Source organism: Staphylococcus microti (assembly GCF_000934465.1).
In the GTDB taxonomy this organism is placed as follows: Bacteria; Bacillota; Bacilli; order Staphylococcales; family Staphylococcaceae; genus Staphylococcus; species Staphylococcus microti.
In genome coordinates this window covers 1-114221 of sequence record NZ_JXWY01000031.1, presented here as the reverse complement: position 1 = coordinate 114221, position 114221 = coordinate 1, and the positions used below count along the sequence as shown (strand labels likewise).

Sequence of the window (114221 nt, the reverse complement as noted above, 5' to 3'; positions counted from 1 at the left end):
GTAGGTACAGCCCCATTAAGTTCTATGGCATTAACGGCATTGCTTGGTTTAACAGGCGTCCCTATGGCTATTGGTGCGATGGCAGCATTTAGTTCGGCATTTATGAACGGTGCATTATTCCATCGCTTACGTCTAGGTGATCGTAAAGCGACCATTTCAGTGAGTATTGAACCATTATCACAAGCAGACATTGTGTCAGCAAACCCGATTCCAATCTATTTAACAAACTTTGTAGGCGGTGCAGCTGCAGGACTTGTTATCGCACTGTCAGGTTTAATCAATGACGCGACAGGTACGGCGACACCGATTGCTGGGTTCCTTGTTATGTTTGGCTTTAACGACTGGCTAACAGTTGTATTATATGGTGTTGCTATGGCGGTCATTGGCTTGATTTCTGGCTTATTAGGTGCCGTTGTCTTTAAAAATTATCCGATTGTGACGAAACAAGAAATGATTGCACGTGGTGCGGCAGACGCATAATACTGTAAAAACCGATTGAGTGGCTCAGTCGGTTTTTTGCACAATAAAGGCTTGCGCTTGTGAAGTATATTGCTATAGTTAATAAGTAAAAGGGGATGGTAACAATGAAACTAGGATTAATTGGTATCGGTAAAGTAGGGAGTCAAATTTTAACGGATGTTCAATATTTAAATTTGTTTTCTGACATTGTGGTTGTTGATACAAATGAAAAATTAGCACGTGGAGAAGTGTTAGATCATCAACATGCACAAGGCTTAACATCAACAAGCCATATTCGTATTGTGAGTGGAGATTATACTGATTTAGTCGATGCTGATGTCATTGTCGTAACAGCAAGTATCGCAACAGATCCGAACATGCCAGATCGCACAGCGCTAACGAAAGGGAATGTTGGTGTTGTGACAGATGTCATGAACCGTATTAATGCGGTGACACAGCAACCGTTGATTGTATTCGTGTCTAACCCAGTAGATACGATGACGTATATCGCAACGCAAGTGAATGATTATCCGAACGAAAAAATTATGGGGACGGGAACGTTGTTAGAAAGTGCACGTTTTAGAACGTTGATTGCGCACCATTATGATATTGATCCAAAAAGTGTAGAAGCTTTTGTGATTGGCGAGCATGGACAGCATGCAGTACCTGTCTGGAGTAAAATGACGATTGCAGGCATGCCGTTAGATGAATTTGAAACATTATCTCAAAAAGCAGCGATTGATCGAGAGGCAATCACGCAACAAGTGGATAAAGTTTCTTTTGATGTTTTCCACGATAAAGGCTGGACGAATGTAGCCATTGCGAAGACGACAGTGGAATTAGTGAAACGACTTGTATTCAATGAAAAAGCGATCTTACCGTTAACGTCTATTACAGCAGATGGTAGTTTAGCAGTAAGCTTACCAACGTTAGTCACGCGTCAAGGTGTCAACCACGTGTTTAACATTACATTGGATGCAGCAGAACGCGACCAATTTGAACAAGCAAAAGCATATATTCAACAAACGATTGATACACATTTTAAAAAATAAAAATTCAAAAACACCGTATGTTATAGGCGATCCGTCGCTTACGTCATACGGTGTTTCGTTTATTTATGAGGAATTCCAATGCGGTGCCCCAATTGCGATGGCCATTGTTGCGTGCCTTGAGATGTGTAATAGTGTGTAAGTTGTGCATAAACATCTTCCGGGTAAGGGGCAGAACGACGTGTATTACGGTCAATTCCCATCATCATCGTTTCAGCTGTGGCACATAACGTATTTGTTTCAGTATCAAATAACTGCATAAAAAAGTGTGTACGTTTCTCATCGTAGTCATAAATAGATACTTTCACATCAATTGTATGACCTTGTTCTAATTCTCGAATATACGTAATATGTGTTTCAAGTGTAAAAACGGTATAGTGACGTGCATCACGTTCTTCCGTCGTTAATCCAATTTGGTCGTGAAAGTGATCAATCGCAAGACTAAACACACGTGCATATTCAGCATCATTCATATGTCCGTTGCGATCAATCCACGCCGAATCAACGCATGTGCTGTCAATGAAAGGATAGTTAAGCATAGGCATCGCTCCTTATAAAACAAGTTACCTCAAATATAGCATAAAACATTAAAGGTTGCGTAAAGACAAGACAGTGTTATATACTTTAAAACGTAATGATTACGATTTAAAAAGGTGGGGCTATCATTGAGTAATAAAAAAGTACCAGTCACGGTGTTGAGTGGTTATTTAGGTTCGGGTAAAACAACGTTATTAAATCACATATTAAATCACATATTAAATCATCGTGAAGGCAAACGTATTGCCGTCATTGTGAATGATATGAGTGAAGTGAATATTGATAAAGACTTAATTGCAGACGGCGGCGGCTTATCACGTACGGATGAAAAATTAGTGGAATTATCGAATGGCTGTATTTGTTGTACGTTGCGTGAAGATTTATTGCGAGAAGTGAAAGCCATTGCGGAACGTGGCGGTATTGATCAAATTGTGATTGAATCTACGGGTATTTCAGAGCCAGTGCCGGTTGCACAGACGTTTTCATATATTGATGAAGAAATTGGTATTGACCTAACAGAACTATGTAAACTTGATACGATGGTCACAGTCGTTGATGCACATCGTTTTATGAGAGATTACCAATCTGAAGACTTATTGTTAGACAGAGATCAAGCAGTAGGCGAAGAAGATGAACGAACGATTGCTGATTTATTGATCGATCAAATTGAATTTTGTGATGTATTGGTGCTAAACAAAGCGGACTTAGTGACAGAAGAAGAAATGAATCAATTGCAAGCGATGTTAAGAAAGTTACAACCATCTGCGAAAATTATTAAAACTGTCAAAGGACAAGTAGACTTGGATGAAGTTTTAAATACAGGACTGTTTGATTTTGATAAAGCGAGTCAGTCTGCGGGATGGCTACAAGAGTTAGAAGCGGGCGGTCATGAAACGCATACGCCAGAAACGGAAGAATATGGCATTTCATCATTTGTGTATAAGCGACGCTTACCATTCCATGCGAAACGTTTCAATGATTGGTTAGAAAATATGCCTAAAAGTATTGTGCGTGCGAAAGGTATTGCATGGCTTGCACAATATAACGAAGTGGCCTGTCTTGTATCGCAAGCGGGAAGCGTTGTAGACATTCATCCTGTGACGTATTGGGTTGCGGCGATGCCTAAAGCAGAACGTGGCGCAATTCTTCAAGAACGTGAAGATGTACGTGAAGATTGGGATCCAGAATATGGCGACCGTCAAACACAGCTTGTGATTATTGGGATTGATTTAGATGCAGATCAAATGACACGTGAATTAGATGAATGTTTAGTCAAAGCGAATGAAATCGATGCAGATTGGTCACAGTTAGAAGACCCTTATGGGTGGCAAATTCGACGTCAAGTATAGGCAATATAAAAGTGGGATGACATGAGTTGTCCTGCTTTTTTTGCATGAAAAAACACGGTGCGCACTCTATACGCGACACCGTGTTTTGTTGATAGTTGCTATCTAAAAGTTTCAATGAATAGTGTAATGATTGGTACACCGAGTAAGTCGACAAGGAAGGCACCAACAATTGGTACAACCAAGTAGGCACGCGGTGAGTTACCAAACTTTTTCGTAATGGTATCTAAGTTTGCCATCGCGTTCGGTGTTGCCCCAAGTCCGTGACCGATGAAACCACCAATCATAACGGCTGCGTCATAGTCTTTACCGAGCAAGCGGAAGACGACGAAGATTGAGAATAATGATACGAAAATAATTTGGAAAAAGACGATTACAACAAGCGGTAATGCAAGGTTGTAAATTTCTGTCAATTGAATACTCATCAAAGCGATTGATAAGAACACACTCAATGAGATATCACCAATTTGGTTCGTTAATTTTAAGTCGATAATATCTAAGTTGAATATCTCTGATACGTTACGAATAATAACGGCAACAAACATTGATGCCACATAGAGTGGAATGTTGAAGCCAGTTGCTGCACTAAATTGTTCGCCAAGATACGTACCTAAAGCCATACAGAACAAGATAATACCCATTTGAATAAAGAAAACTTCATTTAATGTGAAGTGTTTATGTAGACGTTTGTTCATATCAATTTGAGAATAATCTTTTTGAACGACATCTGCTTCGTTAGGCGCCAAGTCATATCTTTTAATTAGGAAACGTACGATAGGCCCCCCTAATAGACCACCGGCTACAAGTCCTAATGTTGCGGCAGCAAGTGCGGCTGCAACTGCTGAATCGACACCGTAATCTTGAATTGTTTGACCATATGCCGCTGCGTTTCCGTGTCCACCTTCCATAGACATCGCACCAGCTGTTAAGCCAAGGAGTGGATCAATATTCAGTAACTTTGCTGCAGACACACCGATGACGTTCTGGAATGTCGCGAGGACACCACAAAGTACCCAGTAAACAATCAGAACTTTACCACCCATTTTTAATAACTTGAATGATGCCCCGAGCCCGATTGTTGTAAAGAATGCTAACATAAAAAAGTCTTGGAAAAATTTACCATCTAATTTAATTGTTACGACACCTGTTGAAGCTAAAATAGCTGAGATAATCGCAAAAATTAAACCACCAATAACAGGTGCTGGAATGCTCAAGCGATTGAAAATCTCAACTTTGTTAATGATTGCTTGTCCAATGATTAATACAAGACAAGCGAGAAACAATGTCGCAATACTGTTAATTTCGATCATACTATCGTTCCCCCTTAGTTGTTAAATGAGAAAAGGCTTACAACTTCACATTATATAATTATACTTTTTATCGCATAAAAAAGCTATATTAAAATGAATATTTGTTACATGTGTGTAATTTGTTTATTTGATTTAAAACGCTTATTTTAACTTAAACCAATGATGATAAAATACAAAAAATATTACGTGGGATAATGCCTAAATCTTATTTCTTACGTATTTTCTATCATAAGGTGCGCACTATCTTGATGTTTATGGCGGTAAGTCGTCGCATTGATGCCAAAAAACTTTTTAAATGCTTTGGAGAACATTAAAGGTTCTTTGTAACCAACACGCATGGCAATTTCTTGGCTTTGCAACGATGTTTCTTTGAGTAACTTTGCCGCTTGAAACATACGTAGTTGCATTAAGTAACTTTGCGGTGACTGGTCTAAATTGCGTTTGAACATCTTGTAGAGATAGCTTCTACTCATATTGACGTGTCGTGCAACTTGTTCAATCGTAATAGGCTCCATATAAGATCGATTCATAAAGCGTATCGCTTCACGTACATTGGAATACATTTCGTTTTCTTGTTGTTGAAACGGCTTGGGTGCGGTTTGGTATAACGTGTAAAGTAAGTCGAATAAATCACGCATATGTTGGATATCATCTGCACTTTCGACCGTATAGTCTCTCGCTGTGTGACACATCTGTTCAACGAGATGAGAGACAGCTGTCGTATCCCAATTTTGAATAACTGGTGTATCGATCAGTTGTGTTCGTGATAAATAATCAATCGCAAGCTGACCGCTGAAGCCGACCCAATAATAAATCCACGGATCCTCTAGTGAAGATTGATAATGGACGTGCATACCACGACGTAATAAAAACAAGTCGCCTGCTTGTAAATGATGTGTGATGCCATCATATGTAAAAGTACCACTACCAGACATCACAACGTGTAATACGGCAGACTTACTCACTTCATATTGATAGCCGGTGTTCGGTGTACCAATTTCTATGCCACATTCGTCAATATTGGCATCAATATGACGCTTTTTAAATTTTTTCCATAACAATTGCATGTGAAATACCATCCTGTTAAATGCATAATACGGCAACATTTTAGCATATTTTGTCATGATAATTGAATATATCTTTTAATAGTTTTGTGCTAAATTTCTAAAGTAAAAAAATTAATTAAATTTATTAATCAGGAGAGAAATAAATGATTGCAACAACTTTGACAGTAACAAAAGATAAAGTGAAAGGAGCGGAGATGAGAAAAGCATACGAGATACCTTATAGTAGTCATCATGAGTACTTTCATTGCACATCAATTGAACAGTTACATGCGATCACAACGTTATGTGATTATTGGATTGTCGATAATAAGCGTTTCAACAATACGTTTGTATATACAAAGTATTTTAAAATAAATGATTATGATGCAAGTAAAGATTATTTTTTAGACACACAGTCATTTAATACATCAGCCATATGCTTGATTAATGGAAGCATGCTTAATATGTCAGAACGATTATGTGATATGACGCGCTTTATACATCATGGAGAGAATACGCTCGTTGTCATGATTCCGTCTGATAACCATTCAGAAAATACGCTATTAGCGCTTGAAAGAATGTTGATTGTTGAACGGGCGAATGATCGTATTAGTCGCTTTGATGTAACAACAAACTATGATGAAGTGACGAACTATCTCCATATTAAATTGCGTATTACTGATATTGAAGGCGCCCCGATGCCAAGCTACACATTAGTAGACACGCATGGTAATCCACTTATTTCTGGCATGATTTCTTTAGATGATGTGAATCACATTGATTACCCTCTTTTTACGAATACTTCTCTTCAAGACAGTCATTATCGCTTATTTATTGATACAGATGATGAGACGCTTGTACACACGTTGAATATTGCCTTTTAATTTTCCATTTTGTAACGTCAAAAAAATATTGTATAGTACCTTGTAATGTTTAGTACTGGGTGCTATACTATATTTGAAATAGCTACTATGTATTGATTAGTACTAGTCAATACACACAGGGGTGAAGATATGAATGTACAGTTTAAAAAGGGTGCATTAGAGATGATTGTTTTGCTCATCATTAAACGCGAGCCACAATATGGTTATTCTCTTGTTCAAAATATTTCAAGACATATGTCTATTGCAGAAGGTACGGTATACCCTATTTTGAGACGATTGGTCAAGGAAGGTTTTTTATCGACGTATTACCAACCGTCGACGGAAGGACCTGCACGTAAATACTACCAAATGACAGATGAAGGGCATGCACGTTTAACAGAATTACGTATGCAGTGGGAGGATTTTGCTGGTATCGTATCAGTGTTTATTAAGGAGAGTGAGTTATCGTGACGAAACGAGAATATTTAAATACGTTATATTACCATCTAAAATATATTCCAGAACAAGAAAAACAAGACATCGTAGCAGAATACGACAATCATTTTATTGAAGGCATGCGAGATGGTAAAACGGAAGAAGAAATTATCGCGACACTTGGCGATCCGAAAGCCATTGCGAAAGAGCTTGTGGCAGATTCGACTGTTAGCCAAGTGGAAGAAACGAAAAGCGCACGCAATATGCTGGCAGCTGTCTTATCAGTAATCGGCTTAAGCTTTCTAAATTTGGTCATTGTTTTAGGGCCGCTATTAACAGTGTTAGGTATTTTATTAGGGATTGGGATTGCAAGTATTGTGATGATTGGTACGCCTTTAATTTTACTGTGGGTACACTTCTTCTATGACAGTATTCAACTTGTGACATCTGATTGGTATGCATCATTCGGCTACCTCGGTATTGGATTAATGCTGTATGTTTTATGTTTCTATTTAACAAAGTGGACGTTTATTTTGCTCGTGAAATATTTGAAATTCAACATTAAACTTGTGAAAAGGAGTGCAAATGTATGAGAAAATTCAATGTTATTGTATTAGTCATAGGATTGGTAGTGACGCTGATCGGTATGACGGGTGCTTTCTATTACTCAAAAATTGATAATAAATATGCAGAACAAACGGTTAAAATATCTCGTACATTTGACGCTGAACGTATTAAAAATGTTGAACTGGATTTACGTAATGCCAAGCTACACATTGTTGCAGGGGATACATTTAAATTAGAAGGTAAAACCGATGGTAAGCAACCTAAAGTGACGACACAAGATGGCACATTGAAATTGCAGTTAGAAGGTGAGGAGAATGCACAAATGACTGTGAATGTAAATCCATTTCATGATAAGACGTATACGCTATATACATTGACCGTGCCTCGCTCAGAAATGTCTCGCTTTCATTTGAAGAGTGATTGGAGCTATGTCGATATTGCTGGCGTTAGTATTAAAGAGATGGCAGTGCAATTGCAAAAAGGTGCATTTTCATTGGAAAACAGCCAAATAGGTACTTTGGACGGTCGTATGGAATATGGTGCATTTGATGTCAGTGATACACGCTTAGATAAAGTGGCAATGACGGTTCGTAAAGGGGGAGCAACCTTTGATAATGTACCAGCTGATATTCCAATGACACTCGATAATCAATACGGTACAATAGATGTTTCGTTTTTAAGCCCGCTTCAAAACATCAGCATTACGACAAGCAACCAAAATGGCCTTGTTGATTTAGAAGATTTAACGCACTATGACAGTATTAAGCAGCAGGAAACAGAACTAGACAAAGTGATCGATATTAAGAATAACAAAGGAACTGTTACGTTAGACGACTAAAACTAACCCATGAAGGAAGAAAGTATGCCTTCATGGGTTTTCTAACGCCATATTCACCGCCAAGTATCATCAGGATGTTGGCAATCACGGACACGCATATGAGAGACGAAAGGATTGCCTTTGACGCTAAAACGTAAAGGTGCCTTCGTCCATTTGCCTTTATTTGGAATGCCGATACGTGGGCTTGCGATAATTTCTCGTGGGTGTTTACGATGATGTGTATCTATTTTGACGTCCCTCATTCAGACGTGTGCCATCAATTGTACGCGGTATATTCATAGCTGTCGTCAGCTTTCCTGGGCCATTTGTCACGTCATAGCCCCCTTTACCACGATTGCGAATCATGGCGTCTAGCCCGTCTTCTGGTTCAATTGCCCGAATGAGTACCCCTTCAGGAATGCCTTCTCGTTGTGTGACAAAGTTGATTAGTAAGTACCGATGCATCATATGTCCGTAAATGGTACCCCCTTCACAATAAAGAGAATTGACACGCGGTGTATGTCTCCCTTGATAACTATGTGCGGCTTGATCAATGGTGCCAAGGTAGGCTTCTGTTTCAACGATATAGCCAGAATATGTACGTTCAGGTGCTTCATAAATCAATTTCACACCGAGCAACGATTGTGCAATATCTGTCGTAGGACGTGTTATAAAATCCATAAGTAACTCCTTTGTATAGTAGAATTAATTTTATTTTAGCAAAAAAGCGGGAAGAACATAGTGTTGCTACTTGTGTTATGTATTATGTGCGGAGACTTATCTGTATACGGCAGTAGATGTCTGAAGTGAAATGTTTTGGGAGCCCCACAGCAATATTAGGTATTTGTATTGATTTCGTCGTAGTCTCGCTTTCAAACATATGTGACACAGCACGGTTGTAAGAATAGCATGTGTAGGCATTCGCTGATGTGTTCACGCGGATTCTCTATACTGGATATTCATGATTTTTTATCGCACAAAGTATGGTAAAATTTGATGTGAAGAAAGTAATGAAGGAGGAAATACATGATGTATGAATTTCCACAAGTAGGTTTTGTAGAAGCGTTCAAACTGTTTTGGTTGAACTATGTTAACTTTAAAGGGCGTAGTCGTCGTAGTGAATATTGGTGGGTGATGTTGTGGCATGTGATTATTGCTTCCGCTACAGGCATTGTTTCTATTATTATGATTTTTATTCCGATTGTAGGTCCGTTTATCGCGATTATTCTGTGGCTGTTACTCATTGTTTATAGTTTGGCAGCATTTATTCCGAACTTAGCATTGTTAGTTCGTCGTTTTCATGATCGTAACATGACAATGTTTTTGCCGATTTTCAGCGTTGTACTTTCAGTGTTATATAATTTCGTGTATTTTATGGCACTGATCACGTCAGGTGACTTCATGTCCACGGGTCATTTGAATAGCGCAAATGCGTCTTATGAAGTAGAACCTTCAGGCTGGCTGTATGCTTCGCTTGTATTGTTATTTGTAATCATAATTATAGAAATTATTAACTTTATTATTACAGTGTTAGACAGTCATAAAACAGCTAATAAATATGGGCCGTCACCAAAATATACACAACAAGCAGGTCCGCCGCATCAATTTTATGCACAGCCACAACCAACGATGCACCAAGAAGGACCAACACAAAGTCATTCATCAGTTCCTAGAGATACACAGACGCAAGATAATCAACCAACACATGATGATACACAGTTAACGGATTTGGATGATCTTGAAAGAGGTAATAGAAAACCACAAGATGATCCGTATAAATATTAATAGCCATTAAGGCATAAGAGTAGGTTTATAAAACTGTAACGGTTTTGACCTACTCTTTTTTGTTGTATGTGTGTCGGGTATATTTGACATAAAGCTTAGGTGTCATGTATATTTGACATAAGGTAATGTAGTGATGTTTTTCATAGCAGTGAACATGGGAGGATAGCGATGACACAAGTGAATAAAGTAAAAGTATATCGTGTCGCAAAAGGCGTGTCGCAGTTGGAACTTGCTCGACGTGTTGGGGTGTCGCGTCAAACGATTAATATGATTGAAAATGATAAATATAACCCTACGTTAAATTTATGTATACGTATTGCACAAACGTTAGATGTCACATTAAACGACTTATTCTGGGGGGAGGGATAATATGCGTCATTCTGTATATAAGAGATTTACAGGTTTAGATCAAGCGCCTGATGAGTACCAAAAGGGGAAAATAGATGAAACATTAGCATTAATGTGCATTATCGGTATGATAGGGTTACTCGCATTAACACTTTTATCTTGGCGGATTGATTTTGAGTCCGAACAACTATCTGTATTTTCTGTCGGTGCACCTATTTTATTGTGTGTGATCGGTGCACGTTCTATCACGTTGTCTCGTGACTATTCATCACATAAGTTTTATGTTGAAACCGAAGAAGCGGCACGTCAATTACGCCGTAAGTTGACACGTAAATATGCTGCATGGATGTTATTGTTCTATGTGTATTTTATTCTTGTTATCAATGTTTTGGCACCACTATTAAGTGGCAAAGGTATTTATTGGTATTGGTCAGAAACACTCAATATGTTGATAATCTTCATTCCATGTATTTTCTTAGTGTCAGTGAGAAAACAAGTTCAAGTCAGAAAGGATGACAATGATGGGGACTAAACAAGAATTATTTAACACATTTAATGGGGAAAGTGTAAAAGATGAGTTTGAAATTCAACATTCAAGAGAAATTCTTGCTGGCAATTTTGTCTGGTTTTTCTGGGGATTGATCATCTTACTAAATCTTTCTATGTGGCCCAAAATATTCTTCCAACAAAATTTCACGATTGAAGCGTTAGGACTACTGCTCTTTTTAGGCTTAACTATTACGATAGAAGTACGTTTGAAAAAATATCGGGCTGCACAAATAGAAGTGGATGATCCACAAAGTTATAAAAATATGTGCAAAAAATTACGCCATACTAGTGTTTACTTCGGATTAGCTATGATGGCGACGATGACGGTTGTGAATATCTTGTTATATTTCGCATTTTCTGTTGATCAAGCATTCTATGAATACCTTATAAGAAATAGTGCCATTACATTTGTATTTGCGGTAATAAGTGGGTTTGTGATTTATTTCTATAGTAAAAAGAAATTAGATCGAACGTATCAAGATGAGGACTAGATTGAAAAATTAATTAGCCAATTTGACAAATAAGTTTGTCAAATTGGCTAGTATCATATATAATGAAGTCAAACAGATAAATGGGGGTAGCGATATGACTTTAAGGATTGAGCACGTGTCAAAAAAGTTCCAAGATTTTACAGCGGTAGATGACATCAATCTGACGTTGGAAAAAGGGAAAATGCTAGGTTTCCTTGGACGTAACGGTGCAGGGAAGACAACGAGCTTTCGTATGATCTTAGGTTTGACGGAACCGACAGCAGGACGTATTACATATAATGGCAAACCGATAACATCGGATATGTACGACATCATCGGTTATTTACCTGAAGAGCGTGGTTTACATGCCAAGCTCACAGTGAATGAAGAATTGACGTATCTTGCCACGCTAAAAGGCATGAAACCAAAAGCGACTAAGACAGCGATTGATGCATGGCTGAAGCGCTTTGAAATTACTGAGAACAAAGATAAGAAGATAGAGTCGCTTTCTAAAGGGAATCAGCAAAAAATTCAATTGTTAGCGAGTATTTTACATGAACCGGAACTGCTTATTTTAGATGAACCATTTAGTGGTTTGGATCCAGTCAATGTTGAATTGTTGAAATCGGCAGTTAAAGAGTTGAATGCCAATGGTTCAACTATTATTTTTAGTTCGCATCGTATGGAACATGTAGAAGAACTGTGTGATGATATTTGTATTTTGAATGCGGGCAAAATGGTTGAGCAAGGTTCAATCCAAGAGGTTAAAGAATCATTTGGTTATAAGCGTGTTGCGATTGAAGCGGATTATGACCTGTCTGAATTAACAGCATTGCCAGGTGTTGTAAAACATGAACAACAAGGTGCAACAATGATATTTACAATTGAAGATGAATCGGTAGTACCAACGTTATTTGAACAAATTCAGCAAAAAGGGTTTGTACGCCGTTTCCAAGTATTAGAACCGACAATTAATGAAATTTTTATTCAAAAGGTAGGTGAGCAACATGTCTAAATTTTGGGCGACATTTCGATTAACATATGGCAAGAAAATTAAAGCGAAGACCTTTATAATCACAACAATTATTATGATATTAGTTATTCTAGGTGCTGCGAATATGGATAAAATCGTGAAATTGTTCGATGGCGGTGATGACACAAAACAGGTTGCGATTGTGACAAATAATAACGCGTTGTATGACACGATTAAAGCGCAAGGCGAAGCGATCGATAAAGACACGAAGTTTGAGCATTTAACGAAAGCTAAAGCAGAAAAAGCACTGAAAAATGACAGTGTTGATTATATTGTGGAAGTCACACAAAATGAGCAAAAGCAGTTGCAAGGGACGTTAGTGGATACGAAGCAAGTATCTGAAGGCGATAAAGCGAAATGGCAAGCGACTTTATCACAAATACAGAAGTCTATGATTGCACAAGATTTAGATTTATCACCGACTGAATTACAACAACTACAAGCAGATAGTCAAGTGACAGATAAAGTCATGAATGGCACAAGTAAAGGTACAAGTCATGTATCAGCAATGGAAGACGTTGTAGCAAGTGTAATGGTATCCATCGGTAACGTCTTAATGTTTTTCATCGTTATCAACTATGCGAACCAAGTCGCTATGGAAGTGGCTACGGAAAAAACATCGCGTGTGTCTGAGATGATTATTACAAGTGTGAAGCCAACGGTGCATGTTTTATCAAAAGTGTTAAGTGTGATTGCCGTTGCTTTTACACAGTTAGTGATTTTTGCGATAGCGGGCATTGCAAGTTATTACGCTTTCGATTTACAAGAAACACTTGGGAAAATCGACTTTGAATGGACGCCACATTTAATGCGTTTATTACTATTCGGTATCGCATTTGTTGTGCTGAGTGTCATTGCGTATGTTATTTTAGCAACGATATTAGGTAATTTGACTGCACGTATAGAAGATATATCACAAACATTGATGCCTTTAACGGTATTGATGCTTGCAGGCTTTTATGCAGGTTTCTTTGGCACAATGAATCCAGAACATACCATTGTACGTGTTTTAAGTTATGTGCCGTTCTTCTCACCGTTTGTGACATTTACAAGATTGTCACTTGAAAGTACACCGACGATGGAAGGATTAATTGCTGTAGGTATCCATATTGTCTTGGTTGTTGTCTTAGTATGGGTTGCAGCAAAAACTTATAAAAATGCGGTATTAACATTTGAAAAAGGTCTTGTTGCCTCATTGAAACGCGCTTTTCAAAAAGAACATTAAACTGAATGATATAAAAGAGAGGCACCCCATAACGCTGGACAGTATGCGTTATGGGGTGTTTCGTGGTGTGAAAGAACGGGATGAGGTTGGGACAAAATTGTTTATCGGTTTCCCGAAGTACAATTATCTATCCCCAGTCTCATATGCCGCTGGATATTATATTGGATAAATGATTAAAAATTAGTCTACTTTTCTTTGACGACCGAATAGGTAAGCACCTAATGCTAAGCTTAAGCCACCTGCAACTGTTGTACCGAATAAGTCAGTGCTATCTTGTGCACCAGTTTCTGGTAAAGCTTGTACTTTATTTGAAGCAGCTGCATCTTTTGCTACTGCAAGTTTTTGACCAGGAACGATTGTGCTATCAGGAGTCATGTTGTTTTGAGCAGCAATCGCATCAACAGTTGTGCCACATTCAGCAGCGATTTTTGCTAAAGAGTCGCCTTCTTTAACAACATATGAACCGTCTTTACCAGTCATGTCTTTTTTAGGTTCATCTTTTTTAACTGTTTCATCTTTAGCCATGCCAGTGTCATCTTTTTTCACTTCATCTTTGCCAGTAGCTGGTTTTTCATCTTCTTTCTTAACTTCGTCTTCTACAGCTTTACCAGCGTCACTAGGATTGCCTTCAATGATTGAAACAAGGTGATCAATACGATCATTTGTTAAGTTAGGATACTTATTGATGATAGAAGCAGCCTCAGCAACGTTACCCGCTTGATCAGGATTGCCTTCAATGATTGCCACAAGACGATCAATACGTTCAGGTGTTAAGTTAGGGAACTTAGTAATAACAGATGTCGCCTCAGTTACGTCTTTTGCTTTATCAGGGTTACCCTCAATCACGTTAACAAGTGAGTCGATACGCTCAGGTGTTAAGTTAGGGAATTTAGTGATTTGAGAAGCAGCCTCAGTTACGTCCTTCGCTTTATCAGGGTTACCCTCAATCACGTTAACAAGTGAGTCGATACGCTCAGGTGTTAAGTTAGGGAATTGCGTAATTTCAGAAGCAGCATCAGCTACGTCCTTCGCTTTATCAGGATTACCTTCAATTGTATTTACAAGGCTGTCAATACGGTCATTTGATAAGTTAGGGAATTGCGTAATTTCAGATGCCGCATTTGCAACGTCCTCAGCTTTATCAGGATTGCCTTCAATTGTGTTTAAAAGACTATCAATACGGTCATTTGATAAGTTTGGTAAATTTGAGATTTGAGATTCAGCATCTTGTTGCGCAGCTTCATCTTCAATTGTTACTTCATGATTAGCTGTTGGTTCATATTGAGATTCTTCTGCTGAAGCCACATTACCTAAAAGAAGTGATGAAGCAATTAAGCATGATCCTACACCTACTGAAAGTTTTCTAATACCAAAGTGATTTTTCTTTTCCATTTCGTAAACCCTCCATAAATATCATTAATATGAAAATTGTTGATGCTGTGTAACTTGAAATTTATAAGATTACTATTGCCCAATCCCCTCCCTTTTCAATTGAAGCCGTGTTATGGCTATTTAATCAATCAAGTAAGTGTTCAACATAGTTAAGAGTTTCTCTTTGAGTTTATCAACCAAGCTTTTAGGTCCAATTAATTTAATTTCCGAAGAATATGTCATACATAAATTTAATGCCTCATTTTCAGACATACTGAAGTTGATGATATAGTTATCTGCATCTTGTTCAACGGAATTAACATCATAGTACTGCTTTAAGTGTTGGAACATATCTTTTCCCATTTTTAAAGTGACTTTGTTGCTATGTGGTGTTGTTTGTGTGTAAGCATCTACTATTTTGATATCTTTAATTTGATTAATTGGAATGGTATGTTCCGCCTTTTCATATAAATAAAAAAGCATTAATGTTTCATTCTGTAGCTTGATTTGCGTAGGCAATACAGAAAGAACGTTATACTTTATTGTTGTGAGTTGAACTTTATTGGCTTGATTGATTGCATTTTGTAATTCAAGGAGTTGTGAATGCGTAATCTCATATTTCTCGCTTTTAATTTGATTGATTAAACTAAATAGGTATGCTTTATCTTGTATGAAAAATTCTAGAACGATAGATTTTAAAAAGTGAATTGTGTTGAGCCAAACTGGGACATTTGAAACGATAAGCAACAAGAGCAGTGATTCAAATTCATGCTTTTTGTTACCCATGTTTGATTTTTTAGGAATGCGATATTCCTGTGTAATGTAATCAAACTTAATATCTTGCTTATCTAAAAACTCTTCGCTTTCATAGAAGTAATTTCGTATTTCACGAATATCCCTTTTAACGGTTCTTTCACTAACGTCGAATTCTTCAGACAATTGTGTTTTGTTAATACTTTGGTTGCGTATTAACCTTGTGTAGATACTTAACAAACGTGTTGAACGACTCAAGGCTTCACCCACTCTCCTATTAATATTGTATGAAAGAGGAGGGACAATTATGTAGCCAACGAAAAAATGGTTTCATATTTTTTAACGATGAAATTCAATTTAAATTATTTTTTATTTGAATGAAGGACAAAATATGACCTTGAAGTTGATGCAAGGGTAAAAGCTAACGATTAAATAAGGGAAATGAGATATAAATGAATTGGAAAAGAAAGCGCTGTATCGCCTCACATATGATAGGTGCTGTGTTAGGTTATCGATACGGTGGTAATAGCGATCTGAAGTGTTCGAGAAACGGCAATTTCGGTAGAACTCCCCCTATGAATAGGCTTTTCATATTGGGCAGCTATTTAACATGATAAATGGGGTTCTTGTTCTGCTCAAATGCGAAATGTTTTTGTCTGACGTCTCATTTTACTTTTTTATTCACGATTTTTTGCAGTGTTTCAGGATATTCCAAACAAAAAGAAACTGATATAATAGAGTTAAAGAATATGAGGTGATGGAATGTCTATTGTATATGCAACAGTGATATTCGTGCTAGCGGGTTTATGTGAAATCGGTGGTGGTTACCTCATATGGTTATGGCTGCGCGCAGATCAACCGATGTGGCTTGGTTTCTTGGGGGGCATTGCATTAATACTGTACGGTATCGTTGCAACGCTGCAAACTTTTCCAACTTTCGGTCGTGTCTATGCAGCATATGGTGGGGTGTTTATTGTTATGAGCTTACTATGGGCTTATTGGATAGACAAAGAACCACCAGATAAGTTTGACATCATTGGCGCTATTATTTGCGTAGTGGGTGTGCTAGTGATGGTTTTGCCATCGAGGGGTTGAGGAGCGAAAAGGAGTACGAGGCTGAATGCACGTTATTATTGAGCAACAAACCAATGGGATTGAATTGATTAAGATCAGTTCAAAGCAAGGCAAAATTGTTTTTACAAACTATGGGGCAAGTATTATTAGCTGGAAAGTGGATGACAACAATGTTGTACTTGGAAATGCAGTGGAGGCGGACGAGTTTTACCCGACACATCCATTCTTCTTTGGTGCGGCAGTTGGACGTTATGCAGGACGCATTGCCAATGGACAGTTTTCGTTAAATGGACAAACGTATCGAGTAGAACAAAATGATGCACCACACCATTTGCATGGGGGACGCAATGGTATGTGGCAACGTCTTTTTGACTATGAAGTTGTAGAGTGTGAAGAACAAGTACAAGTTATTTTCACTACACAACTAGACAGTTCGGAAGATGATTTCCCGGGTAATATTGCAGTGAAAATTGTTTATACGTATGATGTGACGAATACGTGGACGATTGAGTATTTTGCTGAATCTACAGAAGATACGCTTTTCAACCCGACGAATCATGTATATTTCAACTTAAACCGTGATAACAAAGTGGTGGATAATCATGAAATTGCCAGTGACAAGTTGTATATGTTTCCGTTAGATGAGACGGGAATGCCTGCGTCGGAAGTGATAGATTTAGGTCATATTTTTGGCGCGCAATCAGTGACTTTAGAGACATTATTTACATCAACAGAGCCAACGTTAGCACAACAAGTTGCCAAAGTCGGTGGACTGGATCATCCATTTGAAGTGCAAGAGGGTGCATTGACAGTATCCAATCATGATTACGCGTTACGTGTAAAAACGGATATGCCACAAATAGTGTTGTATACATTTAATACACCTAATGTTTGGGAACATCAAATGAATATTTATAAACCACATTCAGGTATTACGATTGAAACACAAAGCTTACCCAACGATATTAATGTGTTTGGCGATAAAGCGGCGTCTATTTTGCGAGCGAATACACCGTTTTACTCTAAAACATCGTATCAGCTTATCGTGAAGTAAGTTGTGGTTAGTTATATCGTTTGATAGAGTATGATATGAGAGTGAAAGAGGGGACGTTAATGCGCAATCGACTGAAAGAATTGAGGGCAAGAGATGGCTATAATCAGACACAACTTGCGAAAAAAGCGGGTGTTTCTCGACAAACTATCTCATTAATTGAGCGTAATGTATTTGTGCCGTCTGTTGTAACAGCTATGAAAATTGCGCGTATTTTTAATGAGCCCGTTGAAAGTATTTTTATTTTTGAAGCAGATGAGTGAGTGTGCGTCGTTTAGGATGTGCTGAGAAATGGATTCATAAAGGAGGACGACATGGATACGAAACAATTGAAGTTGATGACATTAGATGAAGCGGTGTCACGCATTGAAGATGGTATGGTGCTAGGTATTGGGACTGGGAGTACAATAGAATTACTTGTGCCAGAGATTGGTAAGCTTGTGAATGATAAAGGCTATAACATCACAGGCGTCTGCACATCGAAACGTACAGAAGCGCAGGCGACGGCATTAAATATTCCGGTAATACATGTGAATGATGCAACACATATCGACTTAGCGATTGATGGTGCGGACGAAATTGATCCGCAGTTGAACCTGATTAAAGGCGGCGGTGCGGCGTTATTCCGTGAAAAGGTCATTGACGAGATGGCAGCACAGTTTGTAGTTTTAGCAGATGAGACCAAGCTTGTGGATTATTTAGGTCAAACATTCAAACTGCCAGTAGAAGTAGATTGTTTCAATTGGCGTCTCGTGATGAGACATATTGATGCGCACATTGAAGGCGAAGTAACACGTCGTATGAATGGCGAAGCACCACTTATAACAGACAATGGTAACTACATTTTAGATGTGCATTTAACAACCAAGACAGATCCATACGAACTGCATGAATTTTTGATTCATTTGACAGGTGTTTTGGAAACAGGCTATTTCTTAGATATTGCAACGGAAGCCATTGTTGGGACACAACAAGGTGTCAAAGTATTAACGAAATAACAAAAAAGGTATGTTCAGCGCGAACATACCTTTTTTACAATTATCGACGAATCTTGTTATTGATTGGTTGATTATCGACTGAATCTACTTTAGTCGATACAGGTTCTGACGTCTCTGCAGATGTTTCAGTCGTAGATACTTCAGCTGTTTCGTCTGTTGTAGCAAGTGTATCGTTGGATGTGTCTGTTGTTTTAGCCTCTGTATCTTCAGATTCTGCAACGATTGTTGCCTTATTTTGACGTTTGTGACGGAAAAAGTTGATGATACTGAAAAGTACACCGAGTGTCACAACGACAACTGCAACAGCTGCTGTTGAGAAAGCGAGCACTTTCATAGAGAAGACGTCACCAAGTTCTTCACTAAAGAAAAATACTTTAGCGAACGTCATTGTTGCATGGAATAATGTCACGATGTAAATCGCACGACCACCTGTGCCCCGGATTAATTCCCCGATGATCATAGAAAAGGCGAATACGTAGATAGCACTATACATCGTGTAAGGCATACCAAATGCAGTATTGATATCCCAAATTAAATATAAAAAGCTTACAAGCACATTGGCAAAGAAGTGCGGCATTTTAGATTCCACAAGGTTTAATAAGTATAAACGGAATCCAAATTCGATAAAAAATGCCATGAGTAGATGTCCAATTAAAATTGTCCAAATTGTCTCAGATAAGTCATTCGCTTGTAATAAAATGAAGCTATCTGCATATGTATTGAACATGTACATGCCGCCGATGAAAATCACCATAGGGATGATTAGCGCGAGTAATAAGCGTTCAATGACTTTTAAATTTATTGTGAGCTTGAGACCTGATAGCTGTTCACGCTTATGTTTAAAAACAAGTAAGCATACCACTGCAGCGATAAACGGTCCTAAGCTATTGAGCATAAAGACAAAAGGTTTGAGACCGGAAGCTTTTTGGAAATCTTGTAAAATCAAAGGGCTTGCATAAGCGAGCACGAAAAATATAAAAATAGACATTGCCCACTGGAAGCCTGATATACGCGATTGTTTCATATTTCATCCTCCGTTGAAAGGTTCATTAGTATTGATAAAATGGGTCATGATGTTAAGTAATGTTAAGGTTCAAAGCGGAATCATCACAATCAATGGTCGAAAATTTGGAAGCTATTATGTAGTTGCTAACTGTTACTTCAATTCGTACCATATTTCAGCATGTCCCGATAATAATCTATGCACCATTATAACCATAACAATACAAGAAATAAATTGTTTCGGAATATTTATCATCTAATTGTAATGAAATGGTATTCCTGCTGATATACAAAATCGCACAGTAAATAAAAAAGCAGTGTGAAATCTATACAAAATTCTATAAATCTCATACCTCCTAGAATCATTGAAACAATACATGTGGTAAATCGTTATAACAACTATTTATGAAAGCGTTTGAAATAATGAGATAGAGACACGTATACTAGAAGTAAAGGTAGAGTTAAAGGGGAGGATTGACAATGTATCAACGACCAGATCAATCATTATGGACTGGACGCCTTGACAGTGAAACAGAACGTTCAGCGTTTCGCCATTTCCAAACTATTACTTTTGGCGATGTAACAAAGAAAATACAAGGACATAATGGTGTCGCATTACTCGGTTATGCAGTTGATGAAGGCGTATTGTTGAATAAAGGGCGTGTCGGTGCAAAAGAAGGCCCTGACGCGATTCGACGTGCATTTGCCGGTTTGCCAACCATGTCAGAAACGCCGATGACAGACTATGGAAATGTGCAACATGATGCGGCGGAGTTATACGAAACGCAACAGGCATTTGGGCAAAATGTGGCACAATTGCTTCAGCATCATCAACGCACGATACTCCTTGGAGGGGGGCATGATATTGCTTATGCGCAATATTTAGGCGTGCGTGCGGCAAATCCGGGTAAATCCATCGGTGTCATTAATATCGATGCCCATTTTGATAACCGCGAAGCACCTTATTCAACATCAGGGACAAGTTTTCGCCAAATGTTGGAACAAGATGCCCAATTAGATTACCTTGTATTGGGCATTCAACGTGCAGGCAATACACAAAGTTTGTTTGACTATGCAGATGCGACGCGTACCGAATATGTTCTTGCCGATGAGTTGAAAGGGCGTATCGACCCAAGTATTAAAAATAAAATTGAAAGCTTTATACATGATCACGATGTCATATTATTTACAATTTGTATGGACGTCATTGACAGTGCGTTTGCACCGGGTGTCAGTGCTCCCGCTGTTTTCGGCTTAACACCGTCTGTTGTGTTAGAATTGGCGAAACGAATTATGCAGTCAGAAAAAGTCACTTCATTAAGTATTGCTGAAATGAACCCAACGTATGATATTGATCAACGCACTGCGAAACTTATTGCCCATATGCTTACGTATTTAATTCACGATTAATGAAAAAGGCACAGAAATCTCGGAAAACATGAGGTTCTGTGTCTTTTTCGCAGTTTATAAAGTGCCCCAATATTTTTGGCAAGCGGTCACTAAGTTGCGGACGTGGTCACTATATTGACGATGGCGTGCATAGTTAATGTAAATCGTCCGTTTAATTTTAGGGCGAATGGATATAGCGCTCAAATGTCGTGTACGATGTGATTGATAGTACACTCTTGGAATGACGGCATAGCCCATACCTTGGTGGACAAAATTCGTCGCCGCTTCAAATCGCTCCACTTCCATAACGATATTCGGACGTTCTTCCAAGTGCGTAAAATAATCATCAATATGTTTGCGCACTTGATATGGCTTGTTCGGTAAAATCAATGGCAACCCTTTAATCGAAATCGACTTATGCTGTTGGAAGGTATCATTCGGTGTAAGCAAAACGTAATCTTCTTCATATAAAGGAATCGACACGACATCTTCATGGCGTACTTGGTCATTAGATATGCCAAGATGCAACTCAAAATTCGTCAGTTTTTGCGCCAATATTTCCGGATTTAATATTTCGGTAATTTGATAATGCTGATCAGGGTGCTGTTGCTGATGTTGTCGAATGACGAGCGATACCCAATACGCCGTCGATTCGATGGTGGACATTTTAATTTTTGGCGTTTGACTTAACTTTAAATCATACATCTGTTCCATCGTTTGATGATATTGTTGCACTAAGTTGACTGCGTAATTGTAAAATTGAATCCCCTTTTCGGTAATCGTCACTTCTTTCGTGCTTCTTTTTAACAAAGCGTAGCCTAAATCATTTTCCATCTTCTTAATCGTTGCAGTGAGTGACGGTTGACTAATGTGCAACGCTTGGGCTGCCTTCGTAAAACTATTATGGTTAACGACCTCTATAAAGTACTCCAGTTGTAAAATTTTCATGCGATTGCCCCTTTATTTATAGTTTGAAGTTATGAATAATTAGTTTATTTATATTAGTTAATTATAGAATACCATATTACAATGAGTATGAAGGGGCTAAATGTGTAATGTAACAACAAAAGATGCGTTAGGGAATTGTGATGTGATGTTGTTCAAAGTCGACAATAGGCACAATGTATATTTCCTACGTCACAAAGGGGTGATGTTATGAAGTCAGCGCAAGGCAGGCAGGACATAAAAGGCAAACGCATGTGGCAGTTTTGGTTGTATAGCACGATGGGTATTATTTGTTTCTTTATTCCACTGAATATTAGTGGGAGTCATACGATTCTCGTCGATCATGCGCATTTGAGCTTTAGAAGTTTGATGGGAGAAGCAATGCCATATTTAGCACTATTCATGATTTTAGTAGGAGCAGTGATACCGCTAAAAAGACAAGATTATCGTAAAACCATGACCGACGCGATATTAGTTGTTTTTAAACTATTAGGTGCCGTGATTGGCGTGATGTATGTTTTTAAAGTAGGACCTGCCATCTTGTTTCAAGAAAATTATGGGCCGTTTTTATTCGACAAATTAATGATGCCGTTAAGCGTGCTCATTCCGATTGGTGCAGTGGCACTTTCATTATTAGTTGGCTATGGTTTGTTAGAATTTATCGGCGTATTAATGCAGCCGATTATGCGACCGATTTTTAAAACACCGGGGAAGTCAGCGATTGATGCGGTTGCGTCATTTGTAGGTAGCTACTCGTTAGGGTTATTAATTACGAATCGTGTGTACAAAGATGGGATGTATAACAAAAAAGAAGCGATTATTATCGCAACAGGTTTTTCTACTGTATCAGCGACGTTTATGGTCATCGTGGCACGAACGTTAGACTTAATGGCCCATTGGAACTTGTATTTTTGGTTATGTTTAATTATAACATTCGTTGTCACGGCAATATCAGCGCATTTACCACCTATTTCAAGAGAATCTACGGAATATTACCAAGGTCAACAAGGGGAGAAAGAAGTGACAGTGGTAGGCAGTCGCATAGGTGCGGCATGGCAAGAGGCAAAAGTGCAATCACATCAAGCACTGCCGTTATTCCAAAATATATGGGTGAACCTTAAAGAAGGTTTGGAGATGACGATTGCGATATTGCCGGCGATTTTATCAATTGGCTTTTTCGGCTTATTATTAGCAGATTATACGCCTGTCATTGATTGGTTAAGCTACATTTTTTATCCGATTGTGTATCTATTCCCAATTGATGACCAAGCGTTGTTAGCGAAAGCATCGGCCATCTCGATTATTGAGATGTTTTTACCGTCACTGATAGCCGCAAAAGCAGCGATAGAAGTGCGCTTTGTCGTAGCCATTACAAGTGTCTCAGCCATTATTTTCTTCTCAGCATTAGTACCGTGTATTTTAGCAACCGAAATTAAAATACCTGTTTGGAAGCTTGTTGTAATATGGTTCATTCGTGTCGCACTGACGCTATTAATTGCGATTCCAATCAGTTTATTGATTTTTTAAAACAAAGGAGAGATGTAGTATGTCAAGAGTGATAAAAGCAAAAAAAGGTTTAGACATCGAATGTAAAGGATGGGAACAAGAAGCGGTATTGCGCATGTTGTATAACAACTTGGATCCCGAAGTAGCGGAACATCCAGAGAAACTCGTTGTCTATGGCGGAATTGGTAAAGCAGCAAGAAATTGGGAAGCGTTTGACGCTATTGTTGAAACGTTGCGCCGACTAGAAAGCGATGAGACGATGCTTGTACAATCGGGTAAGCCAGTCGCTGTGTTCAAAACGCACGAAGAAGCACCACGTGTGTTGCTGTCTAACTCGGTGCTTGTACCGAAATGGGCGAATTGGGAACATTTCCATGAGTTGGATCGTAAAGGCTTGATGATGTACGGTCAGATGACAGCTGGAAGTTGGATTTACATCGGCTCGCAAGGGATTGTGCAAGGCACGTATGAGACGTTTGCGGAGCTTGCGAATCAACATTTTGGTGGCTCGTTGAAAGGAACGATTACTTTAACTGCTGGACTTGGTGGAATGGGTGGTGCGCAACCACTCGCTGTTACGATGAATGAAGGGGTTGTCATCGGTGTTGACGTCGATCCATCACGTATTGAAAAGCGTATCGAGACACGTTACTGTGATATGATTACGTACTCTTTAGACGAAGCGCTTGAACGTGCACAACAAGCGAAGGAGAACGGAGAAGCGATTGCGATTGGTTTAGTAGGAAACGCTGCAGAAGTACATCATGAAATTTTAAACCGTGGCTTTAAAATTGATATTGTGACGGACCAAACGTCTGCACACGATCCGCTGAACGGTTATGTGCCTGAAGGCTATTCATTAGAAGAAGCGAATACATTACGTGAAACGGATCCGGAACGTTATGTAACGCTGTCAAAACAGTCAATGAAAAAGCATGTAGAAGCAATGTTGGCTTTTCAACAACAAGGTGCGGTTGCGTTTGATTACGGCAACAATATCCGTCAAGTCGCTTTTGATGAAGGATTAGACAATGCGTTTGATTTTCCGGGCTTTGTACCCGCCTATATTCGTCCGCTATTTTGTGAAGGAAAAGGACCATTCCGTTTTGCGGCGTTATCTGGTGACCCAAAAGATATTGAACGTGCCGATGAATTAATGCGTGAGTTATTCCCTGAAGATGAGAAACTGATGCGTTGGTTAGATATGGCGTCGGAAAAAATTGCATTCCAAGGCTTGCCATCACGTATCGCTTGGTTAGGGTATGGCGATCGTGCGAAGATGGGCTTGGCGCTTAACGAATTAGTGCGCAAAGGAGAAATTTCAGCACCAATTGTGATTGGACGTGACCATTTAGATGCAGGTTCCGTTGCATCACCGAACCGTGAAACAGAATCGATGCGAGACGGTTCAGATGCGGTGGGTGACTGGGCAATTTTAAATGCACTTGTCAATACGGCAGCAGGTGGTTCATGGATTTCTGTCCACCATGGTGGCGGTGTAGGTATGGGTTACTCACTACATGCTGGTATGGTTGTCGTAGCAGACGGAACAGAACGTGCTGAACGTAGATTGAAGCGTGTCTTAACGACAGATCCGGGTATGGGGGTTGTGAGACATGCCGATGCAGGATACGATATTGCGATTGACACGGCACAACAGAAAGGTGTCGATATCCCAATGATTACGGAAAAAGGTGAGGATAAATAATGAATGATTTAATCATCCAAAATATTAAACAACTCATATTACCTAAAACGACAGATCGTCCGTTAAAAGGGGCAGAACTTGATGAACTGAACATTATCGAAAACGGTACGGTCGTTGTGAAAGACGGCAAAATCGTGTATTCAGGACCGTATACTGACGATTATGAAGCAACAGAAGTAATAGATGCGTCAAATCGTGTCGTATCGCCAGCACTTGTAGACGCACATACACATTTAGTACACGGTGGTTCACGTGAACACGAAATGTCACTGAAACGCCAAGGTTTGTCATACCTTGAGATTCTTGAACGTGGTGGCGGTATTTTATCAACAGTGGAAGCGACACGCACAGCGACTGAAGACGCATTGTTCGAAAAAGCGGAACATGATTTGTTAACGATGATACATCATGGTGTACTCGCAGTGGAGAGCAAGAGCGGTTACGGCTTAGATAAAGACAACGAGTTAAAGCAACTGCGTGTCTCACGTCGCTTACAAGACAAATACGGGATAGATATGCGCCATACATTTTTAGGACCGCATGCTGTACCAAAAGAAGCCACATCTAATGAAGCATTCTTGCAAGAGATGATTGATTTGTTGCCTGAAGTGAAAGATTTGGCGGACTTTGCGGATATTTTCTGTGAAACAGGCGTATTCTCCATTGAAGAATCTAAACGTTATATGCAAGCTGCAAAAGAACAAGGATTCCGTGTGAAAATTCATGCGGATGAAATCGATCCACTTGGTGGGCTAGGTTTAGCAATTGATGAAGAAGCAATTTCGGCAGATCATCTCGTAGCAGCAAGTGAAGCGGATAAAGATAAACTCGCACATTCTGATACGGTAGCAGTATTATTACCCGGCACCACATTTTATTTAGGTAAAAATGACTATGCGGATGCGCGTGGCATGCTTGAGCGTAACGGTGCCATTGCAATCGCGACAGATTTTAATCCAGGCAGTTGTGTGACGAACAATTTGCAAATGGTTATGGCGATTGCAGCATTGAAACTCAAATTGTCGCCAAATGAAGTATGGAATGCAGTCACAGTCAATGCAGCAAAAGCGATTGATGTCGATGCTGGCACGATCAATAAAGGGGACAAAGCGAATATCGTCATTTGGCACGCACCAAACCATGAATATATTCCATATCATTACGGTATTAATCATGTCGACACAGTCATACATGACGGACGTGTTATCGTCAAAAGGGATTTAACGTTAAAATAACATAAGCTTCACTCAACACGTGTGTACCTTGAAAGGGCATGCGTGTTTTATTTTTCTTGAACAGTGATATTACACCATGCGTTGTTATCTGCTAAAATAGAATATAACCAACATAGATATAAAGGGGATGAATCTATGCAAGCATGGTGGGAAAGCTATCGTACATCGTGGCTAGGGGATTATTATCAAAACATCACTGCAGGGCTTCTCATATCACTTGCGATGTTACCAGGTGCGATTGCGTATAGTTTTATTGCCGGCGTTAGTCCGACAACGAGTATGATTAGTACGTCTATGATGATGGTGTACATGAGTTTTTTAGGGGCACGTATATCATTAGTATCCGCACCAAGTAGTGGTGTGTCATTAATTGTCGTGATGATAACGGCAGCTTATAGTTTAGAAATGCTCGCAGCCGCTATTATTGTGATGGGGATTATACAAATTATTTTAGGGTATTGTCATATATCTAAAGCAATTACATGGATTCCAGTGCCAGTTGTGATCGGCTTTATGAATGCACTTGGCTATCTCTTGTTTGTCGCGCAACTCAAACATATTTTTGGGCAAAACATGACTACATATGTGTATGCGTTACTGAGTTTTTTATTGATTTGGCTCGTTCCCAAATGGACGACGAAAATACCGAGCGCATTATTATCAATTGTCGTTTTAACAATAGTGGCATTTGTTACACAAGCAGACTTAAAATACGTGCATGATTTTGCCGATATTAAAGTTGCTATTCCAACTATGCATTTGCCACAGTTAGATTGGCAACTAGACATAATATTACAAGTGCTTCTATTCGGTTTAATGCTTGCGACTGTTGCAACGATTCAAACGAGTCTTATCGCGAATATGATGGATGACCTCACACAAACACCGAGTGATAAAGATAAAGAAGCGCGTGGACAAGGTATCGCAAACTTGTTAATTGGGTTATTTGGCGGCCTCGCAGGCAGTGGACTCGTCGGTCAGTCAAAATTCGCTTATTTAAGCGGGGCGACAACAAGGTTAGCGATGCTGACGGTAGGTATTGTGATGGGGTTGTTCGTCTTCGTATTAGGGCCTATTGTCGGTCAAATTCCAATGGTTGTTTTGGCGACTGTATTAATTCAAGTGGCCCTTAAAGCGTATGATCCTAAAACGAAAACACTCCTCGTTAAAAGGCGTTATGTGGACTTTTTTCTTATGTTATTAACGTTCGGACTTACCATTGTGACAAAGAACTTGGCATTCGGCGTGCTAGCAGGCACAGCGTGTTACTATTTATTCAAAGGAGTTGGTCAGTTATGGCAGCATTTACAGAACAATTGATTACATGGCGTCGTGAATTCCATCGTACACCAGAGTGCGGGAATGCAGAATTTGAAACGACACAGCGGTTACGTGATATTTTAGAAGCACATGACATTACAATATTAGACGTCCCACTGAAAACAGGGCTTATTGCAGAAATCGGACAAGGTGACACATTCGTTGCTGTGCGTTCAGATATTGATGCCTTACCGATTATCGAACAAACAGATTTACCGTATGCTTCAGAAAAACAAGGGGCAATGCATGCGTGTGGTCATGATATTCATATGGCAGCCGTACTGGGCACAGCACTTCGTTTGAAAGCACGTGAGGCGACACTTCCTGGACGGGTTCGTCTTATTTTTCAACCAGCTGAAGAAGTGAGCGAAGGCGCAGACCAAGTCGTACAAACAGGTGTTTTAGAAGGTGCGAAAGCAATTGTTGGTTTTCATAATGATCCAACGCTACCTGTTGGCACATGGCGTGCTAAAGCGGGGTATATGACCGCTAACGTTGACCGTTTTAAAATAGACATTACAGGTGTTGGTGCGCATGCAGCGATGCCACAAGACGGTGTGGATCCACATATTATATTGAGTCAATTAATCAGTGGTATTCAAACGATTGTCAGTCGTAATGTTGCACCGTATGAAGAAGCGGTCGTTACGATTGGGCAAGTACACAGTGGTGAAACGTGGAATGTTATTCCGAGTCAAGGCATGATTGAAGGGACAGTCAGAACGCTCACACCAGAAGTGCGTGCGCTCGTTGAAACAAGAATGCAGAAGTTATGTGACGGCTTAGCGGTTCAATTTGATGCTTCTGTATCGCTAGATTATCAACGTTTAACAGATGGTGTGAATAATGACGAAGTATTGCAAACATTGGCATGGCAAGTGGCTGAAGAGACAGGATATGACGTTCAACAGCAACCACGTGCACAAATGATTGGCGAAGATTTTGCAAGCTATCAACAAGTCGCACCTGTACATTTTGCGATGATTGGTTCTGACAGTGCGTATCCATTACACCATCCTAAATATGCGCCAAATGAAGCAATACTCGACAAAGTACCCTATTATTTTGTAAACTTTGTAGAGCGTTTATTTGAACGAGCGACACAAAATGTCTAAAGTGATGATGATGCCATCGTATGATTTTTGTATTATTACAAAGAATGATGTTGAATGGTAGACAGTCACGTATGGGTGGGAATACGAAATCGTCTATGAAATGAGATTTTGACACGCGCCCTAAGTGTATAGTGTTCAAAGGAAGTAAAGATAATGATATAGGTGTAGGTCGAATTCCGTGAGGGTTCGAGCCTGCACGTATTTTTGAAGGAGTATCAATAATGCAAAAAGTAGAGAAAGAAAATGCATGGGCACTCATACCGTTAGTTGTGTTTATCGGCTTGTTTTTAGGTGCGGGCATTATAACCAAAGATTTTACCTTTTTACCCCTCAATGTAGCAGCACTCATCGGTGTCATCGTCGCACTATTGATGAGTCCGAAAGAAAAGTTTACGCATAAAGTAGAAGTTTTTGCGCGAAAAGCAGGTCACCCCAATATTATTTTAATGATGCTTGTGTTCGTGTTAGCAGGTGCTTTTTCAAAAACAGCAGAAGCAATGGGTGGCGTATCGTCGATTGTTAATTTAGGTTTGTCCCTCATTCCACAACATTATTTAATTGTCGGCATTTTTATTATTTGTATGTTTATTTCCATTTCAATGGGAACATCCGTTGGAACGGTTGCAGCTATTGCACCAGTTGGCTTCGGTATTAGTGAAGCAACAGATATTCCAGCAGCTTTAGCAATGGCGACAGTGGTTGGTGGCGCAATGTTTGGGGATAATCTATCAATGATATCAGACACGACCATTGCAGCTGTGCGTACGCAAAATACACGTATGGCAGATAAGTTTAAGGTCAACTTTCGAATTGTCGTACCAGGTGCGCTCGCAACACTTGTTATTTTATGGTGGCTGACACATGGCAATCAAATTGATCAAGCGACAAACTACGACTATGATTTTGTAAAAGTCATTCCATATCTATTCGTGTTAATTTTGGCATTACTCGGTGTAAATGTTGTCATTGTCTTAATGGGTGGCATTGGTTTAGCCGGTATCATTGGTGGACTGGACGGTTCGTTTGGTATGAAAGGCTTTTTATCAGCCGCTTCAGAAGGTGTCGTTGCAATGGAAGATATTGCGATGATTGCGTTACTGATTGGCGGTATGATTGGCTTAGTAGAACATTACGGCGGTGTCACTTGGCTTTTGAACAGCGTGAAAAAACGTATTCGTTCACGCCGTGGTGCAGAACTCGGAATTGCCGGTTTAGTCAGTATGGCAGATATTTCGACAGCCAACAACACGATTTCTATTATTATGGCCGGTCCATTAGCGAAAGATATTGCCGAAGAATATAATATTGACCCACGTAAATCAGCAAGTATTCTTGATATATTCGGTAGTGCCTTTCAAGGGATATTACCGTATAGTCCACAGTTGATTGCCGCTGCGGGTGTAGCAGGTATTTCGCCTGTGATGTTATTGCCGTATTCTGTATATCCGATGATGCTTGCGTTGTGCGGTATTGTTGCAATTATGTTCAACTTGCCTCGTTTACAAGTAGGTCAAAACAACAAGAAAAATTAACGAAATGAAATGACTTGGCTATCCCGTAAAATACAGTACAATAGAGAGAGATGAACATCGGCGGGAAGTAGCCAGAACGGAAGTGAAAAGATGCAAAACGAATCTGTTGAAATAGAACTTGTACGTTTGTTAAAAACAACACCAGAAAAAGCGTATGACGCATGGGTCGATCCAGTGCAAATGAAAGAATGGTTGATGACGACGCCTCGTACAAATGAATCTGTCCACAGTGAAGCAACAGAAGGTGGACACTATCAAATCATTGATGTACGACAAGGCAAAAAGCGTGAAGTGACAGGTGTTTATGAACAACTTGTGCCACATACACATATTCGTCTCACGATACAAATGCCCGAGCTGAGCGATGAGGCAGATGTCATTGACGTATACTTTGAAGAACGTAGCCCGGGTATTACACAGATGACATTTCACTATACGAGTTTTTTAAAGAAATTGCGCAGTGTTTCTAACTTGGCATACAAACAAGAGAAAAAAGCGTACCATGATCATACCGCACATGGCTTTGAATTGATGTTTGATACATTACAAGCGTATTTGGAACGTTAAGTGAATAATATAATAGTAAAAGCACCTTAGCTCACATAGCAGCCGAGGTGCTTTTACTTATGATATACGTGATTGATGATGCGTGCGCTGTGGTAAGCTTGCATAATAAATGTCGATATGTCGTGTTGCTAATGTGCGAATGAGTGCCATCATAACCGTTGGCGTTGCTGTTACTTTTAAGCGATGATGTGAGAAGTTATATAGGATGCGATCTCCTTGAAAGCTTGATAAGACATCAATCACTTTGTCTTTTATAAAAGGGTCCGTCAAGCCATCAATGACTAATTCATAATGTTGTTCATTTGGTGATACGTGTTGCATCGGCGTTAATGTATGTGCATCTTCTGTTAAAACAAGTTGATAAATAGAAAAGTTATGAAAGCTGAGTAAACTTACGAAATAAGGCAATGCTTGTTTAGGCAATTGAACGCGCAAGAAATAAGCATCATTCAATTTTACGATATGAAACTGAAAATCTGTTTGGAATGTAACAGTTGTCAGTAGTTTTTTTAAGTGGCGACGAACAGAACGCTGCGCAAGTTGGTCAATGTTAAACGTGTAAGATTCTAATTTATCAATGATCATCGTCATTCTCCATGTGAAAATATTTGTTAATATTATTGTAGCACGCAAAAATTAGAAAAACAGTCAGACTTCAGTCCGAAAGTGTGAGAACGAAGATAAGTGATAAATGTACACCAATATGTAAAAGAGACTAAAAAATTTTACAAAATAAGGTTGTTGTACACAGATTATTATGCTAATATTCTGACTATTATAATAATTAAGGGGTGTTGCCAATGTTGCAGCGTATCGGCCATTTTGCGTCAAAAACTTTTTTAGTATGGGTCGTACTAGTCAGTATTATCGCTTTTTCAGTACCAAGTTTATTTTCAGGATTAGGGCAAATAATTCCTTATTTATTAGGTATTGTTATGTTAGGGATGGGACTAACAATTAAAGTCAGTGATTTTAAACTTGTTTTTAAATATCCAAAACCGGTTATTGCTGGGGTTGTTTTACAATATACGATTATGCCACTATTAGCATATTTGATTGTTAAGACGTTTCAATTACCGCCAGAAATTGCGATTGGTGTACTACTTGTAGGCTGTTGTCCGGGTGGGACGACAAGTAATGTAATGAGCTACATTGCCAAAGCGAATGTTGCACTTTCCGTGACGATTACATCGATTTCTACTATTTTAGCACCGGTAATGACACCGAGCTTTATGTATTTGTTTGCGAGAGAGTGGATGGATGTATCTTTTCTAAGCATGTTTGCTTCTGTAACGAAAGTCGTATTAATTCCAATTTTAATCGGCTTGTTCATTCAACGATTTTTCAAAAACTTCGCTGAGAAAAGTGAAGATGTGTTACCACTTGTATCTGTAGTAGCCATTTCAATTATTTTAGGTGCTGTTGTTGCAGGCAGCCGTGAATTAATCATTCAAACCGGCTTGTTAATTTTTACAGTCGTTATTGTACATAATGTTTTAGGTTATGCGATAGGGTACTTCTTAGCGAATGTGCTAAAGCTGAACTATCCTGACAAAAAAGCAGTATCTATAGAAGTAGGGATGCAAAACTCTGCATTAGCGACATCACTTGCGACGGTTCATTTTACGCCGCTCGCTGCGGTGCCGGGTGCGGTGTTCAGCCTTGTTCACTGTGTGACAGGTCCAATTCTTGCGAGATACTGGGCAAGACGTGCGGAACAAATCGAAACAACAAAACGAAGTGTAGCGTAATGAATCAGGTATCACAATCTTTAATTTTATAAAGGTTGTGGTATCTTTTTTTGTACGTTTACAAAAATATTAGGTTGTGCGAAAATAATATTTAACAAGGGTTAAGTACGTAAATGTACTTTATCGCAAAGGACGTGAAGTTGATGGTAAGAGTTTTACAACGCTATATGATTACATGTATGCTCCTTGTAACGATGCTTATCTTGGCAGTGGGCTTTTTAAATCACTATCAAAATGGTGGGCAGCTGTTACTTGCATTGACACTCAGTGTGACGTTTTTCAGTGTATTATTTGAAACATGGCTTGCACGTGTGACATTGCCAACACGTAAAATTCGTTTTATACAAACACTCGCATTTCCAATCGCCATTATTATTATGGGCGTTGTATGTCTCTGGCTTGTTCCCGGGACACTCTAGGCAATTCGTTTGCGTATACATATGGAAGGGTATAGACTGCTAACAGAGCAAATAGCGATGGAGGCGATAAGATGTCATTGATTCAAGGTCATCATCATATTTCAATGTATACGAAAGATAAAGAAGAAAATAAACGATTTTACACAGAAATACTAGGCCTCAAATTAGTTAAAGAAACAGTCAATCAAGATGATGAAAGCATGGTGCATGTCTTTTATGGCGACAATGAAGGGACAGTTGGCACATTGCTAACATTTTTTGAGTTGCCAAATGCAGGACAAATGCGTAAAGGAACGGATATGATTGCACGCATTGGTCTACTTGTAGAAGGTGAAGAAAGTCTGGACTATTTTGAAAAACGTCTGCGTCAAGAAGGTATTGCCGTTTCGCATGGGACGTACCTTGGACATTCCGCACGTTTCTTCGACGATTCAGAACATTTGTCATACGTGATGATTGATAATGCACAGCGTAAGATACCTAACGATTGGAAACATCCGGTAGAAAATGATATACCTGCACCGTACCAAATTTTAGGGCTAGGACCTATTGAAGTGCATGTACAAGATACGGCAACGACGATCGACTATTTAAGAGATGAACTGGGCTACACGGGACATGACGAAAAAGAAGGCACGGTTATGTCGTTGGATTCAAACGGGCTTTATACAGATATTGTCGTAGTTGAAAAGGGTGGTCCAGTTGTGCGTCCGGGACGTGGCTACGTGCATCATCATGCGGTAAGTGTGGCAAATCATAGCGCCTTAGAACGCGTAACGGCACTACACGACACGTTAAAAGTACAGCATTCAGGCATTATCGACCGCAAGTGGTTTGAATCACTGTATTATCGACAAAATGGTATTATGTATGAATTTGCGACAGCACAAGTTGGAAACGACTTTTTAGATTAAAATAGGGATGAACACTGAGCACACAGTTCGACGCCAAAAGGTAACGGACGGGTGTGCTTTTTATTGTTCAACAAGGCTAGGACATAGCAATTAACAACTGTAAAACCTCTGAACACAATTAGAAAGCAATTTTGCGCGTCGCTCGGGTTTACCTCAAATCTTAAACGCTATACGCACAACTTCGATACACCCTTGCCGAGGTGATGAAAGTTTTTTTCAAATTTCTGCTCCCAATCTGATAGAGCCTATCGATGATTTATGTACGCGTATCTGATACACTAAATGCAACATAGTGATTGAGGAGGCTTTAAACATATGTATCGAGCGGTCATATTTGATTTTGATGGCACGATGATTGATACAGAACAACATCTGTATGACGTCATTAATCAATATTTAGTTGCGGAAGGGCATGCACCTGTGTCATTGGCATTTTACCGTGAAAATATTGGGGGTCGTGCGTTAGATTTACATAACCATATTGTTGGGTTACTCGGTGAAGAGAAAGTGGCACAACTTTATCGTATGCATCATGAAGGCGCAGCAAAATTGCCATTGCGCCCGGGGATTGAAACGTTAATGCAACAGTTGAAACAACGTCATATTCCGATGGCGATTGCAACGAGTAGTGTGCGTCAGTCTATTTTACCAACTGTGGAAGCACTTGGCTTGAATGACTATATTTCTGTCATTGTAGGAAGAGAAGATGTAGAAGCGGTTAAACCAGAACCAGACTTATATTTAACGGCAGTACAAGCGTTGAACCATAATCCTGCCTATTGCTTGGCGATTGAAGATTCCGTGAGAGGCGCAACAGCGGCTGTGCGTGCTGGTCTCGATGTGATTGTGAATACAAACCAAATGACGGCAACGAGTGATTTCAGTCATTTGCCGCTGACGGATCAAGATACGGATTTAACGACAATTATTGCACGTTACTTTGAAGGGCAACAGCGATGATGTTTGAACAGTGGATGCTCTTTGTCATCATTCCGTTATGCTTTGTCGTCGGTAATTTAGTCATTGCGCCTAGAAGGCAACGTCATATTCCTATGCGCATACACGTTTTATCATGTGCGGTAGGATTAGGGATTTATGCGATCGGTCTGACAATAGTCTACCTCTTCTTCTTATAATAAAAACCCGCAAGTATCAGGGAATGAAACCTAATGCTTGCGGGTTTTACGATTAACGATTTAAGAAAAATACGGCTGCAACGATTAAGACAACGAGAAGGGCATCAATGCCGACCATTAATTTGGCACGAGGATTTTCAATGCCTTCTTTTTTCGATTTGTACAGCATATAGAAATTGGGGATCACACTAATCAGTAATAGCACAATTAAAATGATACCGAATGTTGTCATATTAGCGTCCTCCTTTAATTCGACCATACACGTAGCCAATCAGTAATGCAACGACAATACCAATCAAAGTACAAATGATGGGCTGCTCGACTTTCATGCCGACTAAAGCCCCGAGTGCAACACCAATAACGAGTGGGGCACCGTACTGTATACGACGTTGCTCAGAGGCAAGCAGTGTAAAAGTGAGTGTGTAAAGGACACCGAATGTCAATGCGACAAGTACCGATTTAAAAATAATGGTACTGACAGGTGCTGTATGTGACATGAAATTAACGACAAAAAAGATGATGCCTAGAAATAATGAAATAATCAAACCTTTATACCATTGCGTGCGTTCCATACTGGCCTCCATGTATCAAATAATTATAGCCAGTATACCATAAGCACCGACAAACTACTTAGCAAGTTTCTTCTGAGATTTTTTCACATTTTTAATTGTTTGGAATTGACCATGATCGTTTAAATAAGCGTAGAACAGCCCGATAATAAGACCGCCACCAATGTAGTTACCGATAAAAGCAGCGACAATGTTTTTGAGAACACCTAACATATTCAAGCTTGGCATATCATAAAACAGCTGACCGACAAAGAGCGTTGCGTTATAAACGACATGTTCAAAGCCCATAAAAGCGAAGATCGTCACACCGAACATCATGACAAACATTTTGGCAAAAACATCTTCTATTTGCATGGCGATAACGAGTGCAATGTTGATAAAGAAGTTGGCAAAAATAGCACGTACGAGTATATTTTGGAAATCATAAGTGATCGTTTTTGTCTGTACCATTTGATCTAACAATGCAATCATATCTGGTGACATGACATCGCTACAACGAAGGATTGCAAAGAAGATAAATGCACCTGCGATGTTGCCGAAAAAGCAAAGTAGAAAAATGTTTAATACGCGCATTGGACGAATGAGGTGGTAATAAAGCCCTACTGTGAAGTACATAAAGTTACTGGTGAGAAGTTCTGAGTTGGTAAATAAAATAAGGACGAGTGCAAAACTAAATGTAATCGAGCCAATCATATTGACAACGCCTAATGGCACATCTGGGGCAAAGGTTGTTTTAACCATCAGTACAAAAACGGAAATAATGCTAATAATAAAACCTGCCATCATCGCGCGCATTAAATAGCGCTTGAGATAAAAACTGTGAAGTACATCTTTCTTCTGGATGGTCTCGATAATATTAGAGACCCATTTACGACCGTAGAAAATCGTATCCCATTTTATATTTGTATCATTCATAAGACACGGTTCCTTTCATTTATATAATAGAGACTAGTATAACGCTTTGCAACGTTAATGTGAATATCTTCACATAATGTTTTGTGTCAAAACAATGACATTTTATTTATGTGCAGATGAATAATTTTTAACGAAGCTATTTCTTCGTGAATTGGCAATGATTTTTTAATTTAAAAAAGTAACATCATATTAAGATATTTCTTTAGGGGAGAAAATACAAAAAATAGAGAGGGAAATCGTATCATATCGGTGTTTCTACTTATTGTGTTTTGTGATATATTATGAAATAAAAAATATACTTAAAGGGTGACAACGCACACAAATTAACGACACGTAAAAGCAATGAAAAGTTGTTATCAGATAATTAACTTGCAATTTAAAATTTTCCTTTAATTATTAGTGAAATATAGTATAATAACGGAGAAAAGTTTACATACTTCTAATATTAGGGGTTATATAAGGAGATGGTGGGTTGTCATGGAAGATAATCAATTACAAAGAGGGCTGAGCTCTCGTCAGATTCAAATGATCGCGCTCGGAGGTACAATCGGTGTTGGTTTGTTTATGGGGGCATCGAGTACGATCGCTTGGACTGGACCTTCTGTTATTTTTGCCTATTTATTGGCAGGTATCTTTTTATTTTTAGTCATGCGTGCGATGGGTGAAATGGTCTATCTATATCCTACAACAGGATCGTTCGCAAACTATGCAACAGACTATTTACATCCTGTTGCTGGTTACATTACTGCTTGGGCAAACATTTTCCAATGGATTGTTGTTGGGATGTCAGAAGTTATTGCGGTAGGCGAATACATGAAGTTCTGGTGGCCAGAGTTGCCATCGTGGATTCCGGGTATCCTCGTTATCGTCATTTTAACAGCAGCCAATGCAATATCAGTTAAAGCATTTGGAGAATTCGAATTTTGGTTTGCAATGATTAAAATCGTAACAATTATTTTGATGATTATTGCTGGTTTCGGATTGATCTTTTTCGGTCTAGGGAACGGAGGCGTACCAATCGGACTCAGCAACTTAACTGAACATGGTGGTTTTCTACCAAATGGTTGGTTAGGCTTTTTCTTCGCTTTATCTATCGTTATCGGTTCATATCAGGGTGTTGAACTGATCGGTATTACAGCAGGTGAAACAAAAGATCCTCAAAAGAACATCAAAAAGGCAGTTAATGGTGTTATTTGGCGTATTTTAATTTTCTACATCGGTGCAATTTTCGTTATCGTTACAGTATATCCATGGAACGAATTACACGATCTTGGTTCACCGTTCGTTGCAACATTTGCGAAAGTCGGTATTACAATTGCAGCTGGTTTAATCAACTTTGTTGTTATCACAGCAGCAATGTCTGGATGTAACTCAGGTATCTTTAGTTCAAGTCGTATGATTTTTACATTGGCACAACACGGGCAGTTGCCAAAAATCTTCACGAAAGTCATGCGCAACGGGGTGCCATTCTACACAGTATTAGCAGTGTCTATCGGTATTTTTATCGGTGTTATCTTAAACGTGATCTTACCTTTAATCATTGAAGGATCAGAAAGTATTTTCGTTTATGTATACAGTGCGTCAATTTTACCGGGGATGATTCCATGGTTTATGATTTTATTCAGCCATATTCAATTCCGTAAAAAATTCCCAGAGAAAGTTGAAACACATCCTTTCAAAATGCCATTCGCACCGTTTTCAAACTACTTAACAATTGCATTTTTAGTGTTAGTATTGTTAGGTATGTTAATTAACGGCGAAACACGTGTTTCTGTTATTATTGGTTTCTTATTCTTAGGATTTATGGGCCTCTTCTTCTTCATGCGTGGTTATCACAAGCTTGATAAAGAAGAATTGAAGTTATAAAAATAACACACCTTGTCATGAGTGACGTACCGCAAGTAGCGGATATGTCCCATCATTCGACAAGGTGTGTTTTTATGTGGTTTTATAGTGAAAAGGCTTGTAAGTGGTGGAGTGCACGGAAAATAACAGCAAGGTAGCCACTGTTCACTTGTTCTTGATTGCCGATGTCGACGTGTGTGAGGGGATTATGGTATAGATTGTCTAAACACGCATAATAGACATCATAATTTTGAAAAGGGAATGTAGGAAGTGCATCTGGATGCGTGAGTTCGGTGAAATAGACAGCGACTTGTTCTTCAAGGGCTTTGAGTGGTGTTTCAACATCAGGGTTTTTGCGTGCGCGTGATAAATCATAATGATCGACAAGTATTAAGAGGTTTTTCAAATTGGCACATGCGCGTGTGAGCGTCAATTTTTTAGTTGAATGCATAGTTATCATCCTTTTTAGTATATAATGTTGTAAAGCATCGTTTTAACTTAGTGAGTGATGCATTTGAATGGAAGTTGCGATAAAAAGAAGCAATGGCTACATAGAGGAGGAAATATATGTCGAAGTATAAATGGAGTGATATTGCATGGCGTGATTTTTGGACAATCCCCATGTATATTATTGGACCATTATTAATGGGCTTTGTGATTATAATACTATCAGCTTTATTGTTGATAATGAATGTCAATGTACCGGACTGGGCAACAGAGGTTCAATATTATGAAGTGATGGAAGTCCTTTCCGAAACGGCATCTGATATTTTATTAATTATCGTTTTTTGGTTTATGCATGCACGTACGATGCCTGAGCGCTTTCGATTAGGTTTGCAAGGGATCCAACGAAACTGGTTATGGATTATCCTTGCATATATCGTCATGACCGTGGCGACAGAGTTATACGGTTATCTTATGCAATTTATACCTGAACAATATCAGTACGGCACGACACAAAATGAAATGGCGATTGAAGAATCTTTAGAATGGAATGTTTTATTGCCATTCAACTTCTTACTCATCGTTGTTTTAGCGCCGATTGTCGAAGAAATACTATTTCGTCACTTGTTAATTGGCGAACTTGGCAAGAAGTTTAACTTTTATGTGATGGGTGTTATTTCAGCATTTGCATTTGCCGGCATTCACGTTATATATGCGACATCACCGTTTGAAATCATTGATTACTTGATACTCGCAATTCCAATGGTATGGGTGTACTTAAAAAGCGGGCGCAACCTCGGTGTGGCGATTGCATTACATATGCTAAATAACTTTATTTCAATGATGTTCAGTCTGTTTTATGGCGTATAGCTGGATGAAATGTGTGTGGAAGAAAGTAAATAAAAACCGGACGATGCATGTGCATTGTCCGGATAGAAAGGAAAGTAAGTAATAAATATTGAAGATGTTCAATCTAGTATAGAACAAGTACAACATATCATGTTTCAAACTTTACTATTGACGAAATAGTTACCCCTCATTTGAAAGATGTGTTCGTACCCATCCCCCTCTAGTAGCTAAGTAAAATAATAGCATAGTTCACCAGAAAATGTAAGCGGTTTCTCGAAATATTTTTGGTAACTTTTACACTTTTAGGTAGTTAAGAATCTATTGTCGTGTGTGAACGTTACCATGCTATAATAAAAGAGACATGACAATGGGGTGATGTAAATGAAAAAAGAACAAAGACAACAAAAACTGATTCAGCAGCTTAAGCATGTAACGGCTACAGAACTTGCTAAGCAGTTAGGCGTATCGAAACGCACGATTTTAAGAGATATTCAAGAGCTTGAATCGAAAGGTGTGCATTTGCAAACGCATATGGGGCAAAAAGGGGGCTATCGTATGCAATTAGAGATGAATCAAAATGCGTTGACGTTCTCAGATGATGAGATGCAAGCGTTGTATCTGGTGCTGAATGAAAGTTTATCGTTATCGACGCTCCCGTATCATCAAGAGATTGCGACGATTGTTGAAAAGTTACTGAAACATCCCAATGTGACATTAAGACAAAATATACAGCACATCGATCAATATATTCGCATTGCACCAAATACACAAACTGTGCTGCCAAGATTGTTTTCGGCGATTTTGGTATATTGTCATGAACGTAAAGTCATGGCGCTTGAATATCAGCAGATGACACCACAGCATCCTTTTGTTGAAAATGTTGTATTTATCGGCTTGCTTTGTGAAAAGGGCAATTGGCAAGTGGTTGTGTATCATATCGGTGGTGGCTATACAAAAGTTGTGGATATTGCTGAAATTAATGATATTTCATATTCTTTTTACAAGTCTATCCAGACACAAGATATTACGTTAGATAATTATCAATTATATTTAAAAGAAGCATAATGTTAAAACGACATAGAAGAGGTGAAAACGATAGTGATGACTGAACAACTTAAACAGATAGATCAACACGTTGTACAATGGTTGATGCAAATGAAGCAAGAGGTACCGAAGATGTTAGCAGATATGGATTTACAAACGAAGACAAGTCGCTTTGATTTAGTAACCAATGTCGACAAGTCAATTGAACAAAGTTTTGAACAGTTGCTAACAGCGCAATTTCCAGAACATCAACTATATGGAGAAGAAGCACATCATGATACAGAAAAATTACGTGAAGGCTATACATGGGTGCTTGACCCGATTGATGGGACAGCGAACCTAGTAAAACAACAAGATGATTTCTGTATTATTTTGGCGTTGTTCTATAATGGCGAACCTGTACTTTCTTACATTTATGATTACCCACGCCAAAAGCTATTTCAGGCGATTAAAGGGGAAGGTGTTTATTTGAATGGCACATTGCTGTCACCTCCACCAATAATGGCGCTAAAAGACAGTATGATTTCTTTTAACAATAAAGTGTTGAATGATGAAACAATGCATGATTTATTGGATGCATCTTTCGGTTATCGTCTAATTGGGGCATGTGGGTTAGACTCTGCCAAAGTCTTTACCGGTCAATTTGGTATGCATATTCATACGAATGCAAAACCGTGGGACATCGGCGCACAGTTTTTATTTGCTGAAATGCTCGGCTTAAAGATGACGAATTTCCATCAAGAACCGATTGACTTTATTCACGGCGGTCCTTTTATTATTAGTAATCCAGGCTGCTACGAACAAACGTTAGAAATTCTACTACAAAAAGGCGGTTACGAAAAATAGACAGTGCGACTAAGGACGGATTGTCAATTTTCGTTGGTACGCTATAATCAACCTAATGATAGAAAAATTATATAATTTTAGTAATAGATTTAGAATTGAAATGGAGTGAGTATTTTGACATACACACGGTCTAAAAAACAAAAAAATCCTGTGATTAAATGGATGTTACGCATTATCGCAGTGTTGTTCATCTTAGCAATCATTGCAGTCGCATATTTAGCGTATAAGTTGTTTGCTGTAGGCGGTGCGATTCACAATCCACTGAATCGTGAACATTCAGAGTTGAGATCAGGGACAGTCGATTTAGATAAAGGAGAGCCATTCACGATTGCGCTATTCGGTGTCGATTCCAATGCAGAACGCGCAAGTGCAGGTGGCGGTGAACGCAGTGACACGATTATGTTACTGTCGATTAATCCTGATAAGAAGACGACGGAAATGGTAAGCATTCCACGTGATACACAAACAGAGATTGTTGGACGTGGTACAATTGAAAAAATTAACCATGCATATGCCTATGGTGGGGCAGATATGGCGGTTAAAACACTTGAAAAGTTAATGGATGTACCAGTGGACCATTATGCAACGGTCAATATGGACGGCTTGCAAGATACAATTGATACAGTCGGTGGTATTGATGTTGTGAGCAATGCGACATTTAGCGCAGAAGGACATGACTTTGAACGAGGCGTGAAAGCACATTTAGACGGTGAAACAGCGATGGCCTTTATCCGTAGTAGAAAAGAAGACGGTGCGGGTGGTGACTTTGGTCGTCAAGAGCGTCAACAGTTAGTTTTACAAGGTCTTATGAACAAGTTAACGAGCGTGTCGTCATTAACAAACTTCAATAGCTTGATAGATCAGCTTGGAGACAATGTCACAACAGACTTGAGTTTGTCAGAGCTGAATACGATTCGTAGTAACTATTCAGACGCTAATGAGCATGTGAATCGCCATCAACTAGAAGGTTCAGGTGGCATACAAGATGACGGTGTGTATTATTTCGTACCAGATAGCAATAGCTTGGCACAAATAACACAAGAATTACGTGCGAACCTTGGATTGTAATATGCAATTTTAAAACAAAATAGAAGTATTGATTCTAAGCGTCCTAACGAAGCGGACATTGAAAAATGCCGCTTATGTTAGGGCGTTTCCTTTTTTGCGCGAGCCATCGAAACCAATGTGAATTGCTAAGGTTTTTGTAGAGCGTCAGAGTTTGTTAAAACCCATTTTTCCTTTCAGATGTCGACTGCCATTCACAGATTTTTATTTATTCATTTTAGACGATTTCCTATGTCCCAGTCCCTTCAAATATTTACTACTACACCCCAATTTTTACTATGTCCAACCACTTTTATGAGGAGATTGTGCTATCAAATTGTGAAATTTTTAGAAATCTTAACATTTATGAGTAAAAGGGTTAAAATAGAATTACTAAGCATGTGGGGGCATCTTAGATAATTTGTAGGAGGGGATATTATGCAAGAACATCTTGTTTTAACACTAGATGGTAAAGAGTATCTTGTCGAACCGGGCACGAATTTACTCCATTTTATTAAAGCACAACAAACGTTTGTACCTTCTATTTGCTACAACGAATCATTAGGGCCAATAGAAACATGTGATACATGTGCGGTTGAAATTGATGGCAAGATTGAACGTGCGTGTAGCACAGTCGTTGATCGACCTATGGTGGTTAACACACAAAACGACCACGTACAAGCGAGTCAAAAGGAAGCGTTAGATCGTATTTTAGAAAAGCACCAACTGTATTGTACAGTGTGTGATTATAATAATGGTAACTGTGAAATTCACAATACTATGGATCAATGGGGCTTAGAACACCAAACGTACGAGTACAAACCGAAACCGTATGAAGTGGATTTCGGACCATTTTATCGTTATGATCCGAACCAATGTATTTTATGTGGACGTTGTGTCGAAGTGTGTCAAGACGTCCAAGTGAACGAAACGTTATCTATCGACTGGGACCGCGACCAACCTCGCGTAATTTGGGATAATGACGTTGCAATCAATGAGTCATCATGTGTTGGCTGTGGACAATGTTCGACTGTTTGTCCTTGTAATGCAATGATGGAAAACAATATGGTCGGTAATGCTGGTTATATGACAGACATTGAACCAGGATCATTGGCGTCAATGATTGATTTAACGAAGAAAGCAGAAACTGGTTACGGCCCGTTATTTGCAATTTCAGACTCAGAAGCGGCAATGCGTGAAGAACGTATTAAAAAGACAAAAACAGTTTGTACGTACTGTGGTGTCGGCTGTAGCTTTGAAGTATGGACGAAAGATCGCGAAATCTTAAAAGTCCAACCGTCGCATGACTCACCAGCGAACAAAATTTCAACATGTGTGAAAGGGAAGTTCGGTTGGGATTATGTGAATTCTGAAGAACGTCTGACAAAACCATTAATTCGTCGCAACGGTCAATTTGAAGAAGTTGAATGGGATGAAGCGATTCCGTACGTTGCGAAACGCATGCAAGAGATTAAAGATCAGTATGGTCCATCTGCATTGACGTTTATTTCGTCTTCAAAAGCGACGAACGAAGAGTCTTACTTAATGCAAAAATTAGCGCGTCAAGTTATCGGTACGAACAATATTGATAACTGTTCACGTTATTGCCAAGCACCGGCGACGAAAGGTTTATTCCGCACAGTCGGACACGGTGGGGACTCAGGTTCTATTGATGACATCGGCAGTGCAGAAATGGTTATTACAATTGGTACGAATACAGCGGAAGCACACCCAGTTATTGCATCACGTATTAAACGTGCGCATAAGTTATTTGGACAAAAGCTCTATGTATTCGATATTCGTAAACATGAAATGGCACAGCGTGCAGATGAATTTTTCCAACCATATCCAGGTACGGACTTAGTATGGTTGTCAGCTGTAACGAAATATATTATTGATAATGAATTACATGACCGTGCATTTATTGATCAGTGGGTCGACCATTTTGATGAATATTATGCATCGCTCGAGCCATACACAATGGCATTTGCAGAAGAAACAACAGGTATTCCACAAGACCGCCTTGTGAAATTGGCGCATGACATTGCAAGTGTGAATAGCGTATCTATCTGCTGGGCAATGGGTGTGACACAGCAAGAAACAGGTTCTGATACAAGTACAGCTATTTCTAACTTATTATTAGTCACTGGTAACTACATGAAACCGGGTGCAGGTTCTTATCCATTACGTGGTCACAACAACGTACAAGGTTGCTCTGACTTTGGTAGTATGCCTGACAAATTACCGGGTTACCTTGGTGTACAAGATGATGAAGCACGCGGTTGGTTTGAAAAAGCTTGGGGCGTTGAATTGCCGAAAGAACCGGGCTATGACAACCACCAAATGATGGATCATATCCATGCTGGCGATGTGCATAGTATGTTCATTTTAGGTGAAGATACAGGTATTACGGACTCTAACATTAACTATGTACAAGCTGCGTTAGAAAAAGTAGACTTCTTAGTTGTACAAGACGAGTTCTTAACATTTACAGCAGAGTATGCAGATGTGGTGTTACCTGCGTCACCATCACTTGAAAAAGACGGTACATTCACGAACACAGAACGTCGTTTCCAACGCTTATATCAAGTGTTAGAGCCATTAGGTGATTCAAAACCTGACTGGCAAATCACACAAATGATTGCGAAAGAAATGGGTTATGATTGGGGCTACACACATCCTTCAGAAATCATGGATGAAGCATCTGACTTAACGCCGATGTTTGCAGGTGTGAAATACCATAGATTAGAAGGCTACAATAGCTTGCAATGGCCAGTAAATGCTGACGGTACAGATACGCCGTTACTCTTTACAGAAGGTTTCAATTTCGATAATGGTAAAGCGAAGTTATTTGCTTTAGACTTTAATAACTTCTACAAAACGAATGAAACATATGACCTACATTTCAACAATGGTCGTCTGTTAGAGCATTTCCATGAAGGGAACATGACGTATAAAGTACCAGGTCTTCAATACAAAATGCCAACGACGTTTATTGAAATCTCACCAGAGCTTGCCGAAGATCGTGGTATTCACGAAGGGGCAGCCGTTAAGTTGATTTCTGAAACGGGTGAAGCGACAGGACACGTGCATATTACAGACCGTGTAAAAGGTAAACAAATTTATATGCCGTTGAATGATAATGCTGAAGGTGCCATTAACTATTTAACAAACAGTTTGACAGATCCAGAAACACATACACCAGCATATAAAGCGACATGTTGTCGTATGGAAGTGTTGAGTAAACGTGGTAAGTCACCGTTGAATCCAACAAACTTCCGTAACAAAAAGCGCAACCCGCAATATAGTGTGCGCGTGGACAAAAAATGGGAGCGTCCAGACTATGTTTTCCCAGGGGATCAGGTGATGAAATAATGGCAGAGAGAATCACGAAAATCAAACGTATTGAAAAGTCGGAAGCAGAGATTAAAGCAGAGAGCATTGCAGAAGTGACGGATAAAATTGCCGAAAATAAAGACAGTATTTTAAAAGTCATTGATCTTGTGAAAAACTTAGATGATGCTAAAATTTTAGATGCGCTGAATGGTGCGGTGAAACAACGTGGTGTCATCACTGAAAAGTTAGTGACAGAGATCAACAAAGATCAATATGCAGGCTTTTTACACAACATTGGTCAAATGGTCTTTATTTTAGGTGACCTTGATACAGATGAACTACGTGTTTTACTCAACAAAGTCAATAAAGGCATTCATGTTGCGAACCAAGCAAACCCGAATGCACGCACGTCTATTAGAGGTTTGATGGGTGTCTTGAAAGATGATGAAATGAATCAAAGCTTAACGTACTTCTTAAATATGTTAAAAGGTATGTCGAGATAATTGAATAACAAAGGCAAAAGGAGTGGCTGCGGCGACTCCTTTTGTATGCGATAATTTCTGTTGATTGGAAGAATACAGCACAACACAAATCGTGCTAAAATATAAAGTGTTGAGAAGGAGGGATTCTGTGCATCACGAACATAAAATATTGTTACTAGCAGTCATATCGAATATTATACTCGTGGCAGGTATTGTTCTGCTGGTGTTAGTCGGACCAGCATGGGGATTGGCATGCTTTTTAGTAACTTTGACAATCACGATTGTTTTATTTAACATGCTATTCAAAGGAAGACCAAAACTGAGACGTATTGCGAATATCGTCTATGCGATTGTCATTTTATTCGTCGCATTTATGATTTGGCATTATTTCAAGTAATTAATAGAAAAAGAGAGGTTTGTATATGAAGCAATGGTTGAAGTCACACCCATCAGTCTTCTTTGTAGGGGTGATACTTGTCGTGTTTTGCGGATTGCTGATTGTAAATGAAACATCACTGTTCAAAAAACAGAAGGTATACACCTTTGAAGAAGCATATGAACGACAACTTCAAGACGGTGTGTTACATACCAAGTCGGATGAAGCGGGCTTTGTAGAAGCCTCTCATGAAGATGTGAAGCGTAAAATGCGCATACAACATAGCGATTCTGATCTGATGTATATGGATTTATCAGAACCGGTCAAAATGTCTGAAGCAGAAGTCAATGAGATGTTAAAAGGAAAAGGGATTCTTGAAGGACGTGGCAAGACATTTCTCGAAGCGCAAGACCGCTATGACGTCAATGTGATTTATTTAGTGAGTCACGCGCAACTTGAAACCGCACAAGGACAGTCTGAGCTTGCAAAAGGGATTCAAAAAGGCAAACAGCGTTATTATAACTTTTTTGGTGTTGGTGCTTTTGATGAAGATGCAGTAAAAACGGGGACAAGTTATGCGACAAAGGCAAAATGGACGACGCCAAACAAAGCAATTGTAGGCGGTGGTGCATTTGTCAGACAGCAATATTTTGAAAATGATCAGTTATCACTGTATCAAATGCGTTGGAATCCTCAAGAACCGGGGACGAACCAATACGCAAGTGACATTGATTGGGCGATGAAAATTGCTGAACAAATGGACCATTATTACCAACAATATGGCATTAAAAAAGCAAACGTGCATAAAGATTATTATGTCAAAAAATGATATGTAAAGGCTATGGGGAGGCAATTTTCTGTCCGACTCGTGAGATGATTTGAATAGAAGAGGTGAATGAGATGAAAATAGGGATTGTTGGTGCTGGTATCGGTGGATTAACATTGGCGGCATTATTGCGTGAACAACAACATGACGTACATATTTTTGAGCAGCAAGCAGCGATTAAAGAGGTCGGTGCGGGTATTGGTATCGGTGGCAACGTCATAGATAAGTTAGGCGATCGAGACCTTGCAAAAGGTATTAAAAATGTTGGGCATTTATTAGAAACGACGCGTATGTTAGACGCGCAAGGGCGTGTGTTGTGTGAAGTACCATTTGATAAGAAAACGACGAATGTGACGGTATTACGCCAAACACTAGTAGATACGATTGCGAGTTATGTAACAGATGAAATGTTGCATTTTAATCATGAAGTGACGTCTGTGGAAGCGAGTGAATCTATGGCGCGTATTCATTTTCGCCAACAAGCGAGTCAAACTTTTGATTTAGTCGTCGGTGCAGATGGTATTCATTCAGTCGTGCGTCAGACAGTCAATCCGAAAGCAAAAGTACAGTACCAAGGTTATACATGTTTCAGAGGAATGGTAACGAGTGTGCCTGAACTTGGAGCAGTTGCTGATGAGTATTGGGGAAGTAAAGGACGTTTCGGTATTGTACCATTATTAAACGGTGGTGCGTATTGGTTTGCAGCAATCAACGCTAAAGCGGATGATTTACAATTCAAACGCTTTAATAAACCGTATTTACAAGCGTATTTTAACCAATATCCAGAACCAGTACGCCAAGTGTTGGATCAACAGCCTGAGACCGAGATTTTACATCATGATATTTATGATTTAAAACCGCTTAAAACTTTTGTGTATGAACAGCGTATCGTATTGCTCGGTGATGCAGCCCATGCAACGACACCTAATATGGGACAAGGTGCAGGTCAAGCGATGGAAGACGCGATTGTACTTGCCAATGTATTGGCGAAGTATGACACAATGGCTGCCGCACTGAAGCGCTATGACAAGCTCCGTGTGAAACATACTGCCAAGGTAATTAAGCGCTCACGTAAAATTGGGCGTATTGCGCAGAAAGAAGGGCGTATAAGTATGGCATTGCGCAATCGTTTTGCGCGTAAGCTGCCAGTTCGGATCGTTGCACGCCAGTTGAAGTTTTTATACAAAACGAAAAGTGAATAAACAGACGAAAGACGTGATAGCAGCCATTCGAGCCACTATCACGTCTTCTTTTATACTTCCATTTATTGATTCACGATATAGTCAGGTGTTTCACCTTGTGCTTGCTTGATTAAATTTTGCGCAACGATTTTCGCCATCATATCACGTGCTTCATATGTCGCATTACCGATATGTGGTGTAATGACAACATTGTTAAGTGATTTAAGTCCTTCTGTAATCTTCGGCTCAAACTCATACACATCAAGCGCTGCACCTTCGATTGTGTTGTTTTGTAACGCTTCAAGTAGCGCTTCTTCATGTACAATCGGACCACGTGCAGCATTGACTAAATAAGCAGTAGGTTTCATCAATGCGAGTTGTTCGGCACCAATCATATGGTGTAATGCTGGACTATACGCAGCATTAATCACGACAAAGTCAGCCTCTTTTAAAAGCGTTTCTAAATCAACGTACGTTGCACCACCTAACTCTTGTTCACGTGCTTCTTTACGATTTGGACCTGTATACATAATAGACATGTCGAAACCTTTAGCACGACGTGCAACGGCACTACCGATTTCACCTAAGCCAATAATACCGATTGTTTTACCAGATACTTCACGTCCTCTGAAGAAGAGTGGTGCCCAGCCATCAAAACCTTCATGACGCATGAGTTGGTCCCCTTCAGGAATACGACGTGCCACAGCTAATAAAATACCCATTGTCAGTTCAGCTGTTGCGTTAGTAGAAGCTTTTGGCGTGTTAGAAACGAAAATGCCTTTTTCTTTCGCATAGTCGACATCCACATTATTAAAGCCTGCACCGTAGTTAGCGATAAACTCAAGGTTGTTCGCACTATCAATCACTTCTTTATCTACTTCTGTTGATAGTAAGCTTACAAGTCCGAATGCATCAGATACCCCTTGTTTCAATGTTTCTTTGTCAATGATGCCTTTACCGTCATACACTTCTACTTCAAAGTGTGCTTCTAATAATTCAAGGCCTGCTTCTGGAATAGGGCCTGCTACAAATACTTTTTTCATCGTATAATCCCACCTTTCCCTTTAAGTATAGAAAACGACACATCAGAATACAAGGCATGAAGCGTATATCATATGTAAGATGCGGTTGAGGATCGTAAAGCCAAAACAAATTTGGTCGATAGACTGTCATCTCGCCATAAAACACAAAAAATACAATAACGGTCACAAATAATGCCGCTATTGTATGCATGTTTTGATGAAATTATGAGAAAAAGCGAATAGACAATGGGATTAAATAGTCTTCTCCTTTGTACGCTTTAACAATTGCTACGATATGGAAAATAAAAGATAAAAGTGTGAGAACTGGTAAGATGACAAAACCAATGAGTAATAGTAATGTGACAAGTCCGATTGCACTCCATATCATATAAGATAAGATGAAATTAATGTAGTTTTTACCGGCTATATCCACGAAACGCGAATCATCCCGCTTAAGTAACCAAATAATGAGTGGACCGATAAATGTTGTGAACAAGCCTGTGACATAAATAAGTACGGCCATAAGACGTTCATCATCTGATGGTTGGAGTGGATAGACAGGTTGTGATGTTGGATTTGATGTGTCCATATTGACACCTCCTTGTGCGATGTGTTTTGATTATCTTCCCCTATAGTTTACAGAAGAATGATAAGAAAGTGAAATATATGATATATCTATCACTAAATAGGGTAATAAACAACTATATAACACGATAAAAGCATTCCATTTTATAGTACAATTTGGTACGGGGGTGGCACATAAGAAAAATCATTCCAAATAATTAGGGAAAAGCACTAGTTGGCAGTAGGTGTCTGAAGTGAAAATACGTTTTAAACAAATTTGGGAGCACTACAGAAACCTTAGTTTCGTTGTAGTGCCCCTACAAGGCTGATTAGCTATGTGACAAACTTGAAAAGTGTAGTCACATAGCAATCAGCTACTGTAAAACTTCTAGTCACCCTTGCCGGGGCGGGACGACGAAAGCTTTTTGTAAAAATGAGCTTTCTGTCCCGCTCCCTTGATAGCGCATGAGATGACTTTATAAAGAGAAAGAAGGGTATATATGAAAATAGCAGTTGTAGGTTCAGGGAACGGCGCTGTGACAGCAGCGATTGATATGGTAGATCAAGGACATGACGTTAAATTGTATTGTCGTAATCAGTCGATTAATAAGTTTGATAAAGCACTCGCGCAAGGCGGCTTTCATTATAACAATGAAGGGAAAGAAAGCTTTGTAGAGTTCACTGCGATTAGTGACAATATGGAATACGTGCTAGATGGTGCGGAAGTAGTCATGCTGGTTATTCCATCATCATTTATTGAATATTATGCTGAATTAATGGCACATCATTTAAAAGAAGATCAAATTGTCTTCTTTAATATGGCAGCTGCGATGGGTTCAGCACGTTTTATTAAAGTATTGAATGAATATCAGCTTGATACACGTCCTGTTTTTGCAGAAGCGAATACGCTAACGTACGGGACACGTGTTGACTTTGAATCAGCAAGAGTTGATTTATCATTAAAAGTACGCAAAGTGTATTTCTCAACATTCGATCCGAAAGATTTAGTCGATGCATTTAACAAAGTTGAACAATTGTATCCATATATTGTGAAAGAAGAATCACTATGGCGAACAAACCTTGAAAATGGGAACCCTGAAGTACATCCGGGGCCAGTGTTATTGAACGTAGGACGTATCGATTACAGCGATCATTTTGCGCTGTATAAAGAGGGGATCACAAAACATACAGTACGTCTGTTACATGCAGTTGAACAAGAACGTTTATCGTTAGGGCGTAAACTTGGCTTTGAACTTGAAACGGCCAAAGAAGCGCGTATTGAGCGTGGCTATTTAGAACGTGAAATGGAAGATGAGCCATTGAACAAAATTTTTAACCATAGTCCTGTATTTTCACAAATTCCGGGGCCGCATAAAGTGAATAATCGTTATTTAACAGAAGATATTGCGTACGGTTTAGTGCTATGGTCTAGTCTAGGACGTGAAATTGGTGTCCCAACACCGAACATTGATGCGATTATTACAATTGCTTCAACGATATTAGATCGTGATCTTTACAATGAAGGCTTAACAATTGATTATTTAGGTCGTGAAAATATCGGTTTAATTTCGTATTAATGAGACATATAAACCAAAGGAGAGATGGTATGATTTTAGATAGAGTCAATCCAGAAGACTTATTTCCAACTGAAAAAGTAGGGCCTGCTGTGTTAGGTCGTATTGAATATACAGTGAACGGTCAACGTGAGTTTGAAGGCGCCTATATTGCGACGAATGAACGTTTAATTATGAATGTCGATATGAACGGTCAATTTTATTACCGCAATATCCCATACAACGAAATTTCAAGTATCGTATTAGAAGACGATGTCCTATGGATGGGATTTGAAGTCGGCAAAGTTGCAATGCGCAATATTCAAAATGGCGACATCACGGCTTTTATAGATTACGTACAACAACAAATCAATAAATATGCCGGTGCATAATCGGTAGAAAGGGTGGGCATTTAGTTGTGTCCCCCTTTTTTATTAGGGCGAAGCACGTCAAACAAGGTGTGTTGACAAGTATAAAAAGTAGCGTTATAATTCAAGTATAAAAATTATACAAGAAAGTGAGGGTCGGTAAAATGAGAGTAGAAATCGGTTTAACATCATTTGCAGACAATCAAGAAATTTATACAGAAAATGGGCATACAGCACCATTATCTAATGGAGAACGTATTCGCAACATTGTTGAAGAAATTAAACTTGCGGACGAAGTAGGATTAGACATTTATGGATTAGGCGAACATCATCGTGTAGATTATGCGGTATCAGATCCAGGCACAGTGCTTGCAGCGGCAGCGCCTTTAACAAAAAACATTAAATTATCATCAGCAGTGACGGTATTGTCATCAGATGATCCTGTACGTGTCTATCAACAATATGCAACATTAGACGGTTTATCTAATGGACGTGCAGAAATTATGGCAGGACGAGGCTCATTTATTGAATCTTTTCCACTTTTTGGTTATGATTTGGATCATTATCAACAACTTTTTGATGAGAAGTTAGATTTATTGATGACGATTAATAAGCATGAGATTGTACATTGGGAAGGTCAATTAAGACCAAGCATCAATGGTTTAGGCGTCTACCCTAGAGCGGTACAAAAAGAACTACCGATTTGGTTGGCAACTGGTGGAACACCGGAGTCTTCAATTAAAGCTGGACGTCTCGGTTTACCGATCGTTTACGCGATTATCGGTGGTAACCCAAAACGCTTTGCAAGAAATGTTGCGATGTACAGAGCAGCAGCAGAGTCTGAAGGTCATGATGCAAGTCAAATCCAAGTGGCTTCACATTCTTGGGGTTACATTGCGGATACAGACGAACAAGCACAACGCGAATTCTATCGTCCAACTGAACAACATCACAATGTTTTAGCAAAAGAACGTGGTTGGCCTGAATTTACGATGGAACATTATCAAAGAGAAGTAGGTCCAAACGGTGCAATGTACGTAGGTAGCCCGGAAACAGTCGCACAAAAGATTATTGATACCGTAGAAGCATTAGGGATTACACGTTTTATGATGCATTTACCAATAGGTTCTATGCCACATGAACGTACAATGAATGCAATCCGTTTATTAGGAGAAAAAGTCAAACCGATTGTTGACGAATACTTTGCAGATAAATAAAGGAGAGAAATAGTATGATTACAAGATATGCAACAAATTTAAAAGTAGCGAAAGAAATGTTTGATGCGGCAAAACCGAAGTTAAAAGGTGACGAAGGCATGATACAAGCATTTGAACAATTTAATTTACAACCAGAATTAGTCAAAGTTGTAGGGGCTGCTGAAGCAACTGCAGCGGGCTTATTAGGCCTTAGCATTTTTAGCAAACGCTTATCACAACTTGGCTCAGTTATTACATTAGGTGTTATGGGCGTTGCGATTGCAAAACATTTACAAGCAGGTCACGGTAAAGCAGGTGCACAACATGCGATTGATGTGGCACAACTTGCAGGCTTAAGCTTGGCAGATACACTTGTATCAAAAAAATAATTTATATCAGTGAAGGTTAGGACGAGAGATGTTCTAACCTTTTGTTTGTATCACAAAGACATTTCACCGCCCCACATGTGCACATCTAAAATTAGAAATTATAACGCTAAATGTACTAAATGTGAAGTGAATTTGATGACGAAAAAAATTGAAAAACTAAACGAGAAAAGATTGCTAACGAAGTGAATAAATTTTAAAATATAGTTACAAAAGATTTAAACATATAAGTTTATATAGTTTGTAGTGAAATTTAATGTATCTGTAATTAACTTAGAGATGCATGTGTGGGGGGAAACTATATGGAAAAATTTGCAGTTAAAGATATGAAGGAATTGATGGTCATTAGCTATACGTCGAAGTATTTACAATCAACGATCAAACGTGAGTATAACTTAACGTATGAAGAATTGTTTATTTTGACATTTATTCATGGCAGTCGTAGACCATCGTATAATGTGAAAGACATTATTCGTGCTTCAGAATTCAAACCGTATTACATTACGAAAGCATTACAAAAGTTGAAAGAACTAGGGTTTTTATCGAAAAAAAGAAATGAACAAGATGAACGTACAGTCATTGTTGAAGTAAGCAAACCACAATACCGCAAAATGGACGCATTGTTTGAAAAAATTGAGAAGCTGTTCTAACGTAAGTGTCTCATGCGTACATTGTTAAAGTTAGTGAACCAAAAAAGCTGATAGGCGCACATGTTTTATATGTGTATCTATCAGCTTTTTCTAATACTTAATTGTGTCAATCGTGTGGTTTTTGATAGAGGTGTAGGCATTCTTAGAAAAATATATTATAATGTTGAGTAAATAACTAAGAATAAAAGGTGTTGAGTAAAATCATGAGATCAGTATTAATTCAAACGGACATTCAGCGAGAATGGATTCAAAAGCTAGAAGCACAACGTGAAGAATTTCAGTCATATGCACAATCCAATGATGAACAAAGTCGCTTTCCGTATGAGAACATTCAGTGGCTTGTGGATTCAGGATATACACAACTAACGTTACCAAAAGCATACGGTGGTGCAGGTGCAACGATTGAAGATATGGTCGTCTTACAAACCGTATTAGGCTCTATTGATGGTGCAACAGCGTTATCAATCGGTTGGCATGTTGGATTAGTCGGTGAGCTTTTTGAACATCAACTTTGGGATCAAGAGGTGTTAGACGAATTTGCTGCAGCTGTTAAAGAAGGTGCCTTGATCAATCGTGCTGTGAGTGAAGCGGAAACAGGCAGTCCAACACGTGGTGGCAGACCGAGTACACGTGCAGACCGTGACGGTGACTCGTACATTTTAAATGGTGTTAAAACATTCACATCTATGAGTCGCGGCTTAACACATGTCATCGTGGCAGCTTATGTACCAGAAAAAGAAAAAGTCGGTTTCTTCTATATACCGAAAGAGACAGAAGGCTTAGAAGTTGCGGACAACTGGAATGTCATCGGCATGAGAGCGACAGAGAGTCATGATTTAATTTTAAATGACGTGAAAGTTCACGAAAAATATTTAGTAGAACTGAAAGGCGAAGGTCCGAAGTTTCAAAACGGTTGGTTGCTGCATATTCCAAGTACGTACTTAGGTATTGCACAAGCAGCACGTGACTACGCGATTGACTTTAGCTTGACACACAGTCCAAACAGTATTGAAGGCACAATTAGTGACCTGCCAGTTGTTCAACAAAACTTAGGTAAAATGGAGACGAAGCTATTAACAGCACGCCATATGCTATGGAGTACGGCACATGCGTATCAACATTTAGGTGAAAATGATCATATTGCAGCCGAAACTTCAGCGAGCAAAGTCATTGTAATGAATGAAGGTTTAGAAGTTGTCGATCTAGCAATGCGCATTGTTGGGGCGAAAAGCCTTGAAATGGATCGCCCGTTACAACGCTATTATCGCGACATGCGTGCAGGGCTCCACAACCCGCCTATGGAAGATATGACATATACAAATATTGCACTAGGCGTACTAGAAGAGAGAAGACAATCGTAAGAGAACACAGGGACAGATGATACCATTTGTGATACCAAAACTTTCCTAAAAATATATTTTCTGTTTTATTCTCGGATTGAAAGTTATAATAGCCTATGCGGTTTTTATTAGTGCCTATCGGTATCGTCTTTACTTTATTAGGATTTGCCGGGGCAGTATTGCCTTTATTGCCAACAACACCTTTTTTGTTAGTCGCCGTCATTTGTTTTGCCAAAAGCTCTGATCGCTTACATGCATGGCTTGTCAAAACGCGTGTCTATCAGGCGTATGTAGAAGACTTTCGTAAATATCGAGGCTATACAATGCGTAAAAAGATACAGTTGCTGATTAGTGTGTATATCGTTGTAGGTTTCTCGATTTGGATGGTCGATGTTTTATGGGTGCGTATCGGTTTAGTCATTATGTTAGCAATGCAAACGATTGTATTGTTTACATGGGTCAGAACGCTTCCTAAAAGTCATGACCTCAATCGCAAATACGGTATGAACGAAAAAGATAATGATAGAACAGGTAACTAGATGAAGAAACGTTTAGTTACCTGTATTTTTATTTTTAAATTTAAATAAAAAAAGGTTTGCAATTCAGCTTGAAACACAATATAATAATGATAATCATTATCAATTAACAACTTAGGAGATGTATGAATGAAAAGGTTACTTTTATCTTTAATCGCACTTGTTTTTGTGCTAGCAGCATGTGGCCAAAATGGGGAAGTCAACAAATCAAAAAGCGAGATGCAAACAATTTCGTTAAAAACAGCAGATGGTTCGGAAAAAGTGGATATTCCGAAAGATCCAAAACGCATTGTTGTGTTATCACCAACATATGCAGGGGGGCTTAAATATTTAGATGCCAATATTGCGGGTGTCGTAGAAAGTATTGATCAAAGCCCAGTATTATCAAAACAATTTAAAAACGTCAAAAAAGTTGGCGCTGAAGATATAGAAAAAGTGGCGACGTTGAAGCCAGATTTAATTTTAACGTATAACACTGATAAAAATGTTAAGAAGTTGAAGAAAATCGCACCAACACTTGCGATTGACTACGGTAAATACAACTACTTAGAACAACAAGAATTACTCGGTCAAATCGTTGGTAAAGAAGACGAAGTGAAAAAATGGAAAGAAGATTGGGAACAAAAAACAGCACAAGATGGTAAAGAAATCAAAAAACATCTTGGCGAAGACGTGTCTGTATCTATCTTTGAAGACTTCGACAAAAAAATCTACGCATACGGTAAAAACTGGGGTCGTGGTAGTGAAGTTGTCTACCAAGCATTCGGTTTAGCAATGCCAACTGAATTAGAAAAAGCGACTGAAAAAGAAGGTTGGACAGAAATCTCTAAAGAAGAAATTGCGAAGTACGCAGGAGATGTTGTTGTAAGTGCACAAACGAAAGATAGTGCTGAACCAGAATTCCAACAAACAGATATGTGGAAGAACTTACCAGCCGTTCAAAACGACCGTGTCATTAAAGTGGACTCTAACGTATATTGGTACAATGATCCGTATACTTTAGAAGTAATGCGCAAAGGTTTAAAAGAACAATTAATGAATAAATAGTATGAAACGAGTCTATAGATATTTGTAATCTATAGGCTCGTTTGCTTAGCGTCTGCCCGGCATAGAAATCAGTTGTTGGTGTTACAGTCTTTGTGGAATAAATGGTCAATTAATTATTTAGGAGATGGATGAATGAAAAGATTACTTTTATCGTTAATCGTACTTGTATTTGTGTTAGCAGCATGTGGCCAAAATGGGGAAGGCGACAAATCGAAAAGTGAGATGCAAACAATTTCGTTAAAAACAGCTGATGGTTCGGAAAAAGTAGATATTCCGAAAGTGCCACAACGTATTGTGATACTAACACCCACTTATGCGGGTGGTCTTAAATATTTAGATGCAAATATTGCTGGAGTAGTAGAAAGCGTTGATCAAAGTCCGGTGTTAGCGAAACAATTTAAAAACGTCAAGAAGGTTGGCGCTGAAGATATAGAAAAAGTAGCGACTCTGAAACCAGATTTGATTTTGACGCACAATACTGACAAAAATGTTAAGAAGTTGAAGAAAATTGCACCAACACTTGCGATTGATTATGCGAAATACAATTATATAGAACAGCAAGTGTTATTAGGTAAAATTGTTGATAAAGAAGACGAAGTGAAGAAATGGAAAACAGATTGGATGAAAAAAACAGCACAAGACAGTCAAGAACTCAAAAAACATCTTGGCGAAGATATATCAGTATCCATCTTTGAAGATTTTGATAAAAAGATTTATGCGTTTGGTAAAAACTGGGGACGTGGCAGTGAAGTAATATATCAAGCCTTTGATTTAAAAATGCCAGAAGCATTAGAAAAGGCGGCTGAAAAAGACGGGTGGACAGAAGTTTCAAAAGAAGAAGTAGCGAAATATGCAGGGGATATGATTATAAGTGCACAAATGAGTGAAAGTGCTGTGCCAGAATTCCAGAAAACAGATATGTGGAAAAACTTGCCAGCAGTTCAAAACAATCGTGTAATCAAAGTGGATTATAATATATATTGGTACAATGACCCGTATACTTTAGAAGTGATGCGTAAAGATTTAAAACAACAATTAATGAATAAATAGTATGAAACGAACCTACAACTATTTCAAAGCTGTAGGTTCGTTTATTTTAATTATTTTTTGAACGATATGAAACTATACCATGCTTATCATGGATAGTTAAGCCGGCAATATCTTTTTTAGGTTGTGGAATGATCAAACTTGCCACATAAGCGACAATGAATGCAATCATAAACGCTAAAATAGAAACGTAGAATGGTGAACCTGCGCCACCGACACCTTGCAAGAAGTAACTTGCAATAACAGCGACGATAATACCGATAATAACACCGACACCGTGTGTACGTTTCGTAAAGATACCTACTGCGAAAATACCAGCAATTGGCACACCGAACAATCCAGTGATTAATAAGAATAAGTCCCAAACATCGCTTGAGTCAGCAGCAATCAGGTAAAGTGACACGAGCATACCGACAAGTCCGACAACTACAGTAGCTAGACGTGCAAAGCGCACTTCTGCTTTTTCACTCTTCTTACCGAAAAAGCGTTGTTTAATGTCTACTGATAAACATGCTGCAATAGAGTTTAAGCTTGATGAAATCGTTGACTGTGCAGCAGCGAAAATAGCTGCGATAAGCAATCCGGCAACGAATGGTGGCATTTCAGTCAAAATAAAGTATGGCACGATGGAAGATGTATTAAAGTTTTCAGGTAATGTTTGATGTTGTGCATAAAAAGCATATAATACTGTCCCCATACCATAGAATAGTGGCGCTGAGATAAGTGCTAAGATACCATTTGTCCAAATGGATTGTGACGTTTCTTTAAGCGATTCAGATGCTTGATAACGTTGTACAACATCTTGGCTCGCTGTGTATTGTTGTAAGTTGTTAAAAATACTACCTAAGAAGATAATTGGAATAGCTGCTGCTGTAGCATTGAGTTTCCAGTTATCAACGCTGATTAACTTTTTGTTTGCGACAGCGTCATTGACAACAGTAGAGAAGCCACCGTCGATATGCGCAATCCCCATAATAATGATGACAAGGGCACCACCTAATAAAATTACTCCTTGAATAAAGTCACTCCATACAACCCCTTCAAAGCCACCAAGGAATGTGTACAGAATACATAATAAGCCGACAAGACTTGCGACAACGTATGGATTAATATCTGATACAGATGTAATCGCAAGTGTTGGCAAGTAAATAACAATAGCGATACGTCCTAAATGGAAGAAAACGAATAGTAATGAACCGATGACACGAACTGCCGGATTAAAACGTGCTTCCAAATATTCATACGCAGATGTGACACGTAACTTTTTGAAAAATGGAATATAAAAGTAAATCAATAATGGAATAATTGCAACAATCGCAATATTTCCCGCGATATAAGACCAGTCTGTTAAATACGATTTTTCTGGTGTTGACATAAAGGTAATGGCACTTAATGTTGTCGCATAAATAGAAAAGCCAACAACCCATGCAGGGAGACGCCCGCTTGCTGTAAAGAAGCTATCTGTATCTTTGCCGGCACGTTTTGTAAAATAAGCACCGATACATAGCATGAGCAATAAATAAAGAACGAGAGCGACCCAGTTCCAAAAACCAAATCCTACAGTTTGCATAAAAAAACTCCTTTCGTATAGGGAGATAGGGTTGAACCTATCAAATTTGTATTTGTAAGCGTTATCATTAAAGATTTTAATAAAAAGGAAAGAGATAGTGCGGAAGTATAGATGTATATACGTTTTTCGCTGTTTATCTCAATCCTGTTTCAAAGTGTGAAAACCAGTGTGCGTCATTTCTGTCGTCTACTGCTAATCACGATTGCTATATCACATACTAAAGGTGATATTTTTCAATAATTGCTTTAAGTTCTGGACGATGTTGTTCATTGAATGGATGGAAAGGCGCTTTTGGTAAACCCGTATCGATACCTTTCTCTGTTAAAAAGGCTTTTAATGTTGGATAAAGTCCCATTTTTAACACAGCTTCAATAATATCGTTTGTTTCATGTTGTAATTCATAGGCACGTGCGATGTCGCCATTTTGAGCGGCTTCAAATGTTTCACGTGCGCGAATACCGTTCACGTTGTATGTTGAGCCAATTGCGCCGTCGACACCTGAAATGGCTGCTTGTACAAGCATTTCGTCAAAACCTGAGAAAATGAGTTTGTCTGGGAATGCTTTACGTAAACGTTCCAATAAATAGAAGTCAGGCGCTGTGTATTTCACACCGATAATATTTTTGTTTTCGAATAGTGATTCAAACTGTTGAATAGAAATATTTACACCTGTTAAACCAGGAATTGAATAAATGATCATTTTATTATTTGTCGCTTCAATAATTTTGAAATAGTAATCTCTAATCTCTTCAAAAGTAAATGGATAATAGAACGGTGTAACAGCAGATAAAGCATCGTAGCCAAGTTCTGTCGCATACTGACCGAGTTCAATAGCTTCATTCAAATCGAGTGAACCCACTTGTGCAATTAAATGAATCGCATCTTGTGCTTCATCTTTGGCAATGCGAAACACTTCTTTTTTCTGAGCAGTGTTCATTAAGAAGTTTTCACCTGAACTACCATTCACATAAAGGCCGTCTAGCTTTTGTACATCAATCGCATTTCTAACAATTTGGCGCAGTCCTGTTTCTTTAACTTGGCCATGTTCATCAAATGGTACGAGTAGCGCTGCGTATAAACCTTTCAATTCGTTATTCACAAAAAGCCCTCCAATTAATTTTATTTGTCATATTGGTCTGACCAATTTATAATTTAATTGTAAGCGTTATCAATTTATAGGTCAACATAAAAATAATAATTTATGTTGAAATGTCGTACATGTTTTAAAAATGTTGTCTTTAAATCAAGGTATTTTCAAAACCATTCGCAATTGATACGATCATAGTAATAAAATGATTTGGCAATGAGGTTGGGAGACGGTTTATTGATTTCCCAGAATACAAATTTCTTATGTCTCGGCCACAGAAAAGTGCTGACAAATAGCAGTTCGTAAAGTTGATTGGAAAAGGAATGTGAACAGTGGAATCTATCGATAAAATGACATCACGTCAAAGTTTAAAACAGATGGTAGTGGAAAAAATAAAAAATTATATTTTAACTGAGCAATTACGCGTAGGGGATAAATTACCGACAGAACGTCAGCTTGCTGAAGACTATCAAGTGAGTCGATCTGTTGTAAGGGAAGCTTTAAGCTATCTTGAAAATACGGGTGTTACTGAGAGTGTGCAAGGACGTGGAACGCTTGTTAAAGAACAAGATATTCGCCCGCTGATTGAAGGGTTTTTGTTTAGTTTCCAAGTGTCTCAAGGAAATTTGAAAGACTTGATGATGCTGCGACTAACGTTTGAACTTGCAGCGATTGATGTGATTGAGCGAGAACAATCATCGCTAGAAGGTATTGCAGCAACGCTTGTTGATGATGCATCGCAATTTAATACGCAAGTCGACCAAGCTTTTCATGCACAACTGTTGATGGCTGTGGATTCAAAGTTGTTTAAGCAAATGAGTGCGGTGGTACATGCGTATTTTTATCGTACGCCGATTGAAACATCACTCGAACAGAATGCGCGTAGTTTAGAAGAACATCGTCAAATTTATGAAGCGTTGAAGGCGGGCGCCTATCAAGAAGCGAAAGTGTTATTGACGAATCATTTAATGGAAGGGGCAAAGCATTATGACTAAAATTGCATTTGATATTGGTGGGACGTATATTAAATCAGCAATTGTAGAAAATGATGGCACGCTTACGGGTTATCAAAAAGTACAGACGCCCGTGAATGTGGATCGAGCTATTGTGAATACTGTAAAAACACAGTTGAAAACATATATAAAAGATTATGCGCTAAAAGACGTTCATGTTGGCATCTCAACAGCTGGTGCGGTAAATCGAGAGGAATGTAAAATTGCCTATGCGAATCCTAATATTTTAGATTATATAGGGACGGATTTTGCGGCTGAACTCGAGCCGTTTGTTCAACAATTACATGTGTATAATGATGTCGATGCTGCGTTATTAGGCGAAATGACAATTGTATCTGAACCGGTCGAAAGTATCTTTTGTTTAACACTTGGGACAGGTATTGGCGGTAGCTATTATCATCATACATTTGGTCTTATGTCAGGTGCGCGTCATCGCCCGAATCAAATCGGTAATTTATTGTATGACCCGCAAACGAAAACGAATTATGAACAACGCGCATCCACGAATGGTTTGAAGCGACAATTATTGAACAGTGGTTATGATCAGCTGTCTATTCCTGAATTATTTGAGCATGCGATTGCTGGTGAGACATATGCACAAACTGAATTACAAAAATGGGGAGAAGAAGTGGCACGTGGTATTGCTGAAATACAAATTATGTATGATCCAGCAGAAATTGTCATTGGTGGAGGTATTTCTGCACAAGGCGAGCAGTTATTAAAATGGATTGTCCCACACGTTGCCAAATATTTGCCTGAAGACTATGGTCATGCGTTGATTAGAACGGCAAAACTTCAAAACAATGCGGCATTAATTGGTGCTGTTTCAAAGTTGTAAACTTTTATAGACTTTAAGTTTACATTGGTGGTATAATACGGCATAGAATCCGATAGATAGATACAGATTCTGATTTTCGTATTTATAGGAGGAACTACAATTGAATACAAAATTTTTAGTGTATGCAGCGATGATGACAGCTGTTATTGCGGTAATGGGACTTGTACCAGCCATTCCGTTACCATTTTTACCTGTCCCAATCGTACTACAAAACATTGGTATCTTTTTGGCAGGTATTTTACTTGGACGTAAATATGGTTTCTTAAGTGTCGTTGTCTTTTTATTACTTGTAATGGCAGGCGCACCGTTACTGTCAGGTGGCCGTGGTGGCTTTGGCGTCTTTTTAGGTCCATCAGCTGGCTATTTAGGCATGTATGCAATATCTGCGTATTTAATCGGATGGGCACGTGATCGCCAATATGATAAACTGAACTTTGGACGCACTTTAGCGATTATTATTGTCTTTGGTGTGATTTTATTGGATACAGTAGGTGGCATTGTGATGGCATTCATTATCCATATGCCAATCAGCGAAGCACTTTACTTATCATTGACGTTTATACCGGGGGATGTTATGAAAGCTGTTATTGCAAGTTTAATTGCGGTGGCACTATATAACAACCCAGTGACAGCACGCATTATGAAACAAATGTCAGCATAATATAAAAAAAGCAGGTGGTTGCAATGCACATAACGACAAATGAGATATATGTAGATGGGACACTTTTTGAAGAAGATGCACGGGTGAAATGTTATCGAACGCCTACAAGACCGTTGAAGTATGATGGTAATAAATGGCGTTATAAAAAGTTGCCAGATCTATTAATGTTTAAAAGCGATATGATGCAGCAACGTCAAATGCATGAGGCACAAGGGTCAACACATTTAAACTTTGAGTTTCCGCAAGACGTTAAACTACCTGTTGAGATGTTACAATTTTTACGCGCGGAAGGTTTTACGCTAGGTTGTGTTGAATTATATGCCATTGAAGCAATACAATTACGCCAATTAACAGACCAAATGATTGATATGCAACGTGTGACATTAGAAACACTGAAAGATTATTTTGAAGTATTTGGACCGATGAGTCTTGAGTACGGCGAGGCGTATATTACGGAAACTGAAAAGTATATGCAGTCAGTACTCGATGATCCGCAACATGCTGTGCATTACTACGTTGCGTACGAAGCGGGGCAACCAGTCGGTGTGATGAATGTCATACCGAGCGATGACTTTGTAGAATTAGACGGTTTTGCAGTATTGTCACAGTATCAAAAGCGTGGCATTGGAACACGTATGCAAGCAGCAGTTGGGCATATAGCACAAGACCGACCTGTCATATTAGTGGCAGATGCAGAAGATACTGCGAAAGATATGTATGTGAAACAAGGCTATAGCTATTTAGGGTTTCAATATTCCGCACTTCGAGAATAAAAGCTCAATAAAATTTTTAAAAAGGTGAGACAACACGATAAGTTGTCTCGCCTTTTTAGATATAAGAGCGTAATGAATGAGTATATCTTAACTTGATAATCTGTATTTTTAGTGCCAGTTAAAAAAAGTGTTGCAAAACAAATCCATACGAGTTAAACTTGTTCTTGTATCAAATACAAATATAAATTTAGGGTTGATAATATGCCAAAGGATTTCGATAAAAGATTTTCGCTTTCTATTTTATTATGGATGCGTCAAGATAAGACACGTCAAGAAGGGATGGACTATTGGAGAGGTGGTCATGCGCAAATAATTGCTTCTTCTCCAGGGCTTCTAGAATATCGTCAACAACATTTGAGTGAAAAAGAGCATAGTTTCTGGCCAAAAGTAGAAGGAATAGAAACTGAAATTCCTGAAGATCGTCGAATTGATGGGATTGCAGAAGTAACTTATGACAAGTTGTTGGCGCCGTTAGGTGGTCGTCGACAAACAGCTTTAGCTTTTGAGGATGAGGTTAATGTTTTTCGTCGTACTTTGATGCATATGGGTATGCCATATTCGTCGCGTTGGTATCATACTAGCAATCGTCAATCAGAAACTAAAATAAGAGATGTATTCTACATTCGTCGAAAAGAGGGAGTTAGTAGCACCCAGTTTAAAAATTTTGTTAATAACAGTTTAGCTAGACAAATGACGAAAGCAACTAGAGTGACCGAAGTACGATCACAAGTATACCTTCCATGGAACAAGGCGACCTGGAATACGCCTAATGTTGCTCACGATAATCCGAAAAAAGATCATTTACATGCTTCGATTATTATAGGCTTTTCAGATACGGAAGCTAGACAAGAATTTTATAAACATCAAGCCTCACAATTGAATGAAGTTTTGGTAGATTATGCGTCTGCAATACATGCATATCATATTGATCAAACATTGCCATTTGTCTTAAATGGTAAACGATTATAAAGAGGGGTTTGAGATGGGAATATACGAAAAATATCTCAAATAAGTGAACAAATAGCTGTAAATGGTAGTAGACACCTGAAGTGACAATACGTTCTAACAAACTTTGGGAACTACAGAAGCGATAGAGATTAGTATTCGTGCCGTAGTGCTCTGCGAGGCTAATTAGGTATGTCCTAGATTTAAAAAGTGTAGGCATATATTAATCAGTTACTGTAAAGTTTCTGTTGTCAGTGTTCGTAAGACAGGATTCTCGACAGAATTTCACAATTCTACAAGAAACACTTTTGCTCATCACTTGGGTTCTGCTTGAATCGTGGCCGTCTTGCTCAAAATATTAATACACCTTTGTTGGTGAGGGACGCCGAAAGCTTTTTATAAAAAAATGAGCGTGTGTCCCAATTTCAGCTTATAAATTTATTGTTCCACAGCCGGTACAAAAGATAAAGCAGAAGTCTTGCTATAGGATTTAACACATGTTATATTTGTTCTTGTATCGAATACAAGTTGACTGAGGAGGTTTTATGGATACTAAATTTACAGTTGCACTGCATATACTAACTATGATTAGTGAAAGTAAGCAAATCTTAAGTTCTCAGGCATTGGCGGAGAGTGTTGGGACAAATGCTAGTTATATTCGTAAAGTGATTGCACTTTTAAAAAATGCAGACTTAATTCAATCGCAACAAGGTCGCTCTGGATACCAATTGAGCAAGTCGCCGAAACAAATTTCTTTGCTTGAAATTTACTTTGCAACCCAAGAGATTAGTGAGATTAGTCTTTTCCAAATTCCTTCAAATATTAACAAAGATTGCCCAGTAGGTCAGCATATTGAAGAAGCTATGGTGCCAATCTTTTCACATCTTGAGAAACACTTAGAGGAAGAATTATCCGATCAGACACTGGATGATGTGATTGATAATCTTTATAAAACTGCAAAAAAAACGCGAATCTGACTTGTCAGAAGTCAGATTTTATTAAAAACAACATGTTCTCGTATTAGATACAAGAACAATGAAAAGGAGAAATTATATGTCATACATCACAACTAGAAACGCTTATATAACTGTTAATGGGAACCAAATTGCTTATCGTGAAATAGGGAAAGGGAAGTCGGATTTACCGCTAGTCATGCTTGTTCATCTTGCCGCAACTTTAGATAATTGGGACCCTAAGTTGCTAGATTTAGTCGCTGAAGAAAATCATATTATTGTGCTAGACTTGCCAGGCGTTGGTGCAAGTGAGGGGAAAGTAGCTGACACCATTCCAGGTATGGCTGTGCAAACTATTGAAATCATTCGCGCATTAGGATATGACAAAATCAATTTACTCGGATTATCTATGGGTGGCATGATTGCTCAGGAAATAATAAGAGCTAACAGCAATCTTGTGAATCGTTTGATTTTAGCTGGTACAGCACCTCGTGGCGGTATGGAAGTAGATAAAGTCACTGGTAAGACGTTTAAATTTATGATCAAGGCTGCTATAAAGAAAGTGGATCCGAAGCGTTATATATTTTACAACCATGATGAAGAAGGTGGACGAGAAGCTCAGAAAGTCCTTAAACGTATGGGGAATCGTTCTAAAGAATATGCAGATAAGGATATAAATGTGCCAAGTTTCTTAATGCAGTTGAAGGCTATTAAGCGTTGGGGTAGAGCGGATAAAGATGATTTGAAGTATATTACACAGCCTACTTTAATCGTTAATGGAGATAATGACATGCAGGTGCCAACTGTTAACTCGTACCATATGAATGATAAAATTGTGAATAGTAAACTTATCATTTATCCTAATGCGGGGCATGGCTCAATTTTTCAATATGCTGAAGTATTTTCGAAAGAATTGATTAATTTTTTAGGAGAATAAAGAAATGAAGACAATTATTATTACTGGTTCAACAGATGGAATTGGGAAGCATTTGGCGAAAAAACTTGCTACAGAGGGGCATCACTTAATTATACACGGCAGAAATCCTCAAAAATTGGCAGCGACTCTGTCTGAAATTAAGGCGTTATCGCCACAAGGAACAGTTTCTGCCTATCGCGCTGATTTTTCTAAAATGAATGAAGTCTATGACTTTGCTAATAAGATTAAAGCTGATTTTGACAAGATTGATGTGCTTTTTAATAATGCAGGACTTTATGCAGGGAGTGAACGAACAGCGACGACTGAGAATATAGAACTGACATTTATGTTGTCAGTGGAAGTACCTTATATTTTATCCAAAGAACTTCGACCGCTATTAGAGAATGCTTCAGAAGGTCGTATTATTAATACGTCATCATATATGCATCATTTTGCAAATATTAAAGGTTTAGACTTTGGTCTTGAAAAGAAATATAGCCCAGGTCTTGCCTATAATAATGCCAAGCTTTATACGATTTGGTTAACACGTTACTTAGCACGTCAATTTCAACAAGAAGGTTCAAAAGTTACAATTAACGCTTATCATCCAGGTCTTATTTCCACAAATCTTGGCATGGATTCTAGCGATAAAAAAGTACAAAAATCACTTTTTGGTCGTTTTATGAAAGCAATGTCTAAGGATGTAGATCAAGGCATTGAAACAGGTTATTATTTGGTTTTGTCAGAAAATGTTACATCTATAACAGGTGCTTATTTTGACGGTAAGAAGTTAAAACGTGTATCTAATAAAGGATATAACGAAGATAAAGTGAAGAAATTAATAAATTACTGCGATCAGGTTATTGCGGTTTATCGGAAAGGGCTACTATGAATAAAATATTATTAGAAGAACTTGTACTACCTAATGGTGTGCAATTAAAAAATCGCTTTTTCAAATCTGCAATGAGTGAGACGATGGGGAGAAAAGATAACAATCCCAGTGATGAACTGATTACATTGTATAAGCATTGGTCTAAACAGTCGATAGGTGTAATAGTGAGTGGGAATATTATGGTCGACAGACGTTATTTAGCAGAACCAGGAAATGTAGTATTGGATGATCAATCTGACACATTAGCTTTTTCAAAATGGGCTGAGGCAGTAAAAGGACAAGGTGTACCTATGTGGGTACAACTCAATCATCCGGGCAAACAAATGTATCGATCTATGAACCAGGTGCCTATCGCTCCGAGTGCGATTCCTATTTCTGGAAGTGCTAAGTCTGCCTTTCGTCCACCACGTCAAATGAGTATGTATGAAATTAAAGAGACAATTAAAAAATTTGTTTCGGCGGGTATTAAAGCTAAGGAAGCTGGATTTACGGGTGTTCAAATTCATGCAGCCCATGGATACCTTATAAACCAATTCTTATCTCCAGCAGATAACCAGCGTACTGATCGCTATGGTGGGAGTTTAGAAAATCGCATGCGTTTTTTAATTGAAATTTACCAAGGTTTACGAGAAAGTTTAGGTTCAGATTTTACAATTGCGTTAAAGCTAAATGCGTCTGATTTCAAAGAAGATGGTTTTGGCTTTGAAGACTGTCAACAAGTGGTTAAAACGATGTCTGAATTAGGCATTGATCTCATTGAAATTTCAGGTGGGAATTATGAGGCACCAGTATTTGGGCGTGAGTCAGAAAGTGGTGCAAGCTTTTTAACTTATGCAGTTGCTTTATCAAAGTTAACAGATGTACCGATAGTTTCAACAGGAGGCTTTCGACAAAAAAATCAAATGGAAGAAGCAATTGAAAGTGGTGTTTCAATGATTGGTTTGGCGCGACCTTTTGTTCTATATTCAAATTTAGTTGAAGTTTATCAAAAAACTGGCGACATAAATTTATCGACACCACGATTAACAACTAAACTTTCTAAGATTGATCAGGCATTGGGGCCTATTATTGGTGTCAGTTATTACGAGGCACAGATGAAACAAATAGGTAGTCAAAGAGATATTAAGATTAGTACAAATGCATGGCCATATTTATTGCAAACAATAAAAGCGCATGGATTAACAGCATTGAAACCGAGAAGAAGATAAGAAATTATTTTTAAGATGGCTATTTAAATCAATTTTGTGCTCTACATGAATTTAAAGCTTTTCTAAATACAAAATACACCCTGAAGGATGAAGTCCAATCTTTCAGGGTGTATTTCATTATTATGACGAAGATAGTTACTTTGGCGTACCGTCTATACGTTCTGGATGACTATAAATATTAAAATGATTGTCTCTTACAAAGCCGACAGCAGTAATATTTAAGTCTTGTGCGAGTTGCACAGCTAATGTCGTAGGTGCAGATTTTGAGATGATCATACCAACACCGATTTTGGCTGCTTTAATTAATATTTCGGATGAGATACGACCGCTAAAAATTAAGATTTTGTCACGGACTGAAATATGACGTTGTATACAGTAGCCGTATAGCTTATCCAATGCATTGTGACGCCCAATATCTTGGCGGTGTACGTAAAAGTCTGCACCATCACTAATTGCCGCATTATGCAATCCGCCCGTTGCAATAAAAGTTTGACTGTGCGCTTGCAATTGTGCCATCATATTTAAAATTTGTTGCGGCGTGATATGAATGGTTGTCATGGATGTTTTGGCAATAGCTGCATCATTTTGAAAGTAAAATTCTCGACTTTTTCCACAACATGAAGCAACGAGTCGTTTCGTTGAAAGATAGCTCGCTTCTGCTATATCTTTTGTTACTTCAACGTAGGCATAGCCACGCTGATCATCTATATCAAGTGTGATTAAATCATCTCGTTTCAATATAACCCCTTCAGACGCAAGGAACCCTAAAAGTAGTTCCTCCAAATGATTTGGGCTACATATTACCGTAGCAAATTCATGTCCATTTACAACAACTGTCAATGGGAACTCTGTCACATAGTCATCTGTTGTTTCAATTAACTGCCCATCTTGATAACGAATAATCGTTTGATTGTAACGAATATCGTGATCCATGTATAAAGCCCCCTTTATTCGATATATCCCATATAAAAAGTATTAGTATATATAAGTGTAAGTGTTTTCCTTCAATTAGAAAAGTCTTTCAGCATATGATTTAAATAACTAAAGTGCATTAAAAGTTTCAATTTGAAAATAAATAGCGTTCGCGTGATGTATTTTGCTAAAATAAAGTGTAAGATTTAGGTGTTAAGATGTTGAAAGGGGCGTATCCGTATGCGTATGAAATATTGGTTAATCACTTGTTTAGCGCTTGTGTTACTACTAAGTGCGTGTGGACAAAAGAATGAGACGAAACAAGAACATATAACGATTTCTGCTGCAGCGAGTTTAACAGATGTTACAAAGGCATTAGAGAAAGCCTTTAATCAATCACATCCAGATGTTACAGTGGACTTTAACTACGGTGGTTCAGGTGCGTTAAGACAACAAATCGAACAAGGTGCGCCAGCTGATGTATTCATGTCTGCGAATACAAAAGATGTGGATGCGTTAAAAAACAAAGACAAAATCAAAGATACATATGATTACGCACATAATCAGTTAGTACTTATTAAACAAAAAGGTAGTGACATTAAAAGTGCGAAAGATTTAATGGATGAAGATAAGCTGGCGATTGGTGAAGTGTCATCAGTGCCAGCAGGGAGATATGCGAAAACGTTTTTGGAAGAACAACAGTTGTGGCAAGTAGTAGAACCACATGTCGTGTACGCTAAAGATGTGCGAGAAGTACTAAACTATGTCGACAAAGGCAATGCGCAACTTGGCTTTGTGTACGCCACAGATTTGTATGTAGGAGATAAACAACAGCAAGGCGTGACGAAAGTAGCAGATGCCCCGTTACAAGAACCCATCACATATCGTATGGGTGTTGTGACAGACAACGAAGCGGCGCAAGAATGGTTAACATTTATGCAATCTGCTGAAGCGAAGAAAATCTTGAAAAAATATCATTTTGAAGTATAGGTGACGATGTGATGCCAGAATTAACCCCTTTTTGGATTTCTTTACAAGTGGCGATAATAAGTACAGTCATTGTTGCGATCAGTGCGACATTGCTCGCTAAAACGTTATACGATAAGCAAGGCAAGTTGATGAAGTTTTGTGAGAGCTTAGTACTGTTACCTATCGTGTTACCCCCAACAGTCTTAGGGTTTTTACTGTTGATTGTCTTCTCGGTCAATGGACCGGTCGGACATTTTTTGACAGAGACGTTAGGGATTAAAATCGTATTTACACTTACAGGTGCAGTGATTGCTTCTGTCATCGTAAGTTTTCCATTGATGTATCAGCATGCGGTGCAAGGATTTCGGGACATTGATACAAAAATGCTGAACACCGCGCGTACGATGGGGGCTTCAGAGCGAAAAATATTTTATCGACTTATCTTACCATTGTCTAAGCGGGCACTAATGTCGGGTGCGATGATGGCATTTGCCCGTGCGATTGGTGAATTTGGTGCGACACTGATGGTAGCGGGTTATATTCCAGGAAAAACCAATACGCTGCCGTTAGAAATTTATTTCCTCGTCCAACAAGGTCGTGAACATCAAGCATGGTTATGGGTACTCGTTCTAGTCGCTTTTGCAGTGAGTGTTATGGGTACGATGAATATGCTGAACAAAGATCGTTATCGTGAGGTGAAATAAATGCTCGACATTCATTTGGAGAAGGTTATTAACAATAAAAACATTGCATTTCACATAGCAACCTCAGAACCGAAAATTTATGCACTACAAGGTGTGTCGGGAATTGGGAAAACGACATGCCTTAATATGATTGCGGGTATTCAATCACCAGATAAAGGATATGTCAAACTTGCGGGTAAAACGGTTGTTGATACAGTGCAGCAAGTAGACCTTGCGATTCGTGAACGTCAAATCGGTTATTTATTTCAAGACTATCAACTTTTTCCACATATGACGATTCGTCAAAACATTACATTTATGACGCCGATGAACGCACATATCGAAGCACTTACAACAGCATTAAACATTACACATATATTAGACGCTTATCCAGTCAGATGTTCCGGTGGCGAGAAACAGCGCGCCGCATTAGCAAGAGCATTGAGTATGAAGCCGAATTTGTTATTACTAGATGAGCCATTTTCTAGCTTAGATGATGTATCGAAGCAAGAAAGTATGGCACTCGTACAACAAATCTTTGAAACGTGGAAAGTTCCTATCATTTTTGTGACACACTCACAGCAAGAGGCCCAGCAACTTGCACACGAAATTATTGTCATCTCATAATATTGTAGGAGGCACATGCCGTTGAAGAAGCATGTGTCTTTTATTTATAAAAAATAAAGCCATTCATACTCATATGATGAAAGATAGGGAAAACTCTTAAAGAAAGTATTGAAATGCCTAATTGTGATGTCATGCACAATAGGGTTCAATAGATTGAGAGTAGGTGTACAACAACGTATAATGGGTAGAGACTATATCAAGTAAGAAAGGTTCATATTAATGACACACAATCGCTATTCACGGCAAATTCTTTTCGATGGTATCGGACAAGAAGGCCAACAAAAAATTAATCGTAAGTCAGCACTTATCGTAGGAATGGGTGCACTGGGGACGCACTTTGCAGAAGGACTTGTGCGTGCGGGTATTGGCAAACTTTATATTGTGGATCGTGACTATATTGAGTATTCTAATTTGCAACGTCAAACGTTATTTACTGAGGCGGATGCTAAGCAACAGATGCCTAAAGTGATTGCCGCACAGAACGCATTACAAGCCATTAGAGAAGATGTGACAATCGTTCCTTACATCGAACATGTTGATGGTGCGTTTCTAAATGAACTTGTCCCTCAAGTAGATATTGTATTAGATGCGACGGATAACTTTGAAACGCGTATGATGATTAATGATGTCGCGTATGCTTGTAGTAAGCCGTGGATTTATGGTGGTGTCGTGCGCAGTACCTATGTTGAAGCAGCGTTTATTCCGGGACAAACGCCGTGTTTCCAATGTCTAGTGCCACAAATTCCGGCGATGAACTTGACGTGCGATACAGTAGGTGTCATTCAACCCGCTGTGACGATGGCAACAAGTTTGCAGTTGAGAGATGCGTTGAAAATTTTGACGGATACGGCATTTACGCCAAAACTGACGTATGGCGATATATGGGAAGGAACGCATCAAGCGTTTGGATTCAGCCGTATGAAACGACCATCATGTCCAACGTGTGGGGAACAGCCAGAATATCCGTATTTACACCATAGTCCGACAAACTTTGCTGCGCTGTGCGGTCGAGACACCGTGCAATATCAGCATGAAGGGCTCACGTATGAACAGCTGATTGATTATTTAACCACACGCCATATCGCATATCATACAAATGGGTATTTGTTGCAATTTGAATATGAAGGGTATCGCATTGTTGCGTTTCAAAATGGTCGCTTACTCATACATGGTATGCGAGAAGTGCAACAGGCGAAGAAGTTGATACATCAATTATTTGGATAGCATCATAATAGGAGGGGTTCTATGCATACAAATGTAAAGCTTGATAGAGAGATACGTTGTGCAGTACTGACAGTTTCTGATACACGTACGATTGAAACGGATAAAGGCGGACAAACGGTTAAGGCACTGCTAGAAACAAGCAATACGGTCGTTCAATCAGAGCATTATCGTATTGTGAAAGATGACAAAACAGAAATTCAAGCACAATTACGTGAATGGTTAGCAACGGATATTGATGTAATCATTACAACGGGTGGTACAGGCATTGCACCAAGAGACGTGACGATAGAGTCTGTCTCGCCGCTATTGACGAAAGAAATAGAAGGGTTTGGCGAACTGTTTCGCTATTTGAGTTATACCGAAGATGTTGGTACACGTGCGCTATTATCACGTGCTGTTGGGGGAACGATTAGCAATAAGCTAATTTTCTGTTTGCCTGGTTCAACAGGGGCTGTGAAGCTTGGCATGAACAAATTAATTTTGCCTGAGTTAAATCATCTTGTACATGAAATGAATAAATAGCATGTGTGAGAAGGGATAGAGCAGGTTGAAAAAGTAATAAAGGTTTACCCAGCCCTTCTCAAAGTATTGTTTAACGTTGGAAGTCAGACTTACCGCCCGTTTTTTTGACGAGATATGTTTCGCCGATAATCATGCCTTTATCGACAGCTTTACACATATCATAGACAGTTAAAGCTGTGGCAGAAGCAGCGGTTAATGCTTCCATTTCTACACCCGTACGTCCAGTTGTTGAGACGGTTGTTTCAATGTGTAGCACGTATTGATCATTTGAAATCTCCCAGTCAAATGCAACATCAACGCCTGAAATTGGGAGCGGATGACACATTGGGATAAGAGATGCAGTATTTTTAGCGGCCATAATACCAGCGATTTGAGCAGTATTTAGGACGTTCCCTTTTTTATTTGTATTATCAGTAATTTGTTGATAAATTGTATGATTCACAGTAATGCTTGAATGTGCAATAGCTGTTCGTTTCGTAATAGACTTGTCAGAGACATCTACCATTTTGGCATTACCTTGTTCGTTAATATGTGTGAATTCAGACATGTTATTCCTCCTTTAAGATGCAAGGTAAGTATAGCATGAATTGAAAATTTTGTTAGGAGTGAAAAGTGTATGCCAGTCGAAAAAAGACATCCAATTCCAGTGAAAGAAGCGATACATCGTGTCCTACAACAAAAGATAGAAACAGCAGCAACGCACATCAGTTTATATGAATGTGAGGGCTATATTTTAGCTGAAGATATTAGCGCAACGTATGACATTCCACGTTTTGATAAGTCACCGTACGACGGTTTTGCGATTCGTAGTGAAGATTCGCACGGTGCGAGTGCTGACAACCGTGTTGGTTTTGAAGTAGTTGATCATATTGGTGCCGGTAGTGTATCGGATAAAACGCTACAACAAGGGCAAGCAGTGCGCATTATGACAGGCGCTCAAATGCCGTCAGGTGCCGATGCGGTTGTTATGCTTGAACAAACGGTTGAAACAGTGGACGGTTTTACATTGCGCAAGCCTTTTGAACATTTAGAGAACATATCTTTGAAAGGCGAGGAAACAGCAACAGGTGACGTGGTATTACACAAAGGCCAACGCATTAATGCAGGTGCTGTTGCAGTACTTGCGACATTTGGCTACGCTGAAGTACCAGTCTATCGCAAGCCGACTGCAGCGTTGATTGCGACGGGTAGTGAATTGCTGGACGTTGAAGATGAACTAGAACCGGGCAAAATCCGTAACTCCAACGGTCCAATGATTGCAGCGTTATTACAAAAAGAAGGCGTTGAAGTTGAACGCTATCATATACAAATGGATGATTATGAGCGTAGTCTAGCTGTCGTAACGTCTGCACTTGAAAAACACGATATGGTTATTACGACAGGCGGTGTTTCTGTCGGTGACTTTGACTATTTACCTGATATTTATCGTGCGCTCGGCGCAGAAGTGTTGTTTAACAAAATTGCGATGCGTCCAGGTAGTGTGACGACAGTTGCTGTGGCACAAGGCAAATATTTATTCGGACTGTCTGGCAATCCATCAGCTTGTTATTCAGGTTTTGAGCTATTTACGAAGCCAGCCATTTATCATATGATGGGCGCTACCAATTGTTACCCAGCCATGGTGCGAGCAACATTGATGGCAGATTTCAAAAAGGCAAATCCATTTACACGTTTTGTCCGTGCAAATGTAACGCTGACAGGTCGAGAAGCTACGGTACGGCCATCAGGTTTTAACAAGTCAGGTGCCGTCGTGTCGATTGCCCATAGCAATGGCATGATGATGTTGCCGGGGGGGACGAGAGGCTATCAAGTTGGACATGAAGTAGACGTATTGCTCACATCACCTGAAACGTATCAGCAGGAGTTGTATCTATGATTTTGCAAATTGTTGGTTATAAAAACAGTGGTAAAACAACGTTGATGACACATGCAGTTCAACGATTAAAAGCTGCACAATATACAGTTGTAACGATTAAGCATCATGGTCATGCAGGCGAAGAAATTGCATTGCCAGAAAATGTAGATCATATGCGCCATTTTAATGCAGGTGCAGATCAAAGTATTGTACAAGGACATGACTATGTTGAAACGATTCAACGTAACCGCTATCCAACACTTGAGACTTTGTTATCTGAGTGTGTTACGATGGACGACAGTATGATATTAGTAGAAGGCTACAAGCAGGCAACTTATCCGAAAGTCATCGTTTATCGAGATGAAGCGGAGTTACAAGCACTACAACAATTAGAAAACATACAGTATACCATGCAATTAACAGAAGATGGTTTCGACTATGAACATTTTGATAAATGGTTATTACAATGGATTAAAGATGGTGAAGGAGAGGTATCATGAAGCAATTTGAAGTGACAACAGCACCGATTGAACCAGAACAATATCGTCAATGGGTATTGAATGAAAAACAAGGCGCAGTCGTTGTATTTACAGGTCATGTCCGTGAATGGACGAAAGGCGTTCGTACGGAATACCTTGAATACGAGGCGTATGTGCCTATGGCTGAGAAAAAACTTGCACAAATTGGCGATGAAATTAGTGAACAATGGCCTGGCACAATTACAGCGATTGTTCATCGTATCGGTGCATTGGATATATCAGATATTGCAGTATGTATCAGCGTTTCTTCACCACACCGTAAAGATGCGTACGCTGCGAATGAATATGCGATTGAACGCATTAAAGAAGTTGTGCCAATATGGAAAAAAGAAATATGGGAAGACGGTGCTGAATGGCAAGGGCATCAGCGTGGGTATCATGAAGATGCTATCGAGAAGGGAGCGCAATCATCGTGAAAATATTGTATTTTGCAGAGATAAAAGAAAGACTAGATCGTGCTGAAGATACCTTTCATTTTGATTATGAAATTACAGTTGCAGATTTGAAAAAACATTTGTATGAGACATATCCTGTGATTCAAGGAAAGTCTTTTCAAGTAGCTATCAATGAAGAATTTGTACAAGAAGATGCACTTGTAATGCCGAATGACGTCGTAGCACTCATTCCGCCGGTTAGTGGAGGTTAAATAGTAGCGATGAAAGCCATTATATTAGCGGGTGGTCAATCTGTACGATTTCGCCAACCGAAAGCATTTGCCTCTATACAAGGCACGTTATTTTATCAACGTTTGATTCATACATTAGAAGCGACCAATATGTTCAGTGAGATTATTATAAGTAGTAATGCACAATTGGCAGATCAGTTTGAAAATGTCCGTGTTATTACAGATAGTGAAGCACACCGTGATAAAGGACCGTTGGCGGGTATTTATAGTGTGATGGAACAAGATGATGCAGATTTATATTTCGTTATTTCGGTCGATACGCCGATGGTTACACAGAAAGCCATCAGTCACTTATATCAATTTATGGTTGCTAACTTAATTGAATCTCAGTTAGATATTGCGGGCTTTGCATCAGACGGGTACCCGATTCCTACGATTGCATTTTACCATCGCAATGTCATGCCAATTATTGAATCAGTGCTCGCATCAGATGATTTAAGTATGAAGCATGTCTATAAACAAGTATCATCTAAATGGTTAGATGTGGAGACAATCGAACAACCTAAACAGTGGTATCGCAATATTAATTATCCTAGTGATTTAACAAAATTAGAGCACGAACTTGCAGAATAAAAGAGCGAAGGAGGGCGCAAGATGACAACACAAATATTAGACAAGCTTGGACGACCGATACGTGATTTGCGCATTTCCGTTACAGATCGTTGTAACTTCCGCTGTGATTACTGCATGCCGAAAGAAATATTTGGCGATGACTATGTCTTCTTACCGAAAAATGAATTGTTGACGTTTGAAGAAATTGTTCGTGTAACACGTATTTATGCACAAATGGGTGTGAAAAAAGTGCGTATTACGGGTGGAGAACCATTGTTACGTCGAGATTTAGATCAACTGATTGCGAAAATCAATGAAATTGACGGTATTGAAGATATTGGGCTGACAACGAACGGCTTATTACTTAAGAAACATGGTCAAAAGTTATATGATGCTGGTTTACGTCGGATTAACGTGAGTTTAGATGCGATTGATGATGAACTGTTTCAGTCGATAAATAATCGAAATATTAAAGCGTCAACGATTCTTGATCAAATAGACAGTGCCGTAAAAATGGGCTTTGAAGTAAAAGTGAATGTCGTTGTTCAAAAAGGTATGAATGATGATCAAATCGTACCAATGCTCGCATATTTTAAAGATAAAGATGTAACGATACGCTTTATTGAGTTTATGGACGTCGGTAATGACAACGGCTGGGACTTCAGCAAAGTGGTTACGAAAGATGAAATGCTTGAGATGATTCAACAAGCTTTTGAAATAGAACCTGTACCGCCGCGCTATTATGGCGAAGTGGCAAAATATTATCGTCATGTCGGTGCGAAGTCAAAATTTGGCCTTATTACAAGTGTCTCGGAATCATTTTGTTCAACTTGTACGAGAGCACGTTTGTCGTCTGACGGGAAGTTTTACGGATGCTTGTTCAGCACGGTTGACGGCTTTGATGTCAGAGGTCTATTGCGAAGTGAAGCCTCAGATGAAGCGGTACAAGAGACGTTAAAAGGGCTATGGCATGTAAGAGATGATCGATACTCTGACGAGCGAACAGAACAAACAGTCGCCAATAGACGCAAAAAGAAAATTAATATGAACTATATCGGTGGTTAATATAAAAAGTGCGTTTTGCAAGAGCTGATTATGCTCTTACACGGCGCACTTTATTTGTTTTCTGATTCGAGGCATTGAATTTTGGCAATCATATTTTTGTATAGCTGGTCGAGCAGTTGAATCGTTTGTTCAAGGTCGTCAGGTGTGATGTCGAGTGTAGCAGTAATCGTTGCTTGTTCTTTTCGAATATCTGCCATTAACGTGTGATAAATATGTTCACCTTCTTGAGATAACGTGAGTAGTTTTTCTCGTTTATCTTGACCTGGCTGAATGACTAGCCATTGGCGCTCATCTAAAACTTTTAAAATTTTACGTGTCGTTGGCTTTTCAATAGAGCGTCTTTTTGAAATTTGAACGAGTGTCGTTTGTGGATGATGATATATATCTTTTAAAATTAACCACTGTGCTGGATGGAGTTCGTATTTGTCCAAAAGTGGTTGTGCAATTTTGATGTAAGGTCGGTATAGTTTTGTAAAATGATCGAATAATGCGGTTACTTCCATTCAAGACGCTCCTTTCATATAATATCGACATTATAACACTTCAACGTGTGTAATGGGTTTGATAAATCTCATTCGAGCGTTAAAAGTCAATTTTTGGTAGAATAGAAACATCGAATCACAGTCAGGAGTGGTGATCATGGTAGATATCGAATTTGATCATATCATACATTATATTGATGGCTTAGATCATTTTGAATTCCCCGGGAAATACTTAGAAATTCAAAAAGGTGGCAGCCACGACAGCTTAGGTACTTATAATCGCCTTGTACAAATTAACTTGAGTTACATCGAATTACTCGATATTTTTAATCAAGGTAAGATGAAACAACAATCGAAAACGCCAGAAGGTAAATATTCGTTTGCAACATCTATTATCGAGAATGGCTACAAACAAGGTTTTAAGAAAATATGTTTCAGAACACATGATATTCATAAACTAAAAGAACAATTTTTAGCACGTGGCTTGGAAGTTGTTGGGCCAGTGCATATGACGCGTGAAAATAAAAAAGGGCATGTGCTTCAATGGCAGTTGCTCTATGTGAATAATCATCATTTTGATATGATGATGCCGTTCTTTATTCAATGGGATAAGACGGACGAAGAAAGAGAAGCCGATTTAAAAGAAACGTTTCAAAGTCAACTTGCGATTGATATGATTGAGTTTCATTCACATCAACGTCAAACGATGGTTGAGAACTGGAAACAGTGGTTTGATATGGAAATCGTTGAAACAACGGATAAGTACACAATACTGGAAAGCCCAGCGAAAAAGGTAAAGTTTAAAATTGTAGAAGGCAAGGACGACAGTATTGAAGGCGTACACTTTATTGATTCAACAATCACGGCACCACTACTCATTAGAACGCGCGGTGGCAGTTATCATTTCAAACCCGCACAAGCATAACAAAATATGATATGATTACGCATTGAGTGGTCATCGCTATCCGAGAATGATTGCAGGAATTAAAGGGTAACGTATGCACATTTTGAATTAAAAAATGGATTGGGACTGTGAAACTTTTAGTAAAAAGAGATGTTAGTCCCACACCTTGATACTTAAAAAGAAGAATGAAAAATTAAAGGAGCTTTATATCATGAAATTGATGAATATTACCGATCAAGCGCACGATGCGTTTGTTAAGGCACATCCTAATGGAGACCTTTTACAGCTCACACAGTGGGGAGAAACAAAGAAACTGACTGGCTGGTATACGAAACGTATCGCAGTGGGAGAAAACGGCGAGATTCATGGTGTTGCACAACTTTTATTTAAAAAGATTCCACGTACGCCTTATACACTATGTTATGCGTCGAGAGGATTTGTTGTCGATTATTCCGATCAACGTGCGGTCAAAACTTTGTTAGTAGAAGCAATTAAAGTTGCAAAACAAGAAAAAGCCTATACGATCAAAATCGATCCTGACGTTGAAGTAGAACAAGGTATGACAGTCGTTCAAGATTTGAAATCACTCGGGTTTAGACATAAAGGGTTTAAAGACGGGTTATCAAAAGACTACATTCAACCACGTATGACGATGATTACACCGATTGATAAGTCAGATGAAGCGTTGATTAAGAGTTTCAATACAAATCATCGGTCAAAAGTTCGCGCTGCAATGAAGCGTGGCACAACGGTTGAACGTGTTGGTCGTGAATACTTAGGGATTTTTGCCGACTTGATGAAAGAAACAGGTGAGCGTGATGGCTTTTTAACACGTGATGTTTCTTACTTTGAAACCATTTATGATGCGCTTCATCCAGATGGTGATGCAGAGTTGTTTCTTGTGAAGCTTGACCCGACGCACGTATTAGAAGTGTTGCGCGCGGATAAAGCACAGTTAAAAGCTGAAGAGGCGGCATTGTTAGAAAAAAATCAAGAGAACAAAAAAGTACGCAACAAGTTAAAGGACGTACAATTACAATTGCCAAAGAAACAGCAAGCAATCACTGAAATGGAAGAACTTGAACAAAAGCACCCTGACGGCGTTTATTTATCAGGTGCGTTATTGATGTTCTGCGGTAAAAAAGCGTATTACCTTTACGGTGCATCTTCAAACCAATATCGTAAGTTTTTACCAAATCATCACATGCAAATTGAAATGATGAAATATGCACGTGAAAAAGGTGCAACGACTTATGACTTTGGTGGTACGGATAATGCACCAGACAAAGATTCTGCGCATTTCGGTTTGTGGGAATTCAAACGTATGTGGGGAACGTACTTAAGCGAAAAAATCGGGGAGTTTGATTACGTTTTAAACCCTATTTTATATCGCTTGATTGAACAATTTAAGCCACAAGTGACGAATATGAAAATTAAAGTCGTGCGTAAATTACAAGCACGTAAGAAATAGTTGACGAACATGTGTCCATCTCATATTGCATCTAAGAAAGAACGATATAGAGATGGGCTTTTTTGTGGCGTCGTACAGTACGAATCGGTACAATAGTGTAGATTGCAATAAAGTTTGTTTTGAAACTAAAAGGAAAGACATTGGCTACGAAGAAAAGGCGTTCGTTCCTTTGTCGAGGTGTACGCAACGTGTTCGTACACCAATCTTATGAGAGGGGTAACAAATAGTGGTAAAAAAGCTAATTGATTTTTCATTGTCGAATAAATTTGCCATTATGCTGATGGTGTTACTTGTCATATTAGGTGGCGTGTTCGCAAGCTTTAAGATGAAGTTAGAGCTGCTGCCAGATACCGAACCACCTATGTTGACAATAACGACAACGATGCCGGGTGCAACACCTGAAACGGTCATGAAAGAGGTGAGTGACCCGATAGATGAAGCGATTCGTGGCATGTCAGACGTATCAAGTGTGAAAACTGAGTCACTTGCGAACGCATCGTTGATAACCGTCAAGTTTAATGAGCAAACAGATATGGACCGTGCGGAACAAGATATTGATAAAGTCTTGAAAAAACTAGAGTTTGAAGAAGGGGTTGAAAAGCCTGAAATTCAACGTAACTCGCTTTATGCGTTCCCAGTCGTTGCGTATTCTATCCTGCACGAAAACAATGATATTAAACAAAGTACACAAGATGTAGAGAACAACTTAATTCCTAAACTTCAAGAAATAGATGGTGTGCAACGTGCGACAGTCAATGGACAAACGAGTCGCCGCGTGAACATAGAATTTGATGATAAAAAATTAGGCACAGCAGGGCTTAATCAAAAACAAGTGATTGATTATATAGAGGCAGCAACGAAAGAAGTGCCACTCGGCTTGTTCCAATTTGGCGATACAGAGAAATCTATCGTTATTGACGGTCAATTTGCCTCTGTAGACGCATTGAAAAAGATGGAAATCCCGTTATCTATTGCACAACAGCAAAGTGATGATTCAGAAGGCGCATCCGCACCAAGTCCGTCATCACAAACAAATGCGTCACAGCAACAATCCATTCCATTACAAGATGTTGCGAAAGTGACGTTAGCAGATGAACGTGAATCGATTTCACGTACGAACGGTAAAGATGCGGTAGACATCCAAATTATTAAAGCGCAAGATGCCAATACTGTTGCAGTTGCGAAAGAAGTAGATAAGACGATTCAGCAGTTTGTCGATGAACGTAAAGATTTAAAAGCTGTTCAAATTATGGATACAGCCAAACCAATCCAAGACTCGTTGAATACGATGATAGAAAAAGCATTGATCGGTTCAATCGTCGCAGTGATTGTGATTATGTTGTTTTTACGCAACTTCCGTATGACAGCTATTTCAATTGTGTCAATTCCACTATCACTTTTGATTGCGATGGTTGCATTGAAGCTCACTGACGTATCATTGAACATTTTAACGTTAGGTGCGTTAACAGTGGCAATCGGTCGTGTGATTGACGACTCCATTGTTGTTATTGAAAATATCTATCGACGACTGACGCGTTCTGATGAACCGTTATCCGGTGACCATCTTATCGTTTCAGCAACGAAAGAAGTGTTTATTCCGATTATGTCATCGACGATTGTAACGATTGTCGTATTTGCACCGCTTGCATTTGTAACGGGAATGGTTGGACAAATGTTCCGCCCATTTGCTTACGCTGTTACATTTAGCTTGCTCGCATCGTTACTCGTATCAATTACGATTGTGCCAGTGCTAGGCTCTGTCTTTTTCAAACGCGGTTTACCTAAAAAGACGACAGCCCATGTTGGCGTTGTCGGACAGCGTTATAAACGTATATTGGGATGGAGCTTAGATCATAAATGGATTGTGATGTTGATTAGTACATTCTTATTAATCGCAAGTATCGGTCTCGGTGTGATGAAAGTAGGTACAAGCTTTATTTCGGCAGGCGACAATAAATTTATGGCACTCACATATTCGCCAAAACCGGGGGAAACAGAAGAAAATGTATTGAAACATGCAGAAGCGGTAGAGCGCTATCTACAGAAAAACAAGTATGTTGAGAACGTACAATATTCTGTTGGGGGCGCTTCGCCTGTCGATCCAACAGGTAGTACGAACAGCATGGCGTTAATGGTACAGTATGACACGCAAACGCCGAATTTTGATGAAGAACCTGAACGTGTGTTAGATCATATTAAAACATTCAAACATCCGGGAGACTGGAAAAATCTTGATATGAGTACAGGTGCCACATCTAATGAATTAAATGTTCAAGTAACAGGGCCTTCACCAGAACGTTTAGAAGGCACGGTTAACAAAATTACAAAAATGATGCAAAATATTGATGGCTTAACGAATGTGAAAGCAGACTTAGCTGAAACGTACGAACAGTATCAAGTCAAGGTTGATTCGGACAAGGCTGGAGAATACGGCATTACAGCAGGTCAGCTTGCGATGATGTTAAATGCCAACATTCCTGATACGACTGTGTCAAAAGTGAAAGAAGACGCACAAACTTATGATGTCGTTGTGAAACAGAAAAAAGAAACAGAATGGACACAGCAGAAACTTGAACAAACACCTATTCCATCTGCATCCGGAGAAATTGTGACATTGAGTGATATTGCAACGTTAGAAAAATCATCGACGCCGAACAAGCTTATTAAAGAAGGTGGCGATTATGCGACAACCATTAAAGGTACAATTTCTGGTGATGATGTAGGAGCAGTTTCTCAAGATGTGATGAAGGGGCTGAATAAAATTGATAAACCGAATGATGTGAAGACATCACTTGGTGGTACGAATGAAGATATTGAATCGGCATTCTCGCAATTAATGTTGGCGATGTTAGCCGCAATCTTAATCGTCTATCTCGTGCTAGTGCTAACGTTTAAAGGTGGCTTAGCACCATTTACAATTCTGTTCTCATTACCATATACAGTCATTGGGGTTGTGCTTGCACTTATTTTCACAGGCGAGACGTTATCTGTACCAAGCATGATTGGTATGTTAATGCTGATTGGTATCGTTGTAACGAACGCGATTGTATTAATTGATCGAGTGATTAACAACGAAGCAGCGGGCATGCCGATGAAGGAAGCGTTACTAGAAGCAGGCGGTACACGTATTCGTCCTATTTTAATGACAGCAATTGCTACAATCGGTGCATTAATTCCGTTATTGTTCGGTCAAGACAATTCTGTGTTGATTTCTAAAGGTTTAGCTGCGACAGTGATTGGTGGGCTATTATCTTCAACACTACTAACATTAATTGTCGTACCAGTTATTTATGAAGTGTTATTTACCCTTAAAAAGAGATTGACGAAAAAGTCTGAAAACATTGACGTACGTTAATTCCTTCTGTAAGATGAAAATATTATAAAATCTCGTTGCAAGAGATCGTGAAGCTGAGGCATACATAAGTGTCTCAGCTTCTGCTACATATAGGGGGGATAGCATGGCATACACAAGTATATTAAAACAAATTCCAGACAGTTATTTTGGAAAAACGATGGGGCGTAAAGTCACCCACGGCCCGTTACCGCTCATCAACTTGGCGGTTGGTATTCCAGATGCAGACACGCCACAACGTATATTAGACGCATTAGCTGAGGCGATTGTGAAGCCTGAAAACCAAAAGTATTTAGCATTCCAAGGAAAAGCACATTTTAAAGAAGCGATTGTCGCATTTTACAAGCGTCATTTTGGGGTAACATTAAATCCGGAAACAGAGGTGTGTTTATTTTACGGCACAAAAAATGGTTTAGTCGCATTGCCCACGTGTGTTATCGAACCAGGCGATGAAATGCTACTGCCGGATCCCGGCTATACGGACTATGAAGCGGGTGTACATCTAGCACATGGGGTGCCGAAACGATTGAAGTTATCGCCAGTACACCATTATTTACCGCAGTGGGATGATGTGGATACGTCTCAAACGAAATTGATTTATTTGACGTATCCGAACAATCCAACAGGTTCAGTTGCCACACCAGCATTTTTTCAAGACACGATTGATCGTTTTCATGGCACACCTACAAAAATTGTGCATGATTTTGCGTATCAAGCATTCGGTTTTGATGCACCGAATCCAAGTATATTGTCCGCTAAAGGGGCGAAAGATGTTGCGGTGGAAGTTTTTTCGTTTTCTAAAGGGTATAACATGTCAGGCTATCGTGTAGGGTTTGCTGTTGGAAATGCTGAGATCATTGCTAACTTACAAAAATACCATACACATACACAAGCAGGGATGTATGGCGCATTGCAAGATGCGTGTACAGTCGCTTTAAATGAATGTGACGATGTGTTAGAAACGCAAAGTGAAGTATTTCGTAAACGCCGTGATATGATTGAAGATGTACTGACAAAACACAACATTCCACATGAGCCGATTACAGGTGGGATTTTCTTATGGTTGCAATGCCCACCACGTATGACGAGCGATGAATTTATTGCGTATTTATTACAAGAACAGTCGATATTGGCAGCACCGGGACATCCATTTGGCGAAGAAGGGGAAGGTTATGTACGTGTGTCTTTTGCCATTGACGAAACACAGTTGACAGAAGCACTCGAGCGTTTAGCGACGCTCGAATCGTTATACAATAAATAAAATAAAGAGCCTTTAATGACCCTCATCGTGTAAGGGAAACATTAAAGGCTTTTATGTATAGATGTAGCGTTTAAACGACCATAATTGTTACAGCAATATAGACGAGTAAGATGAAAAGGGTCATCATATTTAATATTTGGACACCTTTTTGATCTTGTTTGTAATGTTTAAAAGCTGTAACTTCTACGTTACCTATGAGCATAAGTAATACAGCTAACAACCACCATGTTTCAGATGGGTAATATAAGAGTGATGTTGCGACAACAATGATAAGTAAAACAGCCATTAATAAGCGCAAAATTTTCGGTAACAATATATCCATTTTAAAAATACTGATATATGCCACGATGAGATACATCAATGGTAACAGAATAAGGTAAACTAACATTGGGATACATCCTTTCTATGAGCCAACCATTCGGATAGCTGTGCCAAAACATAGCAAAATGATATCGGTATAGCTCAGAAAATCCATTTTGCTGTGATTGCCAGTCATTTGTGAAGTCGAGTGTATATGTTTTAATGCTTAAACTGAATGTGTAGCTATGTACGGAGCTTTGCGCGTACTTCAGCAATTTGTTTCTCAATCGCTTCGAGTTGCTTAATGAGCGGATCTACTTGTTGTGCCGTTGATTCTCGCTTTTCTAAATCGCCTTGTAAACGAACATAATCCATTTTAAGCTCTTCTAATTGTTGTGCTAAGTCCATACAACATCCTCCTTGTTTCAATTGTAATAATTATAGCATGTTACCATTGCAATAATAAAACTTTTTACAGTACGATATATCAGTAGTAATCAAATGTTAAGGGGGGAGATACATGACTGCGAAATTTTTAACGATATTATTACTTATTGCGATTGGTTATATATTAAAGCGACTTGGCTTTATTTCAGGTAAAGATAGCCGCGTCATCTCGACGTTAGTGTTGAACCTGACGTTGCCAGCCGTTGTAATCGTCAATTTAAATGACGTCGTACTTACGCCATCACTATCTATTTTACCCGTGATGATGGTGGTATACGGTATCATTGCGAAAATACTGATCGTTATGATGTTTCTTAAATACAATAATGAAATACGTGGTACGGTTGCGATCATGATGGGCAGTTTAAATATTGGTATTTTTGCATATCCACTCGTTCAACAAATATGGCCCGACAAAGGACTTATTTATTTCGGTATGGCTGACATCGGTGGTGCAATCGTTATGTTTGGGATGACGTATTTTGCGGCATCCTACTTTAAAAATGTGAGTGGTGGACTAGATCCTAAGAGAATGGTAATGAACTTAATCAAATCTGTGCCACTCATGACATATGTTGTGATGCTATGCCTCAATCTCGTTCATATCCATTTACCAGACCCAGTCATTCAATTTTTCGATGTTATCGGCGCAGCTAACTTACCACTTTCTATGATTTTGCTCGGTGTACTTATGGACTTTAAAATAGACCGTCGTTTTCTACCGCTTACGCTTAAATATTTAGGTGTGCATTATGGCTTCGGGTTTTTATGCGGCACACTCGTTTACTTTTTCTTGCCAGTTAACGATGAGATGATCAAAACGACATTGCAATTGATATGGCTCATGCCTGTTGGTGTTGCCGCGTTGTCTTATGCGATGCAATTTCGCTATCGCACATTACCGGTTATCGCTATGGCGAGTAACATTACAATCGTTATTAGCATTATCATTGTGTATGTGTACCAAGCCCTCTTTGTTGGTGGATAAACAGTTCATTAAAAACAACACTTAAACTTATGGTATTCATGTTTAATATGGAAACCGAGCGTATCAAAGCGAGAGACGAGTTCGTGATTTTTACTTCTAATTTTAAAGTGAACACTGTCTAAGCCGTCGCGTGTACATGCAAGGTATATCGCATGCTGAATCAAGTCAAACGCAATACCTTTTAATCGGTAGTCTGAGTGTGAAGAAAAATATTTAATTTCTGCACAGTGATTGTCACGGTCGTATACAAGATACAAGTAGCCTTTTAATAATCCTTCAGCAACATATAAGAAAAGCTGATGGTCATCGTCGAGCGTCTCCGTAATCTCTTGTGCAGTCATGGCATGATGTACAAAGGTCTTTTCGTGCAACTTTTGAAAATGACGAAAATAAACGGGTACATAATCTATAATCAGATGGGCTTGTTCTGTTTCGCCCAAGTCGTGTGACGCTTCTAAATAATAGTCAGTGAACGTGTAGGCTGCACCGATAGACTTCATATAAGCTTTAATAGCAGGATGTGCCGTTGAATAAGCGAAATAATATGTTGAAGGGCGTGCATGATGTGCTGTTGCGTCGTCAAACAACTTTTTCAAATCAGACTCTGTAAAAGTTGCGCCTTGTTCATATATTGGCCCAATGACTTGATATCTATTGTCGGCATAGGGCGTGCAAATAAGGACCATTTGAATATGTCCATCGTCTTCTGTGACGTGGAGCGTACTATTATCGTGTGCATTGGATAAGTATGTGCATAACGTTTCATCGTCATGGACAGGCAGTTTGTGCGTATAGGACTGGTTGACAGAGAGATTCGCTTGAATAAACGAAGCGATACGAGAAATATTTGGAATGCGTTGCGTTTTCATTGTCTGCCCCCTAATGTATCAATTTATCTTTATTATAAAGTTTTTATGTAGTAAATCAAAATATCGACAAGTGAAGCGGTACAGAAAGCTAATTTTGGCAAAAAGATTTCTGTACCCCCGCATCAGCAAGCATGTATCGAGGTTGTAAGCCAAGCGATTAGGATTTGTGAAGAATCCGAGATATGCGCAAAATTGTTTTCTAATTTTGTTGAATTGCGGAATTTTGCCGCGCGAACACGGACAATAGAAGTTTTGCAGTAGCTGACTGATATGTGCTTTGTAAGGGGAATACAACGAAATCAATATTTCTGTAGTGCACCCCAAGGTTGTTAAAACACATTTTCACTTCAGATACCTACTGCTATTTACTGACTTATTTACGAGAAAACACCCCCTAAATCCCAGTTCCAAAATACAACATGGTACAATCAAATTAAAAGACGTAAAATTAATAAATGAAATATAGAATAAGCGGCATATTTTAAAAGGAGATCAATTATGAAAGCATTAATTTTAGCTGAGAAACCGTCAGTCGGTCGTGATATTGCGAAAGCTTTACAAGTGAATACAGCGAAAAATGGTTATTTCGAAAATAACACGTATATCGTGACATGGGCGCTTGGTCATTTAGTAACCAATGCGACGCCAGAGCAATACGATAAAACATTACAACAATGGCGTATGGAAGATTTACCGATTCTTCCAAAACATATGAAAACCGTCATTATTAATAAGACACGAAAACAATTTAATACGGTACAACATTTAATGAAACGAGAAGATGTCAAACAAATTATTATTGCCACTGACGCTGGTCGTGAAGGTGAGCTCGTTGCACGTCTTATTATTGATAAAGCACGAATTCAAAAGCCGATTAAACGCTTATGGATCAGCTCTGTTACAACAAAAGCAATACGTGATGGTTTTAAACATCTCAAAGATGGCAAGCAATATAACAATTTGTATCAAGCGGCATTGGCGAGAAGTGAAGCGGATTGGATTGTCGGTATTAATGCGACACGCGCCCTTACGACGAAATATGATGCACAATTATCACTCGGACGTGTACAAACCCCAACGATACAACTGGTACACCTTCGCCAACAAGAAATTAAGGCGTTCAAACCACAAGATTACTTTACGTTAGCGATTAACTTAAAAGGTGTTAAGTTTGACTACCAACATGATCGACGTGTGCTGGACCGCCATAAGTTGGAAACACGCGTTGAACAAATAGCGAATACACAAGCGGAAATCATGTCTGTCGAGACGAAACAAAAGAAAGCTTATCCAAATACTTTGTTCAACTTGACGGATTTGCAACAAGCCGCGTATCAGCGCTATCATCTTGGTGCAAAGCAGACGTTAAATACGCTGCAACAACTTTATGAACGTCATAAGCTTGTAACGTATCCGAGAACAGACTCTAATTATTTAACAACGGATATGGTAGGGACTCTGAAGGAACGTTTACAAGCGACGATGGGAACGGAATATCGTGACGTGGCGAAGTCGTTAGTCCAACAAAAGTTTGATGTGAAAGCCAAGTATATCAATAATCAAAAAGTATCAGACCACCATGCGATTATTCCGACGGAGGTACGTCCGAACATGCATGACCTAACACCGACTGAGCAAAAGGTCTATTTACTTATCGTGCAACGCTTTTTGGAAGTGTTATCACCACCTTATCGTTATATCGAACAAAAAGTGATTGCACGTGCGGGAGATGCCACGTTTGTGAATCAAATGCAACAGCCTGTTGAACTCGGCTTCAAGCGTGTACAAACGACGGCGATGCGCCAGGACGAAACGCCGAAGTTTGAGAAGGGAGAGCGCTTGAAGGTGCAGGAACCGGTGATTCAGACACATCAAACGACTCCACCGCCTTATTTCAATGAGGGGACTTTGTTGAAAGCGATGGAGCGCCCAGATAAGTTCTTTGAGTTGCGCGACAAGAAGTCCGCTCAAACGCTGAAGGCAACGGGGGGCATTGGTACGGTTGCGACACGCGCAGACATTATCGATAAATTATATAGTATGAATGCAATTGAAAGCCAAGGCGGCAATATTAAAGTGACTTCAAAAGGGCGACAAATACTTGAACTCGCACCGGAAGCACTTACGTCCCCGTTAATGACCGCTGAGTGGGAAGATAAGTTGTTGCGTATTGAAAAAGGACAACTTCAGCGCAAGCAATTTATCGGTGAAATGAAAGATTTCACGAAACAAATTATTGAAGAAATTAAGAATAGTGCGCAACAGTACAAGCACGACAATCTTACGTCAGCAGAATGCCCAACGTGTGGCAAGTTTATGTTGCGTGTTAAAACGAAGAATGGCTCGATGCTCGTTTGTCAGGATCCGAGCTGCAAGACGAAAAAAGATGTAAAGACACAAACGAAAGCACGCTGTCCACAATGTAAAAAACGTTTAACGAAGTTCGGTGTCGGTAAGCAAGCAACGTACCGCTGTAGCTGTGGCTATACAGAAACACAAGAACAAATGGACAAGCGTTTTAAAAAAAAAGGTAAAGACAAAGTGTCTAAACGAGAAATGAAAAAATATATGAAAGATGAGCAATTGGAAAACAATCCATTTAAAGAAGCGTTAAAAGGATTGAAAGGATAAGTGTCCGAAAATCGAACATAATCTCAAAAAAATGATATAAAGTTCGTATTTGTTATTGAAATTCTGTAATGCCCGTATTAGAATAAATGAGTATTTTAAATAAAGGAGCCAATTACAGTGAGACGATACTTCCGCTTTGATGAGCACCAAACGAATTATAAACGAGAAATTCTTGGTGGTCTTACAACATTTTTATCGATGGCATATATTTTAGCTGTCAACCCACAAGTTTTGAGTTTAGCAGGCGTTGATGGTATACCTGCCGACCAAAAAATGGATCAAGGAGCTATTTTTGTAGCAACAGCACTTGCAGCCTTTGTAGGTTGTATGTTTATGGGACTAATTGCCCGTTATCCAATCGCACTTGCACCAGGAATGGGATTAAACGCATTTTTCGCGTTTACAGTTGTTTTAACAATGGGGATTCCATGGCAAGTTGGTTTAACAGGCGTATTCTTTTCAGGATTATTCTTTGCAATTTTAACAGCAACAGGTTTGAGGGAAACGATTATTAATGCAATACCATTTGAAATGAAGATGGCCGTATCTTCAGGTATCGGTTTATTCATTACTTTTGTTGGTTTGCAAAGCTCAGGCATTATTGTCAACAACGATGCGACACTTGTAACACTAGGTAAAATTACAGATCCACCTGTTTTACTCGCCGTATTCGGGATTGTCATTACAGTGATTCTTTACGCGAAAAAAGTTTCAGGTGCCATTTTCTTAGGTATGGTCTTAACAGCGATTGCAGGGCTGTTAACGCATCAAATCGCACCACCGACAGGCGTAGTAGGTAAAATTCCTAGCATCGCCCCAACATTTGGTGCAGCCTTTGAATCATTCCAAGATCCAGCACAATTATTTACGATTCAATTTTTAATCGTTATTCTAACGTTCTTGTTTATCGACTTTTTCGATACAGCAGGGACAATCGTAGCAGTTGCTTCACAAGCAGGATTTATGAAAGACAACAAGTTACCACGTGCAGGACGAGCACTTTTTGCCGATTCATTAGCTACAATGACAGGTGCAATCTTTGGTACAACAACGACAACATCTTACATCGAATCAACATCAGGTGTAGCCGTTGGTGCGCGCACAGGACTTGCCAGCATTGTTACAGGTATCTGTTTCTTACTAGCATTATTCTTTAGTCCTTTGATGGCGGTTGTAACATCTGCTGTCACAACGCCAGCACTTGTTGTAGTCGGTGTTTTAATGGCATCGAACTTAGCGGAAATCAGTTGGAAAAAATTTGAAGTAGCAGTACCAGCATTTGTTACGATCATTATGATGCCTTTATCATATTCAATTGCAACAGGTATTGCGTGTGGATTTATTTTCTATCCAATCACAATGTTATTAACAAAGCGTCAAAAAGAAGTACATCCAATCATGTACGGATTAATGGTTATCTTCATCTTATATTTTGTTTTTGTTCACGGTTAAACAATAATAAAGCGTCGATACAACTCAGTTACGAATTGTATCGACGCTTTTTAATATTAATGACAAGTTCCTTCATATAATATAGTTATTTCAATCTCTTACGTTGTGGGTAATCATCTTCATATACGACACGTGCATGCGCGTTCGGTAAGTAAACAGGTGTTGCGAATAAAATAAATAACAAAAAGATAAGTAACGCAAGCATTAACCAATGGAGTAACATACCTAAAAACGGAATGATTGCAATACAGTTAACGATTGCACCGATGAGCGGAATCAATACCATTGGGCGAATTGAGTTTTGTTTATCAAAAACTAAAATTAAAACCATCACAACATAAATGAAAATATTAAACGCTAAAGGCTGCCATCCGAGTGCTAATACATACCAGCCACCTAAAAATGGAAAACCCGCAATAAATTCAGAAATAAGTGCAATCAAAGCTAATATAGTTAACGATGTTTTTATATTTTTGGTCATAAGCTATACCTCACAAATTAACATTTAATTATTTCTATTATAATCAATTTAACAGCAAAGAACAAAAAGAAGTAAGCATTCGTAAAATTTTTTTGCATAAATGGTTGAACTCAACGCCCATATACAGTAAAATGACATGGTATGTGATTAGATAAATTAATTTGCAGGAAATTGTTGCCAAACGGTGCTATTTCTTGTAAAATATCTAATGTTGGACTTTTTAATGCGATGAAGCGAAAGGTTACTGACACACCCGGCCGCTTTGCCATGGCGTTGTGCCAGATAGTTTTCGTGGAGAAGTCTATCACTTTTATGAAGACGAAATAAGGAGGGTAAATAATGGCAAAACAAAAAATCAGAATCAGATTAAAAGCTTATGACCACCGTGTCATCGATCAATCAGCAGAGAAGATTGTCGAAACTGCTAAACGTTCTGGAGCGGACGTATCAGGTCCTATCCCATTACCAACTGAGAAATCAGTTTACACAATCATCCGTGCGGTGCATAAGTACAAAGATTCACGTGAGCAATTCGAACAACGTACACACAAACGTTTAATCGACATTGTTAACCCTACACCAAAAACAGTTGACGCTTTAATGGGCTTAAACTTACCATCAGGTGTAGACATCGAAATCAAATTATAATTAAAATTTTTTAGGAGGTGGACTTTCGATGACCAAAGGAATCTTAGGAAGAAAAATTGGTATGACTCAAGTATTCGGTGAAAACGGAGACTTAATTCCTGTAACAGTAATCGAAGCAAAAGAGAACGTAGTATTACAAAAGAAAACTGAAGAAGTTGATGGCTACAACGCGATCCAAATCGGTTTTGAAAACAAAGAAGCATATAAAAAAGGTAGCAAAACGAATAAATATGCAAACAAACCTGCTGAAGGTCACGCTAAAAAAGCTGGCACAGCACCTAAGCGCTTCATTCGTGAATTCAGAAACGTTAATGTTGACGAATACGAAGTAGGTCAAGAAGTCTCAGTAGATACATTCGAAGTAGGCGACGTAATTGACGTAACAGGAACTTCAAAAGGTAAAGGTTTCCAAGGTGCGATCAAGCGTCACAATCAAGCACGTGGACCAATGTCACACGGTTCTCATTTCCACAGAGCACCAGGTTCAATCGGTATGGCGTCAGACGCATCACGTGTATTTAAAGGACAAAAATTACCAGGCCGCATGGGTGGTAATACTGTAACTGTTCAAAACTTAGAAGTTGTTCAAGTAGATACGGAAAACAGCGTAATTTTAGTAAAAGGTAACGTACCTGGTCCTAAAAAAGGTTTTGTACAAATCCAATCAGCGATTAAAGCTAATAAATAATTAGTAGCGAAAGGAGGAAATGCATAATGGCAAATTATGATGTATTAAAAGTTGACGGAACTAAAGCAGGTTCAGTTGAACTTAGCGATGCGGTATTCGCAATCGAACCAAACAATGATGTATTATTTGAAGCAATTCAATTACAACGTGCTTCATTACGCCAAGGAACTCACGCGGTAAAGAACCGTTCAGCAGTTCGTGGTGGTGGACGTAAACCATGGAGACAAAAAGGTACAGGTCGTGCACGTCAAGGTACAATCCGTGCTCCACAATGGCGTGGTGGTGGTGTTGTATTCGGACCAACACCAAGAAGCTATGCATACAAAATGCCTAAGAAAATGCGTCGCTTAGCATTAAAATCAGCACTTTCATTCAAAGTTCAAGAAAATGAATTCAAAATCGTTGACAGCTTCAACTTAGAAGCACCAAAAACAAAAGAATTTAAAACAACTTTAACAAACTTAGAATTACCTAAAAAAGTTTTAGTTGTCACTCTTAACGATGTAAATGTTGAATTATCAGCACGCAACATCCCTGGTGTACAAATCACAACACCTGAAGGTTTAAATGTATTAGATTTAACACATGCTGACAGTGTATTAATCACTGAAGAAGCAGCTAAAAAAGTTGAGGAGGTGCTCGCATAATGGAAGCAAGAGACATTTTAAAGCGCCCCGTAATCACTGAGAAATCATCTGAAGCAATGGCTGAAGATAAATACACTTTTGACGTTGATGTTCGTGCAAACAAAACACAAGTCAAAACAGCTGTAGAAGAAATCTTTGATGTAAAAGTTGCAAATGTCAACATCATCAACTACAAACCTAAGAAAAAACGTATGGGCCGTTACCAAGGCTATACAAACAAACGCCGTAAAGCGATTGTTACATTAAAAGAAGGTCAAATCGACTTATTCAACTAAAATCAAATTACCATTAAGGAGGTAAACGACAATGGCTCTTAAACATTATAAGCCAATTACTAATGGTCGTCGTAATATGACTACATTAGATTTCTCTGAAATTACAGAGTCAAAACCTGAAAAGTCATTATTACAACCGCTACCGAAAAAAGCGGGTCGTAACAACCAAGGTAAATTGACTGTACGCCATCACGGTGGTGGACACAAACGTCAATACCGTGTGATTGATTTCAAACGTAATAAAGACGGAATCGCTGGTAAAGTAGATTCAATTCAATACGATCCAAACAGATCAGCGAATATCGCGTTAATCGTATATGCAGATGGTGAAAAACGTTACATCATCGCACCTAAAGGCTTACAAGTAGGTCAAATCGTTGAAAGTGGTTCAGAAGCCGACATCAAAGTTGGTAACGCACTTCAATTAAAAGACATTCCTGTAGGTACAGTAATTCACAACATCGAATTAAAACCTGGCCGTGGTGGTCAAATCGCGCGTTCTGCTGGTGCAAGCGCTCAAGTATTAGGTAAAGAAGGTAAATATGTACTTGTAAGACTTCGTTCTGGTGAAGTACGTATGATTCTTTCAACTTGCCGTGCAACAGTTGGACAAGTTGGTAACCTCCAACACGAACTTGTTAACATCGGTAAAGCTGGTAAATCAAGATGGTTAGGTAAGAGACCAACAGTTCGTGGTTCTGTAATGAACCCTAACGATCACCCACACGGTGGTGGTGAAGGTCGCGCGCCAATCGGCCGTCCATCTCCAATGTCACCTTGGGGTAAACCAACGCTTGGTAAGAAAACACGTCGTGGTAAGAAACGTTCAGACAAACTTATCGTACGTGGACGTAAGAAAAAATAAAAATAGCTTATTTGGGTGTGCGGCGTAATCGCTGCACGCACATAATAAGAAAGGAGGCGCCATTATGGCTCGTAGTATTAAAAAGGGACCTTTCGTCGATGAGCACTTAATGAAAAAAGTTGAAGCTCAAGGCGATAGCCAAAAGAAACAAGTAATCAAAACTTGGTCACGTCGTTCAACAATTTTCCCAAACTTTATCGGACATACATTCGCTGTATACGATGGACGTAAACATGTACCTGTATATGTAACTGAAGATATGGTTGGTCACAAATTAGGTGAATTTGCTCCAACACGTACTTTCAAAGGACATGCTGCAGACGATAAGAAAACAAGAAGATAAAACATTTCTAGTAAGTAGAGGAGGAAATACGAATGGAAGCAAAAGCGGTTGCTAGAACTATCAGAATCGCACCTCGTAAAGTACGATTAGTATTAGACCTAATCCGAGGTAAAGACGTAAGAGAAGCAGTAGCTATTTTGAAATTAACAAATAAAGCTTCTTCTCCAGTAGTAGAAAAATTATTAATGTCCGCTTTAGCTAATGCTGAACACAACTATGGTATGAACACAGACGAATTAGTTGTTAAAGAAGCTTACGCTAACGAAGGACCAACTTTAAAACGTTTCCGTCCACGTGCTCAAGGACGTGCAAGTGCTATTAACAAAAGAACAAGCCATATCACTATCGTAGTAAGTGACGGTAAAGAAGAAGCTCAAGAAGCTTAATCAAATCATTAAGGAGGGAACATTGTGGGTCAAAAAATTAATCCAATCGGACTTCGTGTTGGTGTAATTCGTGACTGGGAAGCTAAATGGTATGCAGAAAAAGACTTCGCATCACTTTTACACGAAGACTTAAAAATTCGTAAATTTATTGATAAAGCATTGAAAGACGCTTCAGTATCTCACGTTGAGATCGAGCGTGCTGCTAACCGCATCAACATTGCAATTCACACTGGTAAACCAGGTATGGTAATCGGTAAAGGCGGTTCAGAAATTGAAAAACTTCGTAACAAATTAAACCAATTGACTGATAAAAAAGTTCACATCAACGTAGTTGAAATCAAGAAAGTTGATCTTGATGCTCGTTTAGTTGCTGAAAACATTGCACGTCAATTAGAAAACCGTGCATCATTCCGTCGTGTACAAAAACAAGCAATTGGTAGAGCAATGAAACTTGGTGCGAAAGGTATCAAAACTCAAGTATCAGGTCGTTTAGGTGGCGCTGACATCGCGCGTGCTGAACAATATTCAGAAGGAACTGTACCACTTCATACATTACGTGCTGACATTGATTATGCACATGCAGAAGCTGACACAACTTACGGTAAGTTAGGTGTTAAAGTATGGATTTATCGTGGTGAAGTTCTTCCTACTAAGAAAAATAGTGAAGGAGGAAAATAATTATGTTACTACCAAAGCGTGTAAAATATCGTCGTCAACATCGTCCTGACACAAAAGGTCGTTCTAAAGGCGGTAACTTTGTAACATTTGGTGAGTTTGGTCTTCAAGCAACTACAACTTCTTGGATCACTTCTCGTCAAATCGAATCAGCTCGTATTGCTATGACACGTTACATGAAACGTGGCGGGAAAGTTTGGATTAAAATCTTCCCTCACACGCCATACACACAAAAACCTTTAGAAGTACGTATGGGTGCTGGTAAAGGTGCGGTTGAAGGCTGGATCGCAGTAGTTAAACCAGGTAGAGTATTATTTGAAGTAGCAGGCGTATCTGAAGAAGTTGCGCGTGAAGCACTACGTTTAGCAAGCCACAAACTTCCAGTTAAAACGAAGTTTGTAAAACGTGAAGAATTGGGTGGTGAATCAAATGAAAGCTAAGGAAATTAGAGACTTAACCACTTCAGAAATCGAAGAGCAAATCAAATCTTCAAAAGAAGAGCTTTTTAACCTACGCTTTCAATTAGCTACAGGTCAATTAGAAGAGACTGCACGCATCAAAACAGTAAGAAAAACGATCGCGCGTCTAAAAACTGTTGCACGTGAAAGAGAATTAGAACAAGGTAAAGCAAACCAATAATAGTTGAAAGAGGAGGTTACTAAAGTGAGCGAAAGAAATGATCGTAAAGTTTACGTTGGTAAAGTTGTTTCAGATAAAATGGACAAAACAATCACTGTTTTAGTTGAAACTTACAAAACACACAAACTATATGGTAAACGTGTTAAATACTCAAAAAAATACAAAACACATGATGAAAACAATTCAGCTAAATTAGGAGATATTGTTAAAATTCAAGAAACGCGTCCTTTATCAGCGACAAAACGTTTCCGTTTAGTAGAAATTGTCGAAGAATCAGTAATCATTTAATGACTATTTAAAGAGATAAGGGAGGTATAATCATGATCCAACAAGAAACACGCTTAAAAGTAGCAGACAACTCTGGTGCTCGTGAAGTTCTTACAATCAAAGTATTAGGTGGATCTGGCCGTAAAACAGCTAACATCGGTGATGTCATCGTAGCAACTGTTAAAAATGCTACACCTGGTGGCGTTGTTAAGAAGGGTGATGTTGTTAAAGCTGTTGTAGTACGTACTAAATCAGGCGTACGTCGTAAAGACGGTTCATACATCAAATTCGATGAAAATGCATGTGTTGTAATCCGTGATGACAAAGGCCCACGTGGTACTCGTATCTTTGGACCTGTTGCACGTGAATTACGTGATGGAAACTTTATGAAAATCGTTTCCCTTGCACCAGAAGTACTTTAATTAGTAATCATTTATAAACAAATTCAAGGAGGTGCCCACATGCATATTAAAAAAGGTGACAATGTTATCGTTATTGCAGGAAAAGACAAAGGTAAAACAGGTAAAGTTGTAGCAACTCAACCTAAAAAAGACCGTGTAGTTGTTGAAGGTGTTAACATGATCAAAAAACACCAAAAACCAACGCAATTCAATCCTGAAGGTGGAATCTTAGAAACAGAAGCTGCTATTCATGTTTCTAACGTACAAGTATTAGACCCTAAAACAAACGAACCTACTCGTGTAGGCTACAAATTTGTTGACGGTAAAAAAGTTCGTATCGCAAAAAAATCTGGCGAAGAAATCAAGTCTAATAAATAATAACAGGTGAAAGGAGGATCCACTTTGAATCGTTTGAAAGAAAAATTTAACTCAGAAGTTACAGAGAACTTAGTTAAAAAATTCAATTACAGTTCAGTAATGCAAGTACCTAAAATTGACAAAATCGTTGTGAACATGGGTGTTGGTGACGCAGTTCAAAACTCTAAAGTATTGGACACAGCTGTTGAAGAATTAACAGCAATCACTGGTCAAAAACCATTAATCACAAAAGCTAAAAAATCAGTTGCGACATTCCGTTTACGTGAAGGTATGCCAATTGGTGCAAAAGTAACATTACGTGGTGAAAGAATGTACGAATTCTTAGATAAATTAATTTCTGTATCACTTCCACGTGTACGTGACTTCCGCGGTGTATCTAAAAATGCATTCGACGGTCGTGGTAACTACACATTAGGTGTTAAAGAACAATTAATTTTCCCTGAGATTGACTATGATAAAGTATCAAAAGTACGTGGAATGGATATCGTTATCGTAACGACTGCTAACACTGACGAGGAAGCTCGTGAATTGTTAACACAATTCGGTATGCCATTTCAAAAATAATCTCTGAAGGAGGCTAAATAAGTGGCTAAAAAATCAATGGTTGCTAAGCAACAACGTAAACAAAAGTTCCAAGTCCGTGAATATACACGCTGTGAACGCTGTGGTCGTCCACACTCAGTATATCGTAAATTTAAACTTTGCCGTATTTGTTTCCGTGAATTAGCTTACAAAGGTCAAATTCCTGGCGTACGTAAAGCTAGCTGGTAAAATATTAAACTCTTGAAAGGAGGCAACAAACTATGACATTGTCAGATCCAATTGCAGATATGCTAACTCGTGTAAGAAATGCAAACATGGTGCGCCATGAAAAATTGGAGTTACCTGCATCAAACATTAAAAAAGAAATTGCTGAAATCCTTAAAAATGAAGGTTTCATCAAAAATGTAGAATATATCGAAGATGATAAACAAGGTGTTATCCGTATATTCTTGAAATATGGTTCAAACAACGAGCGTGTTATTACAGGCTTAAAACGTATTTCTAAACCAGGTTTACGTGTTTACGCTAAAGCAAGCGAAATGCCTAAAGTATTAAATGGCCTTGGTATTGCATTAGTATCTACTTCTGAAGGTGTAATCACTGATAGAGAAGCTAGAAAACGTAACGTTGGTGGCGAAGTATTAGCATACATTTGGTAATATTAAATAAATAAGGAGGTGCCATAACATGAGCCGTGTTGGTAAAAAAATTATTGAGATCCCTAGCGATGTAACTGTTACTATCGATGGTAGTACAGTTTCTGTTAAAGGACCAAAAGGTGAATTATCACAAACTTTAAACCCAGAAATGACTTATAAACAAGAAGAAAACACACTTGAAGTTGTAAGACCATCAGATTCTAAAGAACACAGAACTGTTCATGGTACAACTCGTGCGTTAATCAATAATATGGTACAAGGTGTATCTAAAGGATACGAAAAAACTTTAGAACTTATCGGTGTTGGTTACCGTGCACAAGTTCAAGGTTCTAAACTTGTATTAAACGTTGGTTATTCTCATCCAGTTGAAATCGAAGCTGCTGAAGGTATTACTTTCTCAGTAGAAAAAAATACGACTGTCAAAGTTGAAGGTATCGACAAAGAATTAGTTGGTGCAACAGCATCTAAAATTCGTGACGTTCGTCCACCAGAACCTTATAAAGGTAAAGGTATTCGTTACCAAGGTGAATATGTTCGCCGTAAAGAAGGTAAAACTGGTAAATAATAAATAAACTCTATAGAAAGGAGTATTGACATGATCAGCAAAATTGATAAAAACAAAGTACGTTTAAAAAGACATGCACGTGTTCGTACGAAATTGTCAGGTACTAGCGAAAGACCACGTCTTAACGTATATCGTTCAAATAAACACATCTATGCACAAATCATTGACGACACTAAAGGCGTAACTTTAGCACAAGCGTCTACAAAAGATAGCGGCGTAGATACATCAGCGACTAAAGTTGAAATGGCAACTAAAGTTGGTGAAGCAATCGCTAAAAAAGCGAATGAAAAAGGCATCGAAGCAGTTGTATTTGATCGTGGAGGATACTTATTCCACGGACGTGTGAAAGCATTAGCAGATGCAGCTCGCGAAAATGGACTTCAATTTTAATTTAAAGGAGGGACAACTCAATGGCTCGTAGAGAAGAAGAAGTTAAAGAATTTGAAGAACGCGTTGTTACGATCAACCGTGTTGCGAAAGTTGTTAAAGGTGGACGTCGTTTCCGTTTCACAGCATTAGTAGTAGTAGGTGACAAAAATGGTCGCGTTGGTTTCGGTACTGGTAAAGCACAAGAGGTACCTGAAGCAATCAAAAAAGCAGTTGAAGCTGCTAAAAAAGAACTTATCACTGTTCATCGTGTTGACGGAACTACTCCTCACACAATTACTGGACGTTTCGGTTCAGGAAGTGTTTTAATGAAACCAGCTGCACCTGGTACAGGTGTTATCGCGGGTGGACCAGTTCGTGCCGTACTTGAGCTTGCAGGTATCACTGATATCTTAAGTAAATCATTAGGTTCTAACACACCTATCAACATGGTACGTGCGACTATCGACGGTTTACAAAACTTAAAAAATGCTGAAGAAGTTGCCCGTTTACGTGGTAAATCAGTAGAAGAATTATACAATTAAGGAGGGAAACAGATAAATGGCTAAAATTCAAATTACCCTCACTCGAAGTGTTATCGGTCGTCCTGAAACACAACGTAAAACTGTAGAAGCATTAGGTCTTAAAAAAATGCACTCTTCAGTAGTTGTTGAAGACAACGATGCAATTCGTGGACAAATTAACAAAGTAAGTCACTTAGTAACAGTAGAAGAAAAATAATTAAGGAGGTGCCGAAATGAAATTACATGAATTAAAACCATCAGAAGGTTCACGTAAAGTACGTAACCGTGTCGGCCGTGGTGCGGGTACTGGTAACGGTAAAACAAGTGGTCGCGGTCAAAAAGGTCAAAAAGCACGTTCAGGTGGTAGTGTAAGACCAGGTTTCGAAGGTGGTCAATTACCATTATTCCGTCGTATTCCAAAACGTGGTTTCACAAACATTAACCGTAAAGAATACGCTATTGTTAATTTAGATCAACTTAACAAATTTGAAGATGGTACTGAGGTAACACCTGAATTATTAATCGAAACAGGCGTCGTTAAAAGCGAAAAATCTGGTATCAAGATTTTAGGTAATGGTTCATTAGAGAAAAAATTGACTGTTAAAGCACACAAATTCTCAGCTGCAGCCAAAGAAGCAATTGAAGCGAAAGGCGGAGCACACGAGGTGATCTAATGTTTCATACGGTTGTAAACTTCTTTAAAACAAAAGAAGTAAGAAACAAGATTCTTTTTACTCTTGCAATGTTAGTAATTTTCAAAATAGGTACGTATATTCCAGCACCTGGTGTTGATCCAGCAGCTTTTGATAATCAACGAGGTTCTCAAGGCGTCACTGACTTGTTAAACACGTTTGGTGGCGGTGCCTTGAAGAACTTTTCCATCTTTGCAATGGGAATTATGCCTTACATCACAGCTTCCATTGTTATGCAATTGCTTCAAATGGATATAGTACCTAAGTTTACTGAATGGGCGAAACAAGGTGAAACAGGTCGTAAAAAGTTAAGTACTTTCACACGTTATTTCACAATTGTTCTAGCGTTCATTCAATCAATAGGTATGTCTTTTCAGTTCAATACTTATTTAGATGGTGCATTAATTAAGAACCAAAATGTTTGGTCATATCTATTAATTGCAATTGTTTTAACAACAGGAACTGCATTTTTAATGTGGTTAGGTGAACAAATTACGCAATATGGCGTTGGTAATGGTATTTCTATCATTATCTTTGCAGGTATCTTAGCATCGTTACCATCAGCATTAATCCAATTTTACCAACAAGAGTTTATTGGACAAGATGATGTAACATTGGCTTGGTTGAAAGTCGCAGGACTTATCATCGGTATGATACTTCTTACAGTAGGTGCCGTTTATGTCTTACAAGCGATTCGTAAAATACCAATTCAATACGCTAAGAAACAATCCAAAATGCAACTCGGTTCACAAGCAACGTATTTACCTTTGAAAGTAAACTCAGCAGGTGTTATTCCTGTCATTTTTGCAATGGCATTTTTCTTGTTACCAAGAACTTTGACATTGTTCTTCCCTAAAGCGGATTGGGCGAAAACGATTGGGACTTACGCGGACCCATCTCATAACATTGGGATGATCGTATATGTTGTCTTAATTATTGCATTTACTTATTTCTATGCATTCGTTCAAGTTAACCCAGAGAAGATGGCAGAAAACCTGAAGAAACAAGGTAGTTATGTTCCGGGTATTCGTCCGGGCATTAATACTAAAAAATATATTACGAAAGTCCTTTATCGCTTAACGTTTGTAGGGTCAATTTTCTTAGCAGTGATTGCCATCTTGCCAATTATTGCGACGAAGTTTATGAACTTACCTCAATCGATTCAAGTGGGTGGTACAAGCTTACTGATCGTTATCGGTGTTGCTATCGAAACGATGAAGAGCTTAGAAGCACAAGTGAATGAACGAGAGTATAAAGGCTTTGGTAGACGTTAATTTTTAGGAGGGCATATATGAACATTATCTTAATGGGATTACCTGGTGCTGGTAAAGGAACGCAAGCGAGTGAAATAGTTAAGAAATACCCAATCCCTCATATTTCAACAGGGGATATGTTCAGAAAAGCGATCAAAGATCAAACTGAACTTGGGAAAGAAGCTAAGTCATACATGGATCGCGGCGAACTTGTACCAGATGAAGTTACAGTAGGAATTGTTAAAGAACGCATCTCTGAAGATGACGCGAAAAAAGGATTCTTATTAGACGGATTTCCTCGAACAATTGAACAAGCTGAAGCGCTTAATTCAATTTTAGAAGAACTAGGTAGAAAAATCGACGCTGTTGTTAACATCGAAGTTCCAGAAGAGGAATTGATGAATCGTCTTACAGGACGTCGCATTTGCGAAACTTGCGGGACAACATATCATCTTGTTTTCAATCCTCCAAAGGTTGAAGGTGTTTGTGATCTTGATGGTGGTAAACTTTATCAACGTGAAGATGACAATCCAGAAACAGTTGCAAATCGTTTAAACGTGAACATCAAACAATCTAAACCAATTTTAGACTTTTACGGTCAAGAAGGGGTTCTGAAAAACATTGATGGTTCAAAACAAATTGATGCTGTTTCAGAGGATGTAATTCAAATTTTAGAATCACTCAAATAGAACGACTTGGATGCATTGCTCTTTTCATAAGTCGTTAGTATTGAGATTGAAACAATATATGTGACATGAATTAACGATAATGATGATTTTGAAGTGATATCCAGGCACTATAATCGAGTTGATATTCTATAATCCTTACAACTGAAAAGGAGGAGTTAATCAATGGCGAAACAAGACGTAATCGAACTTGAAGGTACAGTACTTGATACTTTACCAAATGCAATGTTTAAAGTAGAATTAGAAAATGGCCATGAGATTTTAGCACACGTTAGTGGTAAAATTCGCATGAACTACATTCGTATTCTACCAGGCGATAAAGTAACAGTTGAAATGTCTCCGTATGATTTAACACGCGGCAGAATCACATATCGTTATAAATAATTGTCACTCCATCATTGAAGGAGGTATAAAAATGAAAGTCAGACCATCTGTGAAACCTATTTGCGAAAAATGTAAAGTCATTAAACGTAAAGGTAAAGTTATGGTAATTTGTGAAAACCCTAAACACAAACAAAAACAAGGTTAATTAAAAGAGAGGTGTAAATATAATGGCACGTATTGCAGGAATTGATATCCCACGTGATAAGCGCGTAGTAATTTCATTAACTTATATCTACGGTATCGGTAAAGCAACAGCACAAAAAATTCTTTCAGAAGCGAACGTTTCAGAAGACACACGTGTTAAAGATTTAACTGATGATGAGTTAGGTCGTATTCGTGAAGTTGTTGATGGTTATAAAGTTGAAGGTGACTTACGTCGTGAAACTAACTTAAACATCAAACGCTTAATGGAAATCTCATCATACCGTGGTATTCGTCACCGTCGTGGCTTACCAGTAAATGGTCAAAAAACAAAAAACAATGCGCGTACGCGTAAAGGCCCAGTTAAAACTGTTGCTAACAAGAAAAAATAATAGGTAAAGGAGGCAAATAGTACTATGGCACGTAAACAAGTATCACGTAAACGTAGAGTGAAAAAGAATATTGAAAACGGTGTAGCTCACATCCGTTCTACATTCAACAATACAATTGTAACTATTACAGATGAATTTGGTAACGCATTATCTTGGTCATCTGCAGGTGCGCTTGGTTTTAAAGGTTCTAAAAAATCTACACCATTCGCTGCACAAATGGCTTCAGAAACAGCTTCAAAAGCTGCAATGGAACACGGTTTAAAATCAGTTGAAGTAACTGTAAAAGGTCCTGGTCCAGGTCGTGAATCAGCGATCCGTGCGTTACAATCAGCAGGTTTAGAAGTAACAGCGATCAAAGACGTTACTCCAGTACCACACAATGGTTGCCGTCCGCCAAAACGTCGTCGCGTATAATTTAAATTTTTTGCTTTGTCACATGTTCACAAAATTTATAGTTTATGCAAATCGACGTGTTTAAGGAGGATATGTAAATGATTGAAATTGAGAAACCTAGAATTGAAACAATTGAAGTTAGTGATGATGCTAAGTTCGGTAAGTTCGTTGTTGAACCACTTGAACGTGGTTACGGTACTACACTAGGAAACTCCTTACGTCGTATCCTACTATCATCATTACCAGGTGCGGCTGTGAAATATATTGAAATCGAGGGTGTTTTACACGAATTCTCTGCGATTGACAATGTAGTAGAAGATGTTTCTACGATTGTTATGAATATCAAGAAGCTTGCGCTTAAGATATATTCAGAAGAAGACAAAACACTAGAAATCGATGTCAAAGAAGAAGGCGAAGTCACTGCTAAAGATATCACACATGACAGTGATGTTGAGATCTTAAATCCAGACCTTAAAATTGCAACAGTTTCTAAAGGTGGTCATTTTAAACTACGTTTAGTTGCAAATACAGGCCGTGGTTACGCTTTAGCTGATCAAAACAATTCAAGTGATATGCCAATCGGCGTGATTCCTGTAGATTCATTGTACTCACCAGTTGAGCGCGTGAATTACACAGTTGAAAACACACGTGTTGGTCAAAGTTCAGACTACGATAAGTTAACTTTAGATGTTTGGACAGATGGTTCAATTACACCACAAGAATCTGTTTCTTTAGCTGCGAAAATTATGACTGAGCATTTAAATATCTTCGTTGGTTTAACTGATGAAGCGCAAAATGCTGAAATCATGATTGAAAAAGAAGAAGATCAAAAAGAAAAAGTATTAGAGATGTCTATTGAAGAATTAGACTTATCTGTACGTTCTTACAACTGTTTAAAACGTGCTGGTATTAACTCAGTACAAGAACTCGCTGACAAATCAGAGGCTGATATGATGAAAGTTCGTAACTTAGGTCGAAAGTCTCTTGAAGAAGTAAAACACAAATTAGAAGACTTAGGTTTAGGCCTAAGAAAAGAAGATTGATAAAGGAGGTTAACTCATGGGTTACAGAAAATTAGGTCGTACGTCAGATCAACGTAAAGCAATGTTACGCGATTTAGCAACTTCATTAATCGTAAGCGAACGTATCGAAACTACTGAAGCGCGTGCGAAAGAACTTCGTAGTGTCGTTGAAAAATTAATTACTTTAGGTAAAAAAGGTGATTTAGCGTCTCGTCGTAATGCTGCTAAAACATTACGTAACGTTGAAATCTTAAACGAAGATGAAACGACACAAACAGCGTTACAAAAATTATTTGGTGAAATCGCTGAACGTTATCAAGATCGTCAAGGTGGTTACACTCGTATCGTTAAAGTTGCACCTCGTAAAGGTGACGGCGCTTTAACAGTAATTATTGAATTAGTATAGATTAATACACACTACTACATTTAAAGCAAATGAGTGCAACGATAATGTCTGCCACATACAGATATTGTCTAGCTCAGGAGCATCCCATCCAATTAAATATTGATGATAAAGCGTGATCTCAATAGGATGGGGTGCGCGCTTTTTTATGCAAATACTTAGCATCATATTCTAAGACCTGCCATTGTGTGGGTCTTATTTGTTTTATCTACAATTTTTAAGGAATGTACAGCTCACGGGTTTTTATGTAAAATGGAAAGGTATTCTAAAATAAAAGTAAGCACGCTTTCGATGCAAACAAAGTAAAAGTATTTTTTAACAGGAAGCTTTAAAATAGCTTCTTTCAAGTGAGTAGCAATATAGGAAGGGCAGTAGCTATTAGCAGTGAAAACATTTTAACAAATTTGTTTTACTTCTTAATAATACGAAATAATAAGCTTTCTGTGCTATTCCATGTTGAAACAATTAGGGGAGTTTTTGGTATGTCTAACGAACCATTATTACAATTTCAAAATGTTTCATTTCGATATGACGAAGAGACGCCATATGTATTAAACGGTATTAATTTTGCAATCCATCAAGGTGAATGGGTGTCTATCGTCGGACATAACGGTTCTGGGAAATCGACATTAGCAAAGTTAATTGCTGGAATTGAAACGGATTTTGATGGTGAAATTCTTATCGAGAATAAATCAATTAAAAATACATTGTATACGGCTTTTCAGCATCATATTGGTATTGTTTTTCAAAATCCGGATAATCAATTTGTTGGATCGACGGTAAAGTATGACGTCGCATTTGGTTTAGAGAATCAACGTGTACCATATGAAGAGATGCACGAGATTGTGGCACGTGTATTGAAAGACGTTGATATGTATGACAAGCAAAATCATGAGCCGAGTGCGTTGTCTGGCGGTCAAAAGCAGCGTGTCGCCATTGCAGGTGTTTTAGCTTTAGAGCCAAAACTTATTATATTAGATGAAGCTACGTCCATGTTGGATCCTGAGGGGAAGAAAGAAATACTGGCAATCATTCAAGAACTCAATAAAGCGCATGGTGTGACAGTGTTGTCGATTACCCATGACTTGTCTGAAGTTGTCGCATCTGACCAAGTGATTGTGCTAAATAAGGGGTCTGTGGCGTTATCTGGCTCAGTGAATGATATATTTGTCCATGCTGATGACTTGGTTGCATATGGGCTGGATATGCCGTTTGAGATGCGTATGGCAAAGTTACTAGGATTGAGAACGGGATTTCTCACATATGATGAATTATTGGAGTGTTTATCATGATTAATTTTGAAGATGTATCATTTACATACCAACAATATACGCCCTATGAATATCAAGCGCTGAATCTCGTGACGACACATTTTGAACAAGGACGCTATTATGCGATTATCGGCAAGACAGGCTCAGGTAAGTCTACATTGATACAACATTTTAATGGTTTATTGAAACCGAGCCGTGGGAAACTGCATGTTTTAGACGTACCGATTACCCGTAAAACGAAAGATAAACTGTTGCAAGATGTGAGAAAACGAATAGGTATGGTATTCCAATTTCCAGAATCTCAGTTGTTTGAACAAACAGTCGAACATGAAATCTTATTTGGACCGAAAAACTATGGACTAGATCTTAAAAAAGCACGTGAACAAGCTGTACAGTTACTCACTCAGCTTGGGTTTGATGCTGAGGCAGTGATGCAACAATCTCCGTTTATGCTGTCTGGTGGGCAGATGCGTAAAGTTGCACTTGTGGCGATTCTTGCGATGGATCCAGATATTTTAGTGTTAGATGAACCAACGGCAGGATTAGATCCAAAAAGTAAGCGTCAAGTTATGCAGTTGTTTAAAGAGATACAATTGAAGGGGAACAAAACGATTATTCTCGTTACGCATGATATGAACGATGTGGCTGCCTACGCAGATGAAGTAAAGGTAATGACAAAAGGGCGTGTTATTTGCAGTCAACCACCTGAGGCACTTTTCAGCGATACAGCCTATGTGCAGTCATTACATTTAGATTTACCAGACATTGTACAATTGCAAAGAGATGTTGAAACACGTTTGAATACACGTTTTGAGCGACTCGCAATGACGGAAGAACAGTTTGCAGAGATGTATGCAGTATGGAGGCAAGAACATGAAAGATAAGTTAATTATTGGTCGTTATTTGCCAATTGATTCAATCATACATCGTTTAGATCCACGCAGTAAGTTTTTGTTCGTCTTTTTATTTATTGTCGTTATTTTCTTTAGCCACGATTGGCTTGCATATCTTTGGTTAGGTATCGTACTCTATGTATTTTTAAAATTAGGGCACATTCCATTATGGTTTTTATTAAAAGGCTTGTTACCACTCTTTTTCTTTTTAAGCTTAACATTTATAATGCATATGTTTTTGACAAAAGGGGGGACACGTCTGTTCGAATGGGGCATTATCTCGATTGATACGTACGGTTTACAAGAAGGGACGTTGATTGTACTTCGTTTATCGTATATTATGGTGATTTCAACCATTTTAACTTTAACGACGAGCCCATTAGATTTGACAGATGCTTTTGATCGTTTGTTTAAACCACTGCGATATTTAAAAATACCTGTATCTGCATTAAGCATGATGATGGCCATTGCATTGCGCTTTATTCCTACATTAATGGAAGAATTGGATAAAATTATGAATGCACAAAAATCACGTGGGGCTGCCTTTTCAAGTGGGTCTATGATGACACGCATCAAAGCGTTTATTCCGTTGTTTATTCCATTATTTATTTCGGCATTTCAACGTGCAGAAGAAATAGCGATTGCGATGGAAGTTCGTGGATATGATGCAAATGCGCAACGTACGAGTTACCGACGACTCGAGTGGTTATTCAGAGATACGGTTGCTTTATTATGTATTATTCCAATCGCAGTAGTCGCATTATTTATTCGTTATATTATATAGAGAGGAATTAAGGTTATGCCACGAGTTTTAGTGAAAATCAGTTATCATGGGGGACAATTTTTAGGATTTCAAATTCAAAATCAAGGACGAACGGTTCAAGGTTATTTTGAGAAAATACTAAAGCGTATGCATAAACATCCGGTACGCATACATCCTTCTAGTCGAACTGATCGAGGCGTACATGCCAAAGCGCAATATTTTCATTTTGATACTGACTTAAATATTGCACCAACACAGTGGCAGTATGCGATGAATAGAAGCTTGCCTGATGACATCTATGTGCATGACGTACAATTCGTTGATGAAGCCTTTCATTGCCGCTATGATTGCGTAGGGAAGACGTATCGCTATGCTGTTTACCAATCAGCACATCGTAATCCGTTTGTAGCACAATTGAAAACCTTTGAGCCAGCGCAGTTAAATATTGAGGCGATGAATGAAGCCGCACAACACTTTATAGGAACACATGATTTTACGTCATTTTGTTCGCAAAAAACGGAAGTTGAGAGTAAAGAGCGTACGATTTATGAAAGCAGAGTCGTTCAAACGAGTGAAGGTCTAGACTTTATTATTACTGGTTCTGGGTTTCTTTATAATATGGTACGTGTTATCATGGCATATTTGTTAGAGGTAGGCAAAGGAAGACGTGAAGCAGGCGATGTGCCACAATTACTCGCTGCGAAAGACAGAAACCTTGTACCGCATACAGCACCAGCAGAAGGACTTTATTTAGAAAAGGTTTATTTAAGTCCACAAGCGTTAAAAGAAGATTTTGGCGACGAGATTAAAATTCACTATAAAAAATCCACGCAAAATTTTTAAAACCGATTGACATTTACGCTGATAAATTATATCATAGTTAACGGTATTGTTTTATATCCACCCCACGATAAGCCCCGGAAACTTATTGTGTTACAAGATATAGAAGCAGGAAGATCAACAGTTAACGGAATAAATAATCGTTTTATAGGTTGTTTAATACAGCTGATTGAAATTAAAAAGAAACATCTATTCATTAGGAGGACTCAATTATGCGTCAAACTTTTATGGCTAACGAATCAAACATTGAACGCAAATGGTACGTTGTTGATGCTGAAGGACAAACTTTAGGTCGTTTATCATCAGAAGTAGCATCTATCTTACGCGGTAAAAATAAAGTAACTTACACACCACACGTTGATACAGGTGATTACGTAATCATCATCAACGCTTCAAAAATCCAGTTCACTGGTAAAAAAGAAACTGACAAAATTTACTACCGTCACTCAAATCACCCAGGTGGTTTAAAATCAATCACTGCTGGTGAATTAAGAGCGACTAACCCAGAACGTTTATTAGAAAAATCTATCAAAGGTATGTTACCAAGTTCACGTTTAGGTGAAAAACAAGGTAAAAAATTATTTGTCTATGGTGGCGCTGAACATCCACACGCTGCACAACAACCAGAAAACTACGAGTTACGTGGTTAATTAGAAGGAGGAAATTACATTGGCACAAGTTGAATATAAAGGCACAGGCCGTCGTAAACACTCAGTAGCACGTGTACGTTTAGTACCAGGTGAAGGTAATATCACAGTTAACGGTAAAGACGTACGTGAGTACTTACCATTCGAATCATTAATCTTAGACTTAAACCAACCATTTGATGTAACTGAAACTAAAGGTAACTATGACGTTTTAGTTAACGTTCACGGTGGTGGCTTTACTGGTCAAGCACAAGCTATCCGTCACGGTATCGCACGTGCATTATTAGAAGCTGATCCTGAATACAGAGGTTCTTTAAAACGCGCTGGTCTCTTAACACGTGACCCACGTATGAAAGAACGTAAAAAACCAGGTCTTAAAGCTGCACGTCGTTCACCACAATTCTCAAAACGTTAATATATCGTTTATATACAAGCACTTTCCACTATTATGTTGGAAGGTGCTTTTTTTGGAGTTAAAAGGCATTAAAGTGTTTACAGATTTTCGAGTAGAATAGAAAAACTTTCGAGTAAGTGAGAGGTAAGATAGATAAAAACCGTGGTAAAGCCTATGTTATCAAGGGATTTACGGGCTTTCGAGTAGAATAGAAAAACTTTCGAGTAAGTGAGAGGTAAGATAGATAAAAATCGTGGTAAAGCCTGTATTATCAAGGGATTTACAGGTTTTCGAGTAGAATAGAAAACTTTCGAGTAACAGCATAGTGAACTACAAGCAATAAACGTAAAGTCATACAATATACTTTATTTGAGCGATTAAATGCCAGTATTAGATTTATAGAGCGACGTGGATTTAAACGACCGGACGGTAACCGGACGATAGGAGCAAAAGCATAGAGCGACGTGGTTTTTAGCGACCGGACGATATAAATTTACTATCAAGGGGGTTTATTGTTACTTAGCGTTTTTGCGTCATTTTATGCATGAATTTATCACCAACTAAAAAATTATAATAGGAGATAACTTATGGTTTCATTTATCATTGCGTTGAAAAGGTTATTAAGTGCATTATGGGAAGCGGTCAACTTACCGATAGCAATAGGCATAAGTCGCCCATCCTCGATAGGTGGGTGATGAATGCCGTCCAGTATAAAGGTTATCTTTGGTAACTTGAAAATTGATATACATTGCAAATTGCCTTTTGGTTTTACTTGTGTTATTTTCATTTTACATAAGTAAAGCGTTAGTATAACAATGGCATTAGATACAAATAGTCATTTAGAATACCTTCTTCACTATCCTCTTATTTTGGCAACGAAATAGCGTAGACAAGTCATTGATAATGAAATATCTGATTACTTTAGTTGCGTGGCATTATGATAAAGACCCTATACACATT

At 38.8% G+C, this 114221-nt stretch carries 134 protein-coding genes and 1 pseudogene (1 of these 135 running past the window's edge); 111 read left to right on the top strand and 24 right to left on the bottom strand.

Annotation, left to right across the window (positions count from 1 at the left end):
- Positions 1-480, top strand: partial view of a PTS sugar transporter subunit IIC gene (locus TP70_RS04385; protein ID WP_338091873.1) — the 3' portion only. 471 nt of this gene lie to the left of the window's left edge; only the last 480 of its 951 coding nucleotides appear in the window; its start codon lies off the left edge, out of view; its stop codon occupies positions 478-480.
- A gap of 104 nt (positions 481-584) precedes the next feature.
- The gene (locus tag TP70_RS04380) at positions 585-1511 is read left to right on the top strand and encodes a lactate/malate family dehydrogenase (RefSeq protein WP_044359709.1); all 927 of its coding nucleotides are present in this window, start codon (positions 585-587) and stop codon (positions 1509-1511) included.
- Positions 1512-1570: 59 nt separating this feature from the next.
- Here the strand turns inward: TP70_RS04380 and TP70_RS04375 are convergent, their stop codons facing one another.
- Entirely contained in the window at positions 1571-2047 is a 477-nt protein-coding gene (locus tag TP70_RS04375) for a thioesterase family protein (RefSeq protein WP_044359707.1), read from the bottom strand.
- 126 nt (positions 2048-2173) lie between these two features.
- Between TP70_RS04375 and TP70_RS04370 the strand changes: the two genes are divergently transcribed.
- Positions 2174-3394, top strand: a complete 1221-nt coding sequence (locus TP70_RS04370; protein WP_044359705.1) for a GTP-binding protein — start codon at positions 2174-2176, stop codon at positions 3392-3394.
- Positions 3395-3492: 98 nt separating this feature from the next.
- On the opposite strand, the gene gltS is transcribed toward TP70_RS04370, so the two are convergent.
- Positions 3493-4701 carry a sodium/glutamate symporter gene (gene gltS / locus TP70_RS04365; RefSeq protein ID WP_044359703.1) on the bottom strand — a complete coding sequence of 403 codons (1209 nt, stop codon included), beginning with the start codon at positions 4699-4701 and terminating at the stop codon, positions 3493-3495.
- A 212-nt stretch (positions 4702-4913) separates the two neighbouring features.
- The gene (locus tag TP70_RS04360) at positions 4914-5768 is read right to left on the bottom strand and encodes an AraC family transcriptional regulator (RefSeq protein WP_044359702.1); all 855 of its coding nucleotides are present in this window, start codon (positions 5766-5768) and stop codon (positions 4914-4916) included.
- Between the two features lie 143 nt (positions 5769-5911).
- On the opposite strand from TP70_RS04360, the gene TP70_RS04355 reads away from it, so the two are divergent.
- The 4 genes from TP70_RS04355 (at position 5912) to TP70_RS04340 (ending at position 8450) form a co-directional block, all read left to right on the top strand.
- Complete coding sequence (locus tag TP70_RS04355) at positions 5912-6631, top strand: glycoside hydrolase family 2 protein (RefSeq protein WP_044359701.1); 720 nt, start codon at positions 5912-5914, stop codon at positions 6629-6631.
- A 129-nt stretch (positions 6632-6760) separates the two neighbouring features.
- Positions 6761-7081: a PadR family transcriptional regulator gene (locus TP70_RS04350; protein WP_044359700.1), complete on the top strand. Its 321-nt coding sequence runs from the start codon at positions 6761-6763 to the stop codon at positions 7079-7081.
- Positions 7078-7638, top strand: a complete 561-nt coding sequence (locus tag TP70_RS04345; protein ID WP_044359699.1) for an HAAS signaling domain-containing protein — start codon at positions 7078-7080, stop codon at positions 7636-7638. Before TP70_RS04350 ends, TP70_RS04345 begins: the two co-directional genes overlap by 4 nt.
- The gene (locus tag TP70_RS04340; RefSeq protein ID WP_044359698.1) at positions 7635-8450 is read left to right on the top strand and encodes a DUF4097 family beta strand repeat-containing protein; all 816 of its coding nucleotides are present in this window, start codon (positions 7635-7637) and stop codon (positions 8448-8450) included. Before TP70_RS04345 ends, TP70_RS04340 begins: the two co-directional genes overlap by 4 nt.
- Before the next feature lie 53 nt (positions 8451-8503).
- Here the strand turns inward: TP70_RS04340 and TP70_RS04335 are convergent.
- Positions 8504-9110 (bottom strand): annotated as a pseudogene (locus tag TP70_RS04335) (DNA-3-methyladenine glycosylase).
- Between the two features lie 345 nt (positions 9111-9455).
- On the opposite strand from TP70_RS04335, the gene TP70_RS04330 reads away from it, so the two are divergent.
- From TP70_RS04330 to TP70_RS04305, 6 genes are all read left to right on the top strand, one after another.
- The gene (locus tag TP70_RS04330) at positions 9456-10214 is read left to right on the top strand and encodes a DUF805 domain-containing protein (RefSeq protein ID WP_052502874.1); all 759 of its coding nucleotides are present in this window, start codon (positions 9456-9458) and stop codon (positions 10212-10214) included.
- Between the two features lie 168 nt (positions 10215-10382).
- A complete protein-coding gene (locus tag TP70_RS04325) occupies positions 10383-10583 on the top strand; it encodes a helix-turn-helix transcriptional regulator (protein ID WP_044359697.1) in 201 nt (66 codons plus the stop codon).
- Position 10584: 1 nt separating this feature from the next.
- Positions 10585-11094 (top strand): hypothetical protein, encoded by a 510-nt coding sequence (locus tag TP70_RS11790; protein WP_052502873.1) that lies wholly within the window; start codon positions 10585-10587, stop codon positions 11092-11094.
- Positions 11084-11602, top strand: coding sequence for a DUF6773 family protein (locus TP70_RS04315; RefSeq protein ID WP_044359695.1), 519 nt, complete (start codon positions 11084-11086; stop codon positions 11600-11602). Before TP70_RS11790 ends, TP70_RS04315 begins: the two co-directional genes overlap by 11 nt.
- Positions 11603-11696: 94 nt before the next feature.
- Entirely contained in the window at positions 11697-12596 is a 900-nt protein-coding gene (locus tag TP70_RS04310) for an ABC transporter ATP-binding protein (RefSeq protein ID WP_044359693.1), read from the top strand.
- Entirely contained in the window at positions 12589-13839 is a 1251-nt protein-coding gene (locus TP70_RS04305; RefSeq protein WP_044359691.1) for an ABC transporter permease, read from the top strand. Before TP70_RS04310 ends, TP70_RS04305 begins: the two co-directional genes overlap by 8 nt.
- A gap of 180 nt (positions 13840-14019) precedes the next feature.
- On the opposite strand, the gene TP70_RS04300 is transcribed toward TP70_RS04305, so the two are convergent.
- Together TP70_RS04300 and TP70_RS04295 are read right to left on the bottom strand one after the other, a co-directional pair.
- A complete protein-coding gene (locus tag TP70_RS04300) occupies positions 14020-15231 on the bottom strand; it encodes a LysM peptidoglycan-binding domain-containing protein (RefSeq protein ID WP_044359690.1) in 1212 nt (403 codons plus the stop codon).
- 120 nt (positions 15232-15351) lie between these two features.
- A complete protein-coding gene (locus tag TP70_RS04295; RefSeq protein ID WP_044359688.1) occupies positions 15352-16233 on the bottom strand; it encodes a helix-turn-helix transcriptional regulator in 882 nt (293 codons plus the stop codon).
- A 492-nt stretch (positions 16234-16725) separates the two neighbouring features.
- Between TP70_RS04295 and TP70_RS04290 the strand changes: the two genes are divergently transcribed.
- Genes TP70_RS04290 through rpiA form a run of 4 tightly spaced genes read left to right on the top strand, consistent with a single transcriptional unit; the run spans position 16726 to position 19086 of the window.
- The gene (locus TP70_RS04290; protein ID WP_411914107.1) at positions 16726-17058 is read left to right on the top strand and encodes a YnfA family protein; all 333 of its coding nucleotides are present in this window, start codon (positions 16726-16728) and stop codon (positions 17056-17058) included.
- A 25-nt stretch (positions 17059-17083) separates the two neighbouring features.
- Positions 17084-18091 (top strand): aldose epimerase family protein, encoded by a 1008-nt coding sequence (locus TP70_RS04285; RefSeq protein WP_044359686.1) that lies wholly within the window; start codon positions 17084-17086, stop codon positions 18089-18091.
- Between the two features lie 59 nt (positions 18092-18150).
- Positions 18151-18351: a helix-turn-helix transcriptional regulator gene (locus TP70_RS04280; RefSeq protein WP_044359684.1), complete on the top strand. Its 201-nt coding sequence runs from the start codon at positions 18151-18153 to the stop codon at positions 18349-18351.
- 51 nt (positions 18352-18402) lie between these two features.
- Positions 18403-19086, top strand: a complete 684-nt coding sequence (gene rpiA / locus TP70_RS04275; protein WP_044359683.1) for a ribose 5-phosphate isomerase A — start codon at positions 18403-18405, stop codon at positions 19084-19086.
- Between the two features lie 40 nt (positions 19087-19126).
- Here rpiA and sdpC read toward each other — a convergent pair whose 3' ends face one another.
- Positions 19127-20110: a peptidoglycan release complex CPBP-like subunit SdpC gene (gene sdpC, locus TP70_RS04270; protein ID WP_044359682.1), complete on the bottom strand. Its 984-nt coding sequence runs from the start codon at positions 20108-20110 to the stop codon at positions 19127-19129.
- Positions 20111-20568: 458 nt separating this feature from the next.
- Between sdpC and hutG the strand changes: the two genes are divergently transcribed.
- Positions 20569-21498: a formimidoylglutamase gene (hutG, locus tag TP70_RS04265; protein ID WP_044359680.1), complete on the top strand. Its 930-nt coding sequence runs from the start codon at positions 20569-20571 to the stop codon at positions 21496-21498.
- Between the two features lie 54 nt (positions 21499-21552).
- Here the strand turns inward: hutG and TP70_RS04260 are convergent, their stop codons facing one another.
- Complete coding sequence (locus TP70_RS04260) at positions 21553-22425, bottom strand: LysR family transcriptional regulator (protein WP_044359678.1); 873 nt, start codon at positions 22423-22425, stop codon at positions 21553-21555.
- A 207-nt stretch (positions 22426-22632) separates the two neighbouring features.
- Between TP70_RS04260 and TP70_RS04255 the strand changes: the two genes are divergently transcribed.
- From TP70_RS04255 to TP70_RS04225, 7 genes are all read left to right on the top strand, one after another.
- Positions 22633-23949: a YjiH family protein gene (locus TP70_RS04255; RefSeq protein WP_044359677.1), complete on the top strand. Its 1317-nt coding sequence runs from the start codon at positions 22633-22635 to the stop codon at positions 23947-23949.
- 19 nt (positions 23950-23968) lie between these two features.
- Positions 23969-25636, top strand: coding sequence for a urocanate hydratase (hutU, locus tag TP70_RS04250; protein WP_044359676.1), 1668 nt, complete (start codon positions 23969-23971; stop codon positions 25634-25636).
- Positions 25636-26871: an imidazolonepropionase gene (gene hutI / locus TP70_RS04245; protein ID WP_044359675.1), complete on the top strand. Its 1236-nt coding sequence runs from the start codon at positions 25636-25638 to the stop codon at positions 26869-26871. Before hutU ends, hutI begins: the two co-directional genes overlap by 1 nt.
- A gap of 135 nt (positions 26872-27006) precedes the next feature.
- Positions 27007-28191: a SulP family inorganic anion transporter gene (locus TP70_RS04240; protein WP_044359674.1), complete on the top strand. Its 1185-nt coding sequence runs from the start codon at positions 27007-27009 to the stop codon at positions 28189-28191.
- Positions 28167-29306, top strand: coding sequence for an amidohydrolase (locus TP70_RS04235; protein WP_044359672.1), 1140 nt, complete (start codon positions 28167-28169; stop codon positions 29304-29306). Before TP70_RS04240 ends, TP70_RS04235 begins: the two co-directional genes overlap by 25 nt.
- Before the next feature lie 221 nt (positions 29307-29527).
- Positions 29528-30838, top strand: coding sequence for a Na+/H+ antiporter NhaC family protein (locus TP70_RS04230; RefSeq protein WP_044359671.1), 1311 nt, complete (start codon positions 29528-29530; stop codon positions 30836-30838).
- Positions 30839-30928: 90 nt separating this feature from the next.
- Entirely contained in the window at positions 30929-31405 is a 477-nt protein-coding gene (locus tag TP70_RS04225) for an SRPBCC family protein (protein ID WP_044359670.1), read from the top strand.
- A 57-nt stretch (positions 31406-31462) separates the two neighbouring features.
- Here the strand turns inward: TP70_RS04225 and TP70_RS04220 are convergent, their stop codons facing one another.
- Entirely contained in the window at positions 31463-31990 is a 528-nt protein-coding gene (locus TP70_RS04220; RefSeq protein ID WP_044359668.1) for a hypothetical protein, read from the bottom strand.
- Positions 31991-32205: 215 nt separating this feature from the next.
- Here TP70_RS04220 and TP70_RS04215 point away from each other — a divergent pair, with 215 nt between their 5' ends.
- The 5 genes from TP70_RS04215 (at position 32206) to TP70_RS11930 (ending at position 35625) form a co-directional block, all read left to right on the top strand.
- Positions 32206-33156, top strand: a complete 951-nt coding sequence (locus TP70_RS04215; RefSeq protein ID WP_044359667.1) for a bile acid:sodium symporter family protein — start codon at positions 32206-32208, stop codon at positions 33154-33156.
- 143 nt (positions 33157-33299) lie between these two features.
- Complete coding sequence (locus TP70_RS04210) at positions 33300-33575, top strand: hypothetical protein (RefSeq protein ID WP_240627036.1); 276 nt, start codon at positions 33300-33302, stop codon at positions 33573-33575.
- Positions 33576-33646: 71 nt separating this feature from the next.
- A complete protein-coding gene (locus TP70_RS04205) occupies positions 33647-34489 on the top strand; it encodes a VOC family protein (RefSeq protein WP_044359666.1) in 843 nt (280 codons plus the stop codon).
- A gap of 315 nt (positions 34490-34804) precedes the next feature.
- Positions 34805-35449 carry an HAD family hydrolase gene (locus TP70_RS04200; protein WP_044359665.1) on the top strand — a complete coding sequence of 215 codons (645 nt, stop codon included), beginning with the start codon at positions 34805-34807 and terminating at the stop codon, positions 35447-35449.
- Complete coding sequence (locus TP70_RS11930; RefSeq protein WP_084207639.1) at positions 35446-35625, top strand: hypothetical protein; 180 nt, start codon at positions 35446-35448, stop codon at positions 35623-35625. Before TP70_RS04200 ends, TP70_RS11930 begins: the two co-directional genes overlap by 4 nt.
- Positions 35626-35677: 52 nt before the next feature.
- On the opposite strand, the gene TP70_RS04195 is transcribed toward TP70_RS11930, so the two are convergent.
- The 3 genes from TP70_RS04195 to TP70_RS04185 are packed head-to-tail and all read right to left on the bottom strand — an operon-like array spanning position 35678 to position 37109.
- On the bottom strand, positions 35678-35857 hold the full coding sequence (locus TP70_RS04195) for a hypothetical protein (protein WP_044359664.1): 180 nt from the start codon (positions 35855-35857) through the stop codon (positions 35678-35680).
- 1 nt (position 35858) lies between these two features.
- Positions 35859-36197, bottom strand: a complete 339-nt coding sequence (locus TP70_RS04190; protein ID WP_044359663.1) for a hypothetical protein — start codon at positions 36195-36197, stop codon at positions 35859-35861.
- Between the two features lie 54 nt (positions 36198-36251).
- Positions 36252-37109: a formate/nitrite transporter family protein gene (locus TP70_RS04185; protein WP_044359662.1), complete on the bottom strand. Its 858-nt coding sequence runs from the start codon at positions 37107-37109 to the stop codon at positions 36252-36254.
- A 477-nt stretch (positions 37110-37586) separates the two neighbouring features.
- Between TP70_RS04185 and TP70_RS04180 the strand changes: the two genes are divergently transcribed.
- Complete coding sequence (locus TP70_RS04180; RefSeq protein ID WP_044359661.1) at positions 37587-38975, top strand: amino acid permease; 1389 nt, start codon at positions 37587-37589, stop codon at positions 38973-38975.
- Positions 38976-39057: 82 nt separating this feature from the next.
- On the opposite strand, the gene TP70_RS04175 is transcribed toward TP70_RS04180, so the two are convergent.
- Positions 39058-39405 (bottom strand): hypothetical protein, encoded by a 348-nt coding sequence (locus tag TP70_RS04175; RefSeq protein ID WP_044359660.1) that lies wholly within the window; start codon positions 39403-39405, stop codon positions 39058-39060.
- Between the two features lie 116 nt (positions 39406-39521).
- On the opposite strand from TP70_RS04175, the gene TP70_RS04170 reads away from it, so the two are divergent.
- The 9 genes from TP70_RS04170 to TP70_RS04130 all read left to right on the top strand — a co-directional run bounded on the left by TP70_RS04170 (position 39522) and on the right by TP70_RS04130 (position 49403).
- A complete protein-coding gene (locus TP70_RS04170) occupies positions 39522-40268 on the top strand; it encodes a CPBP family intramembrane glutamic endopeptidase (RefSeq protein ID WP_044359659.1) in 747 nt (248 codons plus the stop codon).
- A gap of 360 nt (positions 40269-40628) precedes the next feature.
- Positions 40629-41312, top strand: a complete 684-nt coding sequence (locus TP70_RS04165) for a helix-turn-helix transcriptional regulator (RefSeq protein WP_044359658.1) — start codon at positions 40629-40631, stop codon at positions 41310-41312.
- A gap of 36 nt (positions 41313-41348) precedes the next feature.
- Positions 41349-42137, top strand: coding sequence for an inositol monophosphatase family protein (locus TP70_RS04160; RefSeq protein WP_044359718.1), 789 nt, complete (start codon positions 41349-41351; stop codon positions 42135-42137).
- A gap of 162 nt (positions 42138-42299) precedes the next feature.
- Positions 42300-43205, top strand: coding sequence for an LCP family glycopolymer transferase (locus tag TP70_RS04155; protein ID WP_169743604.1), 906 nt, complete (start codon positions 42300-42302; stop codon positions 43203-43205).
- A gap of 414 nt (positions 43206-43619) precedes the next feature.
- Positions 43620-46556: a formate dehydrogenase subunit alpha gene (gene fdhF / locus TP70_RS04150; protein ID WP_044359656.1), complete on the top strand. Its 2937-nt coding sequence runs from the start codon at positions 43620-43622 to the stop codon at positions 46554-46556.
- A complete protein-coding gene (locus TP70_RS04145; protein ID WP_044359655.1) occupies positions 46556-47020 on the top strand; it encodes a helical membrane plugin domain-containing protein in 465 nt (154 codons plus the stop codon). The genes fdhF and TP70_RS04145 overlap by 1 nt, the downstream gene beginning before the upstream one ends.
- A 127-nt stretch (positions 47021-47147) precedes the next feature.
- Positions 47148-47396, top strand: coding sequence for a hypothetical protein (locus TP70_RS04140; protein WP_044359654.1), 249 nt, complete (start codon positions 47148-47150; stop codon positions 47394-47396).
- Between the two features lie 25 nt (positions 47397-47421).
- On the top strand, positions 47422-48204 hold the full coding sequence (locus tag TP70_RS04135) for an N-acetylglucosaminidase (RefSeq protein ID WP_044359653.1): 783 nt from the start codon (positions 47422-47424) through the stop codon (positions 48202-48204).
- Between the two features lie 71 nt (positions 48205-48275).
- Positions 48276-49403, top strand: a complete 1128-nt coding sequence (locus tag TP70_RS04130; RefSeq protein WP_044359652.1) for an FAD-dependent monooxygenase — start codon at positions 48276-48278, stop codon at positions 49401-49403.
- A 62-nt stretch (positions 49404-49465) separates the two neighbouring features.
- On the opposite strand, the gene TP70_RS04125 is transcribed toward TP70_RS04130, so the two are convergent.
- Both TP70_RS04125 and TP70_RS04120 read right to left on the bottom strand, forming a co-directional pair.
- The gene (locus TP70_RS04125; protein ID WP_044359651.1) at positions 49466-50425 is read right to left on the bottom strand and encodes an NAD(P)-dependent oxidoreductase; all 960 of its coding nucleotides are present in this window, start codon (positions 50423-50425) and stop codon (positions 49466-49468) included.
- A gap of 202 nt (positions 50426-50627) precedes the next feature.
- Positions 50628-50993 (bottom strand): DUF4870 domain-containing protein, encoded by a 366-nt coding sequence (locus tag TP70_RS04120; protein WP_044359650.1) that lies wholly within the window; start codon positions 50991-50993, stop codon positions 50628-50630.
- A 475-nt stretch (positions 50994-51468) separates the two neighbouring features.
- Between TP70_RS04120 and TP70_RS04115 the strand changes: the two genes are divergently transcribed.
- The 9 genes from TP70_RS04115 to TP70_RS04075 all read left to right on the top strand — a co-directional run bounded on the left by TP70_RS04115 (position 51469) and on the right by TP70_RS04075 (position 59094).
- Complete coding sequence (locus tag TP70_RS04115) at positions 51469-52545, top strand: NAD/NADP-dependent octopine/nopaline dehydrogenase family protein (RefSeq protein WP_044359649.1); 1077 nt, start codon at positions 51469-51471, stop codon at positions 52543-52545.
- A gap of 29 nt (positions 52546-52574) precedes the next feature.
- Entirely contained in the window at positions 52575-52913 is a 339-nt protein-coding gene (locus TP70_RS04110; RefSeq protein WP_044359648.1) for a PH domain-containing protein, read from the top strand.
- Positions 52914-53053: 140 nt separating this feature from the next.
- Positions 53054-54106 carry an LLM class flavin-dependent oxidoreductase gene (locus tag TP70_RS04105; RefSeq protein ID WP_044359647.1) on the top strand — a complete coding sequence of 351 codons (1053 nt, stop codon included), beginning with the start codon at positions 53054-53056 and terminating at the stop codon, positions 54104-54106.
- Between the two features lie 14 nt (positions 54107-54120).
- Positions 54121-54474, top strand: a complete 354-nt coding sequence (locus tag TP70_RS04100; protein WP_044359646.1) for a DoxX family protein — start codon at positions 54121-54123, stop codon at positions 54472-54474.
- 299 nt (positions 54475-54773) lie between these two features.
- Positions 54774-55121 (top strand): transcriptional regulator, SarA/Rot family, encoded by a 348-nt coding sequence (locus TP70_RS04095; RefSeq protein WP_044359645.1) that lies wholly within the window; start codon positions 54774-54776, stop codon positions 55119-55121.
- Between the two features lie 203 nt (positions 55122-55324).
- Entirely contained in the window at positions 55325-56482 is a 1158-nt protein-coding gene (locus TP70_RS04090; RefSeq protein WP_174221467.1) for an acyl-CoA dehydrogenase family protein, read from the top strand.
- Positions 56483-56577: 95 nt separating this feature from the next.
- Positions 56578-57000: a YbaN family protein gene (locus TP70_RS04085; protein ID WP_044359644.1), complete on the top strand. Its 423-nt coding sequence runs from the start codon at positions 56578-56580 to the stop codon at positions 56998-57000.
- A 126-nt stretch (positions 57001-57126) separates the two neighbouring features.
- Entirely contained in the window at positions 57127-58044 is a 918-nt protein-coding gene (locus tag TP70_RS04080) for an ABC transporter substrate-binding protein (protein ID WP_044359643.1), read from the top strand.
- Positions 58045-58176: 132 nt separating this feature from the next.
- Positions 58177-59094, top strand: coding sequence for an ABC transporter substrate-binding protein (locus TP70_RS04075; protein WP_044359642.1), 918 nt, complete (start codon positions 58177-58179; stop codon positions 59092-59094).
- Between the two features lie 46 nt (positions 59095-59140).
- Here the strand turns inward: TP70_RS04075 and TP70_RS04070 are convergent, their stop codons facing one another.
- Complete coding sequence (locus TP70_RS04070; protein WP_044359641.1) at positions 59141-60661, bottom strand: sodium:solute symporter family protein; 1521 nt, start codon at positions 60659-60661, stop codon at positions 59141-59143.
- Positions 60662-60878: 217 nt separating this feature from the next.
- Positions 60879-61760 carry an N-acetylneuraminate lyase gene (locus TP70_RS04065; RefSeq protein WP_044359640.1) on the bottom strand — a complete coding sequence of 294 codons (882 nt, stop codon included), beginning with the start codon at positions 61758-61760 and terminating at the stop codon, positions 60879-60881.
- A gap of 320 nt (positions 61761-62080) precedes the next feature.
- Between TP70_RS04065 and TP70_RS04060 the strand changes: the two genes are divergently transcribed.
- The 9 genes from TP70_RS04060 (at position 62081) to TP70_RS04020 (ending at position 69947) form a co-directional block, all read left to right on the top strand.
- Positions 62081-62743: a FadR/GntR family transcriptional regulator gene (locus tag TP70_RS04060; protein ID WP_244914289.1), complete on the top strand. Its 663-nt coding sequence runs from the start codon at positions 62081-62083 to the stop codon at positions 62741-62743.
- Positions 62736-63599 (top strand): ROK family protein, encoded by an 864-nt coding sequence (locus tag TP70_RS04055; protein ID WP_044359639.1) that lies wholly within the window; start codon positions 62736-62738, stop codon positions 63597-63599. The genes TP70_RS04060 and TP70_RS04055 overlap by 8 nt, the downstream gene beginning before the upstream one ends.
- A gap of 100 nt (positions 63600-63699) precedes the next feature.
- Entirely contained in the window at positions 63700-64260 is a 561-nt protein-coding gene (locus tag TP70_RS04050; RefSeq protein ID WP_044359637.1) for a biotin transporter BioY, read from the top strand.
- 23 nt (positions 64261-64283) lie between these two features.
- Positions 64284-65033 carry a GNAT family N-acetyltransferase gene (locus tag TP70_RS04045; protein ID WP_044359635.1) on the top strand — a complete coding sequence of 250 codons (750 nt, stop codon included), beginning with the start codon at positions 64284-64286 and terminating at the stop codon, positions 65031-65033.
- 201 nt (positions 65034-65234) lie between these two features.
- Entirely contained in the window at positions 65235-66002 is a 768-nt protein-coding gene (locus TP70_RS04040) for a hypothetical protein (protein ID WP_103369501.1), read from the top strand.
- 521 nt (positions 66003-66523) lie between these two features.
- Entirely contained in the window at positions 66524-66955 is a 432-nt protein-coding gene (locus tag TP70_RS04035) for an Rrf2 family transcriptional regulator (RefSeq protein ID WP_044359634.1), read from the top strand.
- A 76-nt stretch (positions 66956-67031) separates the two neighbouring features.
- Complete coding sequence (locus TP70_RS04030) at positions 67032-67868, top strand: alpha/beta fold hydrolase (protein ID WP_044359632.1); 837 nt, start codon at positions 67032-67034, stop codon at positions 67866-67868.
- Positions 67869-67872: 4 nt separating this feature from the next.
- The gene (locus TP70_RS04025; protein WP_044359630.1) at positions 67873-68739 is read left to right on the top strand and encodes an SDR family NAD(P)-dependent oxidoreductase; all 867 of its coding nucleotides are present in this window, start codon (positions 67873-67875) and stop codon (positions 68737-68739) included.
- A complete protein-coding gene (locus TP70_RS04020) occupies positions 68736-69947 on the top strand; it encodes an NADH:flavin oxidoreductase/NADH oxidase family protein (protein WP_044359628.1) in 1212 nt (403 codons plus the stop codon). The genes TP70_RS04025 and TP70_RS04020 overlap by 4 nt, the downstream gene beginning before the upstream one ends.
- A gap of 135 nt (positions 69948-70082) precedes the next feature.
- On the opposite strand, the gene fdhD is transcribed toward TP70_RS04020, so the two are convergent.
- Positions 70083-70880: a formate dehydrogenase accessory sulfurtransferase FdhD gene (fdhD, locus tag TP70_RS04015; protein ID WP_044359626.1), complete on the bottom strand. Its 798-nt coding sequence runs from the start codon at positions 70878-70880 to the stop codon at positions 70083-70085.
- Between the two features lie 219 nt (positions 70881-71099).
- On the opposite strand from fdhD, the gene modA reads away from it, so the two are divergent.
- The 5 genes from modA to TP70_RS03990 all read left to right on the top strand — a co-directional run bounded on the left by modA (position 71100) and on the right by TP70_RS03990 (position 74884).
- Complete coding sequence (gene modA, locus TP70_RS04010) at positions 71100-71849, top strand: molybdate ABC transporter substrate-binding protein (RefSeq protein ID WP_044359624.1); 750 nt, start codon at positions 71100-71102, stop codon at positions 71847-71849.
- Positions 71850-71860: 11 nt separating this feature from the next.
- A complete protein-coding gene (gene modB / locus TP70_RS04005; RefSeq protein ID WP_044359622.1) occupies positions 71861-72532 on the top strand; it encodes a molybdate ABC transporter permease subunit in 672 nt (223 codons plus the stop codon).
- Positions 72533-73138 (top strand): ATP-binding cassette domain-containing protein, encoded by a 606-nt coding sequence (locus TP70_RS04000; protein ID WP_044359621.1) that lies wholly within the window; start codon positions 72533-72535, stop codon positions 73136-73138.
- 219 nt (positions 73139-73357) lie between these two features.
- Positions 73358-74362 (top strand): ThiF family adenylyltransferase, encoded by a 1005-nt coding sequence (locus TP70_RS03995; protein ID WP_044359620.1) that lies wholly within the window; start codon positions 73358-73360, stop codon positions 74360-74362.
- 21 nt (positions 74363-74383) lie between these two features.
- Positions 74384-74884, top strand: coding sequence for a MogA/MoaB family molybdenum cofactor biosynthesis protein (locus TP70_RS03990; RefSeq protein ID WP_044359618.1), 501 nt, complete (start codon positions 74384-74386; stop codon positions 74882-74884).
- A 70-nt stretch (positions 74885-74954) separates the two neighbouring features.
- On the opposite strand, the gene moaC is transcribed toward TP70_RS03990, so the two are convergent.
- Positions 74955-75431, bottom strand: a complete 477-nt coding sequence (moaC, locus tag TP70_RS03985) for a cyclic pyranopterin monophosphate synthase MoaC (RefSeq protein ID WP_044359616.1) — start codon at positions 75429-75431, stop codon at positions 74955-74957.
- 69 nt (positions 75432-75500) lie between these two features.
- Between moaC and TP70_RS03980 the strand changes: the two genes are divergently transcribed.
- Genes TP70_RS03980 through moaA form a run of 6 tightly spaced genes read left to right on the top strand, consistent with a single transcriptional unit; the run spans position 75501 to position 79580 of the window.
- On the top strand, positions 75501-76760 hold the full coding sequence (locus TP70_RS03980) for a molybdopterin molybdotransferase MoeA (RefSeq protein ID WP_044359615.1): 1260 nt from the start codon (positions 75501-75503) through the stop codon (positions 76758-76760).
- Positions 76757-77239 carry a molybdopterin-guanine dinucleotide biosynthesis protein B gene (gene mobB, locus TP70_RS03975; RefSeq protein ID WP_044359614.1) on the top strand — a complete coding sequence of 161 codons (483 nt, stop codon included), beginning with the start codon at positions 76757-76759 and terminating at the stop codon, positions 77237-77239. Before TP70_RS03980 ends, mobB begins: the two co-directional genes overlap by 4 nt.
- Positions 77236-77694: a molybdenum cofactor biosynthesis protein MoaE gene (locus tag TP70_RS03970; RefSeq protein ID WP_044359613.1), complete on the top strand. Its 459-nt coding sequence runs from the start codon at positions 77236-77238 to the stop codon at positions 77692-77694. The genes mobB and TP70_RS03970 overlap by 4 nt, the downstream gene beginning before the upstream one ends.
- Complete coding sequence (gene moaD / locus TP70_RS03965) at positions 77691-77924, top strand: molybdopterin converting factor subunit 1 (protein WP_044359612.1); 234 nt, start codon at positions 77691-77693, stop codon at positions 77922-77924. The genes TP70_RS03970 and moaD overlap by 4 nt, the downstream gene beginning before the upstream one ends.
- Before the next feature lie 9 nt (positions 77925-77933).
- Positions 77934-78536, top strand: a complete 603-nt coding sequence (gene mobA, locus TP70_RS03960; RefSeq protein ID WP_044359611.1) for a molybdenum cofactor guanylyltransferase MobA — start codon at positions 77934-77936, stop codon at positions 78534-78536.
- A 21-nt stretch (positions 78537-78557) separates the two neighbouring features.
- Positions 78558-79580 carry a GTP 3',8-cyclase MoaA gene (gene moaA / locus TP70_RS03955; RefSeq protein ID WP_044359610.1) on the top strand — a complete coding sequence of 341 codons (1023 nt, stop codon included), beginning with the start codon at positions 78558-78560 and terminating at the stop codon, positions 79578-79580.
- Between the two features lie 50 nt (positions 79581-79630).
- Here the strand turns inward: moaA and TP70_RS03950 are convergent, their stop codons facing one another.
- Positions 79631-80083 carry a MarR family winged helix-turn-helix transcriptional regulator gene (locus TP70_RS03950; protein WP_044359609.1) on the bottom strand — a complete coding sequence of 151 codons (453 nt, stop codon included), beginning with the start codon at positions 80081-80083 and terminating at the stop codon, positions 79631-79633.
- Positions 80084-80219: 136 nt separating this feature from the next.
- On the opposite strand from TP70_RS03950, the gene TP70_RS03945 reads away from it, so the two are divergent.
- The 4 genes from TP70_RS03945 (at position 80220) to TP70_RS03930 (ending at position 87050) form a co-directional block, all read left to right on the top strand.
- Complete coding sequence (locus TP70_RS03945) at positions 80220-80987, top strand: VOC family protein (RefSeq protein ID WP_044359608.1); 768 nt, start codon at positions 80220-80222, stop codon at positions 80985-80987.
- 190 nt (positions 80988-81177) lie between these two features.
- Positions 81178-82437, top strand: a complete 1260-nt coding sequence (locus TP70_RS03940) for a lipid II:glycine glycyltransferase FemX (protein WP_044359607.1) — start codon at positions 81178-81180, stop codon at positions 82435-82437.
- Between the two features lie 226 nt (positions 82438-82663).
- Complete coding sequence (locus TP70_RS03935; RefSeq protein WP_044359606.1) at positions 82664-85792, top strand: efflux RND transporter permease subunit; 3129 nt, start codon at positions 82664-82666, stop codon at positions 85790-85792.
- A 103-nt stretch (positions 85793-85895) separates the two neighbouring features.
- Positions 85896-87050, top strand: a complete 1155-nt coding sequence (locus TP70_RS03930; protein WP_044359605.1) for an aminotransferase class I/II-fold pyridoxal phosphate-dependent enzyme — start codon at positions 85896-85898, stop codon at positions 87048-87050.
- 70 nt (positions 87051-87120) lie between these two features.
- Here the strand turns inward: TP70_RS03930 and mspA are convergent, their stop codons facing one another.
- Complete coding sequence (mspA, locus tag TP70_RS03925; RefSeq protein WP_044359604.1) at positions 87121-87438, bottom strand: membrane stabilizing protein MspA; 318 nt, start codon at positions 87436-87438, stop codon at positions 87121-87123.
- Between the two features lie 155 nt (positions 87439-87593).
- A complete protein-coding gene (locus TP70_RS12375) occupies positions 87594-87758 on the bottom strand; it encodes an SE1832 family protein (protein WP_169743601.1) in 165 nt (54 codons plus the stop codon).
- Positions 87759-87870: 112 nt separating this feature from the next.
- Between TP70_RS12375 and TP70_RS03920 the strand changes: the two genes are divergently transcribed.
- Positions 87871-88785, top strand: a complete 915-nt coding sequence (locus tag TP70_RS03920) for an AEC family transporter (protein ID WP_044359603.1) — start codon at positions 87871-87873, stop codon at positions 88783-88785.
- Between the two features lie 8 nt (positions 88786-88793).
- On the opposite strand, the gene TP70_RS03915 is transcribed toward TP70_RS03920, so the two are convergent.
- A complete protein-coding gene (locus TP70_RS03915) occupies positions 88794-89654 on the bottom strand; it encodes a GNAT family N-acetyltransferase (RefSeq protein ID WP_044359602.1) in 861 nt (286 codons plus the stop codon).
- Positions 89655-90152: 498 nt separating this feature from the next.
- On the opposite strand from TP70_RS03915, the gene TP70_RS03910 reads away from it, so the two are divergent.
- Both TP70_RS03910 and TP70_RS03905 read left to right on the top strand, forming a co-directional pair.
- Positions 90153-92285 (top strand): DNA topoisomerase III, encoded by a 2133-nt coding sequence (locus TP70_RS03910; RefSeq protein ID WP_044359601.1) that lies wholly within the window; start codon positions 90153-90155, stop codon positions 92283-92285.
- A 117-nt stretch (positions 92286-92402) separates the two neighbouring features.
- Positions 92403-93737, top strand: coding sequence for an NCS2 family permease (locus tag TP70_RS03905; RefSeq protein WP_044359599.1), 1335 nt, complete (start codon positions 92403-92405; stop codon positions 93735-93737).
- 85 nt (positions 93738-93822) lie between these two features.
- On the opposite strand, the gene TP70_RS03900 is transcribed toward TP70_RS03905, so the two are convergent.
- On the bottom strand, positions 93823-94218 hold the full coding sequence (locus TP70_RS03900; RefSeq protein WP_044359598.1) for a hypothetical protein: 396 nt from the start codon (positions 94216-94218) through the stop codon (positions 93823-93825).
- Positions 94219-94557: 339 nt separating this feature from the next.
- Between TP70_RS03900 and rpsJ the strand changes: the two genes are divergently transcribed.
- The 35 genes from rpsJ to rpsI all read left to right on the top strand — a co-directional run bounded on the left by rpsJ (position 94558) and on the right by rpsI (position 113282).
- Positions 94558-94866: a 30S ribosomal protein S10 gene (gene rpsJ / locus TP70_RS03895; RefSeq protein ID WP_001118667.1), complete on the top strand. Its 309-nt coding sequence runs from the start codon at positions 94558-94560 to the stop codon at positions 94864-94866.
- A gap of 28 nt (positions 94867-94894) precedes the next feature.
- Entirely contained in the window at positions 94895-95554 is a 660-nt protein-coding gene (rplC, locus tag TP70_RS03890; RefSeq protein ID WP_044359576.1) for a 50S ribosomal protein L3, read from the top strand.
- A 26-nt stretch (positions 95555-95580) separates the two neighbouring features.
- Entirely contained in the window at positions 95581-96201 is a 621-nt protein-coding gene (gene rplD / locus TP70_RS03885; protein ID WP_044359575.1) for a 50S ribosomal protein L4, read from the top strand.
- The gene (rplW, locus tag TP70_RS03880) at positions 96201-96476 is read left to right on the top strand and encodes a 50S ribosomal protein L23 (protein WP_044359574.1); all 276 of its coding nucleotides are present in this window, start codon (positions 96201-96203) and stop codon (positions 96474-96476) included. The genes rplD and rplW overlap by 1 nt, the downstream gene beginning before the upstream one ends.
- 31 nt (positions 96477-96507) lie before the next feature.
- Positions 96508-97341, top strand: a complete 834-nt coding sequence (gene rplB / locus TP70_RS03875) for a 50S ribosomal protein L2 (RefSeq protein ID WP_044359573.1) — start codon at positions 96508-96510, stop codon at positions 97339-97341.
- Positions 97342-97405: 64 nt separating this feature from the next.
- Positions 97406-97684 (top strand): 30S ribosomal protein S19, encoded by a 279-nt coding sequence (gene rpsS / locus TP70_RS03870; RefSeq protein ID WP_044359572.1) that lies wholly within the window; start codon positions 97406-97408, stop codon positions 97682-97684.
- Positions 97685-97716: 32 nt separating this feature from the next.
- Entirely contained in the window at positions 97717-98070 is a 354-nt protein-coding gene (gene rplV / locus TP70_RS03865; protein ID WP_016426354.1) for a 50S ribosomal protein L22, read from the top strand.
- Positions 98071-98094: 24 nt separating this feature from the next.
- Complete coding sequence (gene rpsC, locus TP70_RS03860) at positions 98095-98748, top strand: 30S ribosomal protein S3 (RefSeq protein ID WP_044359571.1); 654 nt, start codon at positions 98095-98097, stop codon at positions 98746-98748.
- A 2-nt stretch (positions 98749-98750) separates the two neighbouring features.
- Positions 98751-99185 (top strand): 50S ribosomal protein L16, encoded by a 435-nt coding sequence (gene rplP / locus TP70_RS03855; RefSeq protein ID WP_044359570.1) that lies wholly within the window; start codon positions 98751-98753, stop codon positions 99183-99185.
- A complete protein-coding gene (rpmC, locus tag TP70_RS03850) occupies positions 99175-99384 on the top strand; it encodes a 50S ribosomal protein L29 (protein WP_014613220.1) in 210 nt (69 codons plus the stop codon). Before rplP ends, rpmC begins: the two co-directional genes overlap by 11 nt.
- A 24-nt stretch (positions 99385-99408) precedes the next feature.
- Positions 99409-99672 carry a 30S ribosomal protein S17 gene (gene rpsQ, locus TP70_RS03845; protein ID WP_000004086.1) on the top strand — a complete coding sequence of 88 codons (264 nt, stop codon included), beginning with the start codon at positions 99409-99411 and terminating at the stop codon, positions 99670-99672.
- 32 nt (positions 99673-99704) lie between these two features.
- Positions 99705-100073: a 50S ribosomal protein L14 gene (rplN, locus tag TP70_RS03840; RefSeq protein ID WP_044359554.1), complete on the top strand. Its 369-nt coding sequence runs from the start codon at positions 99705-99707 to the stop codon at positions 100071-100073.
- 39 nt (positions 100074-100112) lie between these two features.
- On the top strand, positions 100113-100430 hold the full coding sequence (gene rplX / locus TP70_RS03835) for a 50S ribosomal protein L24 (protein ID WP_044359553.1): 318 nt from the start codon (positions 100113-100115) through the stop codon (positions 100428-100430).
- Positions 100431-100454: 24 nt separating this feature from the next.
- Positions 100455-100994: a 50S ribosomal protein L5 gene (gene rplE, locus TP70_RS03830; RefSeq protein WP_044359552.1), complete on the top strand. Its 540-nt coding sequence runs from the start codon at positions 100455-100457 to the stop codon at positions 100992-100994.
- Between the two features lie 21 nt (positions 100995-101015).
- A complete protein-coding gene (locus TP70_RS03825) occupies positions 101016-101201 on the top strand; it encodes a type Z 30S ribosomal protein S14 (RefSeq protein ID WP_009382778.1) in 186 nt (61 codons plus the stop codon).
- Positions 101202-101233: 32 nt separating this feature from the next.
- Positions 101234-101632, top strand: a complete 399-nt coding sequence (gene rpsH, locus TP70_RS03820) for a 30S ribosomal protein S8 (protein ID WP_044359550.1) — start codon at positions 101234-101236, stop codon at positions 101630-101632.
- Positions 101633-101660: 28 nt separating this feature from the next.
- Positions 101661-102197: a 50S ribosomal protein L6 gene (rplF, locus tag TP70_RS03815; protein WP_044359549.1), complete on the top strand. Its 537-nt coding sequence runs from the start codon at positions 101661-101663 to the stop codon at positions 102195-102197.
- Between the two features lie 30 nt (positions 102198-102227).
- Positions 102228-102587, top strand: coding sequence for a 50S ribosomal protein L18 (rplR, locus tag TP70_RS03810; protein ID WP_044359548.1), 360 nt, complete (start codon positions 102228-102230; stop codon positions 102585-102587).
- A 20-nt stretch (positions 102588-102607) separates the two neighbouring features.
- Positions 102608-103108, top strand: a complete 501-nt coding sequence (gene rpsE / locus TP70_RS03805) for a 30S ribosomal protein S5 (RefSeq protein WP_044359547.1) — start codon at positions 102608-102610, stop codon at positions 103106-103108.
- A gap of 16 nt (positions 103109-103124) precedes the next feature.
- Positions 103125-103304 carry a 50S ribosomal protein L30 gene (rpmD, locus tag TP70_RS03800; RefSeq protein WP_044359546.1) on the top strand — a complete coding sequence of 60 codons (180 nt, stop codon included), beginning with the start codon at positions 103125-103127 and terminating at the stop codon, positions 103302-103304.
- 16 nt (positions 103305-103320) lie between these two features.
- Positions 103321-103761: a 50S ribosomal protein L15 gene (gene rplO, locus TP70_RS03795; RefSeq protein WP_044359545.1), complete on the top strand. Its 441-nt coding sequence runs from the start codon at positions 103321-103323 to the stop codon at positions 103759-103761.
- A complete protein-coding gene (gene secY, locus TP70_RS03790; RefSeq protein WP_044359544.1) occupies positions 103761-105053 on the top strand; it encodes a preprotein translocase subunit SecY in 1293 nt (430 codons plus the stop codon). Before rplO ends, secY begins: the two co-directional genes overlap by 1 nt.
- A 17-nt stretch (positions 105054-105070) precedes the next feature.
- Positions 105071-105721, top strand: coding sequence for an adenylate kinase (locus tag TP70_RS03785; protein ID WP_044359543.1), 651 nt, complete (start codon positions 105071-105073; stop codon positions 105719-105721).
- Between the two features lie 162 nt (positions 105722-105883).
- Positions 105884-106102: a translation initiation factor IF-1 gene (infA, locus tag TP70_RS03780; protein WP_001118443.1), complete on the top strand. Its 219-nt coding sequence runs from the start codon at positions 105884-105886 to the stop codon at positions 106100-106102.
- Between the two features lie 31 nt (positions 106103-106133).
- Positions 106134-106247, top strand: a complete 114-nt coding sequence (gene rpmJ, locus TP70_RS03775; RefSeq protein WP_002509257.1) for a 50S ribosomal protein L36 — start codon at positions 106134-106136, stop codon at positions 106245-106247.
- A gap of 22 nt (positions 106248-106269) precedes the next feature.
- Positions 106270-106635 (top strand): 30S ribosomal protein S13, encoded by a 366-nt coding sequence (rpsM, locus tag TP70_RS03770; RefSeq protein ID WP_044359405.1) that lies wholly within the window; start codon positions 106270-106272, stop codon positions 106633-106635.
- 24 nt (positions 106636-106659) lie between these two features.
- A complete protein-coding gene (gene rpsK, locus TP70_RS03765; protein ID WP_014613235.1) occupies positions 106660-107049 on the top strand; it encodes a 30S ribosomal protein S11 in 390 nt (129 codons plus the stop codon).
- 77 nt (positions 107050-107126) lie between these two features.
- Complete coding sequence (locus tag TP70_RS03760) at positions 107127-108071, top strand: DNA-directed RNA polymerase subunit alpha (protein WP_044359404.1); 945 nt, start codon at positions 107127-107129, stop codon at positions 108069-108071.
- 16 nt (positions 108072-108087) lie between these two features.
- A complete protein-coding gene (gene rplQ, locus TP70_RS03755) occupies positions 108088-108456 on the top strand; it encodes a 50S ribosomal protein L17 (RefSeq protein WP_044359403.1) in 369 nt (122 codons plus the stop codon).
- 479 nt (positions 108457-108935) lie between these two features.
- Positions 108936-109745 carry an energy-coupling factor transporter ATPase gene (locus TP70_RS03750; protein WP_044359402.1) on the top strand — a complete coding sequence of 270 codons (810 nt, stop codon included), beginning with the start codon at positions 108936-108938 and terminating at the stop codon, positions 109743-109745.
- A complete protein-coding gene (locus TP70_RS03745; RefSeq protein WP_044359401.1) occupies positions 109742-110608 on the top strand; it encodes an energy-coupling factor transporter ATPase in 867 nt (288 codons plus the stop codon). The genes TP70_RS03750 and TP70_RS03745 overlap by 4 nt, the downstream gene beginning before the upstream one ends.
- Positions 110598-111401, top strand: a complete 804-nt coding sequence (locus TP70_RS03740; RefSeq protein WP_044359400.1) for an energy-coupling factor transporter transmembrane component T family protein — start codon at positions 110598-110600, stop codon at positions 111399-111401. Before TP70_RS03745 ends, TP70_RS03740 begins: the two co-directional genes overlap by 11 nt.
- 15 nt (positions 111402-111416) lie before the next feature.
- The gene (gene truA / locus TP70_RS03735) at positions 111417-112223 is read left to right on the top strand and encodes a tRNA pseudouridine(38-40) synthase TruA (RefSeq protein ID WP_044359399.1); all 807 of its coding nucleotides are present in this window, start codon (positions 111417-111419) and stop codon (positions 112221-112223) included.
- A 209-nt stretch (positions 112224-112432) separates the two neighbouring features.
- Positions 112433-112870 carry a 50S ribosomal protein L13 gene (gene rplM, locus TP70_RS03730; protein ID WP_044359398.1) on the top strand — a complete coding sequence of 146 codons (438 nt, stop codon included), beginning with the start codon at positions 112433-112435 and terminating at the stop codon, positions 112868-112870.
- A 19-nt stretch (positions 112871-112889) separates the two neighbouring features.
- On the top strand, positions 112890-113282 hold the full coding sequence (rpsI, locus tag TP70_RS03725) for a 30S ribosomal protein S9 (RefSeq protein WP_044359397.1): 393 nt from the start codon (positions 112890-112892) through the stop codon (positions 113280-113282).
- Positions 113283-114221 lie beyond the last annotated feature (939 nt).

Excerpts from the sequence above, each read along its gene's own strand:
- TP70_RS04195 (WP_044359664.1), bottom strand. The coding sequence starts at position 35,857 with ATGACAACATTCGGTATCATTTTAATTGTGCTATTACTGATTAGTGTG.
- TP70_RS04260 (WP_044359678.1), bottom strand. The coding sequence starts at position 22,425 with ATGAAAATTTTACAACTGGAGTACTTTATAGAGGTCGTTAACCATAAT.
- TP70_RS04030 (WP_044359632.1), top strand. The coding sequence starts at position 67,032 with ATGTCATACATCACAACTAGAAACGCTTATATAACTGTTAATGGGAAC.
- TP70_RS04120 (WP_044359650.1), bottom strand. The coding sequence starts at position 50,993 with ATGGACACATCAAATCCAACATCACAACCTGTCTATCCACTCCAACCA.
- TP70_RS04130 (WP_044359652.1), top strand. The coding sequence starts at position 48,276 with ATGAAAATAGGGATTGTTGGTGCTGGTATCGGTGGATTAACATTGGCG.
- TP70_RS04055 (WP_044359639.1), top strand. The coding sequence starts at position 62,736 with ATGACTAAAATTGCATTTGATATTGGTGGGACGTATATTAAATCAGCA.
- TP70_RS03785 (WP_044359543.1), top strand. The coding sequence starts at position 105,071 with ATGAACATTATCTTAATGGGATTACCTGGTGCTGGTAAAGGAACGCAA.
- gltS (WP_044359703.1), bottom strand. The coding sequence starts at position 4,701 with ATGATCGAAATTAACAGTATTGCGACATTGTTTCTCGCTTGTCTTGTA.
- TP70_RS04155 (WP_169743604.1), top strand. The coding sequence starts at position 42,300 with ATGTTACGCATTATCGCAGTGTTGTTCATCTTAGCAATCATTGCAGTC.
- TP70_RS04230 (WP_044359671.1), top strand. The coding sequence starts at position 29,528 with ATGCAAAAAGTAGAGAAAGAAAATGCATGGGCACTCATACCGTTAGTT.
- rplP (WP_044359570.1), top strand. The coding sequence starts at position 98,751 with ATGTTACTACCAAAGCGTGTAAAATATCGTCGTCAACATCGTCCTGAC.
- TP70_RS03750 (WP_044359402.1), top strand. The coding sequence starts at position 108,936 with ATGTCTAACGAACCATTATTACAATTTCAAAATGTTTCATTTCGATAT.
- rpsE (WP_044359547.1), top strand. The coding sequence starts at position 102,608 with ATGGCTCGTAGAGAAGAAGAAGTTAAAGAATTTGAAGAACGCGTTGTT.
- TP70_RS04300 (WP_044359690.1), bottom strand. The coding sequence starts at position 15,231 with ATGGAAAAGAAAAATCACTTTGGTATTAGAAAACTTTCAGTAGGTGTA.
- TP70_RS04085 (WP_044359644.1), top strand. The coding sequence starts at position 56,578 with ATGCGGTTTTTATTAGTGCCTATCGGTATCGTCTTTACTTTATTAGGA.
- TP70_RS04040 (WP_103369501.1), top strand. The coding sequence starts at position 65,235 with ATGCCAAAGGATTTCGATAAAAGATTTTCGCTTTCTATTTTATTATGG.
- TP70_RS04045 (WP_044359635.1), top strand. The coding sequence starts at position 64,284 with ATGCACATAACGACAAATGAGATATATGTAGATGGGACACTTTTTGAA.
- rpiA (WP_044359683.1), top strand. The coding sequence starts at position 18,403 with ATGGATACGAAACAATTGAAGTTGATGACATTAGATGAAGCGGTGTCA.
- TP70_RS03900 (WP_044359598.1), bottom strand. The coding sequence starts at position 94,218 with ATGACCAAAAATATAAAAACATCGTTAACTATATTAGCTTTGATTGCA.
- TP70_RS04325 (WP_044359697.1), top strand. The coding sequence starts at position 10,383 with ATGACACAAGTGAATAAAGTAAAAGTATATCGTGTCGCAAAAGGCGTG.
- rpmD (WP_044359546.1), top strand. The coding sequence starts at position 103,125 with ATGGCTAAAATTCAAATTACCCTCACTCGAAGTGTTATCGGTCGTCCT.
- modA (WP_044359624.1), top strand. The coding sequence starts at position 71,100 with ATGCGTATGAAATATTGGTTAATCACTTGTTTAGCGCTTGTGTTACTA.
- rplV (WP_016426354.1), top strand. The coding sequence starts at position 97,717 with ATGGAAGCAAAAGCGGTTGCTAGAACTATCAGAATCGCACCTCGTAAA.
- secY (WP_044359544.1), top strand. The coding sequence starts at position 103,761 with ATGTTTCATACGGTTGTAAACTTCTTTAAAACAAAAGAAGTAAGAAAC.
- TP70_RS04160 (WP_044359718.1), top strand. The coding sequence starts at position 41,349 with ATGACTGAACAACTTAAACAGATAGATCAACACGTTGTACAATGGTTG.
- TP70_RS04375 (WP_044359707.1), bottom strand. The coding sequence starts at position 2,047 with ATGCTTAACTATCCTTTCATTGACAGCACATGCGTTGATTCGGCGTGG.
- TP70_RS04380 (WP_044359709.1), top strand. The coding sequence starts at position 585 with ATGAAACTAGGATTAATTGGTATCGGTAAAGTAGGGAGTCAAATTTTA.
- TP70_RS04035 (WP_044359634.1), top strand. The coding sequence starts at position 66,524 with ATGGATACTAAATTTACAGTTGCACTGCATATACTAACTATGATTAGT.
- TP70_RS04255 (WP_044359677.1), top strand. The coding sequence starts at position 22,633 with ATGAAGTCAGCGCAAGGCAGGCAGGACATAAAAGGCAAACGCATGTGG.
- rpsM (WP_044359405.1), top strand. The coding sequence starts at position 106,270 with ATGGCACGTATTGCAGGAATTGATATCCCACGTGATAAGCGCGTAGTA.
- TP70_RS04000 (WP_044359621.1), top strand. The coding sequence starts at position 72,533 with ATGCTCGACATTCATTTGGAGAAGGTTATTAACAATAAAAACATTGCA.
- rplQ (WP_044359403.1), top strand. The coding sequence starts at position 108,088 with ATGGGTTACAGAAAATTAGGTCGTACGTCAGATCAACGTAAAGCAATG.
- TP70_RS04115 (WP_044359649.1), top strand. The coding sequence starts at position 51,469 with ATGAAAATAGCAGTTGTAGGTTCAGGGAACGGCGCTGTGACAGCAGCG.
- TP70_RS04110 (WP_044359648.1), top strand. The coding sequence starts at position 52,575 with ATGATTTTAGATAGAGTCAATCCAGAAGACTTATTTCCAACTGAAAAA.
- TP70_RS03945 (WP_044359608.1), top strand. The coding sequence starts at position 80,220 with ATGGTAGATATCGAATTTGATCATATCATACATTATATTGATGGCTTA.
- TP70_RS12375 (WP_169743601.1), bottom strand. The coding sequence starts at position 87,758 with ATGGACTTAGCACAACAATTAGAAGAGCTTAAAATGGATTATGTTCGT.
- TP70_RS04350 (WP_044359700.1), top strand. The coding sequence starts at position 6,761 with ATGAATGTACAGTTTAAAAAGGGTGCATTAGAGATGATTGTTTTGCTC.
- TP70_RS03740 (WP_044359400.1), top strand. The coding sequence starts at position 110,598 with ATGAAAGATAAGTTAATTATTGGTCGTTATTTGCCAATTGATTCAATC.
- rplD (WP_044359575.1), top strand. The coding sequence starts at position 95,581 with ATGGCAAATTATGATGTATTAAAAGTTGACGGAACTAAAGCAGGTTCA.
- TP70_RS03930 (WP_044359605.1), top strand. The coding sequence starts at position 85,896 with ATGGCATACACAAGTATATTAAAACAAATTCCAGACAGTTATTTTGGA.
- rpsK (WP_014613235.1), top strand. The coding sequence starts at position 106,660 with ATGGCACGTAAACAAGTATCACGTAAACGTAGAGTGAAAAAGAATATT.
- TP70_RS04175 (WP_044359660.1), bottom strand. The coding sequence starts at position 39,405 with ATGCATTCAACTAAAAAATTGACGCTCACACGCGCATGTGCCAATTTG.
- sdpC (WP_044359682.1), bottom strand. The coding sequence starts at position 20,110 with ATGAAACAATCGCGTATATCAGGCTTCCAGTGGGCAATGTCTATTTTT.
- TP70_RS04305 (WP_044359691.1), top strand. The coding sequence starts at position 12,589 with ATGTCTAAATTTTGGGCGACATTTCGATTAACATATGGCAAGAAAATT.
- rplM (WP_044359398.1), top strand. The coding sequence starts at position 112,433 with ATGCGTCAAACTTTTATGGCTAACGAATCAAACATTGAACGCAAATGG.
- moaA (WP_044359610.1), top strand. The coding sequence starts at position 78,558 with ATGACAACACAAATATTAGACAAGCTTGGACGACCGATACGTGATTTG.
- TP70_RS04235 (WP_044359672.1), top strand. The coding sequence starts at position 28,167 with ATGGCAGCATTTACAGAACAATTGATTACATGGCGTCGTGAATTCCAT.
- TP70_RS04225 (WP_044359670.1), top strand. The coding sequence starts at position 30,929 with ATGCAAAACGAATCTGTTGAAATAGAACTTGTACGTTTGTTAAAAACA.
- rplN (WP_044359554.1), top strand. The coding sequence starts at position 99,705 with ATGATCCAACAAGAAACACGCTTAAAAGTAGCAGACAACTCTGGTGCT.
- TP70_RS04020 (WP_044359628.1), top strand. The coding sequence starts at position 68,736 with ATGAATAAAATATTATTAGAAGAACTTGTACTACCTAATGGTGTGCAA.
- TP70_RS04360 (WP_044359702.1), bottom strand. The coding sequence starts at position 5,768 with ATGCAATTGTTATGGAAAAAATTTAAAAAGCGTCATATTGATGCCAAT.
- rplX (WP_044359553.1), top strand. The coding sequence starts at position 100,113 with ATGCATATTAAAAAAGGTGACAATGTTATCGTTATTGCAGGAAAAGAC.
- TP70_RS11790 (WP_052502873.1), top strand. The coding sequence starts at position 10,585 with ATGCGTCATTCTGTATATAAGAGATTTACAGGTTTAGATCAAGCGCCT.
- TP70_RS04285 (WP_044359686.1), top strand. The coding sequence starts at position 17,084 with ATGCACGTTATTATTGAGCAACAAACCAATGGGATTGAATTGATTAAG.
- modB (WP_044359622.1), top strand. The coding sequence starts at position 71,861 with ATGCCAGAATTAACCCCTTTTTGGATTTCTTTACAAGTGGCGATAATA.
- TP70_RS04240 (WP_044359674.1), top strand. The coding sequence starts at position 27,007 with ATGCAAGCATGGTGGGAAAGCTATCGTACATCGTGGCTAGGGGATTAT.
- TP70_RS03950 (WP_044359609.1), bottom strand. The coding sequence starts at position 80,083 with ATGGAAGTAACCGCATTATTCGATCATTTTACAAAACTATACCGACCT.
- TP70_RS04315 (WP_044359695.1), top strand. The coding sequence starts at position 11,084 with ATGGGGACTAAACAAGAATTATTTAACACATTTAATGGGGAAAGTGTA.
- truA (WP_044359399.1), top strand. The coding sequence starts at position 111,417 with ATGCCACGAGTTTTAGTGAAAATCAGTTATCATGGGGGACAATTTTTA.
- infA (WP_001118443.1), top strand. The coding sequence starts at position 105,884 with ATGGCGAAACAAGACGTAATCGAACTTGAAGGTACAGTACTTGATACT.
- TP70_RS04355 (WP_044359701.1), top strand. The coding sequence starts at position 5,912 with ATGATTGCAACAACTTTGACAGTAACAAAAGATAAAGTGAAAGGAGCG.
- TP70_RS04070 (WP_044359641.1), bottom strand. The coding sequence starts at position 60,661 with ATGCAAACTGTAGGATTTGGTTTTTGGAACTGGGTCGCTCTCGTTCTT.
- rpsH (WP_044359550.1), top strand. The coding sequence starts at position 101,234 with ATGACATTGTCAGATCCAATTGCAGATATGCTAACTCGTGTAAGAAAT.
- mspA (WP_044359604.1), bottom strand. The coding sequence starts at position 87,438 with ATGTTAGTTTACCTTATTCTGTTACCATTGATGTATCTCATCGTGGCA.
- TP70_RS04135 (WP_044359653.1), top strand. The coding sequence starts at position 47,422 with ATGAAGCAATGGTTGAAGTCACACCCATCAGTCTTCTTTGTAGGGGTG.
- TP70_RS04200 (WP_044359665.1), top strand. The coding sequence starts at position 34,805 with ATGTATCGAGCGGTCATATTTGATTTTGATGGCACGATGATTGATACA.
- TP70_RS04180 (WP_044359661.1), top strand. The coding sequence starts at position 37,587 with ATGGAAGATAATCAATTACAAAGAGGGCTGAGCTCTCGTCAGATTCAA.
- TP70_RS11930 (WP_084207639.1), top strand. The coding sequence starts at position 35,446 with ATGATGTTTGAACAGTGGATGCTCTTTGTCATCATTCCGTTATGCTTT.
- hutU (WP_044359676.1), top strand. The coding sequence starts at position 23,969 with ATGTCAAGAGTGATAAAAGCAAAAAAAGGTTTAGACATCGAATGTAAA.
- TP70_RS04310 (WP_044359693.1), top strand. The coding sequence starts at position 11,697 with ATGACTTTAAGGATTGAGCACGTGTCAAAAAAGTTCCAAGATTTTACA.
- TP70_RS04185 (WP_044359662.1), bottom strand. The coding sequence starts at position 37,109 with ATGAATGATACAAATATAAAATGGGATACGATTTTCTACGGTCGTAAA.
- TP70_RS04075 (WP_044359642.1), top strand. The coding sequence starts at position 58,177 with ATGAAAAGATTACTTTTATCGTTAATCGTACTTGTATTTGTGTTAGCA.
- TP70_RS03995 (WP_044359620.1), top strand. The coding sequence starts at position 73,358 with ATGACACACAATCGCTATTCACGGCAAATTCTTTTCGATGGTATCGGA.
- TP70_RS04340 (WP_044359698.1), top strand. The coding sequence starts at position 7,635 with ATGAGAAAATTCAATGTTATTGTATTAGTCATAGGATTGGTAGTGACG.
- hutG (WP_044359680.1), top strand. The coding sequence starts at position 20,569 with ATGTATCAACGACCAGATCAATCATTATGGACTGGACGCCTTGACAGT.
- TP70_RS04215 (WP_044359667.1), top strand. The coding sequence starts at position 32,206 with ATGTTGCAGCGTATCGGCCATTTTGCGTCAAAAACTTTTTTAGTATGG.
- TP70_RS04025 (WP_044359630.1), top strand. The coding sequence starts at position 67,873 with ATGAAGACAATTATTATTACTGGTTCAACAGATGGAATTGGGAAGCAT.
- TP70_RS04125 (WP_044359651.1), bottom strand. The coding sequence starts at position 50,425 with ATGAAAAAAGTATTTGTAGCAGGCCCTATTCCAGAAGCAGGCCTTGAA.
- hutI (WP_044359675.1), top strand. The coding sequence starts at position 25,636 with ATGAATGATTTAATCATCCAAAATATTAAACAACTCATATTACCTAAA.
- TP70_RS03970 (WP_044359613.1), top strand. The coding sequence starts at position 77,236 with ATGAAGCAATTTGAAGTGACAACAGCACCGATTGAACCAGAACAATAT.
- TP70_RS03990 (WP_044359618.1), top strand. The coding sequence starts at position 74,384 with ATGCATACAAATGTAAAGCTTGATAGAGAGATACGTTGTGCAGTACTG.
- rplW (WP_044359574.1), top strand. The coding sequence starts at position 96,201 with ATGGAAGCAAGAGACATTTTAAAGCGCCCCGTAATCACTGAGAAATCA.
- TP70_RS04210 (WP_240627036.1), top strand. The coding sequence starts at position 33,300 with ATGGTAAGAGTTTTACAACGCTATATGATTACATGTATGCTCCTTGTA.
- TP70_RS04330 (WP_052502874.1), top strand. The coding sequence starts at position 9,456 with ATGATGTATGAATTTCCACAAGTAGGTTTTGTAGAAGCGTTCAAACTG.
- TP70_RS04095 (WP_044359645.1), top strand. The coding sequence starts at position 54,774 with ATGGAAAAATTTGCAGTTAAAGATATGAAGGAATTGATGGTCATTAGC.
- rpmJ (WP_002509257.1), top strand. The coding sequence starts at position 106,134 with ATGAAAGTCAGACCATCTGTGAAACCTATTTGCGAAAAATGTAAAGTC.
- rpsJ (WP_001118667.1), top strand. The coding sequence starts at position 94,558 with ATGGCAAAACAAAAAATCAGAATCAGATTAAAAGCTTATGACCACCGT.
- mobA (WP_044359611.1), top strand. The coding sequence starts at position 77,934 with ATGAAAGCCATTATATTAGCGGGTGGTCAATCTGTACGATTTCGCCAA.
- rplF (WP_044359549.1), top strand. The coding sequence starts at position 101,661 with ATGAGCCGTGTTGGTAAAAAAATTATTGAGATCCCTAGCGATGTAACT.
- TP70_RS04220 (WP_044359668.1), bottom strand. The coding sequence starts at position 31,990 with ATGATCATTGATAAATTAGAATCTTACACGTTTAACATTGACCAACTT.
- rplO (WP_044359545.1), top strand. The coding sequence starts at position 103,321 with ATGAAATTACATGAATTAAAACCATCAGAAGGTTCACGTAAAGTACGT.
- TP70_RS04165 (WP_044359658.1), top strand. The coding sequence starts at position 40,629 with ATGAAAAAAGAACAAAGACAACAAAAACTGATTCAGCAGCTTAAGCAT.
- TP70_RS04190 (WP_044359663.1), bottom strand. The coding sequence starts at position 36,197 with ATGGAACGCACGCAATGGTATAAAGGTTTGATTATTTCATTATTTCTA.
- TP70_RS03915 (WP_044359602.1), bottom strand. The coding sequence starts at position 89,654 with ATGAAAACGCAACGCATTCCAAATATTTCTCGTATCGCTTCGTTTATT.
- rplB (WP_044359573.1), top strand. The coding sequence starts at position 96,508 with ATGGCTCTTAAACATTATAAGCCAATTACTAATGGTCGTCGTAATATG.
- TP70_RS04090 (WP_174221467.1), top strand. The coding sequence starts at position 55,325 with ATGAGATCAGTATTAATTCAAACGGACATTCAGCGAGAATGGATTCAA.
- fdhD (WP_044359626.1), bottom strand. The coding sequence starts at position 70,880 with ATGGATCACGATATTCGTTACAATCAAACGATTATTCGTTATCAAGAT.
- TP70_RS03745 (WP_044359401.1), top strand. The coding sequence starts at position 109,742 with ATGATTAATTTTGAAGATGTATCATTTACATACCAACAATATACGCCC.
- rplC (WP_044359576.1), top strand. The coding sequence starts at position 94,895 with ATGACCAAAGGAATCTTAGGAAGAAAAATTGGTATGACTCAAGTATTC.
- TP70_RS04290 (WP_411914107.1), top strand. The coding sequence starts at position 16,726 with ATGTCTATTGTATATGCAACAGTGATATTCGTGCTAGCGGGTTTATGT.
- rpmC (WP_014613220.1), top strand. The coding sequence starts at position 99,175 with ATGAAAGCTAAGGAAATTAGAGACTTAACCACTTCAGAAATCGAAGAG.
- rplR (WP_044359548.1), top strand. The coding sequence starts at position 102,228 with ATGATCAGCAAAATTGATAAAAACAAAGTACGTTTAAAAAGACATGCA.
- mobB (WP_044359614.1), top strand. The coding sequence starts at position 76,757 with ATGATTTTGCAAATTGTTGGTTATAAAAACAGTGGTAAAACAACGTTG.
- TP70_RS04170 (WP_044359659.1), top strand. The coding sequence starts at position 39,522 with ATGTCGAAGTATAAATGGAGTGATATTGCATGGCGTGATTTTTGGACA.
- TP70_RS04105 (WP_044359647.1), top strand. The coding sequence starts at position 53,054 with ATGAGAGTAGAAATCGGTTTAACATCATTTGCAGACAATCAAGAAATT.
- TP70_RS04280 (WP_044359684.1), top strand. The coding sequence starts at position 18,151 with ATGCGCAATCGACTGAAAGAATTGAGGGCAAGAGATGGCTATAATCAG.
- TP70_RS04145 (WP_044359655.1), top strand. The coding sequence starts at position 46,556 with ATGGCAGAGAGAATCACGAAAATCAAACGTATTGAAAAGTCGGAAGCA.
- TP70_RS04205 (WP_044359666.1), top strand. The coding sequence starts at position 33,647 with ATGTCATTGATTCAAGGTCATCATCATATTTCAATGTATACGAAAGAT.
- TP70_RS03760 (WP_044359404.1), top strand. The coding sequence starts at position 107,127 with ATGATTGAAATTGAGAAACCTAGAATTGAAACAATTGAAGTTAGTGAT.
- TP70_RS04080 (WP_044359643.1), top strand. The coding sequence starts at position 57,127 with ATGAAAAGGTTACTTTTATCTTTAATCGCACTTGTTTTTGTGCTAGCA.
- rpsS (WP_044359572.1), top strand. The coding sequence starts at position 97,406 with ATGGCTCGTAGTATTAAAAAGGGACCTTTCGTCGATGAGCACTTAATG.
- moaC (WP_044359616.1), bottom strand. The coding sequence starts at position 75,431 with ATGTCTGAATTCACACATATTAACGAACAAGGTAATGCCAAAATGGTA.
- TP70_RS03940 (WP_044359607.1), top strand. The coding sequence starts at position 81,178 with ATGAAATTGATGAATATTACCGATCAAGCGCACGATGCGTTTGTTAAG.
- TP70_RS04100 (WP_044359646.1), top strand. The coding sequence starts at position 54,121 with ATGATTACAAGATATGCAACAAATTTAAAAGTAGCGAAAGAAATGTTT.
- TP70_RS03910 (WP_044359601.1), top strand. The coding sequence starts at position 90,153 with ATGAAAGCATTAATTTTAGCTGAGAAACCGTCAGTCGGTCGTGATATT.
- fdhF (WP_044359656.1), top strand. The coding sequence starts at position 43,620 with ATGCAAGAACATCTTGTTTTAACACTAGATGGTAAAGAGTATCTTGTC.
- TP70_RS03920 (WP_044359603.1), top strand. The coding sequence starts at position 87,871 with ATGACTGCGAAATTTTTAACGATATTATTACTTATTGCGATTGGTTAT.
- TP70_RS03980 (WP_044359615.1), top strand. The coding sequence starts at position 75,501 with ATGCCAGTCGAAAAAAGACATCCAATTCCAGTGAAAGAAGCGATACAT.